Origin of the sequence: Vibrio sp. 779(2023), assembly GCF_033344285.1 — a bacterium.
GTDB lineage: Bacteria > Pseudomonadota > Gammaproteobacteria > Enterobacterales > Vibrionaceae > Vibrio > Vibrio alginolyticus.
On the sequence record NZ_JAWPOM010000003.1, the window covers coordinates 114,499 to 229,841 of the forward strand.

The 115,343-nt window shown below is 44.3% G+C and carries 112 protein-coding genes, 2 pseudogenes and 2 riboswitches (2 of these 116 only partly in view); of the genes and pseudogenes, 53 read left to right on the forward strand and 61 right to left on the reverse strand.

The features are described 5' to 3' along the window. A protein-coding gene (locus R8O70_RS05600) for a ribosome recycling factor family protein (RefSeq protein ID WP_213879753.1) crosses the window boundary here: on the forward strand, positions 1 to 147 show its 3' portion. 246 nt of this gene lie to the left of the window's left edge; 147 of the gene's 393 nt are visible here — the last part of the coding sequence; its start codon lies beyond the left edge, outside the window; it ends in the stop codon at positions 145 to 147. Between the two features lie 77 nt (positions 148 to 224). Next, positions 225 to 839, forward strand: a complete 615-nt coding sequence (locus tag R8O70_RS05605; protein WP_213879755.1) for a LysE family translocator — start codon at positions 225 to 227, stop codon at positions 837 to 839. Between the two features lie 92 nt (positions 840 to 931). On the opposite strand, the gene R8O70_RS05610 is transcribed toward R8O70_RS05605, so the two are convergent. From R8O70_RS05610 to doeA, 6 genes are all read right to left on the reverse strand, one after another. Continuing rightward, on the reverse strand, positions 932 to 1,453 hold the full coding sequence (locus R8O70_RS05610) for a DUF2058 domain-containing protein (RefSeq protein WP_033906326.1): 522 nt from the start codon (positions 1,451 to 1,453) through the stop codon (positions 932 to 934). A gap of 172 nt (positions 1,454 to 1,625) precedes the next feature. Further along, positions 1,626 to 3,029 (reverse strand): aspartate aminotransferase family protein, encoded by a 1,404-nt coding sequence (locus R8O70_RS05615; protein WP_053304591.1) that lies wholly within the window; start codon positions 3,027 to 3,029, stop codon positions 1,626 to 1,628. 41 nt (positions 3,030 to 3,070) lie between these two features. Then, positions 3,071 to 4,591, reverse strand: coding sequence for an NAD-dependent succinate-semialdehyde dehydrogenase (locus tag R8O70_RS05620; RefSeq protein WP_318184081.1), 1,521 nt, complete (start codon positions 4,589 to 4,591; stop codon positions 3,071 to 3,073). 155 nt (positions 4,592 to 4,746) lie between these two features. Continuing rightward, positions 4,747 to 5,226: an Lrp/AsnC family transcriptional regulator gene (locus tag R8O70_RS05625; RefSeq protein WP_005387046.1), complete on the reverse strand. Its 480-nt coding sequence runs from the start codon at positions 5,224 to 5,226 to the stop codon at positions 4,747 to 4,749. Positions 5,227 to 5,349: 123 nt separating this feature from the next. Then, positions 5,350 to 6,357, reverse strand: a complete 1,008-nt coding sequence (gene doeB / locus R8O70_RS05630; protein ID WP_005387043.1) for a N(2)-acetyl-L-2,4-diaminobutanoate deacetylase DoeB — start codon at positions 6,355 to 6,357, stop codon at positions 5,350 to 5,352. A gap of 54 nt (positions 6,358 to 6,411) precedes the next feature. Continuing rightward, a complete protein-coding gene (gene doeA / locus R8O70_RS05635; RefSeq protein ID WP_005373780.1) occupies positions 6,412 to 7,599 on the reverse strand; it encodes an ectoine hydrolase DoeA in 1,188 nt (395 codons plus the stop codon). Positions 7,600 to 7,870: 271 nt separating this feature from the next. Between doeA and R8O70_RS05640 the strand changes: the two genes are divergently transcribed. After that, complete coding sequence (locus R8O70_RS05640) at positions 7,871 to 9,304, forward strand: PLP-dependent aminotransferase family protein (protein WP_081008262.1); 1,434 nt, start codon at positions 7,871 to 7,873, stop codon at positions 9,302 to 9,304. Between the two features lie 20 nt (positions 9,305 to 9,324). Here R8O70_RS05640 and R8O70_RS05645 read toward each other — a convergent pair whose 3' ends face one another. Beyond that, positions 9,325 to 10,347: a helix-turn-helix domain-containing protein gene (locus R8O70_RS05645; protein WP_258624613.1), complete on the reverse strand. Its 1,023-nt coding sequence runs from the start codon at positions 10,345 to 10,347 to the stop codon at positions 9,325 to 9,327. Between the two features lie 131 nt (positions 10,348 to 10,478). Here R8O70_RS05645 and R8O70_RS05650 point away from each other — a divergent pair, with 131 nt between their 5' ends. Genes R8O70_RS05650 through R8O70_RS05660 form a run of 3 tightly spaced genes read left to right on the forward strand, consistent with a single transcriptional unit; the run spans position 10,479 to position 12,856 of the window. Continuing rightward, a complete protein-coding gene (locus R8O70_RS05650; RefSeq protein ID WP_104980454.1) occupies positions 10,479 to 11,240 on the forward strand; it encodes an SDR family NAD(P)-dependent oxidoreductase in 762 nt (253 codons plus the stop codon). A 40-nt stretch (positions 11,241 to 11,280) separates the two neighbouring features. Beyond that, positions 11,281 to 11,793 (forward strand): 2,4'-dihydroxyacetophenone dioxygenase family protein, encoded by a 513-nt coding sequence (locus R8O70_RS05655; RefSeq protein WP_053304588.1) that lies wholly within the window; start codon positions 11,281 to 11,283, stop codon positions 11,791 to 11,793. A gap of 4 nt (positions 11,794 to 11,797) precedes the next feature. Then, on the forward strand, positions 11,798 to 12,856 hold the full coding sequence (locus R8O70_RS05660) for a zinc-binding dehydrogenase (RefSeq protein WP_064369391.1): 1,059 nt from the start codon (positions 11,798 to 11,800) through the stop codon (positions 12,854 to 12,856). Positions 12,857 to 12,938: 82 nt separating this feature from the next. Here R8O70_RS05660 and R8O70_RS05665 read toward each other — a convergent pair whose 3' ends face one another. Continuing rightward, on the reverse strand, positions 12,939 to 14,063 hold the full coding sequence (locus tag R8O70_RS05665; protein WP_258624610.1) for an alkene reductase: 1,125 nt from the start codon (positions 14,061 to 14,063) through the stop codon (positions 12,939 to 12,941). 10 nt (positions 14,064 to 14,073) lie between these two features. Further along, entirely contained in the window at positions 14,074 to 14,703 is a 630-nt protein-coding gene (gene grxB, locus R8O70_RS05670; protein WP_045546253.1) for a glutaredoxin 2, read from the reverse strand. 198 nt (positions 14,704 to 14,901) lie between these two features. On the opposite strand from grxB, the gene R8O70_RS05675 reads away from it, so the two are divergent. Beyond that, entirely contained in the window at positions 14,902 to 15,837 is a 936-nt protein-coding gene (locus R8O70_RS05675; protein WP_258624608.1) for a LysR family transcriptional regulator, read from the forward strand. On the opposite strand, the gene R8O70_RS05680 is transcribed toward R8O70_RS05675, so the two are convergent. After that, positions 15,790 to 16,701, reverse strand: a complete 912-nt coding sequence (locus R8O70_RS05680) for a LysR family transcriptional regulator (RefSeq protein ID WP_258624606.1) — start codon at positions 16,699 to 16,701, stop codon at positions 15,790 to 15,792. The two genes, R8O70_RS05675 and R8O70_RS05680, sit on opposite strands and share 48 nt — an antisense overlap. A 220-nt stretch (positions 16,702 to 16,921) precedes the next feature. Here R8O70_RS05680 and R8O70_RS05685 point away from each other — a divergent pair, with 220 nt between their 5' ends. After that, positions 16,922 to 19,801, forward strand: coding sequence for an amylo-alpha-1,6-glucosidase (locus R8O70_RS05685; protein ID WP_258624603.1), 2,880 nt, complete (start codon positions 16,922 to 16,924; stop codon positions 19,799 to 19,801). 91 nt (positions 19,802 to 19,892) lie between these two features. On the opposite strand, the gene R8O70_RS05690 is transcribed toward R8O70_RS05685, so the two are convergent. After that, entirely contained in the window at positions 19,893 to 21,461 is a 1,569-nt protein-coding gene (locus tag R8O70_RS05690) for a DEAD/DEAH box helicase (protein ID WP_171345902.1), read from the reverse strand. A 148-nt stretch (positions 21,462 to 21,609) separates the two neighbouring features. Here R8O70_RS05690 and R8O70_RS26475 point away from each other — a divergent pair. Further along, positions 21,610 to 21,687: pseudogene (locus tag R8O70_RS26475) on the forward strand (VOC family protein); the annotation flags it as partial. A gap of 59 nt (positions 21,688 to 21,746) precedes the next feature. On the opposite strand, the gene R8O70_RS05695 reads toward R8O70_RS26475, so the two are convergent. Both R8O70_RS05695 and R8O70_RS05700 read right to left on the reverse strand, forming a co-directional pair. Continuing rightward, on the reverse strand, positions 21,747 to 22,457 hold the full coding sequence (locus tag R8O70_RS05695; protein WP_258624600.1) for a biotin/lipoate A/B protein ligase family protein: 711 nt from the start codon (positions 22,455 to 22,457) through the stop codon (positions 21,747 to 21,749). Positions 22,458 to 22,484: 27 nt separating this feature from the next. Next, on the reverse strand, positions 22,485 to 22,640 hold the full coding sequence (locus R8O70_RS05700) for a hypothetical protein (RefSeq protein WP_318184082.1): 156 nt from the start codon (positions 22,638 to 22,640) through the stop codon (positions 22,485 to 22,487). 42 nt (positions 22,641 to 22,682) lie between these two features. On the opposite strand from R8O70_RS05700, the gene R8O70_RS05705 reads away from it, so the two are divergent. After that, positions 22,683 to 23,009, forward strand: coding sequence for a DUF4156 domain-containing protein (locus R8O70_RS05705; protein ID WP_025767966.1), 327 nt, complete (start codon positions 22,683 to 22,685; stop codon positions 23,007 to 23,009). Positions 23,010 to 23,088: 79 nt separating this feature from the next. Here R8O70_RS05705 and R8O70_RS05710 read toward each other — a convergent pair whose 3' ends face one another. Both R8O70_RS05710 and R8O70_RS05715 read right to left on the reverse strand, forming a co-directional pair. Beyond that, entirely contained in the window at positions 23,089 to 24,117 is a 1,029-nt protein-coding gene (locus tag R8O70_RS05710) for a hypothetical protein (RefSeq protein WP_256900376.1), read from the reverse strand. A 410-nt stretch (positions 24,118 to 24,527) separates the two neighbouring features. After that, complete coding sequence (locus R8O70_RS05715; protein WP_206949421.1) at positions 24,528 to 25,676, reverse strand: PLP-dependent aminotransferase family protein; 1,149 nt, start codon at positions 25,674 to 25,676, stop codon at positions 24,528 to 24,530. A gap of 125 nt (positions 25,677 to 25,801) precedes the next feature. Here R8O70_RS05715 and R8O70_RS05720 point away from each other — a divergent pair, with 125 nt between their 5' ends. Next, positions 25,802 to 26,671, forward strand: coding sequence for an AraC family transcriptional regulator (locus tag R8O70_RS05720; protein WP_005387011.1), 870 nt, complete (start codon positions 25,802 to 25,804; stop codon positions 26,669 to 26,671). Positions 26,672 to 26,751: 80 nt separating this feature from the next. Next, positions 26,752 to 27,654, forward strand: a complete 903-nt coding sequence (locus tag R8O70_RS05725; RefSeq protein ID WP_017633593.1) for a LysR family transcriptional regulator — start codon at positions 26,752 to 26,754, stop codon at positions 27,652 to 27,654. A 77-nt stretch (positions 27,655 to 27,731) separates the two neighbouring features. Here the strand turns inward: R8O70_RS05725 and R8O70_RS05730 are convergent, their stop codons facing one another. Then, on the reverse strand, positions 27,732 to 28,535 hold the full coding sequence (locus tag R8O70_RS05730; protein WP_025767963.1) for an SDR family NAD(P)-dependent oxidoreductase: 804 nt from the start codon (positions 28,533 to 28,535) through the stop codon (positions 27,732 to 27,734). Positions 28,536 to 28,763: 228 nt separating this feature from the next. Here R8O70_RS05730 and R8O70_RS05735 point away from each other — a divergent pair, with 228 nt between their 5' ends. Further along, positions 28,764 to 29,003, forward strand: coding sequence for a YdcH family protein (locus tag R8O70_RS05735; protein ID WP_005373737.1), 240 nt, complete (start codon positions 28,764 to 28,766; stop codon positions 29,001 to 29,003). Between the two features lie 73 nt (positions 29,004 to 29,076). Here the strand turns inward: R8O70_RS05735 and R8O70_RS05740 are convergent, their stop codons facing one another. Then, the gene (locus R8O70_RS05740; RefSeq protein ID WP_238967280.1) at positions 29,077 to 29,748 is read right to left on the reverse strand and encodes a cupin domain-containing protein; all 672 of its coding nucleotides are present in this window, start codon (positions 29,746 to 29,748) and stop codon (positions 29,077 to 29,079) included. A gap of 208 nt (positions 29,749 to 29,956) precedes the next feature. On the opposite strand from R8O70_RS05740, the gene R8O70_RS05745 reads away from it, so the two are divergent. The 7 genes from R8O70_RS05745 to R8O70_RS05775 all read left to right on the forward strand — a co-directional run bounded on the left by R8O70_RS05745 (position 29,957) and on the right by R8O70_RS05775 (position 37,774). Further along, the gene (locus R8O70_RS05745) at positions 29,957 to 31,099 is read left to right on the forward strand and encodes a hypothetical protein (RefSeq protein ID WP_033906343.1); all 1,143 of its coding nucleotides are present in this window, start codon (positions 29,957 to 29,959) and stop codon (positions 31,097 to 31,099) included. After that, a complete protein-coding gene (locus R8O70_RS05750) occupies positions 31,089 to 32,015 on the forward strand; it encodes a metal ABC transporter solute-binding protein, Zn/Mn family (RefSeq protein ID WP_033906344.1) in 927 nt (308 codons plus the stop codon). The genes R8O70_RS05745 and R8O70_RS05750 overlap by 11 nt, the downstream gene beginning before the upstream one ends. 3 nt (positions 32,016 to 32,018) lie before the next feature. Beyond that, positions 32,019 to 32,813 (forward strand): metal ABC transporter permease, encoded by a 795-nt coding sequence (locus tag R8O70_RS05755; protein WP_033906345.1) that lies wholly within the window; start codon positions 32,019 to 32,021, stop codon positions 32,811 to 32,813. Between the two features lie 299 nt (positions 32,814 to 33,112). Next, positions 33,113 to 33,832: a 3-oxoacyl-ACP reductase FabG gene (gene fabG, locus R8O70_RS05760; protein WP_017633598.1), complete on the forward strand. Its 720-nt coding sequence runs from the start codon at positions 33,113 to 33,115 to the stop codon at positions 33,830 to 33,832. Between the two features lie 440 nt (positions 33,833 to 34,272). Continuing rightward, complete coding sequence (locus tag R8O70_RS05765; RefSeq protein WP_258645516.1) at positions 34,273 to 34,824, forward strand: AHH domain-containing protein; 552 nt, start codon at positions 34,273 to 34,275, stop codon at positions 34,822 to 34,824. Continuing rightward, a complete protein-coding gene (locus R8O70_RS05770) occupies positions 34,821 to 35,396 on the forward strand; it encodes a hypothetical protein (protein ID WP_053349296.1) in 576 nt (191 codons plus the stop codon). The genes R8O70_RS05765 and R8O70_RS05770 overlap by 4 nt, the downstream gene beginning before the upstream one ends. A 1,004-nt stretch (positions 35,397 to 36,400) precedes the next feature. Next, a complete protein-coding gene (locus R8O70_RS05775; RefSeq protein WP_054574597.1) occupies positions 36,401 to 37,774 on the forward strand; it encodes a carbohydrate porin in 1,374 nt (457 codons plus the stop codon). 63 nt (positions 37,775 to 37,837) lie between these two features. Here the strand turns inward: R8O70_RS05775 and R8O70_RS05780 are convergent, their stop codons facing one another. Continuing rightward, positions 37,838 to 38,824: a LacI family DNA-binding transcriptional regulator gene (locus R8O70_RS05780; protein ID WP_053349295.1), complete on the reverse strand. Its 987-nt coding sequence runs from the start codon at positions 38,822 to 38,824 to the stop codon at positions 37,838 to 37,840. A gap of 235 nt (positions 38,825 to 39,059) precedes the next feature. Here R8O70_RS05780 and R8O70_RS05785 point away from each other — a divergent pair, with 235 nt between their 5' ends. The 3 genes from R8O70_RS05785 to R8O70_RS05795 all read left to right on the forward strand — a co-directional run bounded on the left by R8O70_RS05785 (position 39,060) and on the right by R8O70_RS05795 (position 43,074). Next, positions 39,060 to 40,499, forward strand: coding sequence for a sucrose-specific PTS transporter subunit IIBC (locus R8O70_RS05785; protein WP_062731055.1), 1,440 nt, complete (start codon positions 39,060 to 39,062; stop codon positions 40,497 to 40,499). 165 nt (positions 40,500 to 40,664) lie between these two features. Then, on the forward strand, positions 40,665 to 41,588 hold the full coding sequence (locus tag R8O70_RS05790; protein WP_053349293.1) for an aminoimidazole riboside kinase: 924 nt from the start codon (positions 40,665 to 40,667) through the stop codon (positions 41,586 to 41,588). Between the two features lie 31 nt (positions 41,589 to 41,619). Continuing rightward, positions 41,620 to 43,074 carry a sucrose-6-phosphate hydrolase gene (locus R8O70_RS05795; RefSeq protein WP_318184083.1) on the forward strand — a complete coding sequence of 485 codons (1,455 nt, stop codon included), beginning with the start codon at positions 41,620 to 41,622 and terminating at the stop codon, positions 43,072 to 43,074. A gap of 64 nt (positions 43,075 to 43,138) precedes the next feature. Here the strand turns inward: R8O70_RS05795 and R8O70_RS05800 are convergent. Further along, positions 43,139 to 43,258, reverse strand: a pseudogene (locus tag R8O70_RS05800) (dihydrofolate reductase); the annotation flags it as partial. Between the two features lie 253 nt (positions 43,259 to 43,511). On the opposite strand from R8O70_RS05800, the gene yghU reads away from it, so the two are divergent. From yghU to R8O70_RS05815, 3 genes are all read left to right on the forward strand, one after another. Beyond that, complete coding sequence (gene yghU / locus R8O70_RS05805) at positions 43,512 to 44,369, forward strand: glutathione-dependent disulfide-bond oxidoreductase (protein WP_033906351.1); 858 nt, start codon at positions 43,512 to 43,514, stop codon at positions 44,367 to 44,369. 1,183 nt (positions 44,370 to 45,552) lie between these two features. Further along, complete coding sequence (locus tag R8O70_RS05810; protein WP_017819852.1) at positions 45,553 to 46,722, forward strand: D-alanyl-D-alanine carboxypeptidase family protein; 1,170 nt, start codon at positions 45,553 to 45,555, stop codon at positions 46,720 to 46,722. Positions 46,723 to 46,934: 212 nt separating this feature from the next. Next, the gene (locus tag R8O70_RS05815) at positions 46,935 to 47,342 is read left to right on the forward strand and encodes an SPOR domain-containing protein (protein ID WP_005373701.1); all 408 of its coding nucleotides are present in this window, start codon (positions 46,935 to 46,937) and stop codon (positions 47,340 to 47,342) included. 50 nt (positions 47,343 to 47,392) lie between these two features. Here the strand turns inward: R8O70_RS05815 and R8O70_RS05820 are convergent, their stop codons facing one another. The 5 genes from R8O70_RS05820 to R8O70_RS05840 form a co-directional block, all read right to left on the reverse strand. Then, positions 47,393 to 47,866, reverse strand: a complete 474-nt coding sequence (locus tag R8O70_RS05820; protein ID WP_005373699.1) for a peroxiredoxin — start codon at positions 47,864 to 47,866, stop codon at positions 47,393 to 47,395. A 126-nt stretch (positions 47,867 to 47,992) separates the two neighbouring features. Beyond that, positions 47,993 to 49,009, reverse strand: a complete 1,017-nt coding sequence (locus tag R8O70_RS05825; RefSeq protein ID WP_017819853.1) for an adenosine deaminase — start codon at positions 49,007 to 49,009, stop codon at positions 47,993 to 47,995. Between the two features lie 89 nt (positions 49,010 to 49,098). Continuing rightward, a riboswitch (purine riboswitch) is annotated at positions 49,099 to 49,198 on the reverse strand. A gap of 237 nt (positions 49,199 to 49,435) precedes the next feature. Beyond that, the gene (locus R8O70_RS05830) at positions 49,436 to 49,576 is read right to left on the reverse strand and encodes a PA3496 family putative envelope integrity protein (RefSeq protein WP_017633782.1); all 141 of its coding nucleotides are present in this window, start codon (positions 49,574 to 49,576) and stop codon (positions 49,436 to 49,438) included. 50 nt (positions 49,577 to 49,626) lie between these two features. Next, positions 49,627 to 49,836 (reverse strand): hypothetical protein, encoded by a 210-nt coding sequence (locus R8O70_RS05835; RefSeq protein WP_005373692.1) that lies wholly within the window; start codon positions 49,834 to 49,836, stop codon positions 49,627 to 49,629. 240 nt (positions 49,837 to 50,076) lie between these two features. Then, complete coding sequence (locus R8O70_RS05840; protein WP_005373691.1) at positions 50,077 to 50,286, reverse strand: cold-shock protein; 210 nt, start codon at positions 50,284 to 50,286, stop codon at positions 50,077 to 50,079. A gap of 401 nt (positions 50,287 to 50,687) precedes the next feature. Between R8O70_RS05840 and R8O70_RS05845 the strand changes: the two genes are divergently transcribed. After that, complete coding sequence (locus R8O70_RS05845; RefSeq protein ID WP_017635146.1) at positions 50,688 to 51,536, forward strand: pirin family protein; 849 nt, start codon at positions 50,688 to 50,690, stop codon at positions 51,534 to 51,536. 142 nt (positions 51,537 to 51,678) lie between these two features. Here the strand turns inward: R8O70_RS05845 and R8O70_RS05850 are convergent, their stop codons facing one another. From R8O70_RS05850 to R8O70_RS05895, 10 genes are all read right to left on the reverse strand, one after another. Continuing rightward, positions 51,679 to 52,527 carry a patatin family protein gene (locus R8O70_RS05850; RefSeq protein ID WP_258645510.1) on the reverse strand — a complete coding sequence of 283 codons (849 nt, stop codon included), beginning with the start codon at positions 52,525 to 52,527 and terminating at the stop codon, positions 51,679 to 51,681. 257 nt (positions 52,528 to 52,784) lie between these two features. Beyond that, positions 52,785 to 53,123: a hypothetical protein gene (locus R8O70_RS05855; RefSeq protein ID WP_017635147.1), complete on the reverse strand. Its 339-nt coding sequence runs from the start codon at positions 53,121 to 53,123 to the stop codon at positions 52,785 to 52,787. 692 nt (positions 53,124 to 53,815) lie between these two features. Continuing rightward, entirely contained in the window at positions 53,816 to 54,247 is a 432-nt protein-coding gene (locus R8O70_RS05860; RefSeq protein WP_005373685.1) for a YccF domain-containing protein, read from the reverse strand. 218 nt (positions 54,248 to 54,465) lie between these two features. Beyond that, on the reverse strand, positions 54,466 to 55,398 hold the full coding sequence (locus R8O70_RS05865) for a Gfo/Idh/MocA family protein (RefSeq protein WP_017635148.1): 933 nt from the start codon (positions 55,396 to 55,398) through the stop codon (positions 54,466 to 54,468). Between the two features lie 122 nt (positions 55,399 to 55,520). Next, positions 55,521 to 57,176 carry a phosphoethanolamine transferase gene (locus tag R8O70_RS05870; RefSeq protein WP_213889037.1) on the reverse strand — a complete coding sequence of 552 codons (1,656 nt, stop codon included), beginning with the start codon at positions 57,174 to 57,176 and terminating at the stop codon, positions 55,521 to 55,523. Between the two features lie 21 nt (positions 57,177 to 57,197). Further along, positions 57,198 to 57,554 carry a diacylglycerol kinase gene (locus tag R8O70_RS05875; protein WP_017635149.1) on the reverse strand — a complete coding sequence of 119 codons (357 nt, stop codon included), beginning with the start codon at positions 57,552 to 57,554 and terminating at the stop codon, positions 57,198 to 57,200. A 127-nt stretch (positions 57,555 to 57,681) separates the two neighbouring features. Beyond that, positions 57,682 to 58,074, reverse strand: a complete 393-nt coding sequence (locus R8O70_RS05880) for a glycine zipper family protein (protein ID WP_258624557.1) — start codon at positions 58,072 to 58,074, stop codon at positions 57,682 to 57,684. Between the two features lie 119 nt (positions 58,075 to 58,193). Beyond that, positions 58,194 to 59,492, reverse strand: a complete 1,299-nt coding sequence (locus R8O70_RS05885; RefSeq protein WP_005373675.1) for an ATP-binding protein — start codon at positions 59,490 to 59,492, stop codon at positions 58,194 to 58,196. Next, the gene (locus tag R8O70_RS05890) at positions 59,492 to 60,205 is read right to left on the reverse strand and encodes a response regulator (RefSeq protein WP_104980484.1); all 714 of its coding nucleotides are present in this window, start codon (positions 60,203 to 60,205) and stop codon (positions 59,492 to 59,494) included. Before R8O70_RS05890 ends, R8O70_RS05885 begins: the two co-directional genes overlap by 1 nt. Before the next feature lie 213 nt (positions 60,206 to 60,418). Continuing rightward, on the reverse strand, positions 60,419 to 60,715 hold the full coding sequence (locus tag R8O70_RS05895) for an isoamylase early set domain-containing protein (RefSeq protein WP_258624556.1): 297 nt from the start codon (positions 60,713 to 60,715) through the stop codon (positions 60,419 to 60,421). A 278-nt stretch (positions 60,716 to 60,993) separates the two neighbouring features. Here R8O70_RS05895 and R8O70_RS05900 point away from each other — a divergent pair, with 278 nt between their 5' ends. Beyond that, positions 60,994 to 61,374, forward strand: coding sequence for a hypothetical protein (locus tag R8O70_RS05900; protein WP_192948007.1), 381 nt, complete (start codon positions 60,994 to 60,996; stop codon positions 61,372 to 61,374). Positions 61,375 to 61,457: 83 nt separating this feature from the next. Beyond that, on the forward strand, positions 61,458 to 62,057 hold the full coding sequence (locus R8O70_RS05905; protein WP_005373667.1) for a thiol:disulfide interchange protein DsbA/DsbL: 600 nt from the start codon (positions 61,458 to 61,460) through the stop codon (positions 62,055 to 62,057). Positions 62,058 to 62,127: 70 nt separating this feature from the next. Here R8O70_RS05905 and R8O70_RS05910 read toward each other — a convergent pair whose 3' ends face one another. The 14 genes from R8O70_RS05910 to R8O70_RS05975 form a co-directional block, all read right to left on the reverse strand. Continuing rightward, positions 62,128 to 62,373, reverse strand: coding sequence for a hypothetical protein (locus R8O70_RS05910; RefSeq protein ID WP_033906357.1), 246 nt, complete (start codon positions 62,371 to 62,373; stop codon positions 62,128 to 62,130). A 152-nt stretch (positions 62,374 to 62,525) separates the two neighbouring features. After that, the gene (locus tag R8O70_RS05915) at positions 62,526 to 62,969 is read right to left on the reverse strand and encodes a DUF3429 domain-containing protein (protein WP_017819861.1); all 444 of its coding nucleotides are present in this window, start codon (positions 62,967 to 62,969) and stop codon (positions 62,526 to 62,528) included. 10 nt (positions 62,970 to 62,979) lie between these two features. After that, a complete protein-coding gene (locus R8O70_RS05920) occupies positions 62,980 to 63,525 on the reverse strand; it encodes a glutathione peroxidase (protein ID WP_033906358.1) in 546 nt (181 codons plus the stop codon). Between the two features lie 105 nt (positions 63,526 to 63,630). Then, a complete protein-coding gene (gene ribB / locus R8O70_RS05925) occupies positions 63,631 to 64,287 on the reverse strand; it encodes a 3,4-dihydroxy-2-butanone-4-phosphate synthase (RefSeq protein WP_005373655.1) in 657 nt (218 codons plus the stop codon). A 113-nt stretch (positions 64,288 to 64,400) separates the two neighbouring features. Then, positions 64,401 to 64,541: riboswitch (FMN riboswitch) on the reverse strand. Positions 64,542 to 64,645: 104 nt separating this feature from the next. Beyond that, complete coding sequence (locus R8O70_RS05930) at positions 64,646 to 65,263, reverse strand: cob(I)alamin adenolsyltransferase/cobinamide ATP-dependent adenolsyltransferase (RefSeq protein WP_005385580.1); 618 nt, start codon at positions 65,261 to 65,263, stop codon at positions 64,646 to 64,648. 116 nt (positions 65,264 to 65,379) lie between these two features. After that, positions 65,380 to 67,233 carry an MFS transporter gene (locus tag R8O70_RS05935; RefSeq protein ID WP_258624553.1) on the reverse strand — a complete coding sequence of 618 codons (1,854 nt, stop codon included), beginning with the start codon at positions 67,231 to 67,233 and terminating at the stop codon, positions 65,380 to 65,382. Between the two features lie 146 nt (positions 67,234 to 67,379). Then, on the reverse strand, positions 67,380 to 68,138 hold the full coding sequence (locus tag R8O70_RS05940) for a helix-turn-helix domain-containing protein (protein ID WP_005373649.1): 759 nt from the start codon (positions 68,136 to 68,138) through the stop codon (positions 67,380 to 67,382). Then, positions 68,139 to 68,777, reverse strand: a complete 639-nt coding sequence (locus R8O70_RS05945; RefSeq protein WP_017819864.1) for an HD domain-containing protein — start codon at positions 68,775 to 68,777, stop codon at positions 68,139 to 68,141. Positions 68,778 to 69,025: 248 nt separating this feature from the next. Then, positions 69,026 to 70,303: a cytosine deaminase gene (locus R8O70_RS05950; protein WP_053349282.1), complete on the reverse strand. Its 1,278-nt coding sequence runs from the start codon at positions 70,301 to 70,303 to the stop codon at positions 69,026 to 69,028. A 9-nt stretch (positions 70,304 to 70,312) separates the two neighbouring features. Next, complete coding sequence (codB, locus tag R8O70_RS05955; protein ID WP_170896911.1) at positions 70,313 to 71,551, reverse strand: cytosine permease; 1,239 nt, start codon at positions 71,549 to 71,551, stop codon at positions 70,313 to 70,315. 805 nt (positions 71,552 to 72,356) lie between these two features. After that, positions 72,357 to 73,703 (reverse strand): magnesium transporter, encoded by a 1,347-nt coding sequence (locus R8O70_RS05960; RefSeq protein WP_258624551.1) that lies wholly within the window; start codon positions 73,701 to 73,703, stop codon positions 72,357 to 72,359. A gap of 112 nt (positions 73,704 to 73,815) precedes the next feature. Beyond that, positions 73,816 to 75,138 (reverse strand): ABC1 kinase family protein, encoded by a 1,323-nt coding sequence (locus R8O70_RS05965; protein WP_258624549.1) that lies wholly within the window; start codon positions 75,136 to 75,138, stop codon positions 73,816 to 73,818. Positions 75,139 to 75,239: 101 nt separating this feature from the next. Beyond that, positions 75,240 to 76,463: an HlyD family secretion protein gene (locus R8O70_RS05970; RefSeq protein ID WP_318184084.1), complete on the reverse strand. Its 1,224-nt coding sequence runs from the start codon at positions 76,461 to 76,463 to the stop codon at positions 75,240 to 75,242. After that, complete coding sequence (locus R8O70_RS05975; RefSeq protein WP_017635162.1) at positions 76,463 to 76,789, reverse strand: MFS transporter; 327 nt, start codon at positions 76,787 to 76,789, stop codon at positions 76,463 to 76,465. The genes R8O70_RS05970 and R8O70_RS05975 overlap by 1 nt, the downstream gene beginning before the upstream one ends. 107 nt (positions 76,790 to 76,896) lie before the next feature. Here R8O70_RS05975 and R8O70_RS05980 point away from each other — a divergent pair, with 107 nt between their 5' ends. Further along, a complete protein-coding gene (locus R8O70_RS05980) occupies positions 76,897 to 77,898 on the forward strand; it encodes an AraC family transcriptional regulator (RefSeq protein ID WP_258477209.1) in 1,002 nt (333 codons plus the stop codon). An 86-nt stretch (positions 77,899 to 77,984) separates the two neighbouring features. Here the strand turns inward: R8O70_RS05980 and R8O70_RS05985 are convergent, their stop codons facing one another. Both R8O70_RS05985 and R8O70_RS05990 read right to left on the reverse strand, forming a co-directional pair. Next, a complete protein-coding gene (locus tag R8O70_RS05985) occupies positions 77,985 to 78,674 on the reverse strand; it encodes a hypothetical protein (protein ID WP_080276951.1) in 690 nt (229 codons plus the stop codon). Between the two features lie 12 nt (positions 78,675 to 78,686). Next, positions 78,687 to 80,228: a hypothetical protein gene (locus tag R8O70_RS05990; RefSeq protein WP_258624546.1), complete on the reverse strand. Its 1,542-nt coding sequence runs from the start codon at positions 80,226 to 80,228 to the stop codon at positions 78,687 to 78,689. A gap of 366 nt (positions 80,229 to 80,594) precedes the next feature. On the opposite strand from R8O70_RS05990, the gene R8O70_RS05995 reads away from it, so the two are divergent. Both R8O70_RS05995 and R8O70_RS06000 read left to right on the forward strand, forming a co-directional pair. Next, a complete protein-coding gene (locus R8O70_RS05995) occupies positions 80,595 to 81,287 on the forward strand; it encodes a response regulator transcription factor (protein ID WP_005373624.1) in 693 nt (230 codons plus the stop codon). Positions 81,288 to 81,290: 3 nt separating this feature from the next. After that, on the forward strand, positions 81,291 to 82,613 hold the full coding sequence (locus tag R8O70_RS06000; protein WP_258460971.1) for an ATP-binding protein: 1,323 nt from the start codon (positions 81,291 to 81,293) through the stop codon (positions 82,611 to 82,613). On the opposite strand, the gene R8O70_RS06005 is transcribed toward R8O70_RS06000, so the two are convergent. Then, the gene (locus R8O70_RS06005) at positions 82,594 to 83,250 is read right to left on the reverse strand and encodes a pyridoxamine 5'-phosphate oxidase family protein (RefSeq protein WP_170896917.1); all 657 of its coding nucleotides are present in this window, start codon (positions 83,248 to 83,250) and stop codon (positions 82,594 to 82,596) included. The genes R8O70_RS06000 and R8O70_RS06005 overlap by 20 nt on opposite strands. A gap of 100 nt (positions 83,251 to 83,350) precedes the next feature. Between R8O70_RS06005 and R8O70_RS06010 the strand changes: the two genes are divergently transcribed. Then, positions 83,351 to 84,796: a PLP-dependent aminotransferase family protein gene (locus tag R8O70_RS06010; RefSeq protein ID WP_258500756.1), complete on the forward strand. Its 1,446-nt coding sequence runs from the start codon at positions 83,351 to 83,353 to the stop codon at positions 84,794 to 84,796. On the opposite strand, the gene yjeH is transcribed toward R8O70_RS06010, so the two are convergent. Continuing rightward, complete coding sequence (gene yjeH, locus R8O70_RS06015; protein ID WP_258460969.1) at positions 84,797 to 86,059, reverse strand: L-methionine/branched-chain amino acid transporter; 1,263 nt, start codon at positions 86,057 to 86,059, stop codon at positions 84,797 to 84,799. A gap of 327 nt (positions 86,060 to 86,386) precedes the next feature. Between yjeH and R8O70_RS06020 the strand changes: the two genes are divergently transcribed. The 4 genes from R8O70_RS06020 (at position 86,387) to R8O70_RS06035 (ending at position 89,180) form a co-directional block, all read left to right on the forward strand. Next, on the forward strand, positions 86,387 to 86,842 hold the full coding sequence (locus tag R8O70_RS06020; RefSeq protein WP_005373615.1) for an Lrp/AsnC family transcriptional regulator: 456 nt from the start codon (positions 86,387 to 86,389) through the stop codon (positions 86,840 to 86,842). A 40-nt stretch (positions 86,843 to 86,882) separates the two neighbouring features. Beyond that, a complete protein-coding gene (locus R8O70_RS06025; protein WP_017819875.1) occupies positions 86,883 to 87,797 on the forward strand; it encodes a LysR family transcriptional regulator in 915 nt (304 codons plus the stop codon). A gap of 109 nt (positions 87,798 to 87,906) precedes the next feature. Further along, on the forward strand, positions 87,907 to 88,521 hold the full coding sequence (locus R8O70_RS06030) for a LysE family translocator (protein WP_005373611.1): 615 nt from the start codon (positions 87,907 to 87,909) through the stop codon (positions 88,519 to 88,521). A gap of 329 nt (positions 88,522 to 88,850) precedes the next feature. Then, positions 88,851 to 89,180, forward strand: a complete 330-nt coding sequence (locus tag R8O70_RS06035; protein ID WP_005373609.1) for a hypothetical protein — start codon at positions 88,851 to 88,853, stop codon at positions 89,178 to 89,180. Positions 89,181 to 89,305: 125 nt separating this feature from the next. Here the strand turns inward: R8O70_RS06035 and R8O70_RS06040 are convergent, their stop codons facing one another. Both R8O70_RS06040 and R8O70_RS06045 read right to left on the reverse strand, forming a co-directional pair. Continuing rightward, positions 89,306 to 89,527 carry a hypothetical protein gene (locus R8O70_RS06040; protein WP_005373607.1) on the reverse strand — a complete coding sequence of 74 codons (222 nt, stop codon included), beginning with the start codon at positions 89,525 to 89,527 and terminating at the stop codon, positions 89,306 to 89,308. A 240-nt stretch (positions 89,528 to 89,767) separates the two neighbouring features. Continuing rightward, positions 89,768 to 91,201 (reverse strand): glyceraldehyde-3-phosphate dehydrogenase, encoded by a 1,434-nt coding sequence (locus R8O70_RS06045; RefSeq protein WP_025767937.1) that lies wholly within the window; start codon positions 91,199 to 91,201, stop codon positions 89,768 to 89,770. A gap of 615 nt (positions 91,202 to 91,816) precedes the next feature. Here R8O70_RS06045 and R8O70_RS06050 point away from each other — a divergent pair. After that, positions 91,817 to 94,453: an ATP-binding protein gene (locus R8O70_RS06050; RefSeq protein ID WP_136976708.1), complete on the forward strand. Its 2,637-nt coding sequence runs from the start codon at positions 91,817 to 91,819 to the stop codon at positions 94,451 to 94,453. A 68-nt stretch (positions 94,454 to 94,521) separates the two neighbouring features. Here R8O70_RS06050 and R8O70_RS06055 read toward each other — a convergent pair whose 3' ends face one another. Next, positions 94,522 to 95,865, reverse strand: coding sequence for an MATE family efflux transporter (locus R8O70_RS06055; protein WP_025767935.1), 1,344 nt, complete (start codon positions 95,863 to 95,865; stop codon positions 94,522 to 94,524). Between the two features lie 121 nt (positions 95,866 to 95,986). Continuing rightward, positions 95,987 to 96,301 carry a DUF496 family protein gene (locus tag R8O70_RS06060; RefSeq protein WP_005373603.1) on the reverse strand — a complete coding sequence of 105 codons (315 nt, stop codon included), beginning with the start codon at positions 96,299 to 96,301 and terminating at the stop codon, positions 95,987 to 95,989. Positions 96,302 to 96,542: 241 nt separating this feature from the next. Here R8O70_RS06060 and R8O70_RS06065 point away from each other — a divergent pair, with 241 nt between their 5' ends. The 8 genes from R8O70_RS06065 to R8O70_RS06100 all read left to right on the forward strand — a co-directional run bounded on the left by R8O70_RS06065 (position 96,543) and on the right by R8O70_RS06100 (position 104,776). Next, on the forward strand, positions 96,543 to 96,746 hold the full coding sequence (locus tag R8O70_RS06065; RefSeq protein ID WP_031777159.1) for a hypothetical protein: 204 nt from the start codon (positions 96,543 to 96,545) through the stop codon (positions 96,744 to 96,746). A gap of 165 nt (positions 96,747 to 96,911) precedes the next feature. After that, on the forward strand, positions 96,912 to 97,562 hold the full coding sequence (locus R8O70_RS06070; protein ID WP_005373594.1) for a YceH family protein: 651 nt from the start codon (positions 96,912 to 96,914) through the stop codon (positions 97,560 to 97,562). Next, a complete protein-coding gene (locus R8O70_RS06075) occupies positions 97,559 to 97,876 on the forward strand; it encodes a GIY-YIG nuclease family protein (protein ID WP_005373593.1) in 318 nt (105 codons plus the stop codon). The genes R8O70_RS06070 and R8O70_RS06075 overlap by 4 nt, the downstream gene beginning before the upstream one ends. 331 nt (positions 97,877 to 98,207) lie before the next feature. Continuing rightward, positions 98,208 to 99,305, forward strand: a complete 1,098-nt coding sequence (locus R8O70_RS06080; protein ID WP_005385634.1) for an autoinducer 2-binding periplasmic protein LuxP — start codon at positions 98,208 to 98,210, stop codon at positions 99,303 to 99,305. Then, positions 99,305 to 101,881: a quorum-sensing autoinducer 2 sensor kinase/phosphatase LuxQ gene (gene luxQ, locus R8O70_RS06085; RefSeq protein WP_017635176.1), complete on the forward strand. Its 2,577-nt coding sequence runs from the start codon at positions 99,305 to 99,307 to the stop codon at positions 101,879 to 101,881. Before R8O70_RS06080 ends, luxQ begins: the two co-directional genes overlap by 1 nt. Before the next feature lie 295 nt (positions 101,882 to 102,176). Then, a complete protein-coding gene (gene slyA / locus R8O70_RS06090; RefSeq protein ID WP_017635177.1) occupies positions 102,177 to 102,632 on the forward strand; it encodes a transcriptional regulator SlyA in 456 nt (151 codons plus the stop codon). Between the two features lie 35 nt (positions 102,633 to 102,667). Then, entirely contained in the window at positions 102,668 to 103,726 is a 1,059-nt protein-coding gene (locus R8O70_RS06095; RefSeq protein ID WP_017635178.1) for an HlyD family secretion protein, read from the forward strand. Between the two features lie 12 nt (positions 103,727 to 103,738). Then, positions 103,739 to 104,776: a DUF2955 domain-containing protein gene (locus R8O70_RS06100; protein ID WP_017635179.1), complete on the forward strand. Its 1,038-nt coding sequence runs from the start codon at positions 103,739 to 103,741 to the stop codon at positions 104,774 to 104,776. Between the two features lie 2 nt (positions 104,777 to 104,778). On the opposite strand, the gene R8O70_RS06105 is transcribed toward R8O70_RS06100, so the two are convergent. After that, the gene (locus R8O70_RS06105) at positions 104,779 to 105,441 is read right to left on the reverse strand and encodes a flagellar brake protein (protein ID WP_017819882.1); all 663 of its coding nucleotides are present in this window, start codon (positions 105,439 to 105,441) and stop codon (positions 104,779 to 104,781) included. Positions 105,442 to 105,535: 94 nt separating this feature from the next. Further along, complete coding sequence (locus R8O70_RS06110; protein WP_258624539.1) at positions 105,536 to 106,462, reverse strand: DMT family transporter; 927 nt, start codon at positions 106,460 to 106,462, stop codon at positions 105,536 to 105,538. Between the two features lie 148 nt (positions 106,463 to 106,610). On the opposite strand from R8O70_RS06110, the gene R8O70_RS06115 reads away from it, so the two are divergent. Continuing rightward, positions 106,611 to 107,066 carry an Lrp/AsnC family transcriptional regulator gene (locus R8O70_RS06115; protein WP_005373581.1) on the forward strand — a complete coding sequence of 152 codons (456 nt, stop codon included), beginning with the start codon at positions 106,611 to 106,613 and terminating at the stop codon, positions 107,064 to 107,066. A gap of 5 nt (positions 107,067 to 107,071) precedes the next feature. Next, the gene (locus R8O70_RS06120) at positions 107,072 to 107,695 is read left to right on the forward strand and encodes a class I SAM-dependent methyltransferase (protein WP_053304531.1); all 624 of its coding nucleotides are present in this window, start codon (positions 107,072 to 107,074) and stop codon (positions 107,693 to 107,695) included. A gap of 526 nt (positions 107,696 to 108,221) precedes the next feature. On the opposite strand, the gene R8O70_RS06130 is transcribed toward R8O70_RS06120, so the two are convergent. After that, a complete protein-coding gene (locus tag R8O70_RS06130) occupies positions 108,222 to 108,770 on the reverse strand; it encodes a hypothetical protein (RefSeq protein WP_025767930.1) in 549 nt (182 codons plus the stop codon). A gap of 103 nt (positions 108,771 to 108,873) precedes the next feature. Here R8O70_RS06130 and R8O70_RS06135 point away from each other — a divergent pair, with 103 nt between their 5' ends. The 4 genes from R8O70_RS06135 to secF all read left to right on the forward strand — a co-directional run bounded on the left by R8O70_RS06135 (position 108,874) and on the right by secF (position 113,098). Further along, positions 108,874 to 109,542 (forward strand): SH3 domain-containing protein, encoded by a 669-nt coding sequence (locus tag R8O70_RS06135; protein ID WP_005385650.1) that lies wholly within the window; start codon positions 108,874 to 108,876, stop codon positions 109,540 to 109,542. A 168-nt stretch (positions 109,543 to 109,710) separates the two neighbouring features. Then, entirely contained in the window at positions 109,711 to 110,190 is a 480-nt protein-coding gene (locus R8O70_RS06140; protein ID WP_238855359.1) for a hypothetical protein, read from the forward strand. Positions 110,191 to 110,354: 164 nt separating this feature from the next. Further along, positions 110,355 to 112,193: a protein translocase subunit SecD gene (gene secD / locus R8O70_RS06145; protein WP_017635185.1), complete on the forward strand. Its 1,839-nt coding sequence runs from the start codon at positions 110,355 to 110,357 to the stop codon at positions 112,191 to 112,193. 2 nt (positions 112,194 to 112,195) lie between these two features. Beyond that, the gene (secF, locus tag R8O70_RS06150; RefSeq protein ID WP_005373567.1) at positions 112,196 to 113,098 is read left to right on the forward strand and encodes a protein translocase subunit SecF; all 903 of its coding nucleotides are present in this window, start codon (positions 112,196 to 112,198) and stop codon (positions 113,096 to 113,098) included. A 58-nt stretch (positions 113,099 to 113,156) separates the two neighbouring features. On the opposite strand, the gene R8O70_RS06155 is transcribed toward secF, so the two are convergent. Both R8O70_RS06155 and R8O70_RS06160 read right to left on the reverse strand, forming a co-directional pair. Then, the gene (locus tag R8O70_RS06155) at positions 113,157 to 113,423 is read right to left on the reverse strand and encodes a hypothetical protein (RefSeq protein WP_005373566.1); all 267 of its coding nucleotides are present in this window, start codon (positions 113,421 to 113,423) and stop codon (positions 113,157 to 113,159) included. A gap of 15 nt (positions 113,424 to 113,438) precedes the next feature. Then, complete coding sequence (locus R8O70_RS06160; RefSeq protein ID WP_021035942.1) at positions 113,439 to 114,059, reverse strand: LysE family translocator; 621 nt, start codon at positions 114,057 to 114,059, stop codon at positions 113,439 to 113,441. Positions 114,060 to 114,798: 739 nt separating this feature from the next. Between R8O70_RS06160 and R8O70_RS06165 the strand changes: the two genes are divergently transcribed. After that, on the forward strand, positions 114,799 to 115,343 hold the 5' portion of the coding sequence (locus tag R8O70_RS06165) for an SDR family oxidoreductase (protein ID WP_005373555.1). 196 nt of this gene lie beyond the right edge of the window; only the first 545 of its 741 coding nucleotides appear in the window; its start codon is at positions 114,799 to 114,801; its stop codon lies off the right edge, out of view.

Below are 115,343 nucleotides of genomic sequence, written 5' to 3' on the forward strand. Positions count from 1 at the left end.
CACCAAGACAAATTGGAACCTTTGGACGTGAAGTTGGTACGTTTGGTGAGACAAAACCCAAACATCACCTTAGCGGAGCTGATGGCTGAAACGAACTGCACGTTAGTTCAAGCTCGCACGGCACGATTTGATGCTGAGTTGCTTTAAGATCGGTTTGTGGTTTACTCACTTTATTAACAGATGTTAGGGTACCGATCAAAATCACTCACTAAGACCATTTTATTATGGATATTTGGCAGCTTCTCCTTTTTATTCCTGCTTGCTTCGCTCTAAATATGGCTCCAGGCCCAAACAATTTATTGGCAATGAATAATGCGCGTTGTTACGGCTTTAGGGCCGCGTTTACGGCCAGTTTAGGCAGAATTGCTGCTTTTTCAGCGATGATTGCGTTGTCTGCATCAGGTCTGGCTGTGATTTTGTATACGTCAGAAATGCTATTTTTGGCAATAAAGTTGGTAGGAGCGCTGTATCTACTGTGGATTGCGTTTAACCTTTGGCGTTCAGAGTCCAGCTCGATCTCTGACTTGGACAATTCGCGCAATTACGCAGGACTTGCGAAGCAAGAATTTACGCTTGCTGCTGGCAACCCGAAAGCGATACTTATTTTTACTGCATTCTTGCCGCAATTTGTTGATGCCAATGCCAACGTTCAAGAGCAGTTTTTTGCCCTTGGCTCGACGTTTTTGATATTAGAAATGGTCGCCATTTCAATCTATGCCATCTTTGGTTTGTACTTGAGGCACTGGTTTTCAAATCCAAAAATGGCGAAACGTTTCAATCGCGGATGTTCGTTGTTTTTAGCCGCATCAGGTGCGAATTTGCTACTAAGTAAGCAATAACAACACATCATCTCCGTAGATTATTTTTCTATAAAAAGAGCCGCTGATGTTACATCAGCGGCTCTTTTCGTTGATGCATCGATTATTTATTGTTACCACATCAAATCGTCAGGCACGACGAAATCTGCGTATGGATCGTCTTCTGCTGGAATGTCCGATTCAGGTTCTTTTTGTTCGATGATGACGGACTCATCACGTTGAGCAATTTTATTCGCTACTCCACGTGGAATGACAACATAGCTTTCACCAAAAATTGCGATTGCCAAAATACCTTTGATCAACTGCTCGCGGATAAGTGAATCTACATAAAGTGATTTCACTAGCGTACCGTGCGTGAAGTTGTATTTGATGTCGCCATCTTTTAAGTCGATCTTGTTCATCTCAATCAATTGATTGATCTGCGCTTTGATCTCTTTGTTTAATCGCTCAGCATTTTGCTGCTCGCTCAATTGTTTATCACGCTCTAACTGTTGGCGTTTATTCTCTTCAACCGCCGCTTTTACTTCGCGTGCTTGAACGCGTGATTTTTTAGAGCCTTTCTTCGCTTTCTTTAGTTTCTTTTCATTAACTAAGCCAGCTTTCAGCATTTGTTCTTGAAGGGTAAGTTTTGCCATGTTTTATCCAGTTAGTGCGCAATTTTGGGCATTTTACCCACTATTGCCACTTGTAGTAAATAATAGTGCTTTTTATGGGTCTAAAATGTTTGGTTGGCTTGTTATCTCTTTAATGGAAAGTGCAAAGCGGGCCTTCTCCAAAGCCCGCGAGCATTACTGAAATCTAGGTGGGTTATGGCTGCCACTGTTTAGATGTGACGAGGTTATCCATCACTTTGTTTACCGCTTGATGCGCTTTGTCGACAATGGTGTCTATATCGTTGCGATTCGCGATAAGCGGTGGAGCAAAACCGAGGATGTCACCATGTGGCATAGCGCGAGCGATTAAGCCTTGCTCTAAACAGGCCGCCGCGATTTGCGGGCCTACTTTCAAGTTTGGATCAAAGTGTGCTCGGCGAAGCTTGTCTGAAGAAAACTCCAACGCATGCAACAAGCCAACGCCACGAGTATCACCGACTAATGGATGATCGTTAAACGTCTCTGCCATACGTTGCTGCAAGTAAGCGCCGACTTCGGCCGCGTTTTGCACTAAGCCTTCACGTTCAATGATATCGAGGTTGCAGTTCGCGGCTGCCGCCCCCATTGGGTGACCAGAGTAGGTATAACCGTGTCCGATAGCGCCCCATTGGTCGGTGCCGTTTTCTAGCACACTCCAAACTCGTTCACCGACGATCACGCCAGACAGCGGTTGATACGCTGAGGTTAACCCTTTCGCTACCGTGATGAGATCTGGTTTCATGTCGTAATGGAGTGAGCCAAAATCGGAGCCGAGGCGACCAAAGCCACACACCACTTCATCCGCAATCAAGAGCACATCGTATTTGTCGAGCACTTTGCGAATCGCCTGCCAGTACCCTGCTGGTGGTGGCACAATACCGCCAGTACCGAGCACTGGTTCTGCAATCATTGCTGCTACCGTTTCTGGGCCTTCTTCCAAGATCATCGCTTCGAGTTGATCTGCGCAATATTGAGAGAATTCGAGCTCAGACATACTCTCGTCTTCACGGCGATAATAATATGGCGCGATGGTGTGTTTGATACGCTCAAGTGGTAAATCAAAATGGGCGTGGAACAGCGGCAAACCTGTCATTGAACCGGACGCGATACTTGAACCATGGTAGCCGCGGTCACGCGAAATGATTTTTTTCTTCTCTGGTAGACCACGAGCATTGTTGTAATACCATACCAACTTAAGTTGAGTTTCGTTCGCGTCGCTGCCTGACATGCCGTAGTAAACTTTGCTCATGCCTTCAGGCGCCATTTTGATGATGCGATCTGACAGTGTCACGAGCGCTTCGTTCGTATGACCGACGTACGTGTGGTAGTACGCCAGTTCTTTGGCTTGCTCATAAATCGCATCGGCCATTTCGGTCCTGCCATAGCCAATGTTTACACAATACAACCCGGCAAAGCCGTCTATCAGCTCGATGCCTTCTGAATCGGTGATGCGTATTCCGCTTCCGCTCGAGATAATTCTTCCCGGAAGCTCCCCGGCCGCATACTGCTTTAGGTGGGTTGAGGCATGAAATACTCTCTGACGATCGATCTCTAAAAGTTGTTGGGTTTTGTTACTCATGATCCTTCTCCTCGAATAATTGGATATCCATATTTCGTGTCTCAACTGCCACTGACGGTTGGTAAAGCGCCTAAGCAGCAGTATTTGATTTCGCTGTATTCTTCAAATCCGTGACGGCTTCCTTCTCGTCCAAGACCAGACTGTTTCACGCCGCCGAATGGGATAGGGTGCCCTGTCATTTTGACGGAGTTCACGCTCACCATGCCAAACTCCAAACCGCGCATGCAGTGCCAAATTTGGTGGATATCGTGACCATAAACATAGGCAGCTAAGCCGTATTCAGTGTCGTTGCTCATTTCAATCACGGTATCTAAGTCTTGGTAAGGCAATACGCCTGCCACAGGACAAAAATTCTCTTCGCGATACACCGCCATTTCAGGGGTTACATCGGCTAGCAATGTCGGCGCGAAGAAGTTTTCGCCTGGTACGGGCTGGTGGTATCCCGCTACCAATCGCGCGCCTTTGTCGAGCGCGTCACGCACCAAATCATGCGCTTTATCCACCGCAGTGCGATTAATAAGTGGTCCCATGGTGGTTTTTTCGTCTAAGCCATTGCCCAAAACGATGTGGCTCATTTCTTTGGCAAACGCTTCCAAAAACGCTTCGTACTTATCGTCAGGGACGAAAATACGGTTTGCGGCCAAGCAGTCTTGTCCTGCGGTTTGAAACTTCGCATCCACGGCGGCTTTGGCTGCTTGCTCGACATCCATATCTGGCAGCACGATGAAAGGGGCGTTACCACCGAGCTCCATACTGCACTTCTTCACGGTTTGTGCCGCGTCGCGTAGCAACAGTTTGCCTACTCGAGTTGAGCCTGTGAACGAGAGCGCTTTGACTTTATCGGAGTGGCACAAGGTTTGTGACACCATCACCGCATCGCCAGTGATCACGTTAAATACACCAGATGGAAAGCCAGCTCGGTCTGCTAATTCTGCCAACGCTAACGCAGAAAAAGGCGTTTCACTGGCAGGCTTAATGAGCACCGGACAGCCTATTGCTAGTGCGGCAGCGGCTTTGCGTGTGATCATGGCATTAGGAAAGTTCCAAGGCGTAATCAGTGCTGCGACACCAATTGGCTCGCGCACCGTTGATAGCTGCGCATTCGGAATATGACTTGGGATGGTTTCGCCATAACAGCGGCGTGCTTCTTCGGCAAACCAACGAACAAAGGATGCGCCGTAGTCAATCTCACCTACAGCATCACCTAGTGTTTTTCCTTGCTCCATCACCATCAAATGAGCAAGGTCTTGCTTTGATTCTAGAATCAGGTCGTGCCAACGCATGAGAATTTCAGCGCGCTCTTCTGCTTGCATTTTTCGCCATTGACGAAAGGCTTGGTCGGCTTCATCAATCGCTTGATAGAGTTGTTGCTGAGATAGCTTAGTGATGTAACCGATGACCGTGCCATCTGCTGGATTATCCACCGGATGAAATTGATCACCACTTACCCATTTGCCATTCACGTACGCTAAACCTCTCACCAAACGTACGTCTTTCATTATCGCCATCATGTCGTGTGAGGCTTTTAATTCTTCAGTGTGTAAGCTGTGCAGTGCTGCCATGAGTCCTTCTCCCAGCATCGTTGTCCATAATGAAACTGTAATGGAGAAGTGACCGAAATAATTTCTGATACCGAGGTTTAAAACGTCAGAACTTTCTTTTTAGTGCCGTTAAATATGGTGTTTTTTCTGTTCACGCCTGATACGCATTTTCCCTTTTATAACAAAGCGTTTTGGTTTACTTCGAATGTGCCCGCATCACGTTTGATTGTTTTTGTCACAATGTAAGTAAAGTAGCGCTCAATGCCCACATCTGAGTCTAACCAGTTGTCGATAAGCCGCTGATATTGGTCGATATCTTCTGACTGAATTTTAAGGATGTAATCGATACCACCGCCCGTGGCATAGCAATCAGTGACTTCTGGTGAATGTTGAACCAGTTGCTCGAAGCGTTTGAACGCTTGGGCGTTGTGTTCTTTGAGCGTAACTTCAACCATAACCGACGTTCGTTTGAACAAAATATCGGTATTTACTTTTGCTCCGTAACCTTCAATGATGCCTGCTTCTTCCAGTTTTTTGACGCGCTCCCAGCAAGGGCTCACGGATAGGTTGATGGCCTCGGCAAGGTGAGATTTGGTGATACGACCATTATCATGAAGTATTTGTAGAATTTTTACGTCGTAGCGATCGAGGCGCATTATGAGTCTCCCTGTTGAATACTAATCATTTCATAAAGGCTGATGACTGGTCGCTGTTATAAGGTGCTTTCCAGTTTGCTTCTGGTATGCCATTTGTTTTGATTTCTTTAGTTGGTTTTTCAATCAGCCTATCTCGCCGCAGTCTTCGGCTATAACTGCGATAGTGTCACCGATATTCACCATAGCAGGAAAACGACGCGCCGCGAAAATACCATTGAGCTGTGACTTGTACTCAACGGGGGCGGTACCTGTGCGCTCGGTCGAGAAGATTCTCACTAATACATCGCCCTTTTTGACGGTATCGCCAAGATCAAATAAGTATTCTGTGATGCCGTGGTGTTGGCTTTGCACATAACAACTTGCATCAGGCATATCTAATAACTTAGTTGGTTGGGTTGGTTGTTCGTAGTCACCGGGCAAGTTGCCTGAGAAGCGTAAGAAGTTGCGAATGCCACGGTCGGAATAAGCGATGGTTTCTGGAGTGCTGGTTCCGCCTCCTCTTAGTTCGGTGGTAACAAAGATTTTTCCCTGAGACTCCACGGCAGTGTCATACAGGCTGGTGGCGTCCATTTCGAGCAAGATCATGGTGTAAGGTGCGCCAAACAGTTTTGCACCTAATATGCAGGCTTCTTCTTGATCGAGATTGTCGAGACGATGGGCAGCGGCGAACGGCACGATATCTAACGTTTTACCACCTGAGTGAATGTCTAACGCAAAATCGCACTTAGGAACTAGGTAACGAGTAAAATAATCCGCAATTTTCTCAGTCACTGTGCCTATGGGATTGCCGGGAAAGCTGCGATTTAAATTCCCTTTATCGATAAACGACGTACGTGAGGCATTTTGTACCGCAGGTAAGTTCATCATTGGCACAATAATGACGCGACCTTGTATTTGCTCTGCTTGCAGCGAGTTTGCCAATTTTAGCAGGCTGGTGATGCCTTCGTATTCGTCTCCGTGATTACCGCCAGTAAGCAGTGCGGTTGGTCCGTGACCATTTTTGATCACGGTGATAGGTATCATAATACTGCCCCAAGCGGAGTCGTCATGTGAATAGGGCAGCGTTAAAAAGCCGTGCTGTACACCTTCTCGGTCAAAGTCTATGGTGGCTGTGATCGAGCTTTTTTGCATATCAAGTCCTTTTAGTTCTCAGACCTGGCTCAACAGAGCTTAAGGTTTGAAAAATTAGTGTTTAACAAATAAGTGGCGTGGAAAATCACACAATGTTTTTGCTCCATCATGGGTAATGACGATACTTTCCGTTGTTTCTAACCCCCAATCTTTGAACCACAGCCCCGGCATAAAATGGAATGTCATGCCTTCTCTCAAGATGGTTTTATCGGTGTCTCGCAAACTCATGGTTCGTTCCCCCCAATCTGGTGGGTAGCTCAAACCTATTGGGTAGCCACAACGGGCACCTTCGCGTGAGAATCCCGCTTTATCGAGAACCTGGTTTAGTGCATTGGCGATGTCGGCGCAGGTATTTCCGGGCTTTGCCACTTTCAAGCCCGCTTCAAGTCCTAGAGTTAGGGCTTCGTCGGCTCGTTTAAACTTGTCGTCAGGCTCGCCAAGAAAAATAGTGCGTGAGAGTGGGCAATGGTAACGGCGGTGCGCCCCTGCGATTTCAAAAAACGTCCCTTCGCCTTTCTTGAAGGGTCTGTCATCCCAAGTCAGGTGAGGTGCGGAAGCATCAGAACCTGATGGCAAAAGCGGCACAATCGCGGTGTAATCGCCAAAGTGGTCTTCGTGCCCGAGCACGGCTTGGCGGTTAATCTCGGCAACAAGGTGGTGTTTCGGTAATCCTGGTTCAATCATGTCGAACGCGACACGGTGCATGTTTTCAACAATGCGAGCGGCACGGTACATGTATGCCAGTTCTTGATCGGATTTAACGGCGCGGCACCAGTTGACTAGTCCAGTTGCATCGAGAAGTTGAGCATTCGGTAGGTGCGTAGTGAGTGATTCGTAAGCGGTGGCGCTAAAGTAATAGTTATCTTTTTCTACACCGATACGACCACGATCCCAAAGGCGCGGAGCCAGTACGGCTTCGACCAGGAAATCCATCGGGTGTAGCGGCGGATTCATTACATAATGGTCTGGATAGTAGGTGATGTTTTCTGCCGACATATACGCAGTCCTGTATGCTCCGTTGGCATCTTGGCAGCGTCCAAACCAAACGGGTTCATCAGATGGACCAACAACGACACATTGTGGCACGTAAAAAGACCACCCATCATAGCCTGTCAGCCACGCCATGTTAGAAGGGTCATGAATGATAAGGACATCCAATTCTCTTTCTTCCATCGATTGCCGAACTTTCGTTAACCGATCCTGGAACTCATCCAGTGTAAAATGCAAAGCAACGCCTCTCATATTTTCTCCTTGTTAGAAATCCGACGCCTTATGGGCCTTCGGAGACGCTGAGGTATTTCTACCTTCTACCAGCTAGCCAGATCTGCGTTAAAAATGATTGCAATTTACCTCTGGGGTTGTATTTGGATTGAACGATGCTGTTTAACATGTTTGTTTAACCCATACATTTCATGTCAATCATTACAATTGTGGTTTATTTTTGTGCATCTCACCTCGTTTTGTGAGTTAAAGTTCGCCATTTGTTAAATGGAAGTTACAATGAGCCTTAAAAATGAATCAATTAAAATATTGTGTCATGACAATTTCTTTGAACCCGATCATTCGGCCAGGCACCGCTAAGTACATCTCCATTGGTAACTATCTTGTCGAATGTGTCCGCAGTGGTTATCTAAAACCGGGGACTCGATTACCCACACATCGTGAGTTTGCAGAGCAAATTGGCGTCAGCGTACAAACGGTGAGCCATGCATATGGTTATGCAGAGAAAAAAGGGGCGATCGAGTCTTGGGTTGGGAATGGTACTTTTGTCAAATCAGGTTTTGTGGATGAAAGTACGGACACGGAGTTCATGCTGACACAAGAGATGAAAGAAACGCCGGATGAAATTGATATGTCGATTGCACATCCAGTGGTGACCGATCGCCACATTACGCTTTTTAATCAGGCGTTAATGGAGATTGCTGGGCAAACAAACAATCGTGGTTTGATCAGTAAGGCAAAGCCGGTAACAGGTCAGCCTCATCATATTGAGTCAGGAGCTCGATTTCTAAGTAGCCAAGGGCTGAATGTGGGTGCCGATCAAATATTACTCACAAATGGAGCATGCCATGGTTTAACGTTGGCTTTAAGCACAGTTGTTGAACACGGTGATTTAGTTGCTTGTGGTCACTTGGTTGATCATGGCTTGATCTCTCGCTCGAGAATGCTTGGATTTAAGTTGCAACCACTTGAAATGGATGAGTTTGGTATAACGCCGGATGCATTTGAATGGGCATGTAAACACAAACCAATCAAGGTATTGTGTTGCACACCGAGCATGGCTAACCCGACTAGTGCGCATATGGATGTTGAACGCCGAGAGGCGATAGCGAATATTGCACAGCAATACGACATCTATGTCATTGAAGATGACGTGTATGGAGCACTAGAACCTAACCGTGTCCCACCCCTTGCCACATTGTTACCCGAACAAGCTTTCTATGTCACCAGTTTAACCAAAGTTGTAGCGCCAGGCATGCGCACTGGCTATCTGACGGTCCCACGTCATTTTTTGCAGCACGCGATTGGTCGTTTAGCGGCAACGAGTTGGTCTGCGACTCCATTACCATTTGAAGTCGCTCATTTGTGGATCGAGAACGGTACGTTAAATCGACTTATTCGCTTTCAAGTCAATGAGTTTGCTAAGCGACAGCGAATAGCAAAAGCCGCTTTAGAAGGGCATGTTTATAGCTCGCACCCGAATGGACAGCACATTTGGTTGAGACTACCCGAGCAGTGGAATAGCGATGACCTGGTTGCTTCGGCTAAGCGTTCAGGGGTGCAGATCACGGGATACAAACCGTTTGTTCTCGATACTAATCAGCCAATGCCTTACGTGCGAATTAGTTTGGGAGCAGAGACTAATCGAGGCTACATCAAACACGGGTTATCTGTGATTGCTGAAATTCTCGATACCAACCCTCCCACCTCACACTTTTTGGTCTGAGCGATAGGTTATTTATGCTTTTATCTGATGGGCTTAAACGTTTGTAACTGAGTTTTTTCTTGTCGCCATTGTCTCGGCGATTTTCCCGTCCAACGGCGAAAGTGGCGGCTGAAGACCGCAGTTTCTGCATAGCCCAGTTGCAACGCGATATCGGTAATACTCTGAATATTCTCATGCAATCGCTGTTCGGCGAAATCCTGACGCACTTGCTGTAAAAGCTGCCGATAATTTGTGCCCTGTTGTTTCAGCTTGTTTTGCAGCATTCTCGGATGCAGGTCCAATGCTCTTGCAACGCGCTCAACGCTGCATTCTCCGGTTGAGAGCAGACGGCCAATCATGTTTGCTGCTTGGTCACTGAGATTGTTGGGGTAACGGGTTTGCAGCTCTTTGAGGTGCTGTTGAAAATGGCGCTCTAGTGCGTCTTCATCTTGGTGGTTCTTAGCGTTAAGTAGACTCGCTTTAAGTAGGATACCGTCAAACTTATCACCGAAACGCAGTTTGTTCTGCTGGGCAAATGCGCTCTGTTCTGCCTCGAAGCTGGCGTGTTGGTTGAGGTGTAAAGAGAAGTGGCTCGCTTCAATATCAAGTAAGCTCGTAACAAACATGGCTAAGTGCGACACACTCAACTGCATCAACTGCGCGATACCGCGTTCGCTGTGCACATCAATATTGAGCGACAACCGTACCCAATCATCTTGTGGCGTCATGTTGAGAGTGACTCCTGACGAATGCAGATAGAGAAAATCATTCACCCGCACCAAGGCTTCACCGACCGTTTCTGCGCGGGAAACCAACATCGGCAAATCACCTAAACTTTGCAGGTTTTGGCGCTCGGCGAGCAACGCACCAAACAGCGGTTGCTTACAACGAGCAGCCGCTTCCTCCAGCAATTCAGCCAGCCTAGGGTAGGCGAGATACGTATCGGGATTGCGAAACTGCGCCGCAGACAGCCCGACGGCAGCCATAATCTCAACCGGATTCTGCCCCAGTTCGGAAACCAAGCTATCAAATTTATCGGCAGCGCCACTTCGTACGATATACATGTCTCGATTTTTAAATGTTAACAGGTTGTAAATCGCAATGTATCAAATTTACTTCGCAAAAGGTCAAGTGAGTGTCAGTGAGTTGATCTAGGTTACATTTTGATAACAAAAACGCATGAATGAGAAGGTGTATGGAACTTATCAATAAAACGGCCATCGTGACTGGCGCTGCGGGTGGAATTGGGCAAGCTATTATTGCAAAGCTAAGAGAGCAAGGAGCCAAAGTGCTTGCTGTCGATATTTCAGAGCAATCACTGCAAATGTACGCAAGTTTTGGCCCTAAGCAGTTGGAAACCTTTGTTGCGGACGTCACCGATTACCAACAAGTCGAAGCCATGGTGAAGTACGCGGTCGAACTATTTGGCTCACTTGACATCATGGTCAACAACGCGGGCATCGGTGCACCGAAACCTCTGCTTGACCACGACCCAATTGCTGATTTTGAGCCGATCTCAAAGGTCAACCAAAATGGTGTCTACTACGGAATTCTCGCCGCTGGGCGACAATTCCAAGCGCAAGGCACGCCGGGCGTGATCCTCAATACTTCTTCTGTTTACGCACGAATGGCGTCTGAGATGACCTTTACCTACAACGTCAGTAAAGCCGCAGTCGATATGATGACCAAATGCGCCGCATTAGAACTCGCACCATTGGGTATTCGTGTTTGCGCTGTCGCTCCGGGACGCGTTGATACTCCGATGTTAAGGCAATACGAAGAGATTGGCCTGTGGGACCACATCCGCAAAGAACAGATGCGTCAAAACTTCACACAACCAGAAGAGATTGCTGATGTGGTGGCGTTTCTGGTCAGCGAGAAAGCCAACTGTATCAACGGTTGTACCATCAGCGCATCTGACGGTTTCGAGAATTTTAAGTACCCACTTATGGGATAGGCGAGTACGCCACATTACAGCAACAGCGAGGATGTAAGTTATGTCATTACCAGAAGTTATTCAGCACCAAGATTTCTTATTAACTCTTAATACCAATGAAGAGTCGATCATCAAAGACGCATTACCGGGTGTGGATGTTTATCCCCTGTTTCTTGATCCAGAAAACGGAACTTGGGTGATACGCGCCAAGTTCAAACCGGGCGTGACTTTACCTAAGCACTTCCACACTGGTGTGGTGCATTTCTATACACTGAGTGGCGCTTGGCACTACATTGAATACCCAAACCAAGTCCAAACCGCTGGTAGTTATTTGTATGAGCCAGGTGGTTCGATTCATACCTTTCACTGTCCAGAAGAGTCGGGTGGTGCAGATGGCTTTATGGTGATCCAAGGTGCGAACATTAACTTTGACGACGAGGGTAACTTCATCAACATCATGGATGCAGGTTGGATTGAGCAAGTTGTTATTGCAACAGCGAAAGCACAAGGCTTCACTGCGCGCTACATCAAACCGGGTGCGATTGCTGGCCTAAGCGATGAGCTAGCGGAGTAACCCCATGCAACAGATGAACAGTATCATAATGCAGGATGGTAGTGTCCGCCTGAAGCAAGTCGAAATCCCCAAACCTGCAGCGGGACAAGTGTTGGTTCGTAGTCTAGCTTGTGGCATTTGTGGCTCCGACCTTCACATTACTCGACACGCGGATGAGGTATTTGATGTATTCCACCAGCTCGGGTTGATGCCTGATGAAGCCGGTGAGCACGCTCAAGTGATGTTGGGGCATGAGTTCTGTGCGGAAATTATCGAATACGGTGCCGATACGCAGCAAACGTTGTCCGTTGGTAGCCGAGTCACCTCAGTGCCGATGTTGCTCAGCCAAAATGGCGCGGGCGTTGGTGTTACTCCGGGTACTTATGGCGCTTACTCTGAGTATTTCCTGCTTGATGAAGCGTTATTGCTACCTGTGCCAGACGGAATGCCGTCTGAGGCGGCGGCATTAACCGAACCACTAGCGGTCGGTTTGCACGCGGTCAACCGCAGTGAAATCGAAACGGAAGAAACAGCGCTGGTTGTCGGTTGCGGCCCTATAGGGCTGGCGGTGATTGCTGCACTGAAACAACGTGGCGTCAGCAATATTCTTGCGGTCGATCTTCAGGAAGAAAAGCTGCAACTTGCCAGCGAGTTTGGCGCAAATCGATTGATCAACCCGACCAAGGAAGACGAGATCGCCGTTGGTGAGCAGTACGCGATGAATTCACGCCTGGTCATTTATGAGTGTGTTGGCAAGCATACCTTGATTGACGATTTTCTGCGCCGCGCTCCTGCCCGAGCGCGAATCGTCATCTCGGGTATCCATACGACACCCGCAATCATTAACTACGCGTACGCGACGGTAAAAGAGCTCGATTTGAGATTCTCTTACTACTACCAACCGCACGAGTTTGAGCAATGCCTACAAGCGATTGCCGAACATAAGTTGCCTTGGCAGAAAATGCTCACCGCCAAAGTGGGAATCGATGGTGTCGAAGACGCATTTACAAAGTTAATGACGCCAAATGATCACATCAAAGTCGTTATCGAACCTTGGCGCAGCGGCGCGTTAGAAGTGATTTAACTCTTAGCCAGATTAAGCTAGCTAAAACCAATTTTAGTTTGGTGACAGCCCCAACCGTAGCAGCTAGGTTGGGGCTTTTTTGTTAGGCCTGTTCTGCGCATTCCTGTTGCAGAGCAGGGTAATCGGTGTAGCCTCGTTCGTTTCCGCCAAACAACGTTGAGCCATCGAGTTCTGCCAACGGATGGTGATGTTGCAAGCGAGAGACTAAGTCTGGGTTTGCTACGAATGGCCGTCCGAATGCGACAAGATCCGCGTAGCCTTTCTCTAACACTTCGTTTGCTCGTTGAGGATTGTAGCGACCTGCGACAATGATAGCGTTGCGAAAGCGCTTTCTAAGTTCGATTCGAAACGTCTCAGGAATCGTTGGTGCATCGGCCCAATCGGCCTCGGACAAGTGCAAGTAGGCAATGTCGCGCTCCTGTAGTTGCTTTGATGCTTCCAAGATTGTTGGCACGATATCTGGGCAGTCCATATCTTTAAACGTAATGAATGGTGCCAATCTCACTCCAACTCGATGCGCACCAACAGCGGCGATAACTGCATCCACTACTTCGATAAGAAAACGGATACGATTGTCTCGTGAACCGCCGTAGTTGTCTGTTCGATGGTTTGAATTGGTTCTTAAGAACTGATCGATCAGATACCCATTCCCGCCGTGGATTTCCACACCATCAAAACCCGATTCAATGGCGCGTTTGGCTGCGTTCGCGAAATCACCGACAACTCGGTTGATATCCGCTTGTGTCATGGCGCGAGGCTCAACACAATCGACCATATTGCCGTTGCCTTGTTCATCTGCAATCCAAACTTGCGTCTCTACCGGAGCGAGCGCAGATGGCGCGATAGGCTGTTCACCATTTTGGAATGTTGGGTGAGACACTCTGCCCACATGCCATAGCTGACAAAACATCGCTGCGCCTTGTGATTTGACCGCTTGGGTCACACCCTGCCAGCCCGCCACTTGCGCATCGGTGTAAACGCCAGGGGTGAACGAGTAGCCTTGAGAATCGTCCGAAATTTGTGTGGCTTCGGAAATGATCAGCCCGGCAGAAGCGCGCTGTTGATAATACGTTGCCATCATCTCATTCGGGATGTTGCCCGGCTGAGTGGTGCGTGCGCGAGTCATTGGTGCCATGACAATACGGTTTTGTAGTGACAACGCTTTCAGTTGAGCTGGTTCAAACAGCTTATTTGTTCTTTGTTTCATGATGCGCTCCTTAGATAAGTACTGGCACGTTGGTCGCTTTACGAGCGGTTGCCATCCAGTGAAGTACGGCTGGATCCCATTGCACTTCGGGCGCACTGAAAAAACCGCGTAGAATAGAGAACATAATGGCTTGATCAACCAGTGACGTTTGCTTTTCTGAACTTAGGTTGAGCAAGGGTTTAGTTTGTTCTATCAAAGCGGCAACTTCTTTCGCAATCGCAGGTGTATCGTTAATCAAAGCTTCAAAATTTAACGCTTCGGTTTCTTTTTTTGCACGCCATGCTTGTTTAGCGGTTTCTGTTGCAAATTCCGGTAATGTCATGTTTGACCAACGCGGATACCCGACTTTTTGTAGCGGTAAAAACGCTTGTTTTTGCCAGTCTAAAACCGGTGTTGAGGGTTGGCTGCTTTCGTTGGAAGATGATAATTCAAGGAAGTAGTTGATGATGTCTAAGCTTTCCGCCATGGCTTCACCATCGTCTTTGATCAAAAGAGGAACTTGTTTTGCGCCGATGATGTTTGTGGTGGTGCTCTCGTCGTCATACGCAATGTTGATGACGTCGAGCTGAATATTCAGCATGCCTGCAACAAAACGGACGCGGGCGCTAAAGGGGCAATGTTCATAAATGTACAGTTTCATTTTTTGTTTCCTATCTCTGGCTGGGCAGGGCGTGTTGTTGTGCGTTGAACAGCGTTACGGCGTTTAACTTTTCCCTGCCACATAACGTTCTGGGTCTAAACAATGTCGATAGGGCCAGTATATGGATTCGACTTAATTTGATAATTGGGTAATATCTGAATTGATTATTCAGTTTTTCTAAACAATAAGGGCGCGAAGATGGATAAGTTTTCGGATATGACGTTGTTTGTCAGCATCGTTAAACATCAAGGTCTGGCAGCGGCGGGAAGGGAGCTAGGTTTATCTCCGGCGACGGTAACGGCAAGGCTGCAAGCGATAGAAGAACGCTATGGCGTAAAGCTGCTCAACCGAAGTACCCGCCATGTATCACTCACGGACGCCGGGGCAATGTACCATCAAGCTTGTCTGAACATCATTGATAGCGTGAAAGAGACGGAAAACTTGCTGCAAACGGGTATTTCGCAAGTGCGCGGAACGTTGAAAATTTCAGCTCCACGAGATATTGGCAAACAAATTATTTCGCCGATGGTGTCGGCTTTTTCTGAGCAATATCCGGATGTGACACCTTATCTTTATCTTAATGACAATTTATCAAACTTGGCTGAATCGGGGCTCGATTTGGTGATTCGTTACGGTGAGTTAGCGGACAGCAATCTCATCTCGCGCAAGCTGGCATCGAGTCAACGCGTACTGTGCGCGTCACCTGATTATTTGGCGAAGCAAGGTGTCCCAAACTGTCCTCAAGATCTCGCGGACCATCGCTGCTTAGCCATGGTGCGCAGCAATGAAGAATTAAAAACGTGGCACTTTAAAGATGAAGAGTCTCACCAAACGATCACGGTCACGCCAAAGCGATTTTCTGATGATGGTGAAGTGATTCGACAATGGGCGTTGGACGGTGCGGGGATTGCGTTGAAATCGATTTTAGATATTCAGCAAGACCTCAAAAAACAACGTTTAGTAACGGTTTTGGATGGGTATATGAAAAACTTCAGCGCCTTTTCGCAAGGCGCTGAAGCGGATCTACATGTCATTTATCAAAGCCGCCAATATCAACCGAAAAGAGTTCGCCTGTTTTTGGACTTTCTAATTGAGCAATTTAGCGCGCTGAGTGATACCAGCAATCAGATCTAGATGCGATTCCGAGGTTTCTCGGCGGTGGCGATAAATCCCGACGGTGCCAGGGTTTGGTTCGTTTTCCATGGTTAAGCATCGTAAGCCAAAGGATTCCAAATACGGTTTGAGGTGGCCGGTATAAGACATCACCGCGACGCTTTCTTTCAGTACATCAATGCTGGCGAGCAGAGAATCCACTTCGTAAGTCGGTCTGTCATCCAGTTGCTGCCTTTCGCGTTCATTTTGCTTCGGGATTGGGTTATCGATGACGTGAGCGAATTTCTTAGCGTCATAAGTGACCGAAAGAGCGGGGTATTCGTGCAGCATATCTTCGGTGACGGTTTTCCCTAGAAGTGGGTGGTTTGGGGAAACAAAATAGGCATCAACCGTTTGAAATAGTGGAATAAACGTAACATCGCATTTAGACGACAAGCCGACAATCTCGTGGCCGATGAAGAATTCAATCTGTTCGTTGATTAATGAATCCATCAAGCCTAAGTGGTTGCCAAATTCGACGTGCGTAGATGCTGATGGCTGCTCGGTCAGATGTTCATTGATTGCTTGTTTGACGAACAGCGGCCACCACGCATCGCCAGTACCCATTTTAATTTTTCCGACTTGGTACTGTTTCCGTTCATCAATGCTTTGCATCATTTGGTTGTATTCATGCTGCATCGCGTTGCTATGGCGATAGAGGATGCGTCCGTATTCGGTCAACACCATGCCATTAGGGTGACGTTCAAACAGCGTCACGCCGAGATTCTCTTCCAGCTTCTTTAAATTGCTTGTTACCGTTGGCTGGCTTAACCCTGCCATTCTTGCCGCAGCGCTGATGCTTTGGCAGCGTGCAACCAGTAAAAATTGCTGCAGAGATTTGTCCATTTTCTTTCCCCTCTAAGAACGAGGGGTATTTTGCACAATTTCATTTATAAATCACAAATCTGTAATCTCATTTGATTGAAATTATGCGCATTTCATAGATCTACATCACTGTTGGGGTTTGGCGTATAGATGTTATCTATAGCTCGCTCCTGACTTCCTATTTTCCCCTCAAAAGGGTGTTCTTTAGACTGTCGCCAAAACAACAATCTAAGGGATGAACATGAAACCGAGTTTTATTGCGCTTGCTGTCGCGTCTTGTATTGGTCTTGCTGGATGTGGATCAGATTCCTCTGATGCGCCTGTGCCGGTCGACAAACCAATTATTTCAGCCGACTTATATTTACGTGGTTTAAATGGGGATTGGGGCACGGCAGAGCATGCCAAGCTAAACTATTTGGGTAATAACGAGTACGAAACCGTACTGCGCGTCGCTCGAGGTAGCAATCAGTTCAAGATTGCTGATCCGGGTTGGCAGATCCAATACACCTATTTTGAGGAGCCCGCGGCGTTCGACAAAGCTCAGGAGTACCTGCCTAAACCAGACACGAATGACGCGTGTATGAACGATGATTGCAACTCTGAGATCACGTTTGAAGACAAAGGGTATTACAAGTTTTCTGTGAGCTTTGCCGATGAAAGTCGCGCGACAATGACTGTGACGAAAGCAACGCAAGAAGAAGCGGAAAAATACTACTCTGATGCGATTCTCGACCCTGCAATGGTGCATGAAGGGCATCAGAATAAAGAAGTGAAACTGTTCGCCAATTACGATGACTCGAGTGATACCGTGATTTTTTCGGTGAAAGATCCTAAAGCTGAGCTGCGTGAATTTGGTATTTCAACGACGACAGAATTGCGTGATGCGCTCGACCAAGGCTTAGTGATTAATGAACAAACAGGGCCGCGAGTGGTGTCGGGTGATGTCGCGTTTGACGCGTTGTTTGCGTTGACGATGAAAGAGCTAGACCAGCTTGCCGTTTCTGAAATCAAAGACGGCAATTACAACTACAACAACCCAATCAAAGCGGAAGTTTTTGAGACGGGCGCGAAGTGGCATTACGTATGGACGCGTGATTTGGCGTACGCAGCAGACCTTTCGCTTGCATTGATGAATCCAACTCGGGTGCAAAATGGTTTGAATTTCAAATTGTCTGCTTTCCGCGACACGACCGATCAGCAATACGATGGCGAGCAGATTGTGCAAGACACGGGCACGGGCGGCAGCTGGCCAATCAGTACCGACCGCACGACTTGGGCGCTTGGTGCAGAACGCTTACTTTCGGCATTGGATGGGGAAGAGTACAACCAGTTTGCAGAGCGCGCATATAAAGCGATCAGTAATACACTTGAAGCCGATCGCTTGGCGGCTTTTGATGCGAAATCTGGTTTATACACTGGTGAGCAATCATTCCTTGATTGGCGTGAGCAAACTTACTCAACGTGGACGCCAAACGATGTAAATGCGATTGGTAGCAGCAAAGCGTTATCGACAAACGTGGTTCACTACCGCGCGATTCATCTCGCGGCTAAGTTGGCAGAGAAGTACGACTCAACCAGCGCGGTCAAATACACCGATTGGGCTGAGCAGTTAAAAACCGCTATCAACGAGCAGTTTTGGAATGCCGAACGCGGTATGTACGTAAGCTATTTGTTTGACAATGGCAAAGACATCGCGGTCGACAAATACGACATGTTGGGCGAAGCACTTGCGATCATCAGTGGCGTGGCAAGTGATGCGCAGGCGAAACAAATCATGGCCAATTACCCACACAGTGAGTTTGGCGTGCCGGTTTACTTCCCTCAACAACCGGATGTGCCTGTGTACCATAACCGCGCAATTTGGCCATTTGTTACCGCGTACAGCTTGCGCGCCGCGCATCAAACACAGAACGTGGCTGCGGCGAACAATGCGATTCAATCGTTGGTTCGTGGCACGGCAACTAATTTATCCAACATGGAAAACTTAGAGTGGCTTTCTGGTAAGTCATTCATCATCCATAGTGATCATGGTGAAGATCCAAGCATGGATGGCCCAGTGATTAACTCTCAGCGTCAGCTTTGGTCTGTGGGTGGCTACTTGAACATGGTGGTAGAGACCCTATTCGGCGTTCATACCGAAACGGGTAAGTTGGAAGTGCAGCCATTTATCACAAGTTGGGTGCGCAATAACTTGTTGGCTCAGTCTGAACAAATCACTTTGGAAAACTTTGCCTTCAAAGGAAAGAACTACTCGGTAACGATTGACTTGCCTGAAGTAAGCAAAGATGAAACAGGTTACTACCCAGTTGAGAATGTCACGATGGACGAAGAGGGGCATTTCCACGTGACATTAGGCGCGCTTGTGAATGTAGATAGCAGCATTACTTTAGTTTCTGATGTGAAACCGTATGTGAGTAAAGACAGCCGTGTTTATTCTCCGCAAGAGCCGACATTGGTGGTAAAAAGCGTTGATAATTCGGTTTCGATTGACGTGACGAGCAAGTACAACGTGAACTTGTATCGCAATGGCGAGCTGATTCAAAAGAACGTGATTGCTCAATCTTATTCCGATACGCCAACAGGTTTTGCTTGTTATTTGGCTGAAAGCATTAACGATAAAGGCTTCCGTTCTAACCCAAGCCAGCCGGTTTGTGTCGGTGAAGAGATCCGCATCAAACTTGATGGCGAATATCAGCCACTCAAAGACAATGTCTCAGTGGTTACGGTGCGCAAAGACAGTGGTATCGTAAAAGGTGCAGAGTCGTTTACAGCTCCTTTAACGGGCACTTACCAGTTCGATGCTTGGTACAACAATAACCTAGGGCAACTTAATACTGGCATCACGAACACCGTGAAATTGTTAGAGGTATTGGATGATGCAGGTAAAGTGGTTGGTCAAGGTTACTTGCAGATGGGCCATATTGGTGAAAACCAAGGTATGCGTTACTCAACGCCAATTGAGGTGACGTTGGAGCAGGGAAAAACCTATCAGGTCGCGCTGAAGGACCACTTCAATATGAGTTACCTCAAATCGAATGAAACCTACATCTACGCAGGTGGTATTGAGGGTGAAAAGAACGAAGCGCAAATCGCAGATATTCGAATCACACCTTTAATGTAGGCTGTTTTAACAAAGCTGCGTTCTAAGAAAAACAAAGCCGCTGAGATTATCAGCGGCTTTGTTGTATTTGCTATCGGGGGCCGTTTACAGGTTAGTTTGCCGCCTGCGGACGAGGTTTACGGCGCTGACCTGACGGTTTGTTTCCTGCAGGTTTAGCATTGTTTGGCTTGCGGTTACCTGACGGTTTACCAGCGTTGCCACTCTTATTACCGTTTGGTTTATTTCCATTCGGCTTATTGCCATTTGGCTTGTTGCCGTTAGGTTTGCGGTCATCTGGTTTACTGTTTGCACGACCTTGGCCTTCACGGTTGCCTTTAGGCTTGCCCGCACCGCCTTGGTTGGTGCTGTTTTTGTTGCCGTTGTTACCACCGTTGAAGCGACGTTTAGGTTTGTTTGCACCATTGCCTGCTTTCTTTTCGGCTGCTGGGGCGTTTTCACTTGCAGCATTTGGCGCTTTTGGTTTTTTCGGCTTCTTAGGTTTTTTCGGTTTGATTGGGCGCGTATCCAGTTTAGATTCTGGCACCACATTGGTTGGCGCAAAACCTTCCAACTCTTTACGTGGTAGTACTTCTTGAATCAAACGTTCAATCGCAAACAACTCAGATGCTTCTAGCGCACACACCAGTGAAATCGCTTTACCTACTTCGCCCGCGCGGCCAGTACGACCAATACGGTGAACGTAGTCTTCTGCCACTTTAGGTAGCTCAAAGTTCACCACTTGCGGCAATTGAGGAATATCGATACCGCGCGCAGCAATGTCCGTCGCGACCAACACACGAATTTCACCCGATTTAAAATCCGCCAGTGCTTTGGTACGCGCGCCTTGGCTCTTGTTGCCGTGGATGGCAGCAGCCGGTAGGTTTTGTTCGATAAGGAACTTCGTCAGACGGTTTGCGCCGTGTTTCGTTTTCGTAAACACCAGCACTTGCTTCCAATCGCCGTCTTTGATCAATTTAACCAACATCGGTGCTTTCTTTTTCACGTCTGCTGGGTAGATGCTTTGCTCAACCGTTCTCGCCGTCGAGTTTGCCGGGTTCACTGAAATCTCAACCGGGTTGTTCACCAAGCCTTTCGCAAGGTCACGGATTTCATCCGAGAAAGTCGCCGAGAAAAGTAGGTTCTGACGCTGTTTTGGTAGCAGAGCTAGGATCTTACGAATGTCACGGATAAAGCCCATATCCAACATACGGTCTGCTTCATCGAGCACTAGCACTTCCAGTTGGTCGAACTTCACCGCATTTTGGTTGTACAAATCCATCAGGCGCCCTGGTGTCGCGACCAACACATCCGCACCTTTGCGAAGACGCTGCATTTGCGGGTTGATCTTCACACCACCAAAAACAACCGCACTGCTTAGTGGAAGATGACGGCCGTACATAAATACGTTTTCTTGCACCTGAGCTGCAAGCTCACGTGTTGGCGTTAGGATCAGTGCTCGAACTTGGTTAGCACGAACGCGAGGGCCGTTCGATAAACGCTCAAGAATCGGTAGCGTAAAGCCTGCAGTTTTACCTGTACCAGTCTGCGCTGCTGCCATTACGTCTTTCCCTTCCAAAATAGCAGGAATTGCTTTTGCCTGAATTGGCGAAGGGGTGTCGTAGCCTTTCTCTTGAATAGCTTTAAGGATTGGAGCAGATAGACCTAACGAGGTAAAACCCATATGTATGATTCTCAATTGTAGAGTTAGATAACAACGCGCCGAAAACAAATCGGTGCGAAAAGTGCGACATTCTGAGGCTTTTACGCGCAGGCTTCAACTAATTCCGTCATGGATAAATATTTGAACTGGATCTCATTTCTTTTTGGCAGGCAAAACTGATAACTGGTTTGGTCGATCGATTGAATGGTTTTACGTTGGCGATGCCCATTCTTACATCGCTATCACGGTATGCAGTTTTAGTTTATCAAATGCTGTTCGGAGTGTGGGGGAGGCTTGCTCCTTTCATTACTCCGCTTTTGCATGCGTTAAAAACGCACTCGTCAATTGCTGAAAGAGCGAATCTACCGATGGGCGGTCGGATACATGATGGAAGAGCGGTGTGTGGACATCACCACGAATATCATCGCTGTGACCGCAAAGCTGATTACACATTCGTACTGGTTCGACAATCTTCTCGACGTCGGCATCAATCAGAATGCATGCTTGTGATAACACCACTTGCCCACCGCCTTTTTTCAGTAAAACGCGCTGCGCGGTTCCCACGACTTTTTGCCCGCCAATGTTGAGGTTGTACTCGCCATCGCAGTAGGAATAAGGCGTAGCATGAACATCCACTTTCACGCCGAGCTGTTTAAAGAAAACCGTTAATATCGCACATAAATCGAGATACGCTTTTTTGATGCTGTAAGGCTCGCCTTCTGGCCAGTGGTAAATGTGGGATAGATTGATAATACCTGGCACCTGAGGGACTGGGGCACCACCGGTTTTACGAGAAAAGAGCTTCCAGCCAGACGTATTTAACGCATGTTCTAACTCATTAGACACTGGCCATTTCTTACCCGCGGGAAGCACGAGCGTTGGGTTTTTTACTTGCCAAAGCAATAGCACTTGCGAGAGTTGGTTGGACTGAACTTGTTTAATGAGCTCATCTTCTTTGTCAAATGCATCAGCGACTTCCGTAGCTGTATAGCGAATTAGCTTATTTTTAGCAACCAAACTCTATCCCTCGCGGCTATTTAATCATTACTGTTGTATCTCAGATACAGCTTTATTGCTAGGTCTGTGATTATTAGGTTTTTGCTCGCTAGCTGCATGATCACCTTTTGAGTCTTTTCCGTTGTCCATTAATTCTGCTTGAACACGCGATAAAAAGTTTTTGCTAGTCATCACATCAGCCATTCATAAAATCTGCCATCTATGAAAAATTTTGGCGATATAAGTATGAAAAAGCGAGTGATGACTCTCGCGTTAGCGGCATCATTAACGGGATGTGTGACGTTCCCAACTCAAGAATCTGAGCAAGTACAGGTGCTTTGGGACAATGTGAATGCGATTGAAAACTGTGAACTAATGGGTACCGTGATCGGCTCAGAAGGACACTTTTACGACTACTGGCTTCACGCAGATAAAGACATGGTTTGGGGGACGCTAAACCAAATGCGCATCAAGGCGGCGGATTTAGGCGCAGATACCTTGTACTTGTATCAACCGTTGAGCTTTTCTACGTCAGTGACGATGTTTGCAAATGCTTACAAGTGCAAACAGTAGCGATTTTCTTGCTCATAATTGAAAGACAGGCGCTGCTCGCCTGTCTTTGATGCGTTCTACAAATACTGGCGACTTTGCGTTAATTGACGTTTGCTGTCGCCACCGCTGATGTATCAGAGAACGACAATGTAAAGTCTCGCTCGGTATTAAGCACTTTGGCTGGAAACTCTAAGCTCAACTGCGTATGTGGCGCGACTTCTGAAGCAATGCTAGTAACGAATTTTCGGGTTTCTCCAGGAGAGATCGATATGTCACTTCCACCTTGTGATGAGAGCTCAGCGATACCCATTGTTTCAAGTGTGTTACCTGCAGTATCCGCCAGGTGTAGTAAAGATTCTGACTTGTAGATTAATTCTCCACTTTCTGTGCGATATGCATTAAACGTGTTGAAATTTGGTTGTAATGATCCTTGTGAACCAATGTTAGTAACGGAAAATGTCACATTAGCGCCATCAAAGTTCTCGACTCTTACGAGTACGTTACCGTCTTGGTAACGAGCGGCTGCTGCCGCGGCTGCTTGTTGTTTCTGCCGCTGTTTCTCTTTTTCAATGTCGCTTAACTGTTTCTGCTCATTAGCGATTCGATTCTTTGCCATGGAGTACGACTGATCGACCATTGCTATTAAAGCGGGGATTGAATACAAAGTGAGGCCTTCCAAATGGTCAAAGTCGATTTTGGCATGTTGAGTACGTTTATGATTAGAAAATTGGCAGTAACCATCAATCAAACTGATGAAAGCCACTTCAAAAGTGCCCTGTAATCGGCTTACTTCCTGTGCTGCTTTCTCTAGATTTGAGCGGACTTTCCGAATCTCTTCCAAACTCTTTTGTGAAAGACGACCGTTTGGCGATACGTCGTTAGAAACCGAAACCAGTTCTTCGGTCACAAATGGATTGTTTTCGGCTGGAATCACCGTAGTTATACGGTTGGATTTGGTGATGTCTTCGCCCAATAAAACCATCATTTTTTGCGATGCGGCGGTTGTGTTGCCCGCTAATACGTCACTACAGTTTGGCGACGTATTGGCATACACGGCGAATGCGGTAAAAAGTGAAAGTGTAACGGACCAGCCGATGGTGACGAGTCCTGTCGTGGTTCGAGTATTCATCCTGATAACCCCTCGGTCATTTGGTGCGATTCACTGACGTAATTGCCAATCAAAAGATTGGCTCGCGACATTCAGAATGGTTCTGGTCAACCCTTCGTAGTGGGTATGCCCACAGATGCTTTTTTAGTCGTTTATCAACCGCTAAGCCACGATTGATAAAGTGTCTGAAATTGAGAGCATTAACGCTGCGAAGTTGATGTCTTTGACTGAAAGATAGACGTAACTTTTCCAACCATCAAATACGTGATTGAGTTCTCATTTTTATATGAGTGAGAGGTTCAAGAGAAAACAGGCACTTACTGTAGAGAGTTGATTTGAAGGAAAAATATAAATTTTTTTGGGGAACTTTTTTGATGCTGCCTTTGAGACTTTTTTGAATCTCAAAGGCAGGTTCTTACACTCGTGTTCAATTACAACGTGTTGAGGACATCCGCGAGTCGAGAGACAGCTGTCGTCAGTTCTTCTGGTGTAGCATTGGTAAAGTTAAGACGCAGAGCGGCTTTTACCTTTGAACCTTCTGGATAAAAGACCGGGCTCGGCACTACAGCAACCCAGTTTGCGAGAAGGTTTTTCGCCAGTTCGAAGGTGTCGCATTCTGGAATCTCGACCCAAACGAACATACCACCATCGACGGGTTTGAGTACGCAACTTTCTGGCAGCTGTTTTTGCAGTTCAGCAAACATGACATCGTAACGTGATTTGTAAAGCGCACAGATGGTTGAAATGTGCGTTTCGAAGTTGTCATGTTGCAGTAGACCATGCAGCAAAGCTTGCATAGGAATACTAGAGTGCAGATCGGCACCTTGTTTAATTTTGATGAGTGGCTCAAGGTAGCTGTTTTTGCCCGTAACTACACCAATACGCAAGCCTGGTGAAGCTATTTTGGAGAAAGAGCGCAATACGATGGAGTGCTGTGGGCAGAAGTCCGAAACTAGCGGCAGTGCTTCACCAGAAAAACGCAGCTCGCGGTATGGTGCGTCTTCAATGAATGCCACGTCGTATTGTATACAAAGCTCGGCAACTTTTTGGCGAGTCTCTAGCGCCCAGCACACGCCCGTTGGGTTGTGAAAATCGGGCACGGCATAGAACATTTTCGGTTGCTGTGTAGCAAAGCATTGTTCAAGTTCTTCAAGGTTTGGACCACACTCGGTTTGTGAAACAGTCACGATGTTGGCTTGCACTAGACCGAATACTTGCATAGCACCAAGGTAGCTCGGTGCTTCCATTACCACTTTATCGCCCGGATTCACGTACGCACGCGCAATCAAATCTAGCCCTTGCTGAGAGCCCGTTGTGATCATCGCCAAATGAGATTCTGGCAGCTGGTAATAATCGGTCAAAAAATTAAGTAGCGGTGCGTAGCCTGCTGTTGCGCCATATTGAAACACCTCTGGCATATTCGCGAGGTTTTCTAGCGTCGGTTTCATTAAGTCGATCGGGAAGGTTTTTTCGTCCGGTAAGCCACCTGCAAGAGAAATGACGTTCTTATCGCTTGCTGCTGCGAGGATCTCTCGGATGTAGGATGACTTAGTTTGTTGTAATGACTGTGCGATTTCCATGTGCTGTGCTTCTCGTAATTGTCTTTTTTTATGTCAGAAATAGTATAGGTAAATTGCCAAGCTTGGTGTGTCCATTTATGCTGTTAAATATGTCCATTTATGCTATTTAAGCGAAAGTTTACTCCGTGAGCCATCAACAAGTTTCCAGAATCAATGACGTGCTGTTTTACATTCACCAGGACATTAGCAGAGATTTATCGGCTAAAGAGCTAGCAGATGTAGCAGCCTATTCTGAACAGCACTTCCATCGTATTTTTAAAGATGTGGTAGGGGAGTCTGTCCATCAATATATCCGTCGAACAAGAATGGAATACGCCGCCAATCAACTGATGTTTGATACCAGCTCATCGGTGTTAGACATTGCTAACAAGTGCGGCTTTAGCTCGGTATCTTCTTTTAGCCGAGCGTTTAAAGCAACGTTCGCTATGTCTCCTGGCGCGTGGCGAAAGCATGATTTACAAGTCGCAGAAAAGCCGTATCTAAAAGATCCAGAAGTGGCTGCGGGTTATCATCGGGTTGCTAAACGCGAGTTGCCAGAACCTAAAATTATGGAGGTTCCACAACGCTTTGCGGCTTATGTGCGGCATGAGGGTTATAGCCGTTCCATTCGTAATGCGTGGCTGATTTTGAAGGCGTGGGCAAGCTCTGAGAATCGGGACTTTTCGGTTCAATACGGTTTGCATCACTCCAACCCCGCTTGGGTTGAGCTCGATAAGTGTCGCTATGTGGCTTGTATGGCGATTGATAAGCCGCTTAAAGTACGCGGTGTCGTGAATCAAATGACGATTCCGGGTGGTTTGCATGCTGTTTTTCGCTTAACAGGGGTATATGGAGAGCTTCTTCCTCAATTGAGTATGGTGTTAGAGAAGTGGTTGCCGAATTCAGGCTTTAAGCAGCGTTCTACTCCCGCTTATGTTCACTATCATAAAAACCATTTCCTTAGCCATGATGAGGCGTTTGAGCTGGACTTCTATCTGCCCATCAGTTTTTTCTAACTGGAGTATTTATTTACTATCCGTAAGGAAGAGAATGCTAAGCTCTATATGGTGATTTTTTACAAATAATTGAAAATTAAATGAACATCGATCATGTAAAGCTATTTGTCCGTTTGGCTTCGACACACAACATCAGCATGGCTGGTCAGGAGCTTGGACTTTCTCCTGCTGTCGCTAGTGCGCACATCAACAAACTTGAGGACAGCTTAGGAGTTCGTTTAGTTCATCGCACCACACGCAAAGTTTCCTTAACTGAAGAAGGGCAGGCTTTTTTACCTCACGCGGAGGAGGTCCTTGCAACAGTGGAGGCAGCAAGGGGAGCTGTTGGATCAGGGCAGAGTGCGCCAACGGGAGTATTACGTATAACCGCCTCTGCAACTTTTGGTCGCTTGCATATTGTGCCCGCATTAAAAGGTTTTATGGCGCGTTACCCAGGGTTAACCGTGGACTGCCGATTTTCTGATTCCATTATTGATCTGGTTGAGGGAGGTTTCGATGTCGCCATTCGTGTCGCTGAGTTGAAAGATTCTTCATTGGTCGCAAGAAAGCTTGCGCCAGATCGTCGTATTATCGTTGCATCACCAGATTATATTGAACAATTTGGGAGACCTAACAAGCCCCAAGACTTGACGAATCATCAATGTATTAACTTAGTTGGAATGAATAATTGGTCATTCAATACAAAAGATGGAATGGTCAATGTAAGAACTTCTGGTCGTTTTAAAACTGATAATGGTGATGCGATGAGAGACGCGACGGTAAACGGGTTAGGTATTTCTATCAACTCGGTTTGGAGTGTTTATCAAGAATTACAAAGTGGTCAGCTAGTGGAAGTACTCGAAGATCACCCTTTAGCGATGGATGCTGGGATTTGGGCTGTGTACCCAAGCTCTCGTTTAATTGCGCCTAAGGTGCGTGCCTTTATTGATTACTTTGCTGAATACTATGGCACGCCACCTTATTGGGAGTTTGCGGAAAAGTGATAACAAGTTTCACTTATCGAATACATTGTTTTTAAGGTCCGAATAAAAACGAACCTCAAGATAATTCTTAATTGTTATTAATAGAGTTTGCTTAAGATTAATTCAATAGTATCAATTATCTGCTGTGTTTTGCTTTGATCTAATGCATCAGGGTGTGGGGGCGCGAATGCTTCAATGTCATTATCGAAGTACATACCATGCGCTTGAGCAAACTCTTCTGATAGCGCAGCGCGAGTTAGAATATCTGCTCCTAAGCGGATATCACCACCAGCAACCCCATAAGCATCTTTAACCATCTTACTACCTAGGAATGATTTTGGGTTTACTGATACCAACATAGGGCCAGTGTTCTTAAGCTTTAGTCCGATTGCTCGTGACCACATCGTTAATGCCAATTTGCTTTGGGCATATGCTTCGCCATCTGACAATGGTTTGTTACCGAGTAAAGCGCTAGTGTTTACTGTTGTTTGTGCAGCTGAAGACAAATTAACCACACGACCCGTATCTCCGAGCAACGGCAATAGCTCTCTAGTGAGTAAGTAGGGAGCAATGGTGTTGACTGCGAAGCGTACATCAAGACCCTCTTTAGTTCTTGGATTTGGTGTTGCGTACACACCAGCATTGTTAATGATGACGTCTAAATGATTGAACCGTTCTGTTATCTCCATCACTATCTGTTTTACCGCATTGGGAGAGGATAAATCAGCAACAAGGCTTTCAACTTTACCACTTTTCATCTCCCTCAAACTTTGCTCAACTTGTTGAACTTTCTCTATATTCCGGCCATGAATTATTACGTGTTGTTCACGGTTAATTAACATTTTCGCGGTTTCTAAACCAATACCGTCAGTAGATCCAGTAACTAGAATTGTCTTTCGCATGATCGCTCTCATTGTTGAGGGTTAATATAGAACGATCATAGTGGCATCTTTTGCATTCGACTATTGAGACTAAAAAGAAAACACTTTCTAGGAAAAATTGAAAATAACTTTGTTGTTCTTTTTGTGGACGGTGCGACGAATTAACGTCTCATTAGATGCTACGGTTATACATGTGGTGCTCAAAAATTAGGCACTATTTTGTACTCAAATAATAGCCAAGAGGTCTCTATGTTAGGTGAAAATCACTCATTAACTCATGAATTCCCAGAACATTTGGATACCATTACTCAGCTTACCGAAAACGATGCATCATTTGCTGAAACCGTTAAAAACTACAATGCTTTAGATAAGGAAATCCGCGTACTAGAACTTCAAGGAAGCCCGATTGATGATCACGAAATGAACGTGTTAAAACATAACCGGGCTGAGCTCAAAGACTGGCTCCACTCGCGAATAATGGGTTCTTAGTGACGAAATGATCATCGGCTCGTAAATTGCGGGCCGATTTTAGTTCCAATGGACGATGCCAAGTGTGCAAACACTAGGATTGCTGAGCAGGAGCTTGGAGTGGCAGGTGGCCTGTTTTTACCCAAATGACCGTTTCTTGCTCTACAAAAGGAAAGTGCTCACTCATATGTGGACTGCGTATCCAAGAGTAGGGAGGATAGGTTCCTAGCTCGTCTTTAAATTCCCCCGATAACACAAAAATTTCTTCACCACCAAAGTGACGGTGTGGTTGAAACTTCTCACCTTTTGGCCATTTAACCAACGCGACATGTTCGTGCTCAAAATGATGCAGAGGCATGACTTGCAACCCACCGACACCACTCTGCCAGCTCGCTTGGTTTGTATTAATGCGAACTGTTTCAAGATCCTCAGATTCGAACTGATTTAGTTTAACTAAAATCACACAGCCTTCTTTGCTAAATGGTGCGTGTTGACTTCCTGGAGGGTTACGAAGGTAAGTGCCGGCAGGGTAGTCACCGTATTCGTCAGAGAATACCCCCTCGAGCACCAATATTTCTTCTCCTTGAGGGTGAGGATGAGTCGAAAACTGCGAATTTGGCTCGTACTTAACGACGCTGGTGGTATGCCCTGATTCTTTGGCTTCTCGTTCCAAAGGTTTGCGCCACACACCTTTGGAAGGGCTGGCGATCCATTCCTGTTGAGCAGTATCTATCACGATTCTTTTTGAAAAATCCATATTCAACATATTGAAATTCCGTTACTTATTTAATTACTAATTCTCATTAGTATACGTATAAAAAACATCAATTGATTCATTTGTTGATAGCCCAATTCATGGATTGAGTACGAACATGAAATCGGAGCCTAATTTAAATTTCTGCTTGTGTAATGAGAATTGTTATATTATAACATCGCAAAATTAAATGTTATAACATAACAAAAAGGAAAAAGTAGTGAATAAGAAATTGGTGTCTCTCGTGATCGGTAGCATTTTTGCATCCCCTGTTTTTGCCGACACACTATCGAACCCACAGATTGGTGTTGTTGTTGATGGCTACTACCAAGATGGCCAACGTCATAATTCTGAGCGCGAAGAAGGCTTTGGTCTAGGCCATACGGAATTAAACTTCTCATCAAATATCGACGACAAGTTTTACGGCGCATTGACCGCGGTTCTTGAAAGTCATGGTGATGAGACAGAATTAGAGCTTGAAGAGGCATTCATCGAAACTTTGGCATTGCCATATGGTGTAAACGTGCGCGCTGGCCGATTCCTATCTGACTTTGGTTACCTGAATAACCAACACATGCACACCGATAGCTTTGTTGAGCGTCCAATTGCTTATCGTACTTTCCTTGGCTCGCACTACTACGATGATGGTGTACGTGCAAACATCGTGTTGCCAACCGACCTTTACGTAAAATTTGGTGTAGAAGCGCTTAGTGGTAGCAAAATGTCTTCTGTCGAAGATGGTTCTGAAGTTGGCGTGTACACCACGACGCTGAAGCTTGGTAATGATTTCTCTGAATCTTCAAGTTGGCAGTTTGGTTTAAGTTACCTGCGTAACGAAAATGGCAAAGTTAAAGAATTCGAAGATCATGACCATGGTCATGGTCACGAAGAAGAACATGACCACAGCCACGCTGCGGCTGTAACGGGTGCGAACCTATACGGCGCAGATTTTGTGTGGAAGTGGGCACCAGATGGTAACTACAAATACAGCAACTTCACGCTATCGGCTGAATACATGCTGTTAGACGGTGTGGTAGACAGCAAATATAAAAACGATGCAGAGTCACCAGACAACTTAAGCGCTTACTATGTTTCGGGTGTTTATCGCTTCAACCCAAGCTGGTCAGCTGGTCTACGTTACGGCGAAGCAGAAAGCTACGATGGTCATGCACACGGCGACCACATGCATTTCACTGAGCTGAATGATAAAGAAATGGATGCGATGATCGCATGGGATTCTTCTCATTTCGGTACTATCCGTGCGCAATACACTCGCATTGATAACCAAGACAGTGAGACAGACAACGTGTTCACTCTGCAATACGTGATGACATTTGGAGCGCACGGTGCTCATGCGTTCTAAGCTGACATTAAATAAATGTAGTTTGGTGATGATGGCGGCAGGAGCTGCCATCATTGCTTCGCCTGCTTCGGCTCTAAACATTTTCGTTTGTGAGCCAGAATGGAAAGCCTTTCTTGAAAGCCACGCGCCAGATGCCAGTATTTATTCAGCGACAACGGCTAAGCAAGACCCACATTACGTACAAGCTCGTCCTTCTTTGATTGCGAAGATGCGCCAAGCGGACATGGCAATGTGTTCGGGCGCAGAGCTAGAGGTGGGGTGGTTACCTATGCTGCAAGTTCGTAGCAGCAATGCGGCGGTGCAAAATGGTGCGCCGAGCATGATCTACGCGACGGACTTCGTGCGCATGTTAGATACTCATGCTCACGTTGACCGTAGCATGGGAGATATACACGCTCACGGTAACCCACATGTTCAATTTGCGGCAAATGACATGATTCCATTATCTCGTAAAGTCACGGAGCGCCTAAAAGCGATTGATCCCGACAACGCACAAAGTTACCAAGTGAATGGTATGAAGTTTCGTGCTCATTGGCGTAAAAAGCTTAAAGAATGGAATGAGAAAGGGGCTGCTTTAAAAGGTAAGCAAGTTGTCGGTTATCACGCGACGTATCGTTATTTGTACGATTGGCTCGGAATGAAGCAGATTGCCGATCTCGAACCTAAACCGGGCATTTCACCGACCACATCTCACCTGCAATCGCTTACCAAGTTAGATGCTGACAGTTTTGATGCGGTTGTTTACTCCTCTCATCAGGATCAGCGTCCAGCGAACTGGTTGCAAGATCATACTGACAAACCTGTGATTCAACTGCCATTGACCGTTTCTGAGGGTGAAAGCTTGGATGAGATGTACGATCAGGTCATTGATGATTTACTGGATGTGTTAGTGCCGCCCGTTCCTGAGAAGATCTAAGTCATGGCGGATTATACATGGCTTTTACCTGCGGTTTTGTGTGGTTTAATTGCGTTAGTTGGCAACATCGTTCTGGGGCAACAAGTTCTTAATCGTCAGATCATCTTTATAGATTTGGCGGTGGCGCAAGTCGCGGCATTGGGGGCAGCACTAAGCCACTACTGGTTGAGCCAATACGCGCTGTTCTCAGGCTCATTCTTTGGCGAAATGATTGGCCCTTGGGTGATGTCTTTGATGCTTTGCGGTTTGATTGCCTTAATGGAGAAACGATACCAGCAACATTTAGAGCCCATGATTGGCAGCTTGTTTGTCGTGTCTGCATCGCTGGCGATCCTGCTGGTGAGTAAAGACCCACACGGCGGAGACTTTATTCAAGGCATTCTTAATGGGCAACTGTTATGGGCGACTTGGGCAGACGTTTGGCCTTTGGCACTCATTACCGCTGCGATGTTGCTATTGGTTTGGTTAAAACCTGCGTTTATGCGCGGTAGTGGTTTTTATCTGATCTTTGCTATTCTGATGCCCATTACGGTCAAGTTAACCGGTATTTATTTAGAATTTGCTTTGTTGGTGATTCCAGCGTTATGTGCGGCAGCATTGAAGGGAACTCGATTCTTTGTCGCCAGTATCAGCATCGGTATTGTTGGGATCTTATCGGGTATTGCCGCATCGGCTCGCTACGACTCACCAAGTGGCGCGAGTATTGTGATCACCCTGTTTATTACTGGCATGTTGTTTAATCTCTTGCTTCAGCCTTTTCTGGTGAAAATAACAAAACCAGCTTTTGTAAGAGATTAAGAGACAAGTAATATTGGTCTGATGACGTAGTACTTGAGTAATCAGACCAATACTTTTCTATCCAAGTCCTCCAATCGTGTAACTTTGCGCCTTCCAACACACTTTCTTACGTTGATCTTGCCATAGTCATCAAGTTGCCTTGATTAGTTCACATCCGACTCCCAGACTGTTTCTATAGTTTTTATAAGATATAAAAGACCCTGCGTATGAGAAGCGCAGCTGTAACGCGACTAGGCATAAAAACAAAAACGCTAGGGATACAAGCGAATTTGTAATCTCAACATTTAAGGAAGACCAAGATGAAACCGGAAAAAGTAGCAGTAGTCACTGGTGCGGCTCGTGGTATTGGCCAAGCGATTTGTGAGCAATTACTGGAGGATGGATTCCACGTAATCGGGCTAGACATATCGCCCGTGGAATGGAGTCAGTCGGCGCAGCTAAGCAGTTATCAAGTCAACTTGTGTGATGCCGAAGCCGTCAGTGAAGTAGTAGAAAGTGTTGTAGAGCAGCACGGAAGAATCGATGCTCTGGTTAACAACGCGGGCATCACTCGAGATGCATTGTTGCCAGATATGTTAGAGCAAGACTGGGACAGCGTGATCGACGTGAACCTAAAAGCGGTGTTCTTACTCACCCAACGTGTTGCTCCTGTCATGCTAGAGCAGGGCACAGGCAGTATTGTTAGCATTTCTTCTATAGTGGGAACGGATGGTAATATCGGCCAGAGCAACTACGGCGCAAGTAAAGGCGGCGTCATCTCAATGAGCAAAGGCTGGGCGAAAGAACTTTCAAGAAAGGGTGCACAGATACGCGTCAACTGTGTCGCGCCAGGCTTTATCGCCACCGACATGACCAAGAACCTGCCAGAGAAAGTTATTCAAATGATGGAAGGCAAAACCCCATTAGGGCGCATGGGCTCAGTTCAAGATATCGCCAATGGCGTCTCTTTCTTAACCTCAGACAAGAGCGCCTACATCACAGGCCAAGTGCTCAAGATTGACGGTGGGTTGGTATTATAGCACGCTAATCAAAACGTCAAATAACAAACGCCCTTTATTTATATGAAGGGCGTTTTTGTTTGAGGAACATTAATTGACCTGCTGGTATTTTTTTGCTCCTAAATGATTCAGTGGAATCAGTCAATATTACGTGATGGAAGGTATAATTGCTTACTTTTATTAGCGAAGAAACTGATTGTATTGAGTGTTTTGTAGCCACTTGTTTTCTGGTAGCTTACAGCTCTTATTAAAGCTGTTGTGCCAGTCACATCTAATTGACCAAACATACAAGGACGGAATTGTGAAGTATACGCCAAAGCCTATTCGACCTAGCAACCCATCTGCATTAGAGTTGGTTATTTATTACTACGAATGTCAAGCGGCCTGAATATCACGACAAAAAGAATAGTGTTGCGCTTAACAATGAATCTAAAGAAGCTTGCAAGCAGCGTATTGATGCTTTGGAAAAGGATTGGGCACACCTTCAGCATGAGCGAAAAAAGATCACTTCTCAGGTGATGCTACAGCAGGATCTTGAAACATGCCGTGCTGAAAACAAGTTGAAAGATGAAGATGAGTTGTTCGAGGAGGCTCATCATCCGACTCGTGTGCTGGCTCGTAATCTCACTGCAGTTGGTGAACCTAAGCCGAGTAGTATCCATGATCCACATCATATCATTCCGGGTAAAGGGCGGTTTCAGCAGGTTAGACTTGTTGTGACACGATTAGCCCTTCATGCTCACGGTATTGGAATCAATGACCCGTTGAATGGCGCTTGGCTAGCTCGCTATAAAAAGCACAAAGGTCACTGGGCAGGCAGTGAAGCACCAGCTCATCGAGAGATACATCGGTATAACTATGAATCATGGATTGTGAATACGTTTAGTTCTCCAATGCTGCCTGAGCAGGCAATGATTAGTCGCTTACAAAGAGTAAAGCACAAACTTCTGCATGGTGGATATCCGCAGAAAATTATTGAAAAGAAAGACACTAGCTGGAGCGGTCAATCATGAAAATCTACCAGTTAAAGCAACGCCCTGAGGAGTTTAAAACTCTAACTCTGGACATTATGAATCTTGCTAATCAGCTTGGTAATAAAAAGCTAGTAAGGCAACTCCGACTGCAGCCTTCTACTAATGAGCCTTTACTACCAATTTGGAAAGATGGTGTGGTTGGCGATTTTGAGGATGTTTTAGGAAAAAACTCTACGATGCCGGACATATCAACATGGTATAGCACATATTTAGCGCTAACTGCAGGTGCATGCGATAAGCTAGAATCGGTACTAGCGTCTGAGGGGGAGTTCTTGCCTATAAACGTTGGTGACGAAACCATATATGCTTTTAATTGCCTTAGTTTTGGCGCTGAAGATGAGTCTATGTGCCTTAAGAAATATACCGATGGCTTTGAAGATGGTCTGGAAACCATTGAATTTGATGAAGAGGATATCGAACCACGCTATGTATTCAAATCTCGCTTACAAGGCTGTACAGTGCTCTATGCTACAGAATCTTTCAAGCTTTTGTGCGAAGAGCATGGACTAGAAGGACTTAAGTTTGATGAAGATTTGCTGGATCCGTTTTAGTAGTTGACCAATGGGGTTAATGAATCCAGCCACTACACTAGAAATTTGCAATACCTAAGCTAATGTTAGTGGGTTAATCGGCTCGTGGTTGTTCACAGTAGAGCCAAATTAGAAGTTGCATTTATTGCTAGTTCTGTCTTTTCTTTAGTAACAGTAGAATATGAAATCATGCAGTCGAGGCGTCAGGTGGCGGGATTGCAAAGCAGTCTTTATCTCTAGTATCAAAGAGGACGGGGAGCCGCTTTTTACAGGCGACTATATCGAATACACTAATTAGCGCAGTTTTAATAAGCGTAATGAAAATGAGAAGCTGAGAAAGCCCGTGAAGAACTATTAAGTCGAGATTCCTTTCTAATATGTAGTGAGTGGGTTGATTTGGTCAACCGACAAAAGGATTTAGAACATCTATAATTATCCATTAAATGCTAATTTAGTAAAGCCTATAACTCAACTTTCCAAAAAAGTGTTTCGTTAGCTTGAATTAGAACAACAAAGCGCTCTTCACAGAAAGTGAAGGGTGTTTATCTCGTCTTAACTGCCTTTCATGTCGTTTGAACCAAGGTATCCAGATCCGCTTCGCTCTTAGTTACGTTCAGCCTTAGCTGCTACTTTTCATCAATAAATAGAGATGAGTTACCATCAAGGAGCATAGGGAAGCGAGGGACTATTCTCTCAAATGAACACTAAACTCCTTCTTTGTAGCCTGTCACCTTCAAACTACTTCCTCTAGCCCTAACAATTAATTCAAATGTGCGCTGGTTAATGATTTTTCTGTAAGTAACACAATTGAACGTGATAGAAGTAACAAAATGGCCTCTTAACGGTAACGTTCCCGAAAAGTTTATATATTATCGCCCTCATTGATACAAGTGGTAGATACGCTCTGAGTCTGAGCGCTCTGAAATTCAGACTTTAGATGGGTATTTAAAGTCACCATAAGTTTGCAATTTTACTTGGGAACGTTTGCAAATAACCTAAGTATAAATTTACGTGAGACTATGGAAATGAAACTACACACTTTGACGATGGCAGTAGCGCTTGGGCTGGTTACAGCACCTGCATTCGCAACAACAGATGTTGACGCTCTTGAAAAGCGAATTAATGAATTAGAACAGAGACTTGAACAGACAGAAAAAGTATCCACAGAAGCAAATGAGAAAGCCTCAAGCTTTGAGTTTCATGGCTACGCTCGTTCCGGGCTGCTCATTAATGATGATCTGAATGGTGCAGTGGGCACTGGTCCTTACATGACGGCAGCTGGTGCTATTGGCGCTCCAGTTGGGCGATTAGGGGTAGAGGATGATCATTATGTGGAAGCAAACCTTATTCACAAACGTTTTGCAGATGATGGTTCCAGCGCATTGTTCCGAATCATGTTGGCAGATAGTACGGAAACCAATAACGAATGGACGGCGAGCGAGAGTCAATTAAACGTTCGTCAGGTATATGCTGAGCTAAACAAGTTGAGCATGTTCTCTGAATCAAGTGCGTTTGCTGACGCGACGTTTTGGGCTGGTAAACGATTTGACCGTGATAACTTTGACATTCACTTCTTTGACTCGGATATTGTTTTCTTATCTGGCACTGGTGCTGGTGTGTATGACGTCCAAATGAGCGAATCATGGAAAGCAAACTTCTCGATCTATGGTCGTGATTTTGGTGAGATTGATAGCTCGTCAACGGATGTTGAAAACTATATCGCGACAATGAACAACCGCTTCGGTAATTGGCAATTGATGCTGAGCGGCATGACGTCAGCTGATAACAATGATCGCGTAGAAGGAGCAGCGGACAAAGGTTTACATGCGATGTTTGCCTACCATGGCGATAACTTCTTTGGCATGAGTGAAGGCTTCTCTAAAACCGGTATTTTGATGGGTGATGGATTGGGTGCGGAACTTAAAGGCATCGGTTCAAACGGAGATTTGTTAGAAGACGCAAAAGCCGTACGCTTGTTCAGCTATGGTGTAACACGCATCGGCGACAACTGGCGTGTAGCACCTGCGTTGCTAGCAGAACACAGCCAAGATCGCTTTGCTAAAAATGATGAATTTACGTGGGCATCGTTCAACATCCGCTTAGCGCAAGAGTTTACGCAGAACTTTGAGATGGTTTATGAAGGCTCATACCAATACATGGACCTAGACAATGCGATTGATAAAGCAAGTGGCAGTTTTTACAAAGCGACAATTGCACCAACGCTTAAGATGTCTACCGCTGCAGGTTTCTTTGACCGTCCGGAGCTACGTTTTGCAGTTAGCTACGTTGATTGGAGCGAAGACTTGAATGGCTACTCGATTAGCCAGGATGCGGGTGCTGCAACGATGGGTGATGGTGGTGAAGTTCTGTTTGCACTGCAAATGGAAACTTGGTTCTAAAGGGACCTAACCTACAAAGAGTAATAAGAAAAGCGCCAACTGATTTCAGTTGGCGCTTTTTTATTAACAGGACTGACGCTCAATAGTTTTGAAGGTTAGTACCATCTTACTCATTTCAAAACTTCTGTTGGCAATTCTATCTAGTAACAGTTTCGCACCATTTTCCCCTGCTTTATCAAATGCATAGTTAAATGTTGATAAGGTTGGGGTGCACACTGATGCGAGCTCATCATCACCAACGCCTAGCACTAAAACGTCTTTACCCGGTGTTAACCCGAGCTCTTGAATCGCTCTCATCGCACCGATAGCAATACGGTCTGTCGCACAGAACAAGCCATCTAGCTTAGGGTTCTTTGTTAAGTGTTGTTTTGCCAATGAATAGCCAGAATCGATGGTAAAGTCACCACGAGCATGGAAGGCGAGCTCAAAACCATGATGCTGTAGCGCTTGAACAAATCCTTCAGAGCGTTGCTTATCTACCGCGATATCGTCACCTTGCACACCAATAAAACCCATGGTTTGGCAACCTTTTTCAACCAGTCTATTTCCCGCTTCAAACCCTACTCGTGCGTCATCATGAATGATGCTTGGAATATTAAACATGGAACCATCTTGACCGACGAGCACAACTGGGACGGCGGAGTTTTGAATTGCTTTTACCAGCTTGGAATCGAGGTGGGTGGCGTAAAGAATGATCCCTTCAACCCGTTTTTGGTTAAAGATCTGAATGTATTCCAGTTCTTTTTCGTGGGCTTGGTGAGTGCTAGCAAGTAAGACATGTTTCCCGGCTTTTTCAAGGACATCGGTTAATCCATCGACACCTTGGGATGTGGCATGAGAGGAAACCCGAGGAACAATGACACCAACCAGATTGGTCTTTTGAGATTTTAGATCTTTAGCGACTTGGTTCGGCACATAGCCACATTCCGCTACTGCTTGGCGGACCTTCAGTTTTGTCGCTTCTTTTACGCCATATTCATCGTTTATAACCCGTGACACTGTTGATTTTGATACGCCAGCCAGACGGGCGACATCATGCAGACTCGCCATTGTTCCTATCCATTCTGTTTTTCGTTTTTGGGATTGTTTGCAAAGAGAAGATGAAAAGCTCTTTGATAAGTAGCGATTCTAACCTCCTATACTGCTCTTAGGGAGAGAATTTGACGATCATTCTCACATTCTCTCTGCTTTATCTTTGATCATTTGGTTTTATTGAGCAAAAATCTGTTTTGCAAACGTTCCCGAAAATTTCGCAAGCTCAGATAATAATCCAATGGGGTATGAAATGAATTATCCGGCAGTAGCAAAAGAGTTGTTAACTCTATTAGGTGGTAAAAGCAACATCACCGCACTTGCGCATTGTGCGACACGCTTACGCCTTGCCGTTGCAGATGAGCAAAAAATAGATGAACAAGCGATTGATAGCCTTGAAGGAGTAAAAGGGCAGTTCAAAGTTGCGGGTCAGTACCAAATCATTTTTGGATCTGGCATCGTAAACCAAGTTTATGCAGAAATGGCGAAGTTGACGGGGATGAGTGAAATGTCCACCAACGATGTTGCGTCTGCTGGCGCAGAGAAACAAAACATTGTTCAGCGCGCGGTGAAAGGGCTGTCTGATATTTTCGTTCCAATCATTCCAGCAATCGTCGCTGGTGGTTTGTTGATGGGTATCTATAACCTATTGACTGCTCAAGGCTTGTTCATTGATGGCAAATCTTTGATTGATGCCAACCCAGGACTGACAGACTTGGCGAACATGATCAACACGTTTGCGAACGCGCCGTTTGTTTACCTGCCTATTCTGCTGGCATTTTCAGCCAGTAAGAAGTTTGGCGGTAACCCATATTTAGGGGCGGCGCTAGGTATGTTGATGGTTCACCCTGACTTGCTGAATGGTTGGGGATTCGGCGGCGCATCTGTGTCTGGCAACATTCCGGTTTGGAATATTCTTGGCTTTGAAATCCAAAAAGTGGGTTACCAAGGTTCGGTGTTACCGGTTTTGGTATCGGCATTCATTCTTGCGAAGGTTGAGCTAGGCTTACGTAAAGTCATCCCTTCTGTTTTAGACAACCTTTTAACGCCATTACTGGCGATTTTCATAGCGGGTTTGCTGACGTTTACTGTCGTCGGTCCGTTCACGCGTGATATCGGTTTCCTATTGGGTGATGGTCTGAACTGGCTATACAACACAGCTGGCTTTGTTGGTGGTGCGGTATTTGGTCTTATTTATGCTCCGTTTGTTATTACTGGTATGCATCACAGCTTCATTGCGATTGAAACTCAACTTCTTGCGGATATTGCGACGACGGGCGGCACCTTTATCTTTCCTATTGCGGCGATGTCTAACGTTTCTCAAGGAGCGGCAGCGTTGGCGGTGGGCGTGATGAGCAAAGATAAGAAGATGAAAGGTATTGCGATTCCATCGGGTGTTACGGGTTTGCTGGGTATTACAGAACCGGCTATGTTTGGTGTTAACTTAAAACTACGTTACCCATTTATTGCGGCAGTTTGCGCTGCGGCGTTATCAAGTGCGTTCATCACAATGTTTAATGTGAAAGCTCAGGCATTGGGCGCAGCTGGTCTTCCAGGCATCATTTCCATTACGCCAGAGAAGATTGGGTACTACATCGCGGGTATGGTGATCGCGTTCTTGACCGCATTTGTTCTCACCATTGTTCTTGGTATGCGTGACCGCGCTAAAGTCGGTAAAAAAGCAGCGGCTTAATCTGAACTCCTTAAGGGTGGAGTCCCCCAAAATCCACTTCTTTTCCTAAATGTTTGGGGTGCTAGCCAAGCACTAATGGCTTGGCTAGCCTTTTTCAATTTTTACTTGGTAGTGAAGGTGTTCAACACGTTGGACTATCAGGGCTTTAATTTTAAGGTAAGCAAGATGAATCAAGTATGGGTAACTGGTGATGCAGTTGTCGATCTAATACCGGAATCTGAGACTTCTTTACTCAAATGTCCCGGTGGTGCACCAGCGAATGTCGCCGTAGCAATTGCTCGTCTATCTGGTAAGAGTGCGTTTTTTGGACGTGTAGGTGATGACCCATTTGGTCGCTTCATGCAATCAACGCTCGATCAAGAGGGCGTGAGCACGGAGTTTCTCGTTAAAGACCCTGAGCAAAGAACATCAACAGTGGTGGTAGATTTAGACGATCAAGGGGAACGCAGCTTTACATTTATGGTAAAACCGAGCGCTGATCAGTTTATGTCTGTTGAAGACATCCCAAACTTTAAGCAAGGTGACTGGCTACACGTTTGCTCAATTTCACTGGCAAATGAGCCAAGTAGAAGCAGCACATTTGAGGCGATCAAAAGAGCAAAAGCCGCTGGTGGTTTCATTAGCTTTGACCCTAACTTGCGTGATGAAGTGTGGCAAGATCAATCAGAAATCCAAGCTGTCGTGATGAAGGCTGTAGCGATGGCCGATGTGGTTAAGTTCTCTGAAGAAGAGCTTTTGTTCTTAACTGACTCAACGTCGATGGCGCAAGGTTTACAACAAATAGCCTCTTTGAATATTGCTTTGGTCTTGGTGACACAAGGTGCGAAAGGTGTTTGGCGCGTCTTTGAAAGTCAGAGTGAACTGATCACAGGTCAAGTCGTTAGTCCGATTGACACCACAGGTGCGGGTGATGCTTTTGTCGGAGGGCTACTGGCATGCCTGTCTCGGCATGACGATTGGAAAAATCATCCTGTTGTTAGCTCTGCGATTCAATGGGCAAATGGCTGTGGTGCATTAGCGACGACGCAAAAAGGCGCAATGACCGCGCTTCCGACCCAGACAGAGTTGCTGCAATTTATTGGGCAATGATCTTCAGATCCAATTTCAGTTGAGAAAAATTATGAGCTTAAACAACCGTTGGACTGTAGAGCAAAGATATCGCCGACTTGAGCAAATCCCTCAGTGTGATATCGAAGAAATGACACTTTCACGTCAGCAAGATAAAGGCTTTCCTAGTTTTCATATCGCCCCTAGATTTGGGCTGTTAAATGACCCAAATGGGTTGTGCTATTTCAATGGTGAGCACCACATCTTTTACCAGTGGACGCCTGTGGGACCAGTCCATGGAATGAAGTATTGGTATCACCTTTCTACTAAAGACTTCATCCATTTTACTGATCATGGCGTGGGTCTTCATCCCGACCAAGACTACGATTCACATGGTGTCTATTCGGGCGGCGCTTTGGTGGAAAACAACAAGGCTTTGCTGTTTTTTACTGGCAACAAGCGTGACCAAAACTGGAATCGAATCCCAACACAGTGTTTTGCCACCATGGATTCAGACGGCAGCATTGAAAAGCACGGTGTAGTCATTGAGAACGAACATTACACGGAGCACTTTCGTGACCCAAAAGTTTGGAAGAAAGGCGACGACTATTTGATGGTGGTGGGTGCTCAAACCAAAACCGAGCATGGTTCTATGGCGCTCTATCAAAGCAAAGATTTGAAAACGTGGCAGCATAAAGGTCCTATCAAGACCAAGTTCTCTGACCTTGGGTACATGTGGGAGTGTCCTGATTTCTTTGAGATTAATGGTCAATCGGTGATGCTGTTTTCTCCACAGGGCGTGAGCAGTAGTAATCCTTATGATTTCAAAAACATCTATTCTGTCGCGTATATCGTGGGTGATCAGTTGAACCTAGAGTCGATGACTTTAGAAAACCACCAAGATATTTTACAGCCAGATTATGGGTTTGATTTCTACGCCCCACAAACCTATTTAGATGAGAATGGGCGTCGCATTCTTATTGCATGGATAGGGTTGCCAGAAATCGACACACCATCGGTCACACACCAGTGGGCAGGAATGTTGTCTCTTCCTAGAGAACTAACGTTGAAAGATGGTTTTCTTGTTCAAACTCCACTCCCTGAATTGGATAGTTTAAGAAAAGAAGAGGTGGTCTTTGCACAGTCCCATACACTGGAAAGCACAAGTTGTTTGATCCAATTAGACCTTGAGGGCGATGGCTTTGAACTTGAGCTGAGTAACCTCAAAGGTGACAACATCGTCTTTAGTGCGACAGAGCACGAGTTTATGCTGGACCGTCGTCACATGTCTCATTTGTACGCAGAAGAATTTGGTGGTATTCGAAAAGCACCAAGATTGGACGCTAAGCAGACGATTGAGATGTATATCGACAATTCTGTCATCGAGATTTTCATTAATGGCGGCAAACACACGATGACCAGTCGTTTCTTTATTGATGACCTCAATACGGTAACGTTGAGAGGGTTGGAGCAAGCAAGGCTTTTCCCTTTGAAAGGTATTTCTGGTTTGTTTGAATCAGCTAAGTAACGGTTTCGAATACATTAAAACGCCCTTCATTGATTTAGTGAAGGGCGTTTTTCTTTCTAACTATCTAACTTAACTGCCTATCACGCACGTAAGTTGTTTGAACTAAGGTATCCAGAACAACTTCATTCTTGGTGACTTTGAAGTTTAGCGGTTGTTCTAAATCCCCAAATAGTGGCGCGCCGCCGAGTGTAGCTTACTCATCGTTGGCATCTCGAACCTAGTTCACATTATCGCGACGTTTTTACTTATAGCGTGAAAGAAAATCCCATAACCAAAGGTTCTAACTAAAAGAGATTGCAGGACTTTTATTTAGCGAATTCGACCTAATATCTTGAGTATGCCTAATCGCAGTTGGCGAAGAGGTGATGTTAATAATGCTTGCTGGCGCGTAAGACCCGTCAGTTTGAAGATGCATTCAAACACAATAAGGGAAAACAATGGCTAACGAATACATTCCACCAAAAGTTTGGACAAACGATAATGAAAACGGCGGTCAGTGGGCGAGCATCAACCGTCCGGATTCTGGCGCACGTCATGAGCAAGAGCTTCCAGTTGGTGAGCACCCATTCCAACTTTACTCAATGGGTACCCCAAACGGTCAGAAAGTGACGATCATGTTTGAAGAGCTTTTAGCGGCAGGCGTAACGGCAGCAGAATACGATGCGTACCTGATTAAGATTGGCGATGGTGACCAGTTTGGCTCTGGCTTTGTGGCTGTTAACCCAAACTCTAAAATTCCGGCATTGGTTGACCGTTCGGGTTCTGAGCCAGTGAACGTGTTTGAATCTGGCAACATCTTGTTTTATCTAGCAGAGAAGTTTGGTCACTTCCTACCAACAGAAGGCGCGAAACGTGCCGAGGTAATGAACTGGTTATTCTGGCTGCAAGGTTCTGCGCCATACCTAGGCGGTGGTTTTGGTCACTTCTACGCGTACGCACCAGAGAAGTTCGAGTACCCAATCAACCGCTTTACAATGGAAGCAAAACGTCAGTTAGATGTATTAGACAAGCGTCTTGCGAACAATGAATTCCTAGGTGGCGATGAGTACAGCATCGCTGATATCGCAACATGGCCATGGTACGGCAACCTTGTGTTGGGTCGTGCTTACGATGCGGCTGAATTCTTAGACGTAGAAAGCTACAAAAACGTTGTGCGCTGGGCAAAAGTAATTGATGAGCGTGAAGCGGTAAAACGTGGTCGAATTGTGAACCGTTCATGGGGTGAAGAATGGGAGCAGTTACCTGAGCGCCACAGCGCAGAAGATATTGATAGAGTATTGAAACTTAAACCATAAGCAATCTTGGCCTAGCTACGTCAAATGAGTTTAGTTTTATCTATGCTTATACAGTGACCTTAATCAAATCTATAGCGCACCATATACGGTGCGCTATTTTTATTCTCATTTAGTCTCGAAATGCTAATTTATATCACCTCTTGAAGAGCATTTAGTTCGTAGATGAATCTTTAATATATTTATATATTATGATGCAAAACAAAGCTCATATTTCCATGTTAAATATGGACTGGTTATACTGATTTCTAATAATTAAATTATTTAAAAATTATAAACTGATTTTATATCCATTATAAATAAAATTAATGATAACTAATGTTTGACATAACCACTAAATTTGTGTGGAATATGCGGGTTGATTTGTTTTGATGAAATAAAATCAATTTCTAGTACTTTTATTTAAGACAAGCTTAGCTTTTAGCGATGTTTAATTATTAATGCTTATATCATGAAAGAGGATATGTATGATGTCGTCGTTTGAGTCGTACTGGGTTGGGATACGTCAAAGAATAGCCGCACAAACCGAAGGTAACCGCAGTTTAAAGTCTCTAGTCATTAAAAAGCAGCGTGTGAACTTAAATAACAGTGGGTTATCCTTTCGCGCTAAGTCCGGATGTCTTATCCCTCACTGTTATACCAAGTTCTCTGATGAGATAAACCTAAAAACATCGAAAAAATCGTCTCTTAGTTTTAAAAAAGGAAAGCTGTATTTTTCTCCAGTTTAATAATAAATGAAATTTACATAAATTATAATATTAGGCTTTTAAATTTATCGATAATTAATTACGATTTTATGATGCGTTTTCAATATGTTTTCTTGGTAAGTAATTAGCTGGACTTATTGTTGATTGTTTTTGTTGTTTCCTATTTAGATATGGATAAAAGCTCAACTACTTTTCCTATACCAACTTACTCCCTGAATTGACTTGCGCGCTTTTTCTCCCCTCTCAAAAAACATAGCGTTACGGAATTATTTTCGCTCCTGTTTCATTCTTCAAGACGAAAGCTCTACCTACCTCTCATTATTTTCGACAAACATTGAGTAAAAGTAACCAATCGTAACAAGGTGGCTGTAACTGAGCGCCGTTTCAATATACTCGTTTTTTAACTAGGTAATCCCGCGCTTTGAATTAATTCGGGTACCGTTTGTAAGCCTTAAATGCTACTAAGATAAGATGTCATGATGAGAAAAAGTACTATATTACACACAGTGTTAATTACAGGGTTCGCTGCTGTATCCTCGTTGGCTTATGCTGCGCCTTCAGTTGTGCCAAATGCGCCAGAACTCAGTTCTCGTGGTTATGTTTTGATGGACTTCCATACGGGGAAAGTACTGGTTGAACGTGATGCCCACAAACGTTTAAACCCCGCGAGTTTAACGAAGTTGATGACTGCTTATGTAGCTGGTCAAGAAATTAATACAGGCAATATTACGTTGAATGATGAGGTTGTCATCAGCCGAAATGCTTGGGCAAAAAATTTCCCAGATTCTTCAAAAATGTTTATTGAAGTCAATACTTCCGTTTCTTTGTCTGACTTATACCGTGGTCTGATTGTTCAATCTGGTAACGATGCCAGTGTCGCTATTGCTGAGCATGTTGCGGGAAGTGAATCAGGGTTTGTGAGTTTGATGAATAGTTGGGCCGCCAAGCTTGAATTGTCTAACACGGCATTCACCAACCCTCACGGCCTAGACAGTGACGGTTTATATTCGACACCTTATGATATTGCCAAGTTGGGCCAAGCGATTATTCGTGACTTACCTGATATCTATCCGCTGTATAGCGAAACCTCGTTTACTTACAATGGCATCACTCAATACAACCGTAATGGCTTGCTTCGTGATCGTAGTATGAATGTCGATGGCATGAAAACTGGTTATACAAGCGGCGCGGGTTATAGTCTAGCGACTTCTGCAACACAAGGTGATATGCGTTTGATTGCCGTAGTGATGGGAGCGAAGAGTGAGAATGTTCGTGAATCAGAAAGCAAGCAGCTGTTGAGTTATGGCTTCCGCTTTTACGATACGGTAATGCCGACTGAGGCGGGTGCGGAACTTGCGAAAGCTCGAGTTTGGATGGGCGAAAAAGACGAGCTTACTGTCGGCGTAGCTAACGATGTTTATCTCACTTTGCCAAAAGGAGATGTAAAAAATCTGCAAGCGGAAGTTGAATACAACGGTGATTTAGTTGCGCCAATTTCTGAGCAACAAGTGGTTGGTAAAGTGCTTTACAAAGTCGACGGTAAGGTCGTAAATGAAGCCGAGCTCGTTGCATTGGAGTCCGTTGAGGAAGGCAGTTTATTCAAGCGAATTTTAGACTGGTTTAAGCAATTGGTCGCTAGCTGGTTCTAAACAGTAGCGAACTTCTGTCTATATCACTCTATCTTGTTAATTTTCTATTAAATCAGTTTACTAAGGCGACCAACGTGGTCGCCTTACGTTTTTGGAATACTCGTTGCGTTAAAACACAGGCCCTCTTGTAAGGGTGTGTTTTTACCTGACCAAGAGCGTTTTGTGTTTTTGGGTGCGAGAGAAAAGAAACTAGAACAAGAATGGAGTGACACGTGCACAAGATTTTATCTTTGACATTGATTTTATCGCTCATGGGCTGCGCTATGCCTTACCAGCAGGAGGTCGATAGCGGCCAATGTGTTGGAGTCATGACCTCTCAGGATGCATATGGTTATTTAAACCCAAACCATTACACGATGCAGGTACTCGCGCTAAAGCAAGAAAAAGATGTGAAAGATTATATTCGCTATATCGATCCTAAGCATCCGGTTTGGGTTAACTGGAAAAACAGCCGAGGCACGCGTTGGTATACGGTAACTGTTGGTGATTTTAAAACGAAGCAGGATGCCTACAATGCGCTTTCTTCATTACCAAGCCGTGTAAAGCAGTCATCCCCGTTTGTGCTGACTTTTGCGGAAATGCAGCGTAAGCAACAAACGAGTGTTGTGAGAATGCGTTAACCAACAAAAAACGGAAGCGATGGCTTCCGTTTTTGTATTTAGGAGTAAGCTTAAAGCGCCGCTAAAATCGTTTCTGCTTTGCTTGCTTCAAACTCTTTTGGCTCTTCAACGTTTAGCTTAGTCACTGTGCCGTTTTCAATGATCATTGCGTAACGTTGTGAGCGAATACCACCAAAGCCGCCTGTATCCATTTCAAGACCTAATGCTTTAGTAAAGCTAGCGTCGCCATCACCCAACATCAAAATCTCAGAAGCGTTTTGAGCTTCGCCCCACGCTTGCATCACAAATGCATCGTTTACAGAAACGCACGCAATTAAATCAACACCTTTTGCCTTTAGCTCATCAGCTAATACCACATAGCCTGGTAGATGGGCTTCTGAACAGGTAGGGGTGAATGCGCCAGGTACAGCAAAGAGTACGACTTTCTTGTTCGCAAACAGTTCTGTAACGTCGTGGTTCACCATACCATCGGCAGTCAACTCACTTAGAGTTGCAACTGGTAGAGCTTGGCCTTGTTGAATCATGATTCTATTCCTTTTTGTGTGCTAGTTTAGCTTTCTCAGTCTAGCGTTTATAAATGCGGTTAACCACAGAGTTTTTGTAGGGTTTTAATACCTACGCGTTTGGCCTAATGCGTGGCACTGATGCCTTTATTGCAAAGCTTCGTGCTGGTTTACGTATTGGCTAACAAGGTGACGATATTTCGCCTTTAACTCGTTATCGATAAAGCTGGCATCAATCGCGTTCATTGTAAATTGGGCAAGTTCACTCTTACTCATTGGATGTGCGTTGTTGACGGCCAGAAAGTTATCCGTCATGTAGCCACCAAAGTACACAGGATCGTCTGAGTTAATCGTTACAGCGACACCTTTTCGTAGCAAATCCACAATATTGTGATCTTTCATATCGTCGAATACACATAGCTTAAGATTCGATAACGGACACACTGTCAGTGGCATTTGGCTTTCGATTAAGGATTCAACTAATGCTTCATCATCAACACAGCGAACACCGTGATCCACGCGGCTCACGTAAAGCATTTCAATTGCATCGCTAATATTTTGTGCGGGGCCTTCTTCACCTGCGTGAGCAACGGTAAGTAAGCCTTCTTCTACTGCTTGTTTAAATACGCGCTTGAATTTAGCTGGCGGATGACCTTGTTCTGAAGAATCTAGTCCAACACCAATGATCTTATCACGGTGTTTCAGAATAGCCTGTAGGGTCTCTATGGCGCTCTCTTCTGAAAGGTGACGGAGAAAACACGCAATAATTTGCGAGGTAATGCCAAGTTTTTCGTGACCATCTTTTAGCGCACGAGCGATTCCATTGATAACAGTGTCAAAGTCTATGCCGCGTTCTGTGTGTGTTTGAGGGTCAAAAAAGATTTCGGTATGAATAACGTTGTCTTCTTTACAGTGCAGTAAGTATTCCCAAGTGAGATCGTAAAAATCTTGCTCCGTACGCAGAACTCCCGCTCCTTGGTAATAGAGGTCGAGAAATGATTGTAAGTCTGTAAACTGATATGCGCTGCGTAGTTCACTCGGAGAAGAGTAAGGGATCTCGATGCCGTTTCGTTTTGCTAATTTGAATAAGAGTTCCGGCTCAAGTGAACCTTCGATATGTAAGTGCAGCTCTACTTTTGGAAGACCTTGAATAAATGCGTTCATATTCCACCTTATGTGTATTGTGGATGCAGTTACTCTAAGAATAGGTATAGATAGAAATAAATCGAACGCTATCACAAAGAGTAAGACCCACGATGATCTCAACTCTTCGTAATCAGCACTTTGCGGGAACTGGTAGAGACCCCCAAACCATATCATTGGGGTTATACGAAGCAAACGAGAGGGATTATACGCAAAAATATCGCTTTGGCTATACGCAAATAACCTAACTGTCATTAGTCACGGGTTTTCCTGTGAGCGAAACGACTATTTGCAAGTCACTTGAGTATAGAGGAGCCAGTTGTTTTTGCGTGTGTGAGAGGCACGTGTAATTAGAAGAGTAGTCTAAAAGAGTGGAGATTCGTTTGAGCAAAGGTAGGTGGCGGTACCTTGCACAACGATAAAGGCAGAGAAAGCACTAGAGAGCATTTATAGATCGAATAACTTATCAAATTCTCTTTGTTCCATAATGTCTTCTATGCGGCGTCGAGTTTTCTGCTTTACCGCCGCCGCGTTTTGTTCAGACTCTTTTTTGTCTTTTTCTGACTGCTTCTTACTTTTTCTAGCCATTGGATACCTTCCAAATTAGTTGCATTATCCATTAATGCATGAAAACTGAATCAGTTAACAGTAAAACTTCCTAACTTTGAACCTGAATCACAGAGAATAGTTCCAGATTGCGTTTTCTCACAATATTCAAAATCGATCATGAAGCTATGAGAAAGAAGTTTCGGTAATACGTGCCTTCGTAAAATATCACCATTTAATTGATGTATTTTAGCGTTCCAAGAGGTTTGAGGTTGTTCTAAATTAAATTCAATTTCTAACATTTATTCTCCTGTTTTTTAGTGATTTTCTCTTTGTTAAGTAATTGATACCAATGCCTTTGACGGCCAGTTCTTTTTGAGGACATGATTTTTCCTATAAATAATAAATTAAGCAGTACTATTCAGTTTATTTTAGATAGCACAAAGCAATGCCTAAAATTAGGCTGAGTGATTGATGAAAGAATATTTTTGAAGGAGAGAGGTTTGGTGCAGCATGGGCATGCTACACCAAGAAAAGCAGTCTTATAGAGGAGTTACTTCAGTCGCTTGAGGACCTTTTTTACCTTGCTCTACATTGAAGCTTACTTTCTGACCTTCAGTCAGTGTTTTGAAACCGTCAGAAACGATAGCGTTAAAGTGTACGAATACATCTTGGCCGCCGTTGTCTTGAGATAGAAAACCGAAGCCTTTAGTTTCGTTAAACCATTTTACTGAACCAGTTACTTTAGACATAAAAATACCTTTGAATTAAACATTAAAATTATGATTTGTTTTGTGGATCTTTTCTAAGCTATTGAATGTTCAATCAAGAGGAAGTTGTACGCAGGTGTCTGAATTGGGGATTCAAGATTTTACTGAGAGGAAACTTAAACTAAATGTTGCATTAACAGCTCTCTTCTAAGAGCCAAGGCACACTATACACCTTGTTTAGAAAATAGCTACATTTATTTTAGATAAATTAAATGTGCTCATTATTAACTCTATAAATTGTATTGTTCGAAAAAGTTGAATAAGTAGAACGAATAGTATGGCTCATAATTTTAGCTCATCAACCTAAAATAGAACCTTATCGATAGCCATAGATTGAACATGCGACTTGCAAGCGGTCACAAAGATAAACTAGGAGAACTAGTATGAGTACATTCAGAGAAATTCGTCAGCTTATTCCTGCACAACCTACTGCTGATGGTGATGGAGTGAAAATTCGCCGTGTAGCGGGTTTCAATCATGCTAGCTTTTCTCCATTTTTGATGATGGATGAACTCAAATCAGAAGACCGCGCTGACTATATCGGCGGTTTCCCTCCGCATCCGCACCGCGGTATTGAGACGCTTACTTATATGTTGAAAGGTCATTTCCAGCATCGTGATCATATGGATAATGTTGGTGAGCTTCGTTCCGGTGGTGCACAGTGGATGGCGGCAGGAAGAGGCGTCATCCATAGCGAAATGCCTATTATGAAGGAAGGCGAATTGCATGGTTTCCAAATTTGGATTAACCAGCCTGCGAAAAATAAGATGCAGCCAGCTCAATATCATGACTTTCAACCTGAAACGATCACTGAGTTTGATACTCCGAATACGGGGGTTGTACGTTTGATTGCGGGTCATATGACTATAAACAACGAACGAATTCAGGGGCCGCTAACAGAGACAGGTGTTGCTGCCACGGTAGCCGATTGGAGAGCGATGGGGGGGCAAGCTTTGAATTTGAACACGGATCAAGACAACAACATGATGCTCTATGTCTATAAAGGTCGTATTCAATTAAAAGGTCGTGAGATCAATCAAGGCGAAATGGCCATTTTATCGAAAGGTGAATGGGTTGAATTGCAGGCCGAAAAAGAGAGTGGTGCACTGATCTTTATTGGTGAGCCAATTAATGAACCCGTGGTGCATTATGGCCCTTTTGTCATGAATAGCATGGAAGAGATAGAACAAGCCATCCAAGATTACAACTCTGGGTTGTTTGAAACTTACTAGTTTGGACTGCCTACTCGCTTTTTCAGTTAGCGAGCAAATTAAAACAGTTTTGAGCCTGAATATTGGGCTCGACCAGAAGCAAATACGATAATCCACTGCCATCGAATTTGCGTTAGCCACGTTTAATCCACGTGGCTTTTTTCTACTTCTGACTCCATCGTATGATGGCTTCCTTTCCTGCTTCAATTCCTAACTCATAAGCATGACGCAGTGGTGCTGGCGATCGACTCAGCCGTTTCAACTTGAATGTTTCAGGAGGACACACTTGAATGATGTCGATACCAGGTGGTGGGTTGTTGATCAGCGCTAAGGTCTGATTGTAGCGAACTTCACGTGTCAACATCGGTTCAATTAATCCGGGCGTTTCTTTCAACATCCTCCTAGTTAGGGCGCTGAATCTTCCTCTTGGCTTTTGATAGCTTGCGGGCTGGCTGCGTAAAACCATAATCTTTTTGGCTCCTCGCTTTATTGCTTCTGCAACAGGAAGTGCGTCTGAGACGCCACCATCAACGTATTGAATTCCGTTCAGTGATACGCCATTTCGGTAAAGTACAGGCAGTGCGCTGCTGGCTTTCATTGTTTCTGCCAAGTCGTCGACATCAGGAAGGTGGTACTCCGCTTGCCCATTGTCTTGACGCGTCACGCCTAAAAAGAAAGGTCGTGAATCAGCTTTGAGCGCAGATTTATCGATGCCAAGTTCTTCGAGGGTGACATTCCACATCCAGTCTAAGTTCATCATATCACCACCACGTAGAAGTTGAGATGGAGAGATAAATTCTTTTCTTAAGCTGTAATCGAGGTAGATTTTTAAGTTACGTCCGGGCATTTTAGCTAAGTAGGCAGCCAAGTTGCTAGCACCCGCAGACACTCCCCAAAAGCTATCAAATGGAGAGAACTCGCTAGCAAGAAAATGATCGAGTATGCCGCATGAAAATACGCCTCGCATGGCTCCACCTTCGACAATCAATGCTCGAGAGCCTACTTTTTCCATCACTTCGCTCCACTCTTTATCAATCGGATAATAGCGTGCAGCTTAACGCATAATGGTTTTATACCCAAGTGGGCCAAAGGTCTAGGTTGCGTTCCTTTGAATAAAAAGGGCATCAACGGATGCCCTTGTCACTTTTAGCCTATGGAATTGCGGGTAATTGAGTCGCTAATTTAGTGAAGGAGACCGAGCCAATTAGCCCCCTTACATAGAGCCATACCTGTAGTCCCATACTGATCGTTGTTGGAATAGTTTGATGATCACTTGTTAAATAGGCATACAAACACTATCCAGAGCGTTGTAAGCAAAAGTAATGGGGTGAATACTTTCTGGATAGAAGCGCCATCAGTTAAATTGTAAATTTTGATGGATTCATTATAGAACGCTCGTTTGAATTCTTTGAAGCTAATGTCGCTCTTCGCATGCGACTGTTCATAGTGCTGGTGCGCAGCGTCCGATAGCTGGTATTCCAAGTCTTGGAGCTCGTACTCCTTGTTAAAAAACGCATCCCAAGCCGAAAGGCGGGCTATCGTTTTAGGAGATGGATCCCCATTTAGTTTCTCTAGACGTTTAGCATAAGCTGCTTGATATTTATCCACGGTATATTCCTGTCTGAATAGACGTTGAGTTAGAACATATGTAAAAAAGAAAAATAAGTAATAAAAGGTTTTTTACGTTCTATACCTGTGATAAATGCTAAAAATTTCAATGCTCTAGCACTCCGATGTCGCAAATGATATTGATGGAATTGCTCTGCGACAAATAAAATAATTACTCTAGATAACAACGAATTTTTGTTGTTTTTTTTAAAAACTGATCATGAGATTGAGTGGGGATTTTTACCGAGAAGAATTTCGCTACTGTAACTGTCTATATTTACTCAAAAAGAGAAAATCTTAGAAGCTTTCTTTGATTGATGTGAGATATTTTAGGTCGAAAAGCATTAATTTTGGCTATGCTTATAGTTCGTCTTTTTTGTTGTTGAACTCTACTTCGAGGGGGAAAGAACCCATATTTCGAGCATAGGATAGCTCGCTTTTTCGTTACGTCGTTCTTGGAGTTTGAATCAGTGACGACGCTATGAGTCTAGCATCTTGAACTCACTTGGGTGTATTGATTAATTATAAAAGTAAAGCAGTGCTGAGCTAGGATAAACTTCAACGTAAAGGTGACGGTATGAATATACAATCAGCCATTATTGAATATGCGATAGCGATTATAGGCTTACTTTTGACGGGCGTTACCCTCTGAGCATGACTGCCCAGAGGATAGAAAGCGCATTAGCTTTTTGCTAACGATTGATGTTGTATCGAGCCATTGCAGCTTCTTCTGACGATACAACCGTTTTACCAATTGGTGCGAGTGAAATAACCGCTAGCTTGAGGTGTTGGAGCGCAAACGGAATGCCGATTATGGTGACAAAGCATGCTGCTGCAGAAAGTACGTGACCGATAGCTAACCAAAGGCCTGCAAATACAAACCAAAGGACGTTACCAATAACGCCGAGCGGACTCGTGCCAATGTCCATTTCATTGGTCAATTCATCGCGTGAGATGGCCTCTTTACCGAATGGGAAAAAGGAAAAATTACCCATAACGATACACGCACGCCCCCAAGGTATTCCGATGATGCTAATAAAGGCCAAAATACCAAAAAACCACCATAGCAACCCCATAAATACGCCACCAAATACAAACCAAATGATGTTACCAAGTGTTCTCATTCTATTTCCTTTATTCTTGAATGTGATGATTCAGATACCTGAGAGCAGCGTAAAACAAATCTAAACCGTCTGTTTTGTCGATGTGTGCTTTTGTGCCCTCATTCACCTGATTGATAGAATAATCGCTGTAGTCTTAACAGAGAATGAATGCCTTCCCTAAGGCAAGTCTTTTTAGTATAGAGCGTAATACTCAATCAAGCATATAGCCAAGAATCGCATTATCTAGAGACAACTTTCTCGATATATTGACAAATTTGCTCTGCCAATCGATGGCTGGCAATGTTGCGTTTTACTACTTCATTAGCAATATTTCCAGACTCAACGACGCCAAACCAGTCGAGCAACATCGAATGGAAACCTTTACTCGTTAGCATTGGCGTCCAGTCTTTCAAATTGATTTTTTGCTCTTGGTTAGCTTGCCATAGTTTGCCTTCAACGAAGGAGTCGAACTCAACTGCCTTGTTTGCATAACAAGCTTGAACGCGCTCTGTAGTGATACCGAAGTGGCGATTCATCGAGGCGTGGAGCAAAGTATCTCCATGTTGCCACTGAATATCTAAACGCGCCAACTGACTACCTTCAAGTTGATGAGTTACATAAGCATCTTTTAGATCGGCTTTGGCTGTGACGTTAACGCTGTCTAATGGGTGAATAAAATCATCAAATATAAAGGTACGAACATCCCCCGGTAGTTGGTGACGGTTCTTTTCCCAGCGTAGCGACTTTAAGTCAGATATGTTGCCTTGCTGCACTTGTGGCATATGTTGGTTGTAAAGTGGAATGTGACGACGGTTAAAGCCCACATAGAGTGGCTGTCTCTCTTTTTCGGCAATGTCGTACAGCTTTTCTACGTCATCAGCACTATTCGCTAATGGTTTGTCGACAAAGGTTGGAATTCCATGCTGCAGAAAAAATGCCGCTATTTGAGGGTGTACGCTTGTTGCCGCATGAATCATGACGGCATCGACGCCAAAGTGTAGAAGTTGCTGGTAGTCTTGGCAGATCTCTGAGATTCGATACTGCTTAGCCAGGCTCTCAAGTGTGTTTGGGTTGCGGGTACAAAATACAAGTTCGATATTTGGAAGCTGAGTGATAACAGGAAGGTATGCTTTCTGAGCGATATCCCCTAGACCAATAATACCAATTTTCATCCTAGTCCTTTCTCGATGTATGGATCGCGGACTGTCAGTATAACGCTTGGCGCGGCGATGAGTTTAAATACCTTGTTAGAAAAAGCCTGGTTCACACTTTGAGCCAGGCTTTATTGAATGATTTAGGAAACGGCTCGGCAGGCTTTGAATATATCTAACTTGCTATCGTAGGCTTGAGTTTGTACATCCATAATGCCTAATAAAGAGTGGAACACGTTATCATGTGAGTATTGGCCTGCATTCTGTGCTTGTTTATACAAACAGTCGGTATTGATCTGCTTCGCTTGTTTAAAGCCCGAAGACAGCCACATGATCAAAGGAACGCGTTTTTGGAAATCTGGTGCAAGGCCATAAGGCATACCATGTAAGAACAATCCATTTTCGCCTAGTGACTCACCGTGATCCGATATATAAATTAGCGCGGTATTATACTCAGACTCTAACGCTTTAAGTTTTTTGATGGTTTCTGCCAATACAAGATCGGTGTAGCGTATTGTATTGTCATATGTGTTCACTATTTGTTCGATGCTACAGTTTTCGATATCTGCACGTGGACAGTCTGGTTTAAAGAAGGCGTTGTCTCTTGGGTAACGCTGAAAATAGGTCGGACCGTGGCTTCCTATAAGGTGCATGGCGACCACTCGGTTACCGTGCATATCCGCGACTTCCTGATCAAAATGATCTAATAGCGCCATGTCGTAACAAGTTTGGCCATTACACATAGGGCTTACTTGCTTTCGATCCACTTCAATTTTCTTGATCTTGTGGGCTACTTCTTTATCCCCACCGTCATTTTCTTTCCAAATGAGGTCAACCCCAGCGCGCAGCATTATATCGAGAGCATTGTCCTGGTTATCCGCTTTGGTGCGTTCAAACTCGTTTCGCGTGAGCTGTGAAAACATACAAGGCACAGATACAGCAGTCGCGGTGCCACAAGATGCGACGTCTTGAAATGAGATAACATCCAATTTACTAGTATAAGGGTTTGTCTCTCGTGTATAGCCATTGAGTTGGTAGTTCTGCGTTCGAGCGGTTTCTCCTACGACAAAAACCAGTAGTGTTGGTTTGCGCTGTGCTTGCTGTACGGCGCTATTTGACTGCTTTGCATCTGTGCCGATTTCTCGATATGGCTCTGGCGTGGTGAAATATTTTTCCTTCACATACCCGGTCGCGCTATAAACGAACTGGGTGGGTATGATGATTTTTTTCAGGTGGCTATTGTTGCGCCCTACAGATGCGTAGTCTTGATAGTACACGCTGGCAATGACGGCGATGACAGCTAGCGACGACAGCATCGATACTAATTTGGTAACAGAGAAGTACAGTAATTGGTGACGTTGAGATTGCAGCTTGACCTTAAAGACAATTATCGCTGGGATAACTCCCATAATCAGCGTCCAAATTACAGAGTGAGCACTCAGGTAAGAACTCGCCTCGCTCGAATCGGTTTCAACAATATTGGCAATCATTCCAGAATCGAAAAGTGTGCCATAGTTATAGCTTGCGTAGCTCACCATACTTGAAACAATGATTAAAATTATAAAGAACGGCTTGCCGATCCAAGGCCAACTAAATAAATTAAAAAGGAAATTGAGCGCGGCAAGAAAGAAAATTGGTATTGTGATAATAAATCCAATCTTGACATTATCTAAGTGTGTAAAGATGCCGATCAGTTCTTTATAAATAGGGATATTTACGACGAGAGCGAAATACAGCGCCAACAGGAAAGTAAAGGTAACGTAAGAGATACCTCTCTGTTGTAAATCATGTGTCTTCATAATGAGTGTCTTGAATAAAAATTAGAGCAAGAACGAAGCCCAAATAAAAAGGGCAAGAGTTAACGCAACAAATACTGCTGCTGAGCCAATATCTTTGGCTCTACCACTGAGCTCGTGCCAGTCATCGCTAACACGGTCGACAACCGCTTCTACGGCGGAATTAATGAGTTCGACGATCAATACCAAGAACAGGCTACTGATCATCAGCACTCTTTCGTATGTGGTGACAGGAAGGAAAAAAGCACAGACGGAAAGCACCAAGGCGAGAATCAATTCTTGTCTAAAAGCGGCTTCGTGTGTCCATGCGGCTTTCAATCCTTGAAATGAATAGCCGGTCGCATCCATGACACGGCGTATACCTGTTTTACCTGGCTTCAAAATATGACCTTACTATTTAAGCATTGGGATGGAACACATATCCCAGAGAGGTAACGAGATTAATCGTTACAGCGTGAAACATTTGTGAATAGAATCCATCGCGCGATAATTTAAGAAAAGTGCTTATTTAATCAAGATCGTAGACGGTATAGCCTTTGTGCTGGAGGCATTTACGCAATACGAGAGATTGAGTTTTGGTTGAATCATTTGTTCCACTCAAAGCACCAGCTCCAGCTCCTACAGCACCGCCGGCAGCAGCACCGACAGCCGCTCCACCTAATCCGTCTTCTAGCGCACCAGCAGCTGCGCCGATCAATGCGCCTGTAACTGCCCCATTAGTGGCTTCAGGTTTCGCTGCCTCTGATTTGTCGACATTTTCTGCATAGCCTTGGCAGTAAAGAAAGTCTTGTTCATATGTACTAGGGTCGACATTGGTCATGTCGACGACAGGTTTTTGGTTGTAGGCGCAAGCTGTAAGCGTAGAAGTAAGCGCCATAATCAGGATAAAAGATTTATACATGAGTACTATCCATTTAGTGTGTGAATCTTATGGATTAAATGTACACTGTTTTATTGTTGGGCTCTGTCGCTTGAGTGTATTGAAGTGTCGTCTTCTGTAAACGGGGTAGGAAGGTTAAGTTAACTGTCTGATTTTTTGAGGCTAAGTGTGAAGCAAGCTCCTCCAAGTGGGCTATGGCAAATCGAAACTTCTCCACGTTGAAGCTCCATTATCTGTCTGACAATCGCCAAACCGAGCCCAAACCCGCTCGTCTTTTTGTTGCGAGATTCATCCGCACTGTAAAATGGTTCGAATAGATGAGGCCAATGCTTTTCTTCAATACCTATGCCATCATCATGAACATTGATGAAGCAGCGGTGCTGATCGTGTTTTATCTCTACTAAAATCTGCTTATCTGCGTACCGCATTGCATTGCGCAGCAAGTTATCTAAGGCTCGCTTTAACAATTTTGGGTCAGCAAACGCAAGAACGTTTTCTGAGTTTACTTCTTGAAGCGAGATAGCGAGCGTAGTCTCTTTTTGCCATCTCTGTCGTAACTCTTTGACTAAGTTGAATAGGACGACTTCTTCTTGAGTTTGTAATGCTGTGTCAGGACGCTCCATCTTTGCGTAGTAAAGCAATTCTTCAACCATTTCTTCCATCTCGTCAATGTCTTCGACGATACTGTAAACATACTTTTTCTGTTGTTCAGTTAAGGTTGAATCCGATAACAAATCTGCTTGCCATTGTAAGCGGAAGATTGGGGTACGCAATTCATGTGCAACGGCGTTAGTTAGCATTTTATTGCTAGTGATCAAGCGAGATACTTTATCGGCCATCGTGTTAAAGCTTTTGTTTAACGTCCCAACAGACTTAGCGCTTGAGGTACTAGCTCGAGCCTTGAAGTTACCTGAGGCAAACTCAACGGTCACTCTCTCTAGCTCTCGAATCCGACGGCTTAAGAACCAGATCAACAATATGCAATACAGAGCAAATCCAGCTAAAAAGAACAACCAAACGATATTGTCATCAAAGTTGGCAGCTTTAACCACAGGACTATTCGGATTATCGCTCATTTTAAAGATAGGCGTGCTCGCATCTAGGCGGAACCAGATATCCCTTTCTTCATCGTAAGCGACGTTAACGGAGGTATCACTTTCAAACGCCTTTTTGATGTCTGTTGGAAGCTCTTCAAGCGTATGAGGCACCAACAAACGATGGCTTGATGTGGCAAATTGTTCCAACTGTTGTTGAGTATATTCTAATCCGTGTTCTTTATAGATAGGGTAGATCAGATCGTGAAAAGCTTGACCCTCATGCTCTTGTAATAGGTAGTCATAATCTGTGTTGATCTCATAAACTAAGAACTCGTATCCCCACAAGCTAGCCATAAACAGAATGATAAGGCCAACAAAGCTTTCCAGATAAATCCGTCTCATTATTCATTCCATGCATCAGGCATAAATAGGTAGCCTTTGCCGCGAACGGTAATGATTTTTTGTGGTGAGCAAGAAGCATCGCCTAGCTTCTTTCTCAGTGTCACTATGCGATTATCAATGGTGCGGTCTGTTCCATCGTATTCAATACCACGTAGTGTTTTGGTCAGCCACTCACGTGATAGTGTTTTTTCAGCATGCGTAGCAAGAACCCACAACAAATCGAACTCGCCGTCTGTCAGCGCAATTTCTTCTTGGTTCATTACGCACGATTTACGCAACCGGTTTAAACACAGAACACCAATTTGTAGGCAGTTTTCGGACTCGGTAGGCGCCGCCTCTTTTCTTCTTAATAGCATGCGAATACGAGCTAGCAATACGCGAGGTTTGATGGGTTTAGTAACAAAGTCATCTGCGCCTATTTCTAATGCGGCGACATGATCGAAGTCATCATCACTTGCTGTCAGCATCAACACTTTGCCTTTGTAGCATTCTCGGATTTGACGACATACACTCAGACCATCTTGCCCGGGTAGCATCAAATCTAACAGCACCACGTCTGGTTGTGTGTCAATAATCGCATTAGGTGCGTCCGTCCCATTGTCGATACATTTGACCTGAAAACCTTGTTCAACAAAATACTCACCCAACATAGTTTGTAATTTGGGATCGTCTTCCACAATGATTAGAGATGGTTTGATTTGTTGTGCGTTCATTTAAGTGATGTATACAATATTTAATATCAATGGAACTTAAACAAATTTACGAATTATTTCAAATAAAGCTTTCTCAGAATAAGGTTATCGGATGAGTTAATTGGATAAAATTGCCAATTAATGATTTAAATCTAATCACCTATCACATTTAGAGAGATGCAAAAAGGCGCAACATTTGCGCCTAGGTATGGAATCTTAAAGCGAAATTACCGCTTATTCGGTGGTACACACGACGCTGTTGTCGCTGCCAAATTCATTTGGAACGTAAGCATCAGCTTGTGGGTCATTTTCCCACTTCGCGTCATCGAGCAAGTAACGGAACTGAACATTCTGCGCTTTAGGTAAGCGGGTTTTAAATTTAAACTGACGACTTTTCTTCACTAATTTCATCGGTTCTGGCTGCCAGTTGTTGAAGTCTCCAGCAATTTGGACAGAGTCCCACTGATCTTTATCTAGCTCGAACGTGACTTCGACTTCATCTTTTGTCTTAAAGAATCTCTTTTTAAGCATTGATCTTTCCTTGTTCGTACAAAAACTGTTCTAACTATTACTCGTGTTTCATAATGATTTCAAGTTTTATCGAATTGTTGCTGGTATCTGATGAGGGGAGTATCCGAACGGTGAATAGTTCGTTGTGCTGGTTTCGTGTACTGAGGGATCGTTAGAGAGAAAATTCACTAGCCTAAAATGGTCAAAGAACAGAGTTTGTTAGCGAGCCGAGAGTCCGTATCTTGAAGTCAAACCGTTATCATGTATTATCTTAAATCACCATTTTCCTTGATGTAGCTATGTTGAAGTTTAACCGTACATTGTTGACTGCGATAGTTTGCTTAGTTGCTATGCTTTTGAGTAGTGTCGCTCCTGTGGCGCAGGCTTCCGTTCCGATGAAAACAATTGAAGTACGCGATCTTATTGTTCAACAGGCTGCTCTGCACAAACAACTTGGCGTCAATGACGACTGCGTAGAATCGCATCATGATGAGTCAGCCATCAATAAGGCACAACAATCTCACACGAGTTGTAGCTCTTCCTGCATGGTCAAAATTCCCGCCAACTTATCTCAAAACGACTTACTGATTCTTCCTTATAGCCTTGCTTTGATTGATAGGCCTCTAGTCGAAAAAGTAGTGACAGTGATCACCAAGCTTTATCGTCCTCCGATTGTTTAATTCCTCAACTCAAATTACTTGGGGTTTACCCCTTTTTACCAAATGAAATGATTTGGCATTTGAATGCCACAAGGAAATAAACAATGAAAAAACTACTTGCCTTATGTAGTGCACTTTTACTGACTTTTACCGCTCATGCAGCGCAATTTGAAGAAGGGAAGCACTACAAAGTTCTGGATGTAAAGAAAGCATCGAAACCTGTTGTGACGGAATTCTTTTCTTTTTATTGCCCACATTGCTACAAGTTTGAGTCTCTTATTGAGCGTTTAAAACCTGCTCTGCCAAAAGAGGCAAAGTTTGAAAAGGTACATGTGGGGTTCATGGGCGGAGATATGGCGATTCCGATGGCCAAGTCCTACGCGACGATGGTGTCGCTAGGAGTTGAAGATACAATGATTCCTGCCATGTTTGCCCAAATTCATCAAAAGCGACAAGCGCCAAAAGACGAAGCTGAGCTGAAACAACTCTTCGTTGATAATGGCGTAGAAGGTAAGAAGTTTGATGCGGCGTACAACAGTTTCGCCGTAAACTCAATGCAGAAAGGTTTTGATAAGCAATTCTCTGCCAGCACGTTAAGAGGGGTTCCGGGTGTGGTTGTGAACAATAAATACATTGTTTTGGCCAACGAAATTCGTACTTACGACGAGTACAATCAATTAGTTAATTACTTATTGACGCTGTAACTATAAATAGCATTGAAGCTTAAAAATGGCGACGGTAGAGTCGCCATTTTTTATGCTTATCACTTTCGTATTATCTAAGAACGCTTGTACATGCTTGAGCCGGAACACTAGTCATAAATATGGCATGCGGATAAAACAAGCTAGCAGCAGTGATTGCAACATTACATGGCTGAGCAATCGTGGTTTTAATCACATTGGTAAGCACAGCGCCTGTATTATTTACTGTTTGAGCGGCGGCTTGTTGTGCCTGGTAAGACACGCAACCTGTCGTTGCATTGATCATCGCAGTGCTAAACAAAAGTTTGCGAAAAAACACATTCATATCCTTTGTGAATGCTTTGAATTACTTATATGTGGATTGATTCATAAATGAAACAAAACAGTGTTCAAAATATGTGTGCATTCACGAAATGAACATTGTTTTATAAAAAGACGTTTTTTTGTGATCTTAGTACTGGACAGACCAGGTTATGAAACTAAAGCCAATCCGTGCATTACGATTACGCCGAAGGTCAGTTTGCTCCTCATTCCTTGATATCCCTTGGGCTCGGCGTCTTGTTCGACTTTCCTCACGAGCTTTTCTGCATACCAAACAGCAAGATACCCAATTGCTAAGAGTAGGGTAGCGACCGCGTAATGTTTGTGGCCCTGCAGTAATGCGCCCCAAGCCAGTAAGACAAAAAGGTTGCTGAGAATTAATACATTTCGGCTAAGGCGGTGGTAGTAATGCTCAATGCCATTACCCCAAAGGATGCCAGATAAAAAACTTAATATAACGGCGCTATATGCGATGAAAAATTGCTGACCACTTAAATTGAAGAGTGAGATGTCAGTGAAAATCAGCCCTAAACTAAACACAAATGGAACCAGGCCTAAGTAACCGAGTTGTAGCATGGTTGAGCGTGTTGTCATGGTCGTCACCTTACAATTGTTGCTCTATCATATTGGTAAGCGTAGTACTTGTCGGTGATGTGGAGCTTGGAAAAGTAGCAATAACTTTACCTTCAGAGCTAATCAGAAACTTGTAGAAGTTCCATTTTGGTTTTATGCCTGCTTGGTTAGTAATTTGGTTGAAGACTGGGTTCGCATCTACACCTAATACTGAAGAGCGAGCCATCATTGGAAAGGTTACCCCGTAATCGAGATAACAGACTTTCGCAGTGTTTGTTTCGCTTCCTCTATCTTGTCGAAAGTCATTGCTCGGGAAACCGATAACGGTGAAGTTTTGGTCTTTGTAAGTTTGATAGAGGGTTTCTAACTGTTCGAACTGAGGAGTGAAGCCGCACTGGCTTGCTGTATTGACGACTAGTAGTGTCTTTCCCTTAAAGCTTTCGCATAGATCGACTTCTTCCGTTGAGTTTAACAACCTTTGCTTACCTTGAAGAATATCAGGGCACTCAGATGCAAGAGCAAGCGAATTCATGGAGAGAAAGCTAACGAGAGCGGCGAGTTTCAGTAATCCTTTCATGGTGTTGTTCCCCTTGTTTTCAATAAGTATAACTACTCAAGTGCAAAGAGGATCGATCAAAAAAGCCGCACAAATGCGCGGCTTTTTTCAAGAGCTGAGATCTGACTATGCCAGTTTCAACTCGAACTGGTTCAGGTACATTACCATGTCTTCAATCGTCAGTACCGGCATGTTGTGCAGGCGACCGAATGCTACGATCTCCGGTGCCTTTGCCATCGTGCCATCTGGATTGGTCACTTCACAAAGTACGCCAGCGGGTTGAAGCCCTGCCATTTGCATCAGATCAATCGTACCTTCTGTGTGACCACGGCGAGTCATTACACCACCTGGACGTGCGCGCAGAGGGAATACGTGACCCGGGCGAGCAAGATCTTCCGGTTTTGCGTGCGGGTTTGCCGCCGTTTTAATGGTCGTTACGCGGTCTGCTGCTGAAACACCCGTTGTTACACCAACTTTCGCTTCAATAGAAACCGTAAATGCGGTTTGGTTTGCGCTGTTGTTGTTTACCACCATTGGAGGCAGTTCCAGTTTGTCTGCTTGAGCATCTGTTAAGCACAAACAAACGATGCCGCTACATTCGCGGATCATCAATGCCATTTGCTCGTTAGTGAGGTGCTCGACTGAATAAATGATATCGCCTTCGTTTTCGCGATCTTCATCATCAAGAAGCAGTACGCCACGGCCTTCTTTTAAAGCGATAAGTGCGTTTTCAACGCGAGTAATTGGGTCGCCGAATTCGGCAAGTAGTGATGACTGATTCATGGTTAACTCCTAAACTTCACCAGAATCAGGGCGGTATGAGAGATCGCCGTAAAATACGATCAAAAAGAAGTGCACCAGCATTCTTAGCGATCTGACTCGCTATGCTGGTGTATTCTTATTCTCTTTCATCCGGACTATAACCGTCGGCTCTGGCATCTCACCAGATCTGCTGACCTCGACGAATCGAGCGCTCGCGGGCTCACTTGAAAAAGTATACCGCCGGTGGGGAATTTCGCCCCGCCCTGAGAACAATTAAAAATGTACCACTTCATCCAAGTTGTGAAGAAGTGGAGCTAGGATAGTACTGCGAACTGAATAGCTTGGAAAGTCGATTCCATCTGTATGATGGAAAAGTGTGCTATCGACGGAAATAATCTGTGCGAATAAAGTGATCAATCTGCTGCGGCACGAAGGTGTTGTAAATCAGGCTCGTATGCGTTTGCTTCACTTCGATATGATCTTGCATACCGTCCAGTCTTGTCTCTTCTACGGTAACGGTACCGTCCGACATGGTGTTGTCATTACGGATCAACAATGGGCGAGCACCAATCGGCATCGTTCCTGCGATACTGCCGAGTTTTTGAGGTAGATCCCAAGCGTCATCATGTTTGTTTAATCCGTGGTGTGGCGAATTGCCTAAAATTGCACCCAATCCGAGATCTTGAATTCGGCCTACAATGGACGCGCCTTTAAGAGGCGAACCGATAGCGACAACATGAGAGATTAAGTTAGTGCTCGGTTTTCTGTTGGCGAGATAGCGCTTAATCATCAAGCCTCCCAAGCTGTGTCCCACGAGGACGTTTGTGGTCAGTGGATTAAGCGAATGATCAATAGAATCAAACAGTGAAGACTCATCGATAGCAACAGTGTTATAGCTGAGTACTTGCGTTTCGTATCCGAGTTTTCTCAGCTTTTGGCTAAGAGGCTGCATGACCAGCCCATGCATATAAAGACCATGTAAGATGATGATTTTCATAATACCTCCTAGATTTATGACGTCGTAATATCCTACTCTAATTGACAAGAAACTACTTGTGCTTTGTGGTGCATATTTACGTTTTGCTGCAAAGTTTGACTGCTGTAGCAAGCGACTCAGCCCAGTAAATCCTGTACTTGTTGTTGCAATTGATGACGATTTAAAGACGCAGGACTTAACACTTCACCGATTACAACATCCACTTTTGACCAAAAACGAGTCGGTCGTTTTGTGAGAGCATGTCCGCCTTTGTGGCTGAAAAAAGAACCCCAAAGCCCTTTTAACGCCATAGGGATGACAGGAACAGGGTTACGTTCAAGGATTTTTTCCACACCAGGGCGAAACTCACCCAATTGACCGTTAGACGTTAAACGACCCTCAGGGAAGATACAGACAACCTCACCGTCGTTAAGTGCTTGTTCAATCTGTTCAAATGCTCGTCGGTAAGTGTCGGCACACTTACGTGGAGAACAGATCGGGATAACACCGGCATGACGGAATACATATTTAAGAACAGGTAGCTCGCTGATGGACTTGTCCATCACAAAACGAACCGGGCGAGTAGAGGTTCCCATCAAAATCAATGCATCGACATAGCTAACATGGTTAGCCACGATTAACGCAGCACCTTGTTCAGGAATATGTTGGCGCCCCTTTACGGACACACGATACATACAATGGCTGAGTAAATAACTGATAAAGCGTTGTGTAAATTCCGGTACTTGACGATAGACATAGATCGCCACGAAAAAGTTACCTATTGCCATCATGGCAAACAGTTCCACAATAGAAAGCTCTAGTACGCTGAGTACAACGATCGAAACCAAAGCAGACACCACCATAAACAACGCATTCATGATGTTGTTAGCAGCAATGGCACGTGCACACTCCCCTTTGTTTGAACGAGATTGGATGAACGCATAAAGAGGAACAATAAAGACACCGCCGCTTACACCAACAAGGAACAGGTCAATCATGACGCGCAGATGTTTGGATTCAGCAACGAAGTTTTGCACATCATAAAAGTGCACCGGAAGTGATAGATAACTTGGGACTGCCCATAGCAAGTCGACGCCAAAGACTGTCAGACCAAGGATACCGAATGGCAAAATACCAAGCTCAACGTGGTTGAAAGAAAGTTTTTCACACAACCAAGAGCCTGTAGCGATACCAATGGAAAACAATGCCAACAGTAAAGAAACGACAGTGCTATCTGCGAACAAATGTTCGCGTGCGAAGTTAGGGAATTGAGTTAGGTAAGTCGCACCCATGAACCAAAACCAACTGATAGCTAGAATAGACATCCAAATGCCTCTCTGCTTTTTTGCCACTTTTAACGTGTCCTTTAGACCAGAAATCGGTTCAAATTTCGCTTTGTCATTCGATTGGCTAGGCATCGCTGGAATATTCACGCTGCTCATGAACCCAAGCAAAGACAAGGCAATCACGGTACAAGAAGCAATCAAGGTACCATTAGGAATGGATAGCAGCAGGCCTGCACAAAGCGTACCTATAAGAATCGAAAGGAACGTGCCCATTTCAACCCAAGCATTTCCTTTAACAAGCTCATTTGGTTTGAGCGCTTGTGGTAGCAAGGCGTATTTCACGGGACCAAAATAGGCCGATTGAGTGCCTGTCATAAACAGCAGAACCAGCATCAGCATGGCACTTTGGGTGGCAATAGCGGTTGCTGCGCAAGACATGATAGCTAGTTCGATGAGCTTTAGACGTCGGATTAATTTGGCTTTGTCCATGCAGTCAGCGACGGCACCAGCATGCGCTGAGAATAGAAAGAAAGGTAGGATGAATAAGCCTGCCGCCAAATTAACGAATAGATTGACGGATATTGGTAGGTTATCAATTTGGCTGTATGTCACCATCAATAACAGAACGTTTTTGTAGATGTTGTCATTGAGTGCGCCAAGGCATTGCGTCACAAAGTAAGGAAAAAAGCGTTTTGAGAAAAACATACGGGCCCCGATTAAACAAAGTCGAATGAGATGGGAGCACTTTATGCTCAATGAACGATTAAACCAGCTTTCTCTTTCAAGTGACGTTGTATGCCACCAAAAGTAACGAAATTCGTTACTTTCATTTCCATTCGTTTATTGAGTTACTAATTCCGAGACTTCTGAGTAGGCTTTCTTTCCCATGGTTCAAACAGAGGGAACGTCCAACGACGCATCGCAATAATCAGAGAGGTGCCGTGTTTTTCGTCCATATCGAGAGAGCTATCATTTTGGCAAGCCTGATAAAACTCATCGATGACCTTTTGCAGTTTCTGTTGTAGCTTCTTGTTGGTTGGTACACTCATCAATCCTGTTGCCATGGAGAACTTTTCATCTTCACCAGAAAAGTAGCTTTGGAAAAAGGCGTCTTGAACTTGCTGTTGGAAGAACCGTTGAATAGGGCCGCCCATCTGCCACTTAAATGTCGGAGATATACGCAAACGAATTTTGTTATTTGGCTGCAAGTCGATGATGTTCAGACGATCCAAATGAGCAAGCTTTTGCACCAGTTCAAATTCATTGAAGGTGTATTGCTGAACGATTTGCTCAAACTGATAGCCATTTACAACACAGATTGCCACGAGTAGCAGGGCTTTATCATCAACCAACTGCTTTTCTTGCTCTAACGTTAGCGACTCTAGACCTTTATTGTGCGCAGCCGCAAGCTTAAACAGGTCCGCCATTTCTAAACCAATCAATTGGCAAATGCGTTCTAAGCGTTCAAGACTAATGTGTTGACCTTCAGCGAGTAAACGTTTGACGCTTCCTTCACTTAAATCAAGGTGTTGTGCAACATCAGCATAATGCAGCCCAGCTAACTTTAGTTGGCGTTTAAGCTCTTTAATTAACGTATAGCTTTCTGACATTTACGCTGTTACCTCGTCGTGTAACTGCTCTAGGTACGTTTGCATAAAGGTTTTGCGTTTTTGCGCTTCGCGTCTTGCTGACTCTGTGTTCATAGTTTCAGCGATTTTGAATAACTTGGTCTGAAAGTGATCCAGAGTGAATTGTTTATCGTTAAGTTCACGTTCTTCGGCAAATATATCGCTGTCGTTGTAAAGTTGCGCGTTAAATTGAGTGCTGACTTGAATGCATCGCGTCACGCCAATTGCGCCTAAAGCGTCCAGACGGTCGGCATCTTGGACGATTTTGGCTTCCAACGTATTTGGCCTGATGTTTGCGCTAAAGCTGTGTGCCTCTATCGCATGAGCAATGGCATCATGATATTGCTGCGGATAATCGATACTCTCTAAAAATGCGACCGCTTTTTTGGCTGCGATGATTGAGCTCTCTTTGCGATTTGGGTGATCTTTCGGGTAAGTAAAGCAATCATGCAAATAGGCAGCCGGTAATACAATCGCGATGTCTGCATTTTCTTCTTTGCAGAGCTGTTTCGCTGTTTTGACCACGCGTTTTACGTGTTTAAGATCATGAGCTGCATCTACTTGCATCTCTTGCTGCATAAATTCCAAAAATTGCGGTTCTATCTGGCTTAATGACGTCATGGTTCATATCTACAACTAAAATGAAGTCAGAAGTATGCCCAACGCTTAGAATAATTTCCAAGTGCGATGGTGTAATTGAGATTCAGCCACCAGAACCTTGTGCAACGTTTGGTACTGAGCCGTTTTATATGGCCTTTCAATGTGTTCAGTGGTTTATGAGACAAGAATAGACAGAGCGAGCAGTGATGTTTACCAGTAGAAAAAAGGCCTGACGATGTCGTCAGGCCTTTTTCGTTTCGCCGATCTTTTTAGCGTTTGAACGTTACTTGCTCTGCTTGTTCAAGATGAATATGAGTTGTCGCAGGCTGTGTTTCTGCAATCACTTTACCGTGACGAACAGAGTAACGAACCGGCACTTGGCGACGTACTGCGTCAAAACCATTTTCTGCGGGAAGAATCAGTAAACTACCTGGTTTGCCTTCTTCAATGCCGTGCTTGTCTTGAATGTTCAGTGTACGTGCTGAATTGTTGCTGATCAGATCCAGTGAGTTGTTGATTTGGTCGTAACCCATCACCTGACACACGTGCAGACCCATATGTAGCACTTGCAGCATGTTTGCAGTGCCTAGTGGGTACCAAGGGTCAAATACATCATCGTGTCCAAAGCAGACGTTGATGTTGGCATTCAGCATCTCTTTCACTCGTGTTACGCCGCGACGTTTTGGGTAATCATCAAAACGGCCTTGTAAGTGAATGTTCACCAATGGATTTGCCACGAAGTTGATACCGGACATGCGTAATAAACGGAACAGGCGAGATGCGTATGCACCGTTGTAGGAACCCATCGCTGTGGTGTGACTGGCCGTGACTTTATTCCCCATATCAAACTTGTGCGCTAATGCTGCCAGTGTTTCAACGAAGCGAGATTGTTCGTCATCGATTTCATCACAATGCACGTCGATCAGACGGTCGTATTTTTGCGCTAATTCGAACACGTAGTGCAGCGATTCAATGCCATATTCGCGTGTGAATTCAAAGTGTGGAATCGCGCCAATCACGTCCGCACCTAATTTGACGGCTTCTTCTAGCAGCTCTTTGCCATTTGGGTAAGAGAGAATTCCTTCCTGCGGGAAGGCGACGATTTGGATATCTACCCATTCTTTCATCTCTTCACGCACTTCTACCATCGCTTTTAGGGCAATTAGGGTAGGGTCTGAAACATCGACGTGGGTACGAACGTGTTGTACGCCGTTTGCTATCTGCCATTTTAAGGTTTGTTTTGCGCGCGCTTTCACGTCTTCAATCGACAGCATTTCTTTGCGCTCAGCCCAACGTTCAATACCCTCAAACAATGTGCCAGAGATGTTCCAGCTTGGCTCGCCTGCGGTTTGAGTTGTATCTAAGTGAATGTGTGGCTCGCAGAAAGGCGCAACCGCCATACCGCCTTCAGCATCGATGATGTCACCGTTATGACTAAGCTCCACATCGTTGCTTTCAATGCGCTTGAATTGACCATCTTCAATCAAAATTTGCTGCAGACCTTCTTGTCCTTTTAGCGTTACGTTTTTGATCAGTAGTGTTGTCATGATGGTTCCTTACGCTGGCTGTGTTGCCAGTGCTTTTTTGTTGAGAATAGGATTAAGAATCAGGAAGCTAATTGCACCGCCAAGTACAGCGTTAATCGGTACTACGCCAGGAAGGAAGTGTCCTGCACCAACGCCAATCACGACAGCGATAATGCCAGCCCAGTTAACGTTTTGGAATTGGGCTGCTTCAAAGTTTGCGTAGCGTTTACGGTTCGTGAAGAAGTCAGCGATGATCACACCGCCAATCGGTGGAATTGCCAAAGATAAGAAGGTCAGCCAGCCAACAAAGTTATTGTAGAGCCAGAGAGCGCAAAGTGTGCCAACAAGACCGTTCGCCATTGAGATATATTTACTTGGTAAGCCTGTGATGTTGGAAAATCCAAGACCCGATGCGTAGAGCGCGTTGTCGTTGGTCGTCCAGATGTTCAAGCCAAGAACGATGATAGCTGGAATAAGAAGACCTTGCGCGATCATCACTTCAGAAATGTCTGATTGACCCGTCACCGACGCACCTGCCGCGCCAAAGATAAACATTAACGAGTTACCGATGAAAAACGCCACCATGGTGATCATCACGGCGCTGCGCGGCTTTTTACCAAAGCGTACGAAATCCGCCGTTAATGTACCAGCACTGACAAAAGAGCCTACAACCATCGCGAGAGCCATTGAAAAGTCGAGTGGTTCGGTTGGTTGAACTTGTTGTAGTTCGCTAATACCGCCAACGCTATTTACTGCTTCTACGACAGAGTAACCGCCAAGTAGCGCAATGGCAGGAACGGCGATTGCTGACAGCACCATCAGTGCTGAGATTCCAAAGTAAACGGTCGCGGTCATGAGCAAACCGGAGACAAGGATCAAAGTATTGGTATCGATGCCCGTTGCTTTATGCACCGGAATCGCAAACATCGCGACACCAACTCCAAACCACCCAACTTGAGTACCGCCAAGAAGAGCGGAAGGAAGCCAAGAGCCTTTAGAACCAAAAGAGAAACGAGCAAGAAGGTGAGTAGAGAGACCAGTAGAAGCGCCGATGTAACCGAGGAAAGAAGTGTAAATACCGAGGATTAGGTTACCGATGAGAACAGCGAGGAAAAAATCATTGAAGGAGAGCCCAGTACCGAGAGAACCCCCAGTCCACATACTTGCGGAGAAAAAAGTGAGTCCTAACATCACCATTGTAAGTGATGCCACGCCTTTTCTGGCCGTGTTGGGAACTGGTCCAAGACTGTAATTATTGTCTCCAGCCATTATTACCTCCGCACATTGAAATATTTAATTATAGCACCTGGTTTTCAGGCAAACGGCGCGTATTATCGTGATGTAAATTTAATAGTCAATGATAAAATTGAAATTTAAACGTTTGCTTGGTTTTTGGTTTGTATTTTTTTCTTTAATAATAATGGTTTAATTTTTAAATTCTAAAATTGAAAAATTTATTTTTACGTATTTTCTATGATTTATAGACAGGTTTTCTATGTGAAATTAGTGTTTTGAATTGCCATTTGTTTTTATGGATTAAATTTATCTATAATTCTGGATTGTTCAGTCGATTTCTATGAAAAGAAAACGATTTCATGATGGGATTTTTGGTTTGGACGTTATTTGTTCTTTTCTTGGGTGTGTTTTCTTGGTTTTATTTTATGTAGGTGATTTATTTTTGTTGAAGCTGGCATTTCTAATGGTTTAGTGGGCGAATATTTGAATTTTATAAACAGTAAACAATCTGTTGTGGGTAAGAAAAGTACAACCGAGCTCGGTCAGAGGATAAGAGGGCAATAGCCACATAAAAAAATAGCCAACCGCAAAGAGTGCGATTGGCTTATATACATGTGAACAAAATCAAGTTCACTAACAACGTCAGTTGGCTAGGTGACCCTCGGCTTAAGAAGGGTCGATTTATATAATGCAGTTACTGTGCCAACTTTAATATGCCCTAAAATACGTAGTTTCTGTGACATGCGTTGCTTAAAGTTTGAGTATGTTTGCAATTTGCAACTGCGTTATGCAATTTGACTCTATTATGCTAATGATTGATTAATAAACAATGAACCTTTTAAAGCATGACTAAACTCGCCGTTCCTAAAAAGGCGAAAAAACCGACTACATCTGTCACTGTTGTTAGAATCACCGAGCCAGCCAAAGCGGGGTCCAATTTAAACTTATCCAGAATAATGGGAATCAGCACACCAAATAAAGCTGCGGTAATAATATTGACGATAATGGCCAGCGCGATGGTTCCCCCTAGAACCGGAGATTGAAACCACAATCCGGCGAGCCCGCCGATGATTAACGCCCAAGCAATGCCGTTCAGAGAGCCAATACCCAACTCATTTTTCAAAAGCTTGAAGCGGTTACCTGGGGTGATCTGATTAAGCGCCATCGCACGAATCATTAGAGTGAGCGTTTGGCTGCCAGCAATGCCCCCCATGGATGCAACAATTGGCATGAGCACCGCCAAAGCCACCACCTGCGCAATTACATCTTCAAATAGTCCGATAGTGACAGACGCCAAAATCGCAGTAAGCAAATTGATGCCTAACCAAACACCGCGCTTTTGCGAGCTTTTTAATACTGGCGCAAACAAGTCATCGCCTTCATCCATACCTGTACCGGCCATCAAACGTGCTTCGTAGATTTCACGCTGTGTACTCAATGCAAACTGCCAATCGACTTCACCGATCAGTGTTTGGTCTGCATCAGTTACAGGGAGAGCGGGCAGTGTGCTGTGTTCTAATGCCTCTACCGCTTCAGGAAGCATCATTTTACTGTCTAGAACCGTCACAGCCTCAATAACGAGTGTTTTTAAGCGAGTATCGGGCTCACCACGTAAGATATCGAAGTAATTGACCGTTCCACGATACTGTTTATTACGATTAATCAGATATACCTGTTGAGGCGTGTCGTAGCTATAGCGCTCCATTAACTGCTTAGCTGTCCCAATCGTAATGTTGAAGGGCAGGGTGATGATCTTACGTTCAGCCCAGTGGCCGAGTTCTTCATCAGCATACTCGTTTGCTTGATCGTAAAGTTCCAACTCATCTTTTTCTATCAACGAGAGCGCTTCGTTGATGATCAACTCTGGCAACGAATCGGCCCATTCGATGAGCGACAAGTTGTCGAGTTTAGCGAGAGTGAGCTTTAGCTCGACTTCAGATAACGCATTGATGATAGAGAAACGTACGTCCGCACGCATTTCCGTTAACACGTCGATATGTAGCTCTAGTGGTAAAGCTCGCCATAAGCGAACACGATCGTCGATTGGAAAGGCTTCTAGAATCAGGGCAACCGCGCCGGGCTCGAGGCCCGCTTCAATAGATTCATTGAGCGTTGCGACTTGATCCGCTTCTTCGGCTTGGCCAATTTGCTGGATTAGAGTGGAGAGATCTTGAAACTTGCTCACCGAGTACCCCGATAGTTAATTCGTTTTATGGAAGTATGGCATGTTATTGAGATGCGCAACTATGCATCTTAACCTTGCTCAAGGTACTTGAAAGTAACAGAAAAACAATAGGCTATTCGCTGTTGATGGTGAGATATGGCTGTACCAATTGGCGAATGTTCACTTTTGCGCCAATACGGGCTGCCAGCAAGTACATTCCGCCGATTTTTCTGTGTAAAAATAGGGCATCTGCTGGTGGAGTATGCCAGTATTCTTGCTCCATGCTTAGAATGGTGCCAGCCTCGCGAAGCTTTTGTGCTAAGTCGCTGGCTTTGAAATCATAGGGCTCATCGACCAACATAGGTTCACATGCCATTTTCACTAGATCGAGAATCGCTTGGCGTTGGTCTGGAAGGATGGTTTGGCTGAAGAAGCCTATTTGTTCAAGCGCATTATTCAAGCCTTGTTCGTCATTGTTAACGACAGATGCGAAAGCTTGGCGATAACCAGTGCTGAACCGCTCGCTGTACTCGCGAGTGGCCCCGAAATCTAGCAAGCCGATTTGACGAGTGTTTTCGATATATAAGTAGTTGGCGAAATTTGGGTCGGTTTGTACCATCTTAAATTCGAACAGCTCTCGAAACAGTAATTCGAGTAGGCTGTGCATGACAAAATCCCGTGTACTCTGATCATACTGTTCGATTTGCTCAATCGGACTACCATCAATGAATTCCATCGCGAGAACGGAGTCTGAGCAACTTCCAGTATGAATCTTCGGTACGACAAAATGAGGGTGCTCCTTCAAAGCGTCATGATAACGAATGGCAAATTGCGCCTCTCGTGTGTAATCGGCCTCGTCATGTAGCTGCTTTTTCGCTTCTTCGAGTAATCCTTTGTAGTCGACAGACTCGGGAATCAACCCAACGACCTTGAGCAGTGTTCCGACATTATCGACGTCGCTATCGATACTTTTCCGTATGCCCGGATATTGCACTTTGACGGCTAGGTTATCGCCCGCATCGCTGTAGGCTTGGTGTACTTGTCCTATTGATGCACTGGCGATTGGTTTGAAGTTAAATGACAGAAACTCAGCTTTCCAATTCGTTCCTAGCGAACTTTCCATTACTGCGTTGAGTTGTTTTGCAGGCATTGGGTCTGCGTTGGAACGAAGACGGGAAAGAATATCGGCGAGTTCAGGTTCTAAAACATCACCAGCATCCATTGATAGCATTTGTCCAAGCTTCATTGCAGCGCCACGTAGGTGAGCAAGTTGGTCGGTTAAACGCGCGATGTTCTGTGGCGTCAGCAAGAGGTCTTTCGCTTTTGGTTTGTTGCCTTTGGCTATCTGCTTCGTGCCTTCTGCAATCACATTGCCTGCGACACGGGTAGCAAGTGAAGCGAACTTGCTGAATCTTGAGATGCGATGGGTAGGTAGGCTTCTTTCCTTTACCGACATGAATCTTCTCCGCTATTTACTAACTAATTGTTATACGGGAAAAGGATATGTTTGGATACAAATGAAAAGAAAACCGCCAGCGTAACTGGCGGTTTGCGAGTTTAGATAGAGTAGAAGAAGTACAGTTGAGACTTCATTCGGATGATGATCCCGCGAATCACATCTAAGAAGGCCATGAAGCCTATCGGTTTTTCACCGCTGACCCATGCGAGGCCAACAGAGCCAACAGGGATGTCGTAGCCTTCTGGCTCATCAATCTTAAGACGAACAAAGTGGTGTTTGTTCTGTAAGTTCTTTCCAGTGGTGACACGTACGGAATCATCGAAACCCAGTAGATTACCTTGTGACTCACCTGTTGCTTCAACAATGCCTTCGACGGTCGCTGAGAAGATCTTACCTGGGTAAACGGACGAAGAGAATTCCGCTGGCTGACCCGGTTTGATGTTACGAATCGCCTGGTGGTTCACTCGCATTAGTACGTACTTTTCGTTGGTGTACATGTTGATACGCGGCATCATTGATACACGCTGACCTTCACGCAGGATAAAGTTGGTGACAAAGCCATCTGTTGGGGCATGAACTTTTGTGCTATTCAAATCCCATTGCGCTTTTGCAATTTGCTCTTCAGCTTGGCGCAGTTCGGCTTGTTTAGTTTCAACTGCAAGTTCCGCTTTATGAATCGCCAGTTTTGCACGGGAAATATCGACTTGTTTCTTCTTGATTTGAGACTCAAGGGTCAACACGTTGTGACGTGCCATATCAACCGCACTCGATTGTTTGTCGATATCGCTTTCCGTGATGGTGTTGTGCACTACTCGGTTTTGCTCAACATAACGATCTAGCATTTTTTTCTGCAATTTGTAGTCAACTTTCGCCGCTTCCAACTGGCTCTTTGATGTTTCTAGATCTTGCACTAGCGCTTCGTGGTTAGCTTCTTCAATCTCGATGTCGCCTTTTGCCGTAGCTAATGCAACGCGAGCAGAATCAGCGGATACGTTCGCTTGATTTAATGCGATTTTGTATTGCGTTGGGTCAAGTTCATAAATTAGCTGACCTTCTTTAACGTTCTGATTCGGCTCAATGTAAATGTGGTCAACTTTACCTCTTACATTGGTTGAATCTGGACGCAATTGGATGTGTGGTGACTGCACGACAGAACCGCCGGATAAATCCATCGGGGTGAAGTTAATCAAACCTACCCAGACGAACATTAGCCAACCCAAGCCGCCAAGATAAGCGAACGATTTGGTTGCTTTGTTCCAAGGCATGCCAACCAAACGCAACAGATAGATGAAGAGTGCCCATACCGCTAAACCTTCTAACATTATGCTTCCTCTTTTGGCTGTGTTTCTGTTTGCGGTTTACTTTTCCATGTATCACGCAGATTGATGATGGCTTTTTCCATATCAACAAATGCAAAGATCACGGCTAGCACCCAAACCCAGTGCCAGACAAACCCTATCCAGGTCAGCGCAGTGATGAGCCCTATCTGATGATGGTCTTTGCTGTGTGCTTTATTGATAGGCAATTCATGGATTTTCCAAAAGCCGTAACACGCGCCCGCGACACTCGCAATTAAAACGACAGCAGCGACAACATGTAACGCCGTATCTGCGCCTGTACCGACAAATGGGACACTCAGTAAACTCATTAAACACTCCTCTATCAAACTGTTGGCGTATTGTGATCTGAATTTGATTTGCGGCTTTCTTTGTGACAGATTCAATCACTACAGGATTAAATTTGATGTGATTGGTTATGAAAACGGTTCGGTTTATTCGCGCGATGGGCATTCTAAACATGCATAACCTCGCGTTATCTAAATACAATTTGGACTCGGATGAGTTAGGGATCCCAGCATCGGTGTTTCGTAACCCAATGACACTGATCCCGCTAAAAGCCGTTGCGGAATGGTACCGTTGTGTTGAACAAGCCAGTTGTGACCCGGATGTGGTGTTGAGTCTCAGCCGAGGTATTGAGCTGCAAAAGCTAGGGCCAGTGGGACGCTGGTTATTCTCCGGCAATGATTTAGCCAGTACCATTCGGCGAGTGAATTATGGTGTGAGCAACCTACAATCAGGGGCGTTTTTTGCTGGCGAACAGTCGGGTAAAATCATCAAATGGACTTACCACAACCCGTTTATAGAAACGTCAGTAAAGGTGCACGATAGTATCCGCTGTGCGGTATTTATGATTAAGGTGTTACGCGAATTTCTTGGCAAAGATTACCAGCCTTTACGTGTCAAGGTTTCAGGCTCGAGAAAAAATACTGAGCGATACCGGGAATATTTCGGCTGCGAGGTGGAATGGAGTCAGCCAAAAACAGAGATATGGATCCCGGGAGATGACCGACTAGCTTCTCGCCAAGTGAGCCATCGAGAAGACAGCCGTCTAGCGATGAGTTTTTCCGATTTGGATGATTTGCTTAATATGCCCGATCCAGAAGATGAGTTGAAAGTGATTTATGAAGTGGTGAACTACAGCAGCCATTATGGATTGCCAACGTTAGAGCGCGTGTCTTCTCTGCTTGATTTATCTGAACAGCAGTTTCAACGTCGTTTGCATAAATTAGGGCTCAATTTTTCGACGGTTTCTGGCTATGTATTGAGTAATATTGCAGCTGGTTTGTTGAGTAAGCGCGTGAGTATTGATGACATTGCCACGCGCCTTGGTTACACCAATGTGGCGAGCTTCAATCGTATGTTTAAGAAACATCGTGGATTAACGCCCAAGCAGTATACGGGAAGATTAGAGAAGTAGTGCTCCACTTATCTCTATGAGTACAAGCAATAAAAGCCCTCAAAGTTGAGGGCTTTGTTATTTTTTTGTGTCGTTTTATGTGGTGGCTATTTCTTAGGACGCCAACTTAGTGCACTTGCAACAGCGCCGATGGCAATTACATCCTTTTTTTGTTCGCTAAGTTCAGGGAGCATCTGTACCGCAATGGTACCGTTCGTCTGCACTGCGGCAATTTCTTGTGTGCCCTCCTTAAAGCTATAACCCAATGGAATGTCTACCGCCATCATGGCGTCAGGACTAGTATGTACAGTTTCTACATTAAAGTGGGTGCTACCAATACGCACTACGCCTGTCTCTTTTTTCTCAAAGCTGATGTCGATGAGAGCCGATTTTGGCTCCATCGCAAACTCACCGACTTTTTTACCATCTTGAGTAATGTCACAGGTGTAAGGATCATTCCCACCAAAATCGACGCCCATGTAGTTAACCGACATACCGCCTCCAGTGCAGTTCAAAAGCCAAGTTTCCCCGCTGTCGATACGAGTCACTTCTGCGCCCATTGAACCTTCTTTGAAAGAGATACGGTTAAACCAACTTGAGTTAGAAGCACTGCGTGAATACTTGCCTTTGTACTTACCAGCAAAATCAAAATGGCCATCTGCACCGAATCCCCAAAAATCACCGTCGGTTTTGATCAGCATTTCTGGTTGTGCTTTTACGGCATCAGTACGATCCATGACGGCTAGGCCACCACAACCAACAAGGAGCAAGGGAGCGAATAGAATAAGTTTCTTCATGTTTTTCATTGTTTATAGCTTGGTTACATCTAGGGTTTGGTCGGTGAATTGGATGTTCTGAATGTCGTACAACTCGTCAGTGCCTGTACTCGGGCACTCAACAGAAACGCTCTTTGCTTTGATAACAGTACATTCCGCCAGTTTGTGTGGCACGATATAGGTGTTGATACCGCCTTCACCATAAATGCTGTTGTCTTTGCTGTTGCCTTCAAAAGTATTGTTTTGATCATTACCGATCACATTCATCGCGTCGTCGCCAATGATCTTCACTTTTGTTAGCCACTGAGATTTGTAGGTGTACGCTTCTATCAAACCGTCTTTGTTGGGAGCCATACGGAAGGTAGGTACTGTGCCTGGATTTGTCTTTTCTGTGTAGAGCTTGACGCCCGCAGAGTCGATATTCGCGGTATATTGCAAGTATCCGTGGAATAAGCCACTGATCCAATCAACGGCTTGTGGATCTTGGGTTTGCATTTCTTCACGCGTTAACGCTTGGTAGCCATCTAAACCATGTCCGTTTGCTTTTGCTACACCCATGTAAGCTTCAAAAGCGGCAGCAAAATATTCGTGAGAATATGAAGGGCCCGTTTGTTTAACACTTTCAGGATCGAAGTCGTCCGATTTCCAATCGTCCCAGTCATACTGAGTAGGGCGCCACACCGTCGGTTTGCCCGATTTAATATCGTTATAGATTGTTAACGCATGAGCTTGAATGTCATTTTGCAGTGCCGCAGTCTCCGTGTTAGGTGCAATACCTTGCGCTTGGACCAAGTGTAAAATTTCTTCAAAAGCGGCGTCTCGTTCGGCTTTTTTGCCAAGATTGGCGCAGTAATCGGCAAAATTACTCATGTAATGGCAATCGCCTTCAACTGTCAGTTCTCGATACATTAAAGATTGGCTATTCCTTAGCCAGTTTGGTGTTTCTTTACTAGTTACTAATGTTGACGCGATAGATGTGACAAGTGTATCCATATCATCTTCGTTAAGTACCATCATGCTTACAACAAACTTTTCTAGAGAACTCGTATCAAAAGAGTGTGCTAAGCCCGAGTTTGTAACTGCGTCGTTCAGTTTGTCTTGGCGAATCAGTTCGTTGATAAAGATTTTGGTTAACATCTCATCATTCTGTTCGTCGTTTTCGGTCAGCATTAGTGTAGCATCACGCTCGGCTAATGTCTTAGCGATACGAGACTTGTCAGCACCGTACTTAGAGTCTGGTTGGTTTGTGAGAAGGTGTTGGATGATTTTGGCTGCACGAAAGATTTTTTCATTATTCGCACCGTCATCAACAGCCACAATGTGAAATGTATCGTTGTTGTTTGCTTCGGAAAGGGAGATTTTCACATAGTGGGTGAAGCCCGAATCAGCAGCCACTTTTAACTTGGCTGGAAACTTTGTAGAAACGACAGTTGGGATTGTGACAGTGCTCAATGTTGGCATTGGTGGTGTTGGAGGTGTCGTTGTCGATGGTTTCGAATTAGATTCACTGCCGCCACAAGCAGTTAGACTTATCGCGCAAAATATGGCTAAAGGTGTTAATTTGGAATATCTCATTTCATGTTACTCGTAGACTTTATTAGAGCAAGAAACTTAGAAGCAACATAAAGTCCTGTCTATATAAGCAAACTAAGTCATATATGTTGATATTGTTTTTTGGTAAGACCTATTATTCGATACATTTAAAAATATAGTGGATTTTTATTCCGAATTTTATTTTCTATGTGAAGCTATATTCTGGTAATGAATAAAACCTCAGGTTATTGCATGGTTTTAGGGGTATAGAATGATTAGGATTATCGTATATGTATGGTTTGTAAGCGTATGTAAGCCTGCGTTTTATTAAAATTATCATTTAAGTAGGTTGCGCAGTATAGGACGAGCGATATACTCCCTCCATCATATTGGTGGAGTAAATGATTCATGGTGGGTAATACAATCTTACTGGTAGAAGACGACTCTGAGATTGCTCGATTAACCAAAATGTACCTCGAAGCCGAAGGATATACGGTAACTGTCATCGATAACGGTCAAAATGCATTAGAAACGATTAAGGGGCTCAAGCCGGACCTAGTGCTGTTAGATTTGATGTTACCAGGAAAAAATGGCGCAGAAATATGCCAAGAGGCGCGTAAGTTTTATCATGGTATTATCATTGTTTTGACTGCGACCGATGATGAAATGAGCGAGGTGAGCTTATTTAAGTTTGGTGCTGATGATTACCTTACCAAACCGATAAAAGGCAATATCCTTCTCGCCCGTATTGAAGCAGCGTTGCGTCGCTATTGTCGTCAAGTTGATATCGTTGAAGAAGAAAAGCTGAGCCGATATGGCATTAGTCTTTGTCTTCGTCGCTCCCAGGCATTTTATTTGCAAAAAGATATTGGTTTAACGAGTTCTGAGTTTGAAATTTTAGAGCTCCTGATGCTGAATGTCGATAAGCCAGTATCTCGTGAATCATGTTGCCGTCTTGCCCGAGGCATTGAATACTGTATTACTGATCGCTCGATTGATATGCGTATATCCTCACTAAGGAAGAAATTCTCTAAGGCTCATATCCATACGGCTACCATTAAAACCATACGCCACCACGGCTACATGCTGACAGGTAAATGACGCATGTTTTCCCTGTTTACTCGTCTATATGTGGGGTTAGTAACTGGCCTTGCGCTGACTGTTGCTTTGTTTCTCTTTATGGGGGAAGAGTACATGCGCAAAACAGAAGTCGGTGTTTTTTTGAGTGATGGTGCTTATTTTGTCGATCAATACATTGAGCAACGAGGCACTCCGGATTCTCTCTACAAGAAGTTAACCGAAAACGGCAAGCAAGATTTCTTTATCTTTGATTTAACATTGGTTGAAAACTGGGACGGATCACCGCCTTGTCGAGATTGTAATCTGTTGTACCGAATGCAAGGGATACCTGTTTATCTTATTGACGGCAGTACCTATGCTGCGGTATTCCCTTTGCCTAACACTTCGAAGAGTTTAGTTTTCAAAGAAAAAACGGACTTCTTTAGCCCACACGTTGATTGGAATGAAGATTCTGAGATTGTATTTATACTTACTCTGCTTTTGGTTGTTGTATGCAGTTTAGGCATTATGGTTTACATACCTGTACGACGTCTTGACCGCCAAATTCGGCAATTAACGGCTGCGCAACAACAATTTGGTTCTGGTGAGTTGAATACGCGAGTCGATCTAAAGCAATTTTCGCAACCCGTAAAAGAGCTCGCCCAAGGCTTCAACTGCATGTCTGAAGAGATTGAGAGACGAGTGCGCCAAACACACATCTTTACTCAAGCTATTCCTCATGAAGTGCGCACTCCGCTGAGTCGTATTCAGCTAGCGACGGATTTAGCTCGACGCACGAGTGGTGAAATGCAGGCAGAGTTACATGACGATATTGAACGATACGTTGATGTCGTGACGGATTTAACATCCGACATCGTCATGCTGTCTCGCTTGAGTGTGAAAAACCACTCATGGATCGATTCTGTTGAAACCATGGAACTGCCACTTTGGTGTAAAAGCCGCATGAATTACCTAAGCTTAGAGTCCGCCATGTTGAGAGCAGAGAATGAACTCGCGAACCAATTGATTCACTTTCAGCCTACTTTGGGTAACCTCGTCCTCGATAATTTACTGCAAAACGCCAAGCGTTACGGTGAATCCTGCGTTGAGGTGACGATTCGAACGGTAGCGGATTGCTGGAGTATCGATATTGAGGACGATGGCCCGGGCATCCCTGAAGCGATGCGAGAAGAAGTATTTATGCCATTTTCGCGCTTAGACAAAAGCCGCAACGCCGACATGAAAGGCTTTGGTTTAGGGCTTGCCATCGCTACCAGTGCAGCGCGGCAACTGGGGTGGGAGCTTTCTGTCGGCGAGAGTCACTTAGGCGGCGCACGTTTTACGGTGCTTATTCCTGCCAACGGTTAGAGTAGGCTCTGCGGTAGTCTGGCTCAGCGATACCTGCATACAAATCGTCACAAGCTTGCAGTGGACCTACGACGGTTCGGTAGGGTAGGACACCTGCCCAAACAGGAATGTCCATGTCTTCCGCATCGTCGTTGACGCCAAAATTGCTGATTTTCACCGATGCTTCTGTGAGTGGAATACGCAGCAGCATGGTGGCTTTGAGTTCTTTTTCATTACTCAAACGGACTTGTTCTGTTCTCCCCGGAGCGATCTGTTCAATAAAGTGATTCAGCAACCTGTCTTTCTCTTGGTTATCTTCCACCACCTCAAACTGGCCAAAGACCACAGCACTGCGATAATGCGCACTGTGGTGAAACGCACTTCGAGCCAATACCCAACCATCAAACAAAGTAAAGGTTAAGCACGTTTGCACTCCTTGTTTGAGTGAGCGTAACAGTCGACTGTTGTTGGCACCATGGATATACACGTAATCATCGACACGCCATGCCAGCATAGGGATGACCACAGGGCCTGACTCGTTGGTTATCGCAATATGAGCGATTAGGCTTTCATCTATGATGGCGTGCAGTTTGCTAACATCAGAGACGGCTTTATGTGCGCCTTTCTTAATTTCCGTTCTATTGGTGTTGGATAGCATTTTCTCTCCTTGCTTGCTCACGATTACGAGCGATTTATCCTCATTCTTTGATTGCAATGTAGCGTTTAACTGGTAGCTTAAAGAGAGCCAGTTTTAACTAATGGATGGATCCAGTTTGTCTTTGATTGATATCGGTGACCTACATTTAAAAGACAGTGAAGGAACGCGTCAGCAAGCGTTGTTTTTGGCTATTCGCAAGAAAATTGTTCAAGGACTGTGGGTGAAGAATGGGAAGCTGCCTTCTACGCGGAAGCTTTCACAAGAGCTTAATCTAAGTAGGAATACCGTGATTTCTGCCTACGAACAGTTAGTGGCGGAAGGGTACTTGAACAGCCAAAAAGGTTCTGGCTTTTATGTTGCCGTAGAACTGCCAGAGCAGTACTTGCCTGAACCTAGTTCAGTTCAGAGAGACTCATCACCGAAAGCTCACTTTGATATCAACCGCGCATTTGCACCGGGTGTACCGGATTTGGACGCATTTCCGATGGCGCAATGGCAAAAGTTACTCACTCGCCATATGTCTCGTGCTTGCTTGCTGGGTAATCAAGATATTCAGGGTAGTTGGGCATTGCGCTGTGCTTTAGCTGACTACCTCGCATCAAGCCGTTCAGTGAATTGTTCTCCAGAGCGCATTATTATTACCTCTGGGGCGCAGCAAGCGTTGTCAATTGCGACGATGGTAGTGCTCAAACAAGGTGATAAGGTTCTGATGGAGCAACCAGGTTACGCGCAAATGCGGAAGTTGATTCAGTTCCAAAACTATCAATTTGAGCCTTTGTTCGTAAGAGAGAAATTAGGTTTTGATGTGGAAGCGGTGACCTCAAGCGATGCCGATGCGCTGTATATTACACCAAGTAATCAATATCCGATGGGCACCACACTCAATACCGAGCAAAGAGGAAAGATCATCAACTGGGCGGTCGAACAATCAAGTTGGATCATCGAGGATGATTATGACAGCGAATTTCAGTTTGCTCATCGTCCCTATACCAGCTTACAGGGGCTAGCAGCTCAAATGGGTCGAGATGATCGTGTGTTGTATGTGGGTTCCTTCAGTAAAGTGATGTTTAACGGATTGCGGCTTGGCTACCTTGTAGTTCCTGAACGTTTAGTAGAGCAATGTTTAGTGGTTAAGGATGCGTTAAGTGGTGATTCGCCGACGCATACACAAGAAGCATTGGCAGACTTTATTACTGAAGGTGGGTTATTACGTCATATTCGAAAAATGCGTCGACTGTACAAAACTAAGCATGAACAGGTGCATGTATCCATTCAACAGCATTTTGGCGACCGTGTTTGCGTCGTTAGTCAAGCGGCGGGGCTTCATGTTACGTTGAAATGGCAAGACGGTATGGATGAGCAGCGTTTTATAAAACTAGCAGAGCATGAAGGGATCATCTTGCGACCTTTGAGCTATTATGAACACCCAGATTTTCAAGCACGTCACTGGCATGGTGCCGTGCTTGGTTACGGCAATATCGCGTTAGAGAACATAGACGCTGGTATCCAACGTTTAGCTCACATATTTCGAAATGGGAAGCGATGACTATTCAACTACACGTGTTTGTCGCTTATGTCGCCACTGTTTCCAAGGCAGTAAAAGTAGAGTAAAAATGCCAAGTGCATAAAACATTGACCAGCCTAAACATATAAAAACACCGGTACAAAGCAGTAGGGACAGTCCCGCAAGTGTTTTACCAAATCCTCGAAGCAATTTAAAAGCGGCTAACATCGCCAACATGTAAACTAGAACGAATACACTGTTTGCGAGTTTTAGGAAAAACTCCAGATCGAGCTGTGATAGGGTTCCTATCACACAAGATATCAATAATATACCGCCAACTAATATGGTGGCTGAGAAAGGGACACCACGACGCGAAATCTTGGCTAGTGGACTAGAAGGACGATGTTCACGAGCTTGAGCCCAGACCATTCGCGCTAGGCTCTGTGTGTATAAGTTTACGCTCGCGAAACAAGCGGAGAAACCTATCAAGCTGATTATCCATTTGGCTCCATCGCCTAGTAGTTGGGCACTAAGCCAGGGGATGGATGCGTTATCAAATTGAGCGTTACCATACGCGCCAAATTTTAAAATAACGACAGAGCATGTCCAATAGGTAGCCCCTGCTACAAAACAACCGACCACAATGGCAATAGGGAAATCTCTTTGAGGGTTTTTGAACTCTTCCCCCATATGGGCAAAAGCCTCTATGCCAACAAAACACCAGAACATCACGCCTAACGCTGCGGTAATAGGCCAAATTGACTCTTGTGTGATGGCGGGCATCACAAGATCGGCGCTGTTAACGTCGCCTTTCCATAAAAATGCGCCAACAAGTGCGAAGATACTCAAAGCAATAAGAGTTTGTAAATGACCTGATGATTTTGTGCCCATCAAGTTGACGAACACAAGAAGTACTACCGTGAGAACTTGTGCAAACAGATTGTTGCTAATAGGCTCTGGCAATATTTGTTGTAGAAAGCCTGCGGCGAGTGCAATCGCGGCCGGAACCCCTACCGGAATGACACTAACAAATAGCCAAGCGACACTACTTTCCAGCTTGGCGTTAAAGGCTTTGCGTACAAAAAAGGCTGTTCCGCCCGCGTTGGGGTATCGTTTACCCAGTTGAGCAAAAGTCAGCGCAATAGGACAAATCGCGATGAACAATAAAATCCAAGCCCATAGTGAAAAATGGCCAGCTATACCTGCTGCGATAGCCGGGATCATAAACAGCCCAGTTCCCATTAATGTGGTGGATAATTGTGCGATACCTGATGTGAGTGAAATGTCTTTTTTGAGCTCTTCCATGCGAATTGATTCATCCAATGTTATGAGGCTTATTACGAAAAAGCTTGTGGCTTCTGGTTATTTCGTTTTATGTGTTTAAGCGATGCTATTTATGTGCTGAGTACTTAAGTTGGGAATTTGATTTCAATGTGTTATCTATTTTCTGTTGAAATGGATAACAGCACTCATCTCATGCCCGCCAAATAGCATATCCAAAATGTTAATAACAAAATGATTTACTAAACCGTCAATATGACGGTTGTTTTAAATAATTCCAACAAAATGTTGGTTTCTTATGCAGTTAGAATCGGTATAGAATGAGAAAAATAAGGAAAGCTTGGTAACGGTATGGACAAGTTTGATCATAAGATTGTGGATCTGCTCAGGCACAACGCTCGGCTGTCGGTGACTGAAATTGCGGATAAAGTAAACCTTTCTCGTTCTGCGGTAACGGCCCGTATTCGTAAGCTAGAGCATGACAAAGTGATTCTAGGGTATCACGCTGAAATTGCACCTTCGGGTGGGGATTCGATTTGCGCCTATTTTGCCTTAAAGTTCGATAAATCAACCTCTACGTATTATTGCGAATCATACGCGGACGAGTTATACAAAATTGATGGCGTAAAATGGTGTCATGCGATCAGCGGTGAGACGGACATGATGGTTTTTGTCGAAGTGCCTACGATGGCTCGCTTGAACGAAATCAGAGATCAAATTCAACGATATCCAGAGCTTCGAAACCTGATGACTCATACCGTCTTAGCTGAATTCTTTAACACGACTGGGAACCTGTTTGTGAAGTGACCATGAATGGATGCCATGTTGAAAACCCCTCTGAGCGAATATGTTAAACAACATTAATTTGAATCTACTTAGATCCTTGCATGTACTTTTAGAGGAGTGTCATGTCAGCCGGACCGCAGACCGTTTGCACATTACGCAGTCTGCCGTCAGTCGACAGCTTGCACAATTGCGCGATCTGTGTGGTGACCCACTGCTTATTCGTCAAGGTAATCAACTGATACCAACGCCACGAGCAATAGCGTTAAAATCAAAGCTTGATGCATTACTGGCTGAGTTTGACCATTTACTCGATGACCAACCTTTTGAGCCGCGGCAGTGGCAAGGTGAGCTTGTTATTGCTTCTAGTGACTACGTGGCGCAATACGTATTGCCCGATATTGCCTCTCACTTGGGTGAACAAGCGCCACAGCTAGATATGGCGTACCGACTGTGGCAACCCAACTTTCTTGATAAACTTCATGAGACGGGCATCCATATCGCGTCTTCTATGTATCCAGAAAAACCACAGAGTGTGTCGAGCGTTAAAATTGGTGAGGATTCATCAGTTTGTTTGATGAAATCTTCTCATCCGTTAGCAAAGCAGGACCAGATCAGTATTGAAGACTTGATTTCATATTCACACATCAAAGTGACTGGCGGCGGAGACAAAGATTCCTACACTGATTTAGCATTGAAAGAGCTAGGGCACACCCGCCACGTTACCTTTAAGGTTCCATTCTTCTCTGCTGCGATCAATCGCTTAGTTGCAAGTGAGCACCTGATGGTGGCTCCTGAACATATTGCCGTTAACCTCGCTAAGCATTGGGACTTAACCCATAAAGCATTACCACTCGAAACACCCATTCATCAATATTGGTTAATGTGGCACCCCAAATACGACACGGATCCTGCGCATAAATGGGTGCGAGAAGAGATTCGCTCAGTAATGCAAATTTCTGAATATTCCATTCGCTAACACGTACACCGTTTAGCTATGACTTGAAGTCATGATTAGTATGAATAACTTTGATTTCTAATTATACCTCTTCCGTTGATAGAGTGAGCTTCAAAGAGGGGAGATTCTTATGACACTAACAGTTTGGTTATCACTTTTTACCGTGTGTTTATTAGGGGCTATGTCACCAGGTCCCAGCTTAGCTATTGTCGCTAAGCACTCGTTGGCTGGTGGACGTATCAATGGATTAGCTACGGCTTGGGCTCATGCGTTTGGCATTGGTATATATGCGTTTATTACCTTGATTGGTCTCGCTGTTGTTTTGCAGCAAAGCCCGATGCTGTTCAAGACGATTAGCCTTGTGGGTGCGGCATATCTTGCGTATTTAGGGTTTAATGCTTTGCGTTCAAAAGGTGGTGTGGCTGCGAAGTTGGAGTCAGGTGAGGAGACAACGGTAATCCAGTCTGCGCGAGAAGGCTTTTTTATCTCGATTTTAAGTCCCAAAATTGCTTTGTTTTTTATCGCATTATTCAGTCAGTTTGTCGCGCTCGGTAATGATTTGAGTAATCAGATGATCATTGTTGCCACGCCGTTTGTTGTGGATGGGCTTTGGTACACCTTTATTACCCTAGTGCTATCGAGCTCTAAAGTCGTTGACAGAATTCGCTCTAAGGCAGTGTTGATTGATCGTTTGTCAGGGGTAGTACTCATGCTGCTGGCTCTTAGAGTGGTCGTAACGGTATAGACAAGCTCGCAAGACAGAAATACTAAAAGCAGCCCGTGTGGCTGCTTTTTTGTCTACTCTCAGTAACCCTTACACAATTTACGTAATTCTGACGCTAAACGTTGCTAAAATTAATATTATCAATAGTGTTACTTTGGTTCATATTCTCATTTGCTGTGAAAGCTACTTTCCAACGCATTGTTATAATGAGAACGATAGCCACTTAACGTTAATACTAACAGTGTCGCATATTAAGTCGAGAGTGCTTTATTGGATAAAAACGGACTTTCCTCTTACTTACCCTATGAAAGGGGTAGAGACTCCATGACCGTTTAGAAGGTGAGAGCAATATGCAAAGAATAGTAGATTTAGCTCCAGTAGTAATTTTGACCAGTGTTTGCAGCGTTGCTTGGATATTCTTTTCAACAAAGAGCATTTGGGTGTTTTTTGAACTGTTTGTATTTACGATGCTTGGCTTTGGCCTTTTGTACGGGTTACTACAAAAGGCTGATCCTAAACACTTTGACTTTGTTTTAAATCACATCGATGAAATTAAGAAGGAAGGCAAAGATGCTTGCCTAAGCGGCGCTCCGAAAGAATCCAACCCATACTCTGGTGTCGATGGTGATTTATGGGAGGCTGGTTACACAGCCTCCTACAACAAAAAGATAAAGCAATAAACCGCTAGGTGCTTATTCAATATTGTGCTTTTCAAAAAAGCACCCTGCCATTTTAAGGACAGGGTGAAAGCAAGAAGTTTCTCAGGAGCTGTCGGGGGAGAGAAACTCATCTAAATCTTATTTACTTACCGGCGAACCTCTTCAAATTCACCTTCAATCGCATCTGCTTTACCTGTATTAAACTCATATTCTTCGTGCATTTCTCTCTGCATTTTCTTGACGCGCTTTTCAATACGCTTGCCGGTAATTAATGCTGCGATGGTCAACGGAATCGCAATAATCAAGCTAAATACTAATGTAAAAAAGCCGGTAATCAGTGCTAGTGCAGTTACAATAATCCGATTCATAATCATGACCTCTCTGTAATTTATGTGCTCAGATTAATGCTGTGAACATGAACAAAACATGAATGCTGACGTTCACTTTGTCCGGAGAGTGTCAAATGAATGAAACGAAAAAACGCCTGAGGGTGATCAGGCGTATAAACGGGGAAAAATATTAGTAATGCGCATGGCGCTTATTATTTAGAACAAATATGAGATATTGTCCGCTACGCTATGTGGTTAACGTTGTGGAGCAAAGTTCACCTATCGAGGGAATGTTTGGTAACGAACACCCATCATTTGTTCCATACAGTGCACAACTTGGCAGCTGTAACCGAATTCGTTGTCGTACCAGATGTAAAGTACACAACGCTTGTCTTGTGCGATAGTCGCTTGACCATCTACGACGCCTGCATGACGAGAACCAACTAAGTCAGTTGATACAATTTCTGTTGAATCGGTGTAGTCAATCTGTGCCGAAAGCTCAGAGTTCAACGCCATTTCACGCAAGTAATCGTTCAGTGAATCACGGTCTACGTCTTCACCTAAGTTTAGATTAGCGACTGCCATAGATACGTTTGGTGTCGGTACGCGAATCGCGTTGCCTGTTAGCTTGCCTGCAAGCTCTGGCAATGCTTTAGCAACTGCTTTTGCCGCACCTGTTGAAGTCAGAACCATGTTTAGTGAAGCACTACGTCCGCGACGGTCACCAGAGTGGAAGTTGTCGATCAAATTTTGGTCGTTTGTGTATGAGTGCACGGTTTCAATATGGCCAGAAAGAACACCATATTTATCGTTCAGAGCCTTAAGGACTGGCGTGATTGCATTTGTTGTACAGCTTGCCGCAGAGATGATGGTGTCATCTTCTTTAATTACCGACTCATTTACACCGAATACAACGTTTTTGATGTCACCTTTACCTGGTGCTGTTAGCAGTACTTTCTCTGCGCCTTTACACGCTAAGTGTTGGCTCAGGCCTTCAGAATCACGCCAAACACCTGTGTTATCAACAACTAGCGCGTTATTGATACCGAAAGCTGAGTAATCCACTTCGCTTGGGTTATTTGCGTAGATGATTTGGATGTAGTTGCCGTTAACGATCAGTGCTTTACGCTCTTCATCGATAACAATGCTACCGTTGAACTGACCGTGAACTGAGTCACGACGCAGCAAGCTAGCACGCTTCTCCAAATCGCCTTTTTTACCGCCACGAACCACAATCGCACGTAGTCTTAGTGGGTAACCTGGACCACTTTTCTCAATGAGAAGGCGAGTAAGTAGTCGACCAATGCGACCAAACCCGTAAAGAACCACATCACGCGCTTTCAATGAAGAATCTGCGTCGCGAGCGCCATCAAGTGCAGTGATAAGGAAATCGTTTAGAGAGCTTGTATCGTCATGTTCATTCCAGTACATAGTTGCCAATTGGCCAACATCGACACGGCATGAAGAAATGCTCATTTCACAAAGCGCTTGAATAATAGGCATCGTGTGCTCAAGCGAAAGTGGGTTACCGGTATAACGTCTTGCAACGCGATGAGTTTTGAGAATGTCTATAGTAGTAGCATTAATAAGCGTTTTACCAAACAGAACCACTTCGATTCCTTTTTGACGATATAGCTTACCAATTAGAGGGGAAATAGATTCAGCAATCGTTTGGCTAGTTTGCCAGTCTTGGAGATATTTCTCTGGACTCATTGTTGTATTAGACCTTTCACGTTTTGGGGGCTAACCATACTCTCTGCTGTTGCCTCTTCGGCAGCGTGCAAGAGTGTGGTGGGTTATGTAATCGGGTTGTAATAGTTATGTGTGCGGATTCTAAGGTCGGAGTCCTTATTCTGCTAGGAAAATTAAATCCAGTGTAAAACACTACTTAAGGGGACGTTAGTGGTGGATTAATGTGACTAAAGCAGTGGTTTTCACGTATTGACATTTAGAAAGTAACTTACTTTTTTTGCGATGATAACGTTTGCTTTCAAATTAGTTTTGTTGACAAAAATGGATATTTTGCATTTTTGTGTGATTTGACTCGATAAGGCAACTCAATAGGTAAACATACAATAGATGATTTCCTGAAAAGTGAGGCGACTCTTAGTTGTGAGTGAAACTTTATTGTTTGCATCCAACTTTAAGATCAAAAAATATGACTTGAATCACAATTTCCACTTCATTAGCCGATGATAAAATACTCACAATAACCATAATCCAGGTAGGTGAATGTTGTTTGAAAGTAACAATGTCGTATATGCCTTTCAATGCAAGAAACTAGTCTAATATTAAATAAACGGATGAAATCAACCATTAGGCTGATGGATGTTGAGATTATCAATAAAAACACGCTTAGCACTCCTCGCACTATTACCCGCTGTGGTAATAGTGGTGTTTGCAGTTCAGCAGTTTTCTGATAATGCGTTGCGCGTGAGCCGTCTCAATCAAACGGTTAGCAATATTCAAGGTTTCCAATTGATATCCAAGGCCTCCCACTTTATTTACTCCATAGAGAAAGTACGCCGACAGCCTGATCTTCAAGTCTCTGCAGCCATTAATATTGAAGAACAAGGTGAAGTTATTTCTTCTTTGCATCAAAAGTTTGTGAGTAACCCTAATACTGCTGAGTATGCTGATGAACTGAAAGAAGCCATGCTGGGGGTATTGTCAGGTAGATTGAGTGAGATGGACGACCTGGGTGATTGGACATTTCAACAGCTCCAAAATATGTCGCGCTCTTTGTTGCAAAATCATCAATGGTATGGCAGTGACGATGGCATTCGCATGCAAAATTTTATTGCCTACCTTGCTCAGCTCTCTTTTTGGACACAGAAAGAAGCTTGGCTGACGAACCGTTTAGTCCAAGACCCTAAGAGTCGGCTAAGTCAAAGCATGTTTTATCAGGCGATTGACCGACAGCAGCAAAATTTGGATGCGTTTTTAAACTTAGGTGGGTCATACGAGCAAGTGGATAAATTGCTTGGCTTGTTTACTTCGCCGAGATATCAGAGAAACTTGGCGTCTCGCGGACAATTAATATCAGGAGACATGTCACAAAGTGACTACGCCGCGTATTTAAAAGAACTCGATTTTCGTGTGCAGCGCTTACAAGTGCTCATCGATGGGTTCACCAAACAAACTGAGCAGTCGCTTCTCACGCAGGTTCATGAACAAAAGGCCAATATAGCCATGATCAGTTTTGGCGTTGCCTTAGTGGTTATCCTGCTTTGTTGGCTCGGATTTAGTACTTGGTTCCGCGTTAACAGCAAACTCGATGCGATCATTCATACTTTAAACGCGTTGATCAACTCCGAAGAGAAGCAAACAAAAGTCAAAGTTGATGGAAGTGATGAACTGACCATTTTTGCTCAGCAAGTGAATCGAGTGGTTGAAGAAATGCAGAGACAAACTGAAGAAATACTGCATGCAAAAGAGTCAGCAGTATCGGCTAATCGTGCAAAATCTGTGTTTCTTGCCAACATGTCACATGAAATCCGCACGCCCCTTAACGGGATCATGGGCATGACAGAAATACTCTCTCAAAGTGAGTTGTCTTCGCATCAACAAGAAGTTGTTGATGACATTGACTCCTCATCTCAAACACTGCTTACTTTACTTAACGATATATTGGATCTCTCTAAAATAGAGTCTGGACGATTGGAGCTGTCACTAGTAGAAGCGGATATCCGAGAAGTCGTGTATCAGTCGATGATTTTATTCCAATCCAAAGCAACATCTAAACAGCTAAAGTTAGGTATTAATTTAGCTGAAAATATCCCCATTCGCGTGATGGTCGATGATCATCGTGTCAAACAGGTAGTTACGAATCTGGTATCGAATGCGGTTAAGTTTACCGAAAGTGGGCATGTATGCGTTGATGTTAGTTATGAGGAGTTACTTGAGAAAGAACGTGGAGTGCTGAAGTTTAAAGTAGAAGATACCGGAATAGGCATTGATCAAGATAAGTTAACCACGATTTTTGAACCCTTTACTCAGGAAGATGAAGGAGTGTCGAGGCAATTTGGCGGCACAGGGTTGGGTTTGGCTATTTGTTGTCAGCTTGTGTCGATGATGGGGGGCAAGCTCGTAGCAACATCTACAAAAGGAGTGGGAACATGCTTTGAGTTCTCGATTGAGGTTGAAGCAATTCCGGTGTTTGGCTGGCGTTCGGAGGTAATTAATAAAGGGCTTTTGATCTGCTCAAATTACGACTACGCCGACCAAGTATTAAAAGAGTGTCGCTTAGCGAAAATCAATCTCTTTGGTGTTAATAATGTGAATGAAGTGCAAGCGATAAATGATGACTTTGATGTCATATTTCTGTGCCACAGTAACGACGCTAATACCGATGAAATCTTGGATAATCTATCATTTAATTACGATCTTCGCCGTGTGATTATTTGCCAGCATCATTTATCCACTCCCTACGAAAATGCAGAAAAAGTACATGCCGTACTCACATTACCTTTCCTTGGCAATCGATTTAAGCATGTCATTGATGATTTAGCTAAGGTTGAAAAGACTATATCAAGTGACAATGTCACCAATAATGTTGTCAGCTCTGAATATCGAGCGTCGCGCTCTCATCGGAGGATCTTAATTGCGGAGGATAACTTGATGAACCAGAAAATAGCGAGTTTCTTTCTGGATAAAGCAGGTTATGACTATTTGATAACAAGCAACGGTCAAGAAGCGTTAGAAGCCATCACAAAGGGAGAAGAATTCGATGCAATTTTAATGGACTGCATGATGCCCGTGATGGATGGACTGACCGCGACGAAAGAAATTCGTCGTTGGGAAAAGAAAGCAGGACGTGAAAAAACAATGATTATCGCACTCACTGCGAGTGTTTTGGAAGAAGACATCCACAACTGTTTTGCGGCAGGCATGGATGCTTATTTACCTAAGCCGTATAAATCGAACCAGTTATTTGAGCTCTTTAGTGAATTAAAACTCGCCTAGCTAACATTTCAACTTAGACAAGGCGTCAAAACGATAAAGCCCCACTTCAGGGGCTTAGTTCTGATTATTCATTGTTGTGCGTTGGCTTGAGCGCCTGCGAGTTTGCGTATGGTTTGGCGATAGGTTAGGTATGCGGAAACACCAGCTAACAGGTTGCCGATACAAGCGCCTAAGAGTAAACCTCGGATTCCATCCATTTGAGCGCCAACCCACAAGCACGGTAGGAAAAAGACAAACAAGCGCAGCGCTGAAATAGTGAGCGCGGTGTAAGATTTGCCTAATGCATTACAAAGAGAAACCATTAGCATACAAACCCCTAATGAACCCAAACTGATCGGCACTATCAGTAAATGCATTTCCAAGACTTGCTCCACTTGCACATCACTTGTCATCAATAATGCGAGTGGGTTTGCGACGGCAAATGTAATGGCAGCAATCAAAAGTTGGAAACCTAGAATGAATTTTACGGCAATACTGACGAGCCTTTGGATATCTTCATAGTTCTTTGCCCCAAGTAAGCGTCCAACCATTGGAGGCATAGACATTGTCAGCGCCAAGACCGAAACGATAGCAAAGAACTCATAGCGTGAACCAAGCGCCCAAGCGGCGACTGCTGCGGTTCCAAAGCTTGCCAATAATTTTGTTGCTAGCATGGAAGACAACGGTGGCAGCAGTTGGCTAATCATCGCAGGGCCCATAATGTTACCGATAGATGCAACACTTTTGGCTACGTTAAGATCTTGCCATTGTGTCGTTGCCCAGTGATTCTTTTTCACGCGAGGAGCGACGACTAAAATACCAAACCCAAAAGCGACGATGGTTGCTATTGCCGCTCCGTTAATACCCAAGTCAAACGTGAAAATAAATAGCGGATCGAGCACAAGGTTCACGCCGCTGGTTATCATCATCATTGTGCCAGGTAACATTGTATTGCCATTAGCTCGGCAGATACTGTAGTAAAAATACAAAACTGCACCAGTCCATGAGCTTAATAACCACCAAGGCCAGTAACTGTCGATTATCGGCATAACAGATTCTGGAGCGCTTAATAGAGCTAAAATGGGGTAGCGCAAAAGCCAAATTAGCCCGCCAAAAATAGCGACACCAATTGAGCCGATCATCAATACCAATCCGCCAAGTTGTTTGGCATACCGACTTTCATTCGCCCCAAGAGCTTTAGAAATGACCGCTGTCGTTGCGATCCCTAGACCGACTTGAATACCGATAATGACCATTTGCAAAGGCAGAGTGAAACCTTGAGCGGCTAACGGTAAAACGCCGAGCTGACCGATAAACGCACTATCCACAAGCTGAAAGCTCATTAAAGACAGAACGCCAAATAGCATTGGCCAGGTCATCGTAAATAATTGTTTTGCAAGCGTTGGTTGTGTACTTGTCGTAGTTGAAGACATAGAAAGCTGAATGCGTTAGGAATAAGAGTTAGATTGATTGTACACGGCGGTTAGTTTAGAGACAAAAATAAACCCCGAGGAAGATATTCTTGCTCGGGGTTCGAAAATCTAGCTTACGCGTTTATTTTTTGCCGCTAGTTTGCTTGTCTTCTTCAGTCAGCTCACGAATGCGACGGCTGATGTCACGACGTGCTTTAGAGATCTCAGCGCTTTTAATGATGTGGTCATCAACACGATCTTCATAGTCTGCTTTCATATTTTTGATGATTGCGACGATTTCATCGTGAGTCATTTCTGGTTTGATGTAGTCTAGAAGGTTTTCTAGAAGATCAACACGTTTACGGTTATCACGAACTTTCTTCTCGTTATCAAGAAGCTCACGTTTTAGTTTGTTTTTACGACGAGCTTGGTTAACGATTTCAAATACGCTACTCATAGTTCTCTTTCCTAATTTTATGAATATCTTCCTCGATTAAAGCACAACATCCAGTGGCATAACAGTCTTTAGATCAATAGCAATGCAGAGTTGAACATTTCTCAACCAATTGCGTTGTGTCCATATAATCGTGCTGCTTTCTTCGAGTTTTGGCCAACATTGTAGAATCCATCGATTCATTGTCATAACGTGGCCTTCACTATATTATCAACACCATTGAATGCAAAATGATGAACTTGATATGGACTCTGGTAACACTGCGGAGCAAGTAAATAGTCAAGATAATGAGCAAGTCACTCGCTCTGTGGCTGAAAAGTTAAAAACGGCGTATATCAACGCCCGTGAGCAACTCGAAATCATCGAAGTTGAGCTTAATCGTTCAAAAATAATGATGGTCGACCAAGATGGCAATTTGACGAGAGTGCCGATTCTCTCGGAGCATTGATACCTGACCCTATTCGTAAGGGGTGTCAGGTCTTACGCTATGCTTTAGCCTGACACCAACACCTGAACCGCTAACGCTTCTTGCACTGCTGTGTGAATTTATGGCGTATGATTTCGAAGCGATTTAGGTACAAAGTCAAATGCAAAAATAATAAGGAAATGCATTATGAAAGTTGAGCTAACGGCAATTGAAGCACGAGTTATTGGTTGCTTGATCGAAAAAGAAGTCACTACCCCAGATCTTTACCCCCTCAGCCTAAACGCATTAACCAACGCGTGTAATCAAAAAAGCAACCGTGATCCCGTGATGTCACTCTCTGAGTCAGACGTTCTCGATGCCGTTGATGCTCTTATTGAGCGCAGGCTCGTCAGTGACGAAAGTGCGTTCAACAGCCGCGTCAGCAAGTATCAACACCGTTTCTGTAATACGGAATTTGGTGATTTAAAGCTGACAGAGCAGGAGAAGGGCATTGTATGCTGTATGCTTTTGCGCGGTGCTCAAACACCTGGGGAAATTCGTACTCGTACTAATCGTCTCGCGACATTTCATGATGTAAAAGAAGTGGAAACGGTCCTTGAGCATTTAGCAAGCGAAGAGAAAGGACCATTAGTGGTCAAATTACCACGTGAGGCTGGTAAGCGGGAGTCGCGTTATATGCATTTGTTCTGTGGTGATGTTGATGCGTCCGAACTTGCAGCGCCTGTGTCTGCTGCAAGCTCGAGCTCCGATCGAGTAAGCCAGCTAGAGCTCGAAGTCGCTCAGCTGAAAGAAGAGCTGGATGAATTAAAAGCTAAGGTTGAGTCACTGCTTTCATGATGGAAAATACAACGCAGCGTTGGAGTGTCTACCTGATACGAAATAACCGCAACGCGTTGTATTGTGGTGTTACCAATGATGTTGAACGAAGATTCAATCAGCACCAAACCGGAAAAGGAGCGAAAGCTTTGAAGGGAAAAGGCCCTTTGGTATTGGAATGGTCATCGGATTTTGACTCAAAGACGCTTGCCATGCGAGCAGAGTACTATATTAAGCAACTAACTAAAGCGAAAAAAGAGCTGCTCGTTATGTCAAAAGCAAATATTGTCGTCGACGAACATCAACAAATGATGTTAGAGATAGTGGCACTCTGATAAGCCCTTGTTACGCAAAGATACACGGAAACCGCCTATGTCACATTGGCGGTTTCTTTTTGTTTTTGGAGTACCATGTAGGAATAAACTGACGCATAATGGGCTGGTGTTCTGTTTAAAGGTCCTGAGTATGAAAAGCGCGAAATGTCTCTACGTCATCGAGACAAAGGAAGCGACTCAATGTACTTTCATTTGCATCCACTCAGACCAAGAACTAATTTACTATTGAAACAGGCACTAAGAGGAAGGTAGATTACAAGAGTATAGGATGACTCGGCTAGGTAATGAATAGAGCTGAATTAGGCTCATAAAAAAGCTAAAAGAGCAGTAGATGAAAAAAGCGTTAGTATTCTCCCTGATTTCAATGGCCGCTTTTGCGCCGAATGTGCAGGCCACCCAAGTTCTTAATGGGTATTGGGCATATCAAGAGTTTTTAGACCAGTTTCCACAACAGAAGCAGCTAACTAGTGCGTTGGCTGAAGTGGTAAGAGAAACCCCTGTACCCGTAGCAAAAGACAAGAAGCGTCCACTGAAAATTTCTGTTGTTTATCCAGGGCAGCAGATCTCTGATTATTGGATTCGAAACATCGACGCGTTTGAAAAACGCCTAGATAAGCTTGATATCGACTATCAACTAAATCAAGTGTTTACTCGTCCTAATGCAGATATAAAGCAGCAAAGTTTGTCTTTAATGGAGGCGCTGAAAAGCAACTCCGATTATTTGATCTTTACTCTAGATACCACAAGACATCGTAAGTTTGTTGAGCATGTCTTAGACTCAAAGAAAACCAAGTTAATCTTACAAAATATCACCACACCTGTTAGGGATTGGGAGCATCATCAGCCGTTTCTTTATGTTGGTTTCGACCACGCAGAAGGAAGTCGTGAATTGGCCGTTGAGTTTGGCAAGCGTTTCCCTAAACATAGCCACTATAGTGTTCTCTACTTCTCAGAGGGCTACATTAGTGACATCAGAGGCAACACTTTTATCAACCAAGTGAACCGCGATAATCAATTTGAACTACAATCTGCTTACTACACCAAAGCAACAAAGCAATCTGGGTATGAAGCTGCAAAAGCCAGTTTGGAGAAGTATCCGGACGTTGACTTCATTTACGCGTGTTCTACCGATGTAGCATTAGGTGCTGTTGACGCTCTTAAAGAGTTAGGTCGTGATGATGTCATGATCAATGGTTGGGGCGGCGGTTCAGCAGAGTTAGAGGCGCTTTCTAAAGGGGAGTTAGACGTTACCGTTATGCGTATGAACGATGATACAGGTATTGCAATGGCTGAGGCCATTAAGTGGGATTTAGAAGGAAAGCCAGTTCCCACTGTTTACTCTGGTGATTTTGAAGTCGTTACCAAATCGGACTCTCCAGAAAGAATTGAAGCATTAAGAAAACGTGCATTTAGATACTCAGATAATTGATGACAACTACATCAAAAACAAGAAAGCGTCGCTCACTGTCGACGCTTATTACCAAAATAATTATTCTCGTACTTGCTCCGATCATTCTAGGCATCTTTGTTCAGAGTTATTACTTCTCGAAGCAGATTATTTGGCAGGAAGTCGACCGAACCAAGCAGCAGACCTCTGCCCTGATCCTGAACATTTTTGATAGCCATTTTGCAGCGATTCAGATTCATCACAACAGCAATTCGAAAAGTGATGTTGTATTGGATTTTTATACAGAACGTGATGAAGAGGCACTCAATTACTTTTTCATGAGTATTGACCAGAGTGATCCTTCCCATACACCGGAGTTTCGTTTCCTAACCGATCATCAAGGTATTATTTGGGACGATGGCAACGCGCATTTCTATGGCATCAACAACCTGATACTTAGCCGACTTGCCAGTCAAGTGACCTTTAGCAACAACTGGTATTATCTACCCTCACAGACCCCGATGGGAACTCGCCATCTTTTACTTCGTCGTGTACCCGTTTTACAACCTAAAACCGGTGAAGTGATGGGGTACTCTTACAATGTTGTTGTTTTAGATAATAACTTTGGGTTGATGGAAAGGTTAAAAAATGAAGGCAACGTCGACAATGTTGTGTTGGTCGCTAACAACACACCATTGGCAAGCTCATTAGTAGGAGATGAGGCTTATCAAATATTTGACGTACTCAAACGACGAGAGTCCCAGCACAAGCTTGACCAATTATTGATCATCAAAACCCCTATTGAGGTAAATGCCGCCGAGACTGACTTGTGCTTGCTTACTGTGCAAGACAATCAGAGCGTGGTGACATTGCAAATCCAACACCTGCTAGCAATGCTAGCCTCAGTTATCGGTATGGTCATGATTGCGCTGATGACTAAAGAATGGATCGAGAATCGAGTAGTTGAAGAGTTAGGATCCCTGATGGCATATACCCGCTCGGCTCGTGAAGAAAAAGGATTTGAGCGTTTTGAGGGGTCAGATATTGAGGAATTCGATCATATTGGTTCGACACTAGAAAACACTTTTGAAGAGCTTGAAGCACAAAAGCGGTCTTTCCGCGACCTGTTTAACTTTGCGTTATCACCTATTATGGTGTGGTCTGAATCGGGTGTGCTTGTCCAAATCAATCCGGCAGCACGCAAAGAGTTAGTCATGGAAAACGATGTTGAAACCATGCACCCAGTGTTCAAAGGTTTCAAAGAAAAGTTGATGCCACACCTTCGCATGGCGGCTCAGGGAGCTACGTTGACAGGCGTTAATGTGCCAATTGGAGACAAAGTATATCGCTGGAACTTATCGCCGATTCGAGTTGATGGAGATATTAGCGGTATTATTGTTCAAGGTCAGGATATTACCACGCTAATTGAGGCGGAAAAACAGAGTAACTTGGCGCGCAAAGAAGCAGAGAAATCTGCTCAAGCCCGTGCCGACTTTCTGGCTAAAATGAGCCATGAGATCCGAACGCCAATCAATGGAATTTTAGGGGTTGCTCAATTGCTAAAAGACTCTGTGGAAACAGAAGAGCAGAATAACCAAATTGACGTACTTCGACATAGTGGTGAGCACTTACTTGCTGTTTTGAATGATATTTTGGACTTTTCGAAGATTGAGCAGGGTAAGTTTAATATCCAAAAGCACCCGTTTTCTTTCACTGATACAATTCGAACGTTAGAAAACATTTATCGTCCTATTTGTGAAAGTAAAGGCGTCAACCTTGTCATTGAAAACAAAATAGATCCCAATGTTGAAATCTTTACTGACCAAGTTCGTCTGAACCAAATTTTATTCAACCTAGTCAGTAACTCAGTAAAGTTTACGCCCTCGGGTAGCGTGCGCTTGCATGCTGAACTTGAGCAGTTCTATGGCGCTGACAATAGCGTGCTGGTCGTGGAAATTACGGATACAGGTATCGGCATCGAGTCTGACAAACTCGACCAAATGTTCGAGCCTTTTGTTCAAGAAGAAGCAACAACGACTCGAGAATACGGCGGCAGTGGCTTAGGGCTGACCATTGTGAAGAGCCTCGTCGACATGCTGGAAGGTGATGTTCAAGTCCGCAGTCAGAAAGGCTTAGGAACGACTTTTGTCATTACAATGCCAGTGAAAGATCGTGAGCGAGTACTCACCCCTCTTGATTCGAGTTTGCGAGTTAAGCCAGGTGAACTATTTGCAGAGAGTCTCAAAGTGTTGTTGGTAGAGGATAACCATACTAACGCATTCATTCTAAAAGCGTTTTGTAACAAGTACAAAATGCAGGTTGATTGGGCGAAAGATGGGTTAGAAGCAATGGAATTCTTAAAAGATCATACTTACGATTTGATACTGATGGACAACCAACTTCCGCATCTTGGTGGAATTGAAACGACCAAAGAGATCCGACAAAAGCTAAAACTAGGCACGCCAATTTATGCGTGTACTGCTGACACCGCGAAAGAAACCAGTGACGCCTTTATGGAATCGGGTGCGAATTACGTGCTTCTCAAGCCGATTAAAGAAAATGCGCTCCATGAAGCATTTGTGGATTTTAAGCAGCGGTTCTTAGTTGAGCGAACATAAGGAATTGGCTCACTACGAGATAACCCAATTATTCATTATCTGAAAAGCACAACACCATGACAGTGGGTTGTGCTTTTTTGTATCTGACCCTTTTACTCTTATACAAATCAGACTTTATTGGTCTCGACGTTTGTTGTGTACATCGCTGCATTTCAAGTTCAAACATAGTGTTGTGTTACTTAGATTTCTGCCCCTTCACTGACACACCCAACGTGATTTCAATCACAAAAAGATATTTACTTAGCGTGCTAACTATTTTATATTACTTAGCACGCTAAGTAATTGAGTAGATCTTATGATTCAAGACATCAACAGTTTGCGAGACCTTTCTCTGGCTGAAAAATTATCTCGTGTTGCTCGTTTGTGGAAAATGGTTGCAGATCGCGAGTTAGAGCCTTTAAACCTAACGTATCCGCGTTGGACTGCGTTATGGAAGCTTTATCGAATGGGTGACAACATCAGTCAGAAGCATTTGGCTGAAGCGCTTGAGATCGAGTTAGCGTCGTTGATGCGAACATTAAAATTATTAGAAGAGCAATCTCTGATCGTTCGCCATTGCTGTGAACACGATAAGCGAGCACGTATTGTTAGCCTCACAGAAGAGGGGAAAACCCTACTAAAGCAAATGGAGGCTCGAATTCTTCAAGTTCGAAGCAAGCTCCTAACGGACATCAACGACCAGGAACTTCAGCAGCTTTCATTGATTCTTGATCAGATTGCTCACAATGCGCTTGATTCACTTAGCGAATAAGTCAGAAAACCGAATAAAAAGAGAAGTAAACGCCTATGACTCCAGATCAAAAATTCGCACGTTGGATCAAATATTCTTGCGTCGCGTTTGTCCTTGTCTTTGCCTATTTTCTAGTTGCAGATCTCGCCATGCCGTTGACGCCTCAGGCAATGGCAACGCGTGTGGTAACTAAAGTGGCCCCCCGTGTGAGTGGGCAGATTACGCATCTTTATGTTGCCAACAACCAAGAAATAAGCCAAGGCGATCTACTATTTCAGATTGATCCCCAGCCTTATCAGCTCGCCGTAGAAAAGGCTCAACTTAACCTTGAGCGTGTGATTCAAAACAACGAACAACTTGATGCTTCTATTGCTGCGGCAAAAGCAGACGTTGAAGCGAGCAAAATCGTGGCGGAACAAAAAGTTCGCGAAGCAAAACGTCTTAATACCCTGTTTCACCGTAATGGTACTTCGCAACAGCAGCGCGATGACGCACAGAGCAGTGCAACGGCAGCTAAAGCGAACTTACTGGCCGCACGTGCTCGTTTAAAAGAGTTGGAAGTAAACCGCGGTGATTTAGGCGCAACGAATGTGAATATCCGCGTGGCGCAAAACCAGCTAAAACAAGCGGAACTTAATCTGTCTTACACTCAAGTCTCGGCGGAACATGATGGCGTTGTCGCTAACTTGCAGCTGGAGACGGGGGCCTATGCGGCAGCTGGTACACCTCTTGTCGCTTTAGTCTCCGATGACGTGGATATCATTGCCGACTTTCGTGAAAAGAGTTTACGACACTTTAATCAGAACAGCCGTGCGTTAGTGGCTTTTGATAGCTTACCTGGTGATGTATTTGAAGCTCGTATTACGAGTGTGGATGCCGGGGTCAGCTCGGGTCAATTCGATGCGGATGGTCGCTTAGCAACACCAACTGACTCAAACCGTTGGGTGAGAGACGCGCAGCGCTTACGTTTACATTTAGCTATCGATGAACCTCAGCAGCGCGCATTTCCAGCAGGGGCACGAGCAACCGTGCAGTTGTTGCCAGAAAACTCATTATCTGGTTGGTTAGCGAGGTGCCAGATCCAATTCTTGAGTCTTCTTCATTATATTTATTAACGAGGAGGCGATATGAAGTTATGGGACCACCCCATGTCGGAAAACGACTTCCGTCAGTGTTTGCGCATTGCAACTGGTGCGACCATTGGTTTCACTTTATGTAAAGTATTTGGTTGGAACTATGGCGTATTCTTTACTGTAACCCCGATGCTGTTACTTGGAATGGTGCCAGTCATGAGTCTACATGCCGCACGACAACTGATTTTTTCAGCGGTTGTGTGTGGATTAGAAGTTGGTGTGCTTGGTGGGTTATTTGGTGGGCACCCAGGCATGATGACAATCATTGCATTCGGGTTGTTCCTGTATAAATTCGCCTGTATGTCAAAAGGGAGCTTATTCTTATTTGGAGCGAACAGCGTACTGAGCTTAAGCATCATGCTGCACTTTGCGAGTTATCCAACCACTGACTTAAATGACCTAATATTTAGCAACCTGCAAGCGAATGTTATTTCAGTGATCGTTGCTTATGTGGTGACATTTTTGATTCCCGATGCGGAACCTCGTCAGCCACCAGCGAAACCGTCGCAGCCTAAACAGAGTCATCGAATGCGTCATGAAGCCCTTATGGGGGCGAGTATCGCTACAATGTCTTTCCTTGTATTCCAGCTATTTGACCTCAGTGACTCTATGTCTGCTCAGGCGACAACCTTGCTTTTATTGTTTCCTATGCATTGGAACGGTGCTTTAGGGTATGCGCGAAAAAGAGCAATGGGAACCTTGATGGGGGTGACCTTTGGTATCGTCGGACAACTTGTATTATACGATTGGTCGGATACTTTATTGTTTATCGTCCCATTGCTTTGGATTGGGGCTATGATGTTCAGCTATATGCACGTGAAAGAATCTAGCGGTTCGGGAGCCGGATTTGGCGGCTTAACCACATTAGGCATTTTGTTCGGCCAATATCTTACTCCGGATGGTGACTTAATGTTCAGTGCGCTGTATCGCGTGAGCAGTATTTTGTTTGCTATTGTTGCGACGCTGCTTGTGACCTATACGGTTCACAGAATACTCAACAGCTTTGAGGCGACGCGCTTTAGCGAGCAGTAATTTCAGACGTTACTGGTTAGAAAGGATTGCTCCAGTAACTCTGTTTTTAGTTCGTGAGTCATCTCAATGGAACTAGCAAACTTAATTCCAACTACCCATCCCTTCGCCAATTTCTTAATGTTGGCAATGACACATCGATTTTCTTCTCCGATATAGTGGCTTAACGGGCATTCGATGGTAACACTCTCACCCACGTTGAATTCGGGCTCAATCAAGGTTGATATACCAACACCTGCTAGAGAGAAATCGATAAGGCTACCGTCGTAGACATTCCCTGCATGAATAACGTTACAGTCCATTTGCAACTTGTAACGCTCATGTTCTCGAACTGGTTTGGTTGCAAATGTTCCTGGAATGCGGATAAACAAAAGGGGGGATGGTCGAACGGTCGTCGTCAGTACGCTGGACTTAAACGCAATGACATGGCCTAACTCCGTATCTGATACACCACGCACGATGACATCGGCGTTGGGGAGTTTTCTCATCACTTGCTCTTCAAGCAAACGCATTGGTATATCAAGAATCAAATAAGCATTTTCTTTCATCCCCAGATAGGTGGTGGAATACGTATATTGATCCTTAGGCCCAAATTCGAAATTAGTAGAAAGTTTCATTCCCGGTTTGAGAAACCTATGCAGTTCATCTTTAGTATGAGTGGCTGGCATCACATTGGCGTTTTAATTATTAGTTGAGCTGAGGCTATCAAAACGCCATTTTGTTATTCAAGATAGTAAGGCATAAGTTTTTGTAAAATCATCGCTATCTGTGAAGTGGTGGGCGATAAGTTTGGCTCATTCCACCTTTCATAAAGATTTGGCTTGCCACAATACTGCCGCATGTGACCAACATCAGCGCTAACCAAGTGAGAGAATCTGGTTGTTCACCAAAAATTGGAACGGCAAGAAGTGTCGCGACGACTGGAGTTAATGAACCAAAAGCTGCGCTGGCTTCGGCACCGATGATCCTAATTGCATAAATGAAAGTGAAAGAAGCGATTAAACCTGCGCCAACACCTTGTAGCATCGCGTGGCCAAATAACTCCTCCCATGGCCACTGGCTGAACGGTGTTACCACCAAATAACTGTCTACCCACCCGAAACCAACGGCGATGATGAGTAGAGCCAAAGACGCGATTGCAACGAATCCTGCACAGACGTGTGCATTAAGATTAGCGACACGAGCGCTGATGGTGAAAGCAGCCCACATGATGCTGCCAGTTAGAAACAGGATATGCCCTTGCAACTGAGACCAGTTGTACTCTGCGCCGCTATTAGAAAGAAGGAATACGAAAATCCCTAACAACACCGTAGAAAGCCCGATTAAGCGGTGAGCACTCAGCGACTGTTGATAACAAAGTACCGCGATAGCAGAAACAAACAATGGCAAAGCGCCAGGTACTAATGCACTGCCGTGCGCCACGGGAGCGAAATGCATAGCCGTTCCGACGACCAGAAGATAGGGAAGGCCGCTTCCAACCACAACACCAACCAGGTAGCGTTTAGGCACGACGCGCAGCGACTGTTTATGCTTAATCACAAATGGTAATAAAATTATACTTGGGATTAGAAAGCGAACTAACGCGATATCGGCTGGCTGCAAGGCAGAAATTGCGCCCCCTTTTAAAGAAATAAAGAAACCAGACCAAAGCAGTAAGGTCGTTAATATAGCTGCGTATCCCAAGATCATTATCGACATGTCCATTTGTAAATGATGTGTTAATTGTTGAATAAAACTCTTGCCAAAGGGAGGCAAAGTTTGACGTAATTAGGCTTGATGTTGGTGATAAATTGCGTATAAGTGTTAATTGTTGGTGATTAAAGGCATGGAAGAATAGATGGATAAAATTGACAGGCAACTTATCAACCTAATGCAGAAGGATGCCACTCTGACAACGGCAGAACTTGCTGACCAAGTAGGGCTATCGGCATCACCTTGTGCAAGACGCATTAAGCGTTTGGAGCAGGAAGGTGTAATAAGTGGTTATCGAGCTATTGTGTCCAGAGACACCGTAGGCATCGCGATGACTGTATTTGTTGAAGTGAGTTTAAATAACCACCAAGCTTCTTCGATTGATGAGTTTGAACATGCCGTTGTTGAGATGGATGAAGTGATCTCATGCCATGTCGTATCAGGGGCCTATGATTACCTGTTAGAGGTGGTCAGTAAAGATCTCGCTGGTTATGAAACATTTACTAGAAAGTTACAGCGATTAGAAAATGTGAAAGATATTCATACCCACCTGGCGATTAGACAAGTGAAAGGAAATGGCAGTTTGCCGATTTATGCATAAGAAAGATGAAATTTTTCGATAGACTTAAGATTGCCCACTATCATCGAAAGCGATATAGACAGTTTGGTAAAGACAGAGCCCGAACTCTGGGATGGGCAGATAAGTATAGTCAGATCAGCCGTTTTGAGGCGTTGTGCCGAGGGTTAACGTTAGACGGTTCAAGTATTTTAGATATTGGGTGCGGCTACGGAGACTTGTTAGCGTTTATCGAACTTATGGGGGGGCTTCCTCAAAGCTATATTGGCATTGATCAGCAAAAACAGTTTATCTCTGAAGCCAGAAAACGAGATTTTCGTACGCAAAGTAAGTTTATATGTGGCGACTTTTCAACGTTGGTATTGCCTCGTTGCGACTTTGTTTTTGCTTCCGGATCATTGAACTATCAATCCACCAACCCAAATCACACCATTGAAATGATTGAGAAAATGTACCGAGCGACAGAGAAAGGTTGTGTGTTTAACTTGTTGGATGAATCCAAACTACCCAGCATGAAAATGTTAGCGTCGCACAATAAAGAAGGTGTCTTTCGCTATTGTCGGTTGCTGTGTCCGAATACACGATTGATTGAGGGGTACTCCGAGCACGACTTTACGATTGCCATGATCAAAAAAGCGGAGTCCGTTTCCTGACTCCGCCTTATAAATTCTTAAGCCTTATTGGTTTTTGTATTGTGAGATTTCACAGTTACCTGTGTATCTATCAACCTTGAATGAGAAAGCGGCTGAATGGTATTCCCTCCCATCACTCCATATTGTTTCTCCGAAGATTTTACAAAGATCCAAATCACTGATTGAACCGAACTCTTTTACGTGCCTAACTACTGACAAAAACTTGGCTTTGGTAGCATTAGGACATTCCCTGTTACTTAATCGATTGATAACCATGTTTGTAGCATCATCTCCAGCCAAATGTGACTTTTTATTAAATTTTATTAATGGCTAAACTAACCAAAAAATGTCCATAAGTAAAGCATTAATGTGACGTATGTCTCTATAAATTGATTGTCTTGGTCATGGTTTAGTCAAGTTTGTCAAAGGGAACAATCCCATTATTTACATTTGATATTATTCACGACTAAGGAAAGATAAAAAGCACGAATAACGTCCAATATTGGAGTGAAAAACCAACATCGTCTATTCAAAACTGGCTCTGTTTTTACTTCGAAACATCTTGAGCGTATTGAAGTGCTCGAGCTTCTTTATCATAGACTTGTGACAGAGTTTGATATTGTGAAGAGAGGCGCTTGTAATCTTCAGCAAGTTCCAAAGCGTTGGTGTTATACCATTCCGCAGTTATTTGATTGGCTGTTTTGTTTGACTCGCGGCACTTTTGGGCCAGGATCTCCCACCCATTAGCTGACCATTGGGATTGTGTGCTCAATTTAAGCAGCTGATTCGCTTTAGTTGTGAGCTCTTCTTTGTATTGAATCGATGCTTTTAATTGCGCTTTGAACACATTTTGGTTCGACTTGGCACGCCAAAGTAGCACGAGTTCATGCAGTGAAAAGGTTTCGGACAATAACTGACGCTGTTTATGTTCGGTCAAAAGTGTATTGAATACCTCAACATGCTGATTGTAATTGGACTCTAAACGATTGAATTGGGTAAGATTGTCATTCCACGACGATGGGTTACATTGAATATTGGCGTGCCCCATTATCGGGAACAGAAGAAATAGTAGTATCCAATTGAGTCTGTTGATCATTATTGCTCGCGTTAGTTGACCTGCTCTTTTGAGTATATACCCAAATTTCTACGACATGCGTGCTGCTGGTGGGATAAGAATAAAGAATGAAAAGGAAAAGGGCATGAAGAAAATTCTCGTCGCATTGATTGTCATGCTGTTGCTCGGCGGAGCGGGGGCTGGATACTATTTCTTCTTTATGCAGAAAGATGAACCTGAAGCACCAAAGGCTACACAAGTCGAGCAATCGTCACTGCAAAAAGAAACATCCAAACCGATTCTGGATTTAGAAGCCGTTCCCCCGGAAGTTACCGAGTACTACGTTATTGAGCGTCGTGTCAATGTTTACAACAAGCCTAACCCTAATGCTTTAGTTGTCGATACGCTCTATAAGGGAGAAAAAGTATCGGTGTTAGAAAAAGTAGATGGGTGGTACCGAATCTCCGGCTATCTTGTCTATGAAGAGGGTGGAGAAGAAAAAGCCGAATGGTTGAATGCTGAAGGGTTATCTGATGCAGAGCCAGTTATTAAAGAGCAAGAGCGCTTAGAGATATTGGATGAATACCTACAGAAGTCGGATGATTTAAAAGTTCACTTGGATATTTTCCGTAAGAAAACACAGCAATTGTTAGACGATGAAACCTGTGATCCGAGTGATTTTGAGGAGCTCGGAGGCTGGGTTCGTTCTGTGACGTTCAAAAAGCGCAACGTTTACTTCATCTATTGTGGCGGTTTGGAGCAAGAGAACAAGATCTACTTAGATGTTGATAAGGGCGATATTTTTTATCGATAACTCACCACCAATTACACTAGTTCTCTAAAGACGTTTTGATAAATGCAATAACGATGCAAACCTGAAATCAGAGATTTATAACTTTTTAGTTGTGAACCATAATCAATAGGAATACTATCAACGAGTCAAGTGACCTAACTTGGCTCTTTGTGTTTTTAGTGAGTTCCTATGTCTTGGATTTACCTTAGAAAGTTGATTTTGCTGCTATTTGCAATGGTATTGCTACCAGTGCATGTATCTGCTGCGCAAATCGACCACAAGGCTCACTTACCGCACTTTTCTAAGCTCCAACCTTTTGTAGCCGCAAGTGTATCGCCAAACTCTTCCGTCGATTTTTCTGAAGTCTCAGAAGAAAGCTCTCAATCTCCAGTATCTGAAGGCCATGCAAGTCTCGATTCCGTTGCTTTGTTTAACTCTCAGCGCTGGACGTCTTACTTACGGGAAGGGCTTGATGACGAGCACGTAGATTTTGTCGGCGATCTCACTACTCCGTTTTACGCTGATGCGGGTTACGCATACAGCTTGATGGACATTAACTGGCGTCACAACCAGTCCACATTTTATCATTTCACAAGCGATCATCGCATTTCTGGTTGGAAAGAGACCAATGCCATGTACGTCGCACTCAATAGTCAGTTTTCTGCCTAAACACCATTTATTTGCACCATTGTGCACTCTTAACACGACGATTGTATTCGACAGGACGTGAGCGTTCTGAGCATTTCATACCCTGAATTTATTCTGGGCGCATCTGTCGTGTGTTAAGCCTTGTTATTAAAAGCTTCACTTCATCGTGAAGGGATGATGTTTACATGAAAAAAACACCAAAGCAGCAAAAGAACAGAAAGCTGATGAATCACTACTCAGCTTGGAAATATGTCGTATTAATCACGACGGTCATTATTTTAACCCTAAGTGCTATACCAACTTGGTTTGGCGAACAGCCTTCTATCCAGTTGACGTTTTCGGAGCAAAACAACAGTGAAATGTCGGTTGTTCATCTGAATCAACTGCTAAAAACCAACCATATTTCAGCCGACAAAATCATCGAAAAAGACGGCAAAACAACCATTGTATTCGATGGTGAAGATGCGCAAAGTAAAGCTCGTGTGTTGTTAAACAAAGAGCTAAATAAAGACGACAGCATCACTTTCTCATACGTATCGGTTGCGCCAGAATGGTTGAATGAGATGGGCTTTAGCCCAATTAAGCTCGGTCTTGACCTTCGTGGTGGCGTTCAGTTCTTGTTGAATGTTGATGTGAATAAAGCGTTTGAAGAACAACGTGATGCATTGATTGATGAAATCAAAGCGAACCTACGTGATCAACGTGTTCGTGGTGTGCAAGTTCGAGCAGAAAGCGGCAACCGAATTACGGTAAACAGTGACAGCGAGCAAGCATTGTCGGAAGTGAACAAGTTCTTGCGTCAAAATTACCCGGGCTGGATTTCAAAAAGTTCATCTCGTGGCTTTGTGCTTGAACCGAGTGAACAAAATATCCAAGAATTTCAATCGTCGACTCTTCAACAAAACCTGAAGATCATGCGTGGTCGTATTGAAGAACTTGGTATCACAGAAGCACTAGTGCAACGCCAAGGTAAAGAGAGTATTCGAATTGAACTCCCTGGTGTACAAGATCCTGCTCAAGCGAAAAACGTTATTGGTGCAACAGCAAGCTTGGCGTTTTATGAAGTGAAAGATGCGAGCCAAGCACACAGCAGCCAAGATCTTGTTCTTCAAGATAATGATGGTCGTACTGTGATTTTGGCAAAACGACCAGTTCTAACGGGCGAGCACATCGTGAACGCTCGTGCTGGTGTCGACAAAATGGGCATGTCAGAAGTCAATATTTCTCTTGACCACGCTGGTGGTAAGAAAATGAGTGACTTCTCAGCAACTCACATCGGCAAGCCAATGGCGACCGTTTACCGTGAATACAAAACAAACGATCGCGGTGTAACTGAGCGTAGTGAGCGCGTTATCAGCGTCGCGACTATTCAATCTCAGCTTGGTAGCCAGTTCCGTATTACTGGGGCAGGTAGCATGGACGATGCGCAGCAGTTGGCGCTATTGCTTCGCGCGGGGTCACTGACCGCGCCGGTTACTATTGTGGAAGAGCGAACAATCGGTGCTTCTCTGGGTGCAGAAAACATTGAAAACGGTTTTGCAGCACTGGCTTTAGGTATGGGACTAACACTGACCTTTATGGCACTTTGGTACCGCCGCTTAGGTTGGGTAGCGAACGTGGCGCTTTGCGCCAACATGCTTTGTTTGCTTGGCTTAATCGCCTTGTTACCAGGAGCGGTTCTAACGCTTCCGGGTATTGCCGGTTTAGTGTTAACCGTCGGTATGGCAGTAGACACCAACGTTATTATCTTTGAACGTATTAAGGACAAAATGCGTGAAGGCCGCAGCTTCGCTCAAGCGATTGATCTTGGCTTTGACAGCGCGTTCTCGACCATCCTTGATGCCAACATTACTACTATGATCACCGCCGTGATTTTGTACGCCATCGGTAATGGCCCAATCCAAGGCTTTGCCTTAACACTCGGATTAGGTTTGTTAACCAGTATGTTTACAGGCGTATTTGCCTCTCGAGCAATGATCAATTTAATTTGGGGCCGCGATGCCCGTCGTGATGTGAGGGTTTAATCATGGTCGAAATGCTAAAACAAAATATTCGTAAAATTCGCTACTTTACTACGCTAGTTTCCATCATTTTAACGGTGATCGCGATCGTCGCTCTAGGCTTTAAAGGGTTGAACCTAGGTTTGGACTTCACTGGTGGTATGGTGACAGAAGTAAAGGTAGATAAGCAGCTAACTAACCATGATCTGCTTGACGTTCTGCAACCAAAGCTTGGTGAATCTGCGTCAGTGACACGCTCTGGTGAAGATGGCCGTTGGGTGATTCGTTACTCTGCGCCGGAAGATGGACAAACGTTGCCAAGTGTAGAAGAGGTGTTGAAGCCAATCTCTCACCAAGTTGATGTTGTCAGCAACAGTATAGTTGGCGCTCAAGTTGGCCAAGACTTGTTTGAACAAGGTGGCTTAGCATTGTTGATTTGTGTGTTGAGTATTCTCGGTTACTTGTGTTTCCGTTTTGAGTGGCGTTTGGCCAGTGGTTCACTGTTTGCTTTGGCCCATGATGTGATCTTAGTGCTTGGTTTCTTTGCAATTACTCAAATGGAGTTCAACTTAACCGTTTTTGCTGCTGTGCTGGCGATTTTAGGTTACTCATTGAATGACTCGATCATCATTGCAGACCGAATCCGTGAGCTGTTGATTGCGAAACAGAGTTGGAAAACAGAAGACATCAATGACCAAGCTGTTATCGCGACGTTTTCACGCACTATGGTGACATCTGGTACGACATTGATCACTGTTGGTGCATTATGGATTATGGGAGGAGCGCCTTTGGCTGGTTTCTCAACCGCCATGTTTATTGGCGTTCTGTCGGGGACATGGTCTTCGATTTCGATTGGTACTGTGCTGCCTGAGTGGTTGAAACTGGAGCCGAAACATTATCTTCCAGTTGAGATCGACGCTGCGCCGTAGCATTATTTTTAAGGTAAAAGTGCTTGCGCCACTCATCTTGAGTGGCGCTTTTTTGTGCTTATTTCACGCGCATCAAGCGATGTTTCACAAGTCCCAAGTCGAACTCTAAGACTTGTGAGCGCTTCATTGCTTCGACTTTATTCAACATTGGCTCTTGGTAGCCTTTCTTCTTCATCCACTGAAGAGGTACAGAGAAAGCATCTTCATTAACGACATAAGACTCGCCTTTATGCTCACCGCTATAGACGTTCACAACCCAAACTCGGGCTTGAAAGTCCAATACTTCACCCATGACTTTAGCTATTTTATTCAGAATATTTTTCATTGTTTCCAGTTTGCCTTAGCTTAGTAGCAACCAGACACCAACTCCCATCATTAAAGTGCCTGCGATACGGTTCATTAGACGTACATTCTTAGACTGACCTAATACGTGTTTCAACCCTTTACCACCAGTAGCGTACAGAGACATGCAAATGAACTCAAACAGTAAAATAATGGAGACAAGTATGATCAGTTGCGGTGCAAGCGCTGCGTTTTGGTCTATAAAAGGCGGTAAAAGAGAAATCATAAATGCCCAGCCTTTTGGGTTTGCGATTGCGGTAACGAAGCCTTGCATGATCAGTGCGATATTGTCACTCTTTGGTGTTTCTAAGTTGTCGACATTAATCGCAAGTTTCCCTCGCGATCGCCACATTTCAACTCCAAGATAGAGTAAATAACCGCCACCAATGAACTTTAACGCGATAAACATCCAAGGATAATTGAGCATAATCGCAGCGATACCTAACACCGCAGAGACTGACACCAGCGCAACACCGAGAAGCTCTCCTATCATCATCCATAACGTGCGACGATAACCGATACTCATACCTAACGTTAGGGCGAGAGTCATGCACATACCAGGCGTGATTGAGACAAAAAAGAAAGTAGGGATGAACATACTGAGCAATGCAAGATTCATATCTGTTGATGATTTAGTGATTAAAGAGAAGCCACAAAGATAGTGCAAAGTGGAAAAGGATGCTACTACAAAGCGAACGATTACTTTCACTAGTAGCTAGTTGATGTTCTTCGAATATATAAATTTAAAATGAAATTATATTTTAATCTATGCGTCATAATAGTGCGTATTGCACCAGTATGAGACAAGCTCTTATATCATTTTTAGATTAAATATATTTAACTTATTATATTTTATCGGTATTAATCATCACTTTATTAAAATAATCGAATTGATAACTAAATTATCATTAAATGCAGTAATTAAATGATATGTTTGATAATTATTTTTACTGATAATTGAATTATTATTCTAATCTCAAGTTTGTTGTAATCATATAGGCTTAAAATTCAGATCTTAAATCATGACATAATGTAACGTCTACCATTCTGTATGTAAGTGCATGATATTTAATAATTATGTTTCTATTTCTGTTGGTGTGGCTTTTGTGGAAGTGTGATTTAAAACAATGGCTTATATAAAATTAACCATTTTATAACATTTCACGAGTAATGAGATCTAAATCAATCTTATGCAATTGGGTGAGTTTTTTATTTGAAATGTAATATTTCTAGGTTAACTTAAAATAAAGGCAGCACGGGATTGGTTGTCAAAAGAATAAATAAACACGTCAGTTGATGAACTATTTCATCAGTGTATTAAGTTTGCTTTTTAAATGCCGTTAAGAATGGAGTCTTCAATGAAGAAAGTCGCTTTGATCACTGGATCAAAAGGCGGAATTGGTTCTGCTATTTCCTCTCAATTAGTCAATGACGGTTACCGTGTAATCGCTACTTATTTCACAGGTAACTACGAATGTGCGCTGGAGTGGTTCAACAGCAAAGGGTTTACCAAAGATCAGGTTCGCCTTTTTGAGTTGGATGTAACAAACACGACAGAGTGTGCAGAGAAATTGGCGCAATTGCTTGGGGAGGAAGGAACCATTGATGTTGTTGTCAACAACGCAGGAATTACACGTGATGGCGTGTTTAAAAAGATGACTGCGCAAGCTTGGAATGATGTCATCAATACCAACCTCAATAGTTTATTCAACGTTACGCAACCCCTCTTTGCTGCAATGTGCGAAAAAGGCGGTGGTCGTGTCATCAATATCTCTTCAGTCAATGGTCTTAAAGGGCAGTTTGGTCAAGCAAACTACTCGGCGGCGAAAGCTGGGATGATCGGTTTCTCTAAAGCCTTAGCATACGAAGGTGCTCGCTCGGGTGTAACAGTTAATGTTATCGC

Coding starts and splice junctions, on each gene's coding strand:
- R8O70_RS05605 (WP_213879755.1), top strand. CDS start 225: ATGGATATTTGGCAGCTTCTCCTTTTTATTCCTGCTTGCTTCGCTCTA.
- R8O70_RS05610 (WP_033906326.1), bottom strand. CDS start 1,453: ATGGCAAAACTTACCCTTCAAGAACAAATGCTGAAAGCTGGCTTAGTT.
- R8O70_RS05615 (WP_053304591.1), bottom strand. CDS start 3,029: ATGAGTAACAAAACCCAACAACTTTTAGAGATCGATCGTCAGAGAGTA.
- R8O70_RS05620 (WP_318184081.1), bottom strand. CDS start 4,591: ATGGCAGCACTGCACAGCTTACACACTGAAGAATTAAAAGCCTCACAC.
- R8O70_RS05625 (WP_005387046.1), bottom strand. CDS start 5,226: ATGCGCCTCGATCGCTACGACGTAAAAATTCTACAAATACTTCATGAT.
- doeB (WP_005387043.1), bottom strand. CDS start 6,357: ATGCAAAAAAGCTCGATCACAGCCACCATAGACTTTGACCGAGAAGGT.
- doeA (WP_005373780.1), bottom strand. CDS start 7,599: ATGAGAGGCGTTGCTTTGCATTTTACACTGGATGAGTTCCAGGATCGG.
- R8O70_RS05640 (WP_081008262.1), top strand. CDS start 7,871: ATGAATCAATTAAAATATTGTGTCATGACAATTTCTTTGAACCCGATC.
- R8O70_RS05645 (WP_258624613.1), bottom strand. CDS start 10,347: ATGTATATCGTACGAAGTGGCGCTGCCGATAAATTTGATAGCTTGGTT.
- R8O70_RS05650 (WP_104980454.1), top strand. CDS start 10,479: ATGGAACTTATCAATAAAACGGCCATCGTGACTGGCGCTGCGGGTGGA.
- R8O70_RS05655 (WP_053304588.1), top strand. CDS start 11,281: ATGTCATTACCAGAAGTTATTCAGCACCAAGATTTCTTATTAACTCTT.
- R8O70_RS05660 (WP_064369391.1), top strand. CDS start 11,798: ATGCAACAGATGAACAGTATCATAATGCAGGATGGTAGTGTCCGCCTG.
- R8O70_RS05665 (WP_258624610.1), bottom strand. CDS start 14,063: ATGAAACAAAGAACAAATAAGCTGTTTGAACCAGCTCAACTGAAAGCG.
- grxB (WP_045546253.1), bottom strand. CDS start 14,703: ATGAAACTGTACATTTATGAACATTGCCCCTTTAGCGCCCGCGTCCGT.
- R8O70_RS05675 (WP_258624608.1), top strand. CDS start 14,902: ATGGATAAGTTTTCGGATATGACGTTGTTTGTCAGCATCGTTAAACAT.
- R8O70_RS05680 (WP_258624606.1), bottom strand. CDS start 16,701: ATGGACAAATCTCTGCAGCAATTTTTACTGGTTGCACGCTGCCAAAGC.
- R8O70_RS05685 (WP_258624603.1), top strand. CDS start 16,922: ATGAAACCGAGTTTTATTGCGCTTGCTGTCGCGTCTTGTATTGGTCTT.
- R8O70_RS05690 (WP_171345902.1), bottom strand. CDS start 21,461: ATGGGTTTTACCTCGTTAGGTCTATCTGCTCCAATCCTTAAAGCTATT.
- R8O70_RS05700 (WP_318184082.1), bottom strand. CDS start 22,640: ATGGCTGATGTGATGACTAGCAAAAACTTTTTATCGCGTGTTCAAGCA.
- R8O70_RS05705 (WP_025767966.1), top strand. CDS start 22,683: ATGAAAAAGCGAGTGATGACTCTCGCGTTAGCGGCATCATTAACGGGA.
- R8O70_RS05710 (WP_256900376.1), bottom strand. CDS start 24,117: ATGAATACTCGAACCACGACAGGACTCGTCACCATCGGCTGGTCCGTT.
- R8O70_RS05715 (WP_206949421.1), bottom strand. CDS start 25,676: ATGGAAATCGCACAGTCATTACAACAAACTAAGTCATCCTACATCCGA.
- R8O70_RS05725 (WP_017633593.1), top strand. CDS start 26,752: ATGAACATCGATCATGTAAAGCTATTTGTCCGTTTGGCTTCGACACAC.
- R8O70_RS05730 (WP_025767963.1), bottom strand. CDS start 28,535: ATGCGAAAGACAATTCTAGTTACTGGATCTACTGACGGTATTGGTTTA.
- R8O70_RS05735 (WP_005373737.1), top strand. CDS start 28,764: ATGTTAGGTGAAAATCACTCATTAACTCATGAATTCCCAGAACATTTG.
- R8O70_RS05740 (WP_238967280.1), bottom strand. CDS start 29,748: ATGTTGAATATGGATTTTTCAAAAAGAATCGTGATAGATACTGCTCAA.
- R8O70_RS05750 (WP_033906344.1), top strand. CDS start 31,089: ATGCGTTCTAAGCTGACATTAAATAAATGTAGTTTGGTGATGATGGCG.
- R8O70_RS05755 (WP_033906345.1), top strand. CDS start 32,019: ATGGCGGATTATACATGGCTTTTACCTGCGGTTTTGTGTGGTTTAATT.
- fabG (WP_017633598.1), top strand. CDS start 33,113: ATGAAACCGGAAAAAGTAGCAGTAGTCACTGGTGCGGCTCGTGGTATT.
- R8O70_RS05770 (WP_053349296.1), top strand. CDS start 34,821: ATGAAAATCTACCAGTTAAAGCAACGCCCTGAGGAGTTTAAAACTCTA.
- R8O70_RS05775 (WP_054574597.1), top strand. CDS start 36,401: ATGAAACTACACACTTTGACGATGGCAGTAGCGCTTGGGCTGGTTACA.
- R8O70_RS05780 (WP_053349295.1), bottom strand. CDS start 38,824: ATGGCGAGTCTGCATGATGTCGCCCGTCTGGCTGGCGTATCAAAATCA.
- R8O70_RS05785 (WP_062731055.1), top strand. CDS start 39,060: ATGAATTATCCGGCAGTAGCAAAAGAGTTGTTAACTCTATTAGGTGGT.
- R8O70_RS05790 (WP_053349293.1), top strand. CDS start 40,665: ATGAATCAAGTATGGGTAACTGGTGATGCAGTTGTCGATCTAATACCG.
- R8O70_RS05795 (WP_318184083.1), top strand. CDS start 41,620: ATGAGCTTAAACAACCGTTGGACTGTAGAGCAAAGATATCGCCGACTT.
- yghU (WP_033906351.1), top strand. CDS start 43,512: ATGGCTAACGAATACATTCCACCAAAAGTTTGGACAAACGATAATGAA.
- R8O70_RS05810 (WP_017819852.1), top strand. CDS start 45,553: ATGAGAAAAAGTACTATATTACACACAGTGTTAATTACAGGGTTCGCT.
- R8O70_RS05820 (WP_005373699.1), bottom strand. CDS start 47,866: ATGATTCAACAAGGCCAAGCTCTACCAGTTGCAACTCTAAGTGAGTTG.
- R8O70_RS05825 (WP_017819853.1), bottom strand. CDS start 49,009: ATGAACGCATTTATTCAAGGTCTTCCAAAAGTAGAGCTGCACTTACAT.
- R8O70_RS05830 (WP_017633782.1), bottom strand. CDS start 49,576: ATGGCTAGAAAAAGTAAGAAGCAGTCAGAAAAAGACAAAAAAGAGTCT.
- R8O70_RS05835 (WP_005373692.1), bottom strand. CDS start 49,836: ATGTTAGAAATTGAATTTAATTTAGAACAACCTCAAACCTCTTGGAAC.
- R8O70_RS05840 (WP_005373691.1), bottom strand. CDS start 50,286: ATGTCTAAAGTAACTGGTTCAGTAAAATGGTTTAACGAAACTAAAGGC.
- R8O70_RS05845 (WP_017635146.1), top strand. CDS start 50,688: ATGAGTACATTCAGAGAAATTCGTCAGCTTATTCCTGCACAACCTACT.
- R8O70_RS05850 (WP_258645510.1), bottom strand. CDS start 52,527: ATGGAAAAAGTAGGCTCTCGAGCATTGATTGTCGAAGGTGGAGCCATG.
- R8O70_RS05860 (WP_005373685.1), bottom strand. CDS start 54,247: ATGAGAACACTTGGTAACATCATTTGGTTTGTATTTGGTGGCGTATTT.
- R8O70_RS05865 (WP_017635148.1), bottom strand. CDS start 55,398: ATGAAAATTGGTATTATTGGTCTAGGGGATATCGCTCAGAAAGCATAC.
- R8O70_RS05870 (WP_213889037.1), bottom strand. CDS start 57,176: ATGAAGACACATGATTTACAACAGAGAGGTATCTCTTACGTTACCTTT.
- R8O70_RS05880 (WP_258624557.1), bottom strand. CDS start 58,074: ATGTATAAATCTTTTATCCTGATTATGGCGCTTACTTCTACGCTTACA.
- R8O70_RS05885 (WP_005373675.1), bottom strand. CDS start 59,492: ATGAGACGGATTTATCTGGAAAGCTTTGTTGGCCTTATCATTCTGTTT.
- R8O70_RS05890 (WP_104980484.1), bottom strand. CDS start 60,205: ATGAACGCACAACAAATCAAACCATCTCTAATCATTGTGGAAGACGAT.
- R8O70_RS05895 (WP_258624556.1), bottom strand. CDS start 60,715: ATGCTTAAAAAGAGATTCTTTAAGACAAAAGATGAAGTCGAAGTCACG.
- R8O70_RS05900 (WP_192948007.1), top strand. CDS start 60,994: ATGTTGAAGTTTAACCGTACATTGTTGACTGCGATAGTTTGCTTAGTT.
- R8O70_RS05905 (WP_005373667.1), top strand. CDS start 61,458: ATGAAAAAACTACTTGCCTTATGTAGTGCACTTTTACTGACTTTTACC.
- R8O70_RS05915 (WP_017819861.1), bottom strand. CDS start 62,969: ATGACAACACGCTCAACCATGCTACAACTCGGTTACTTAGGCCTGGTT.
- R8O70_RS05920 (WP_033906358.1), bottom strand. CDS start 63,525: ATGAAAGGATTACTGAAACTCGCCGCTCTCGTTAGCTTTCTCTCCATG.
- ribB (WP_005373655.1), bottom strand. CDS start 64,287: ATGAATCAGTCATCACTACTTGCCGAATTCGGCGACCCAATTACTCGC.
- R8O70_RS05930 (WP_005385580.1), bottom strand. CDS start 65,263: ATGAAAATCATCATCTTACATGGTCTTTATATGCATGGGCTGGTCATG.
- R8O70_RS05935 (WP_258624553.1), bottom strand. CDS start 67,233: ATGTTTTTCTCAAAACGCTTTTTTCCTTACTTTGTGACGCAATGCCTT.
- R8O70_RS05940 (WP_005373649.1), bottom strand. CDS start 68,138: ATGTCAGAAAGCTATACGTTAATTAAAGAGCTTAAACGCCAACTAAAG.
- R8O70_RS05945 (WP_017819864.1), bottom strand. CDS start 68,777: ATGACGTCATTAAGCCAGATAGAACCGCAATTTTTGGAATTTATGCAG.
- R8O70_RS05950 (WP_053349282.1), bottom strand. CDS start 70,303: ATGACAACACTACTGATCAAAAACGTAACGCTAAAAGGACAAGAAGGT.
- codB (WP_170896911.1), bottom strand. CDS start 71,551: ATGGCTGGAGACAATAATTACAGTCTTGGACCAGTTCCCAACACGGCC.
- R8O70_RS05965 (WP_258624549.1), bottom strand. CDS start 75,138: ATGTCGGTAAAGGAAAGAAGCCTACCTACCCATCGCATCTCAAGATTC.
- R8O70_RS05970 (WP_318184084.1), bottom strand. CDS start 76,463: ATGTTAGAAGGTTTAGCGGTATGGGCACTCTTCATCTATCTGTTGCGT.
- R8O70_RS05975 (WP_017635162.1), bottom strand. CDS start 76,789: ATGAGTTTACTGAGTGTCCCATTTGTCGGTACAGGCGCAGATACGGCG.
- R8O70_RS05980 (WP_258477209.1), top strand. CDS start 76,897: ATGAAAACGGTTCGGTTTATTCGCGCGATGGGCATTCTAAACATGCAT.
- R8O70_RS05985 (WP_080276951.1), bottom strand. CDS start 78,674: ATGAAGAAACTTATTCTATTCGCTCCCTTGCTCCTTGTTGGTTGTGGT.
- R8O70_RS05990 (WP_258624546.1), bottom strand. CDS start 80,228: ATGAGATATTCCAAATTAACACCTTTAGCCATATTTTGCGCGATAAGT.
- R8O70_RS05995 (WP_005373624.1), top strand. CDS start 80,595: ATGGTGGGTAATACAATCTTACTGGTAGAAGACGACTCTGAGATTGCT.
- R8O70_RS06000 (WP_258460971.1), top strand. CDS start 81,291: ATGTTTTCCCTGTTTACTCGTCTATATGTGGGGTTAGTAACTGGCCTT.
- R8O70_RS06005 (WP_170896917.1), bottom strand. CDS start 83,250: ATGCTATCCAACACCAATAGAACGGAAATTAAGAAAGGCGCACATAAA.
- R8O70_RS06010 (WP_258500756.1), top strand. CDS start 83,351: ATGGATGGATCCAGTTTGTCTTTGATTGATATCGGTGACCTACATTTA.
- yjeH (WP_258460969.1), bottom strand. CDS start 86,059: ATGGAAGAGCTCAAAAAAGACATTTCACTCACATCAGGTATCGCACAA.
- R8O70_RS06020 (WP_005373615.1), top strand. CDS start 86,387: ATGGACAAGTTTGATCATAAGATTGTGGATCTGCTCAGGCACAACGCT.
- R8O70_RS06025 (WP_017819875.1), top strand. CDS start 86,883: ATGTTAAACAACATTAATTTGAATCTACTTAGATCCTTGCATGTACTT.
- R8O70_RS06030 (WP_005373611.1), top strand. CDS start 87,907: ATGACACTAACAGTTTGGTTATCACTTTTTACCGTGTGTTTATTAGGG.
- R8O70_RS06035 (WP_005373609.1), top strand. CDS start 88,851: ATGCAAAGAATAGTAGATTTAGCTCCAGTAGTAATTTTGACCAGTGTT.
- R8O70_RS06040 (WP_005373607.1), bottom strand. CDS start 89,527: ATGAATCGGATTATTGTAACTGCACTAGCACTGATTACCGGCTTTTTT.
- R8O70_RS06045 (WP_025767937.1), bottom strand. CDS start 91,201: ATGAGTCCAGAGAAATATCTCCAAGACTGGCAAACTAGCCAAACGATT.
- R8O70_RS06050 (WP_136976708.1), top strand. CDS start 91,817: ATGTTGAGATTATCAATAAAAACACGCTTAGCACTCCTCGCACTATTA.
- R8O70_RS06055 (WP_025767935.1), bottom strand. CDS start 95,865: ATGTCTTCAACTACGACAAGTACACAACCAACGCTTGCAAAACAATTA.
- R8O70_RS06060 (WP_005373603.1), bottom strand. CDS start 96,301: ATGAGTAGCGTATTTGAAATCGTTAACCAAGCTCGTCGTAAAAACAAA.
- R8O70_RS06065 (WP_031777159.1), top strand. CDS start 96,543: ATGGACTCTGGTAACACTGCGGAGCAAGTAAATAGTCAAGATAATGAG.
- R8O70_RS06070 (WP_005373594.1), top strand. CDS start 96,912: ATGAAAGTTGAGCTAACGGCAATTGAAGCACGAGTTATTGGTTGCTTG.
- R8O70_RS06075 (WP_005373593.1), top strand. CDS start 97,559: ATGATGGAAAATACAACGCAGCGTTGGAGTGTCTACCTGATACGAAAT.
- R8O70_RS06080 (WP_005385634.1), top strand. CDS start 98,208: ATGAAAAAAGCGTTAGTATTCTCCCTGATTTCAATGGCCGCTTTTGCG.
- luxQ (WP_017635176.1), top strand. CDS start 99,305: ATGACAACTACATCAAAAACAAGAAAGCGTCGCTCACTGTCGACGCTT.
- slyA (WP_017635177.1), top strand. CDS start 102,177: ATGATTCAAGACATCAACAGTTTGCGAGACCTTTCTCTGGCTGAAAAA.
- R8O70_RS06095 (WP_017635178.1), top strand. CDS start 102,668: ATGACTCCAGATCAAAAATTCGCACGTTGGATCAAATATTCTTGCGTC.
- R8O70_RS06100 (WP_017635179.1), top strand. CDS start 103,739: ATGAAGTTATGGGACCACCCCATGTCGGAAAACGACTTCCGTCAGTGT.
- R8O70_RS06105 (WP_017819882.1), bottom strand. CDS start 105,441: ATGCCAGCCACTCATACTAAAGATGAACTGCATAGGTTTCTCAAACCG.
- R8O70_RS06110 (WP_258624539.1), bottom strand. CDS start 106,462: ATGATCTTGGGATACGCAGCTATATTAACGACCTTACTGCTTTGGTCT.
- R8O70_RS06115 (WP_005373581.1), top strand. CDS start 106,611: ATGGATAAAATTGACAGGCAACTTATCAACCTAATGCAGAAGGATGCC.
- R8O70_RS06120 (WP_053304531.1), top strand. CDS start 107,072: ATGAAATTTTTCGATAGACTTAAGATTGCCCACTATCATCGAAAGCGA.
- R8O70_RS06130 (WP_025767930.1), bottom strand. CDS start 108,770: ATGATCAACAGACTCAATTGGATACTACTATTTCTTCTGTTCCCGATA.
- R8O70_RS06135 (WP_005385650.1), top strand. CDS start 108,874: ATGAAGAAAATTCTCGTCGCATTGATTGTCATGCTGTTGCTCGGCGGA.
- R8O70_RS06140 (WP_238855359.1), top strand. CDS start 109,711: ATGTCTTGGATTTACCTTAGAAAGTTGATTTTGCTGCTATTTGCAATG.
- secD (WP_017635185.1), top strand. CDS start 110,355: ATGAAAAAAACACCAAAGCAGCAAAAGAACAGAAAGCTGATGAATCAC.
- secF (WP_005373567.1), top strand. CDS start 112,196: ATGGTCGAAATGCTAAAACAAAATATTCGTAAAATTCGCTACTTTACT.
- R8O70_RS06155 (WP_005373566.1), bottom strand. CDS start 113,423: ATGAAAAATATTCTGAATAAAATAGCTAAAGTCATGGGTGAAGTATTG.
- R8O70_RS06160 (WP_021035942.1), bottom strand. CDS start 114,059: ATGAATCTTGCATTGCTCAGTATGTTCATCCCTACTTTCTTTTTTGTC.